Annotated in this window: 66 protein-coding genes and 9 pseudogenes; 34 read left to right on the top strand and 41 right to left on the bottom strand. The window is 71.6% G+C overall.

What is annotated here, in order from left to right; all coding sequences use genetic code 11:
- Window positions 1-453: 453 nt before the first annotated feature.
- A complete protein-coding gene (locus tag AB0N07_RS24260) occupies window positions 454-1,653 on the bottom strand; it encodes an amidohydrolase (protein WP_365838311.1) in 1,200 nt (399 codons plus the stop codon).
- Between the two features lie 154 nt (window positions 1,654-1,807).
- On the opposite strand from AB0N07_RS24260, the gene AB0N07_RS24255 reads away from it, so the two are divergent.
- Entirely contained in the window at window positions 1,808-2,368 is a 561-nt protein-coding gene (locus AB0N07_RS24255) for a hemerythrin domain-containing protein (protein WP_365838309.1), read from the top strand.
- A 33-nt stretch (window positions 2,369-2,401) separates the two neighbouring features.
- Here the strand turns inward: AB0N07_RS24255 and AB0N07_RS24250 are convergent, their stop codons facing one another.
- Window positions 2,402-2,923 carry a hypothetical protein gene (locus tag AB0N07_RS24250; RefSeq protein ID WP_365838319.1) on the bottom strand — a complete coding sequence of 174 codons (522 nt, stop codon included), beginning with the start codon at window positions 2,921-2,923 and terminating at the stop codon, window positions 2,402-2,404.
- 167 nt (window positions 2,924-3,090) lie between these two features.
- Here AB0N07_RS24250 and AB0N07_RS24245 point away from each other — a divergent pair, with 167 nt between their 5' ends.
- Complete coding sequence (locus AB0N07_RS24245; protein WP_365838307.1) at window positions 3,091-3,624, top strand: DoxX family protein; 534 nt, start codon at window positions 3,091-3,093, stop codon at window positions 3,622-3,624.
- Between the two features lie 5 nt (window positions 3,625-3,629).
- On the opposite strand, the gene AB0N07_RS24240 is transcribed toward AB0N07_RS24245, so the two are convergent.
- The 8 genes from AB0N07_RS24240 to AB0N07_RS24205 all read right to left on the bottom strand — a co-directional run bounded on the left by AB0N07_RS24240 (window position 3,630) and on the right by AB0N07_RS24205 (window position 26,560).
- Window positions 3,630-4,406, bottom strand: coding sequence for an alpha/beta fold hydrolase (locus AB0N07_RS24240; RefSeq protein ID WP_365838305.1), 777 nt, complete (start codon window positions 4,404-4,406; stop codon window positions 3,630-3,632).
- Between the two features lie 61 nt (window positions 4,407-4,467).
- Window positions 4,468-5,607, bottom strand: a complete 1,140-nt coding sequence (locus AB0N07_RS24235; RefSeq protein WP_365838303.1) for an esterase — start codon at window positions 5,605-5,607, stop codon at window positions 4,468-4,470.
- Complete coding sequence (locus AB0N07_RS24230; protein WP_365838301.1) at window positions 5,604-7,982, bottom strand: thioester reductase domain-containing protein; 2,379 nt, start codon at window positions 7,980-7,982, stop codon at window positions 5,604-5,606. The genes AB0N07_RS24235 and AB0N07_RS24230 overlap by 4 nt, the downstream gene beginning before the upstream one ends.
- Window positions 7,983-8,051: 69 nt before the next feature.
- Window positions 8,052-22,220: an SDR family NAD(P)-dependent oxidoreductase gene (locus AB0N07_RS24225; RefSeq protein ID WP_365838299.1), complete on the bottom strand. Its 14,169-nt coding sequence runs from the start codon at window positions 22,218-22,220 to the stop codon at window positions 8,052-8,054.
- A 151-nt stretch (window positions 22,221-22,371) separates the two neighbouring features.
- Window positions 22,372-24,102, bottom strand: coding sequence for a fatty acyl-AMP ligase (locus AB0N07_RS24220; RefSeq protein ID WP_365838297.1), 1,731 nt, complete (start codon window positions 24,100-24,102; stop codon window positions 22,372-22,374).
- A 317-nt stretch (window positions 24,103-24,419) separates the two neighbouring features.
- Window positions 24,420-24,656 (bottom strand): hypothetical protein, encoded by a 237-nt coding sequence (locus AB0N07_RS24215; protein ID WP_099926203.1) that lies wholly within the window; start codon window positions 24,654-24,656, stop codon window positions 24,420-24,422.
- 62 nt (window positions 24,657-24,718) lie between these two features.
- The gene (locus AB0N07_RS24210) at window positions 24,719-25,159 is read right to left on the bottom strand and encodes an Lrp/AsnC family transcriptional regulator (RefSeq protein ID WP_365838295.1); all 441 of its coding nucleotides are present in this window, start codon (window positions 25,157-25,159) and stop codon (window positions 24,719-24,721) included.
- Between the two features lie 51 nt (window positions 25,160-25,210).
- On the bottom strand, window positions 25,211-26,560 hold the full coding sequence (locus tag AB0N07_RS24205; RefSeq protein ID WP_365838293.1) for a transaminase: 1,350 nt from the start codon (window positions 26,558-26,560) through the stop codon (window positions 25,211-25,213).
- A 204-nt stretch (window positions 26,561-26,764) separates the two neighbouring features.
- On the opposite strand from AB0N07_RS24205, the pseudogene AB0N07_RS24200 reads away from it, so the two are divergent.
- Window positions 26,765-27,028: pseudogene (locus AB0N07_RS24200) on the top strand (cytochrome P450); the annotation flags it as partial.
- 119 nt (window positions 27,029-27,147) lie between these two features.
- Here the strand turns inward: AB0N07_RS24200 and AB0N07_RS24195 are convergent.
- The 3 genes from AB0N07_RS24195 to AB0N07_RS24185 form a co-directional block, all read right to left on the bottom strand.
- Window positions 27,148-28,683 (bottom strand): helix-turn-helix domain-containing protein, encoded by a 1,536-nt coding sequence (locus tag AB0N07_RS24195; RefSeq protein WP_365838317.1) that lies wholly within the window; start codon window positions 28,681-28,683, stop codon window positions 27,148-27,150.
- 111 nt (window positions 28,684-28,794) lie between these two features.
- Window positions 28,795-29,979: an SGNH/GDSL hydrolase family protein gene (locus AB0N07_RS24190; RefSeq protein ID WP_365838291.1), complete on the bottom strand. Its 1,185-nt coding sequence runs from the start codon at window positions 29,977-29,979 to the stop codon at window positions 28,795-28,797.
- A 16-nt stretch (window positions 29,980-29,995) separates the two neighbouring features.
- Window positions 29,996-30,574, bottom strand: a complete 579-nt coding sequence (locus tag AB0N07_RS24185; protein ID WP_365838289.1) for a TetR-like C-terminal domain-containing protein — start codon at window positions 30,572-30,574, stop codon at window positions 29,996-29,998.
- A gap of 83 nt (window positions 30,575-30,657) precedes the next feature.
- Between AB0N07_RS24185 and AB0N07_RS24180 the strand changes: the two genes are divergently transcribed.
- The 4 genes from AB0N07_RS24180 to AB0N07_RS24165 all read left to right on the top strand — a co-directional run bounded on the left by AB0N07_RS24180 (window position 30,658) and on the right by AB0N07_RS24165 (window position 34,039).
- Window positions 30,658-31,155: an FBP domain-containing protein gene (locus AB0N07_RS24180; RefSeq protein WP_365838287.1), complete on the top strand. Its 498-nt coding sequence runs from the start codon at window positions 30,658-30,660 to the stop codon at window positions 31,153-31,155.
- A 9-nt stretch (window positions 31,156-31,164) separates the two neighbouring features.
- On the top strand, window positions 31,165-31,785 hold the full coding sequence (locus AB0N07_RS24175; protein WP_365838285.1) for an L-threonylcarbamoyladenylate synthase: 621 nt from the start codon (window positions 31,165-31,167) through the stop codon (window positions 31,783-31,785).
- 129 nt (window positions 31,786-31,914) lie between these two features.
- Window positions 31,915-32,670: a dienelactone hydrolase family protein gene (locus AB0N07_RS24170; protein WP_365838283.1), complete on the top strand. Its 756-nt coding sequence runs from the start codon at window positions 31,915-31,917 to the stop codon at window positions 32,668-32,670.
- A 169-nt stretch (window positions 32,671-32,839) separates the two neighbouring features.
- Window positions 32,840-34,039 carry a glycoside hydrolase family 64 protein gene (locus AB0N07_RS24165; protein ID WP_365838281.1) on the top strand — a complete coding sequence of 400 codons (1,200 nt, stop codon included), beginning with the start codon at window positions 32,840-32,842 and terminating at the stop codon, window positions 34,037-34,039.
- A gap of 162 nt (window positions 34,040-34,201) precedes the next feature.
- Here AB0N07_RS24165 and AB0N07_RS24160 read toward each other — a convergent pair whose 3' ends face one another.
- On the bottom strand, window positions 34,202-34,726 hold the full coding sequence (locus AB0N07_RS24160; RefSeq protein ID WP_365838279.1) for a hypothetical protein: 525 nt from the start codon (window positions 34,724-34,726) through the stop codon (window positions 34,202-34,204).
- A 310-nt stretch (window positions 34,727-35,036) separates the two neighbouring features.
- Here AB0N07_RS24160 and AB0N07_RS24155 point away from each other — a divergent pair, with 310 nt between their 5' ends.
- From AB0N07_RS24155 to AB0N07_RS24135, 5 genes are all read left to right on the top strand, one after another.
- Window positions 35,037-35,210, top strand: coding sequence for a YrhB domain-containing protein (locus AB0N07_RS24155; RefSeq protein ID WP_365838277.1), 174 nt, complete (start codon window positions 35,037-35,039; stop codon window positions 35,208-35,210).
- A gap of 96 nt (window positions 35,211-35,306) precedes the next feature.
- Window positions 35,307-35,654, top strand: a complete 348-nt coding sequence (locus AB0N07_RS24150; protein ID WP_365838275.1) for a hypothetical protein — start codon at window positions 35,307-35,309, stop codon at window positions 35,652-35,654.
- Between the two features lie 504 nt (window positions 35,655-36,158).
- Window positions 36,159-37,082, top strand: a complete 924-nt coding sequence (locus AB0N07_RS24145) for an MHYT domain-containing protein (protein WP_365838273.1) — start codon at window positions 36,159-36,161, stop codon at window positions 37,080-37,082.
- 286 nt (window positions 37,083-37,368) lie between these two features.
- Complete coding sequence (locus tag AB0N07_RS24140) at window positions 37,369-38,874, top strand: metallophosphoesterase (protein ID WP_365838271.1); 1,506 nt, start codon at window positions 37,369-37,371, stop codon at window positions 38,872-38,874.
- 99 nt (window positions 38,875-38,973) lie between these two features.
- The gene (locus tag AB0N07_RS24135; protein ID WP_365838315.1) at window positions 38,974-40,011 is read left to right on the top strand and encodes an LLM class flavin-dependent oxidoreductase; all 1,038 of its coding nucleotides are present in this window, start codon (window positions 38,974-38,976) and stop codon (window positions 40,009-40,011) included.
- Between the two features lie 9 nt (window positions 40,012-40,020).
- On the opposite strand, the pseudogene AB0N07_RS24130 reads toward AB0N07_RS24135, so the two are convergent.
- From AB0N07_RS24130 to AB0N07_RS24120, 3 genes and pseudogenes are all read right to left on the bottom strand, one after another.
- A pseudogene (locus AB0N07_RS24130) lies at window positions 40,021-40,485 on the bottom strand (TauD/TfdA family dioxygenase); the annotation flags it as partial.
- Window positions 40,486-40,947: 462 nt separating this feature from the next.
- Window positions 40,948-41,049, bottom strand: a pseudogene (locus tag AB0N07_RS24125) (HEAT repeat domain-containing protein); the annotation flags it as partial.
- Window positions 41,050-41,136: 87 nt separating this feature from the next.
- Window positions 41,137-42,684, bottom strand: a complete 1,548-nt coding sequence (locus AB0N07_RS24120) for a GH32 C-terminal domain-containing protein (RefSeq protein ID WP_365838269.1) — start codon at window positions 42,682-42,684, stop codon at window positions 41,137-41,139.
- Window positions 42,685-42,852: 168 nt separating this feature from the next.
- Here AB0N07_RS24120 and AB0N07_RS24115 point away from each other — a divergent pair, with 168 nt between their 5' ends.
- Genes AB0N07_RS24115 through AB0N07_RS24100 form a run of 4 tightly spaced genes read left to right on the top strand, consistent with a single transcriptional unit; the run spans window position 42,853 to window position 47,454 of the window.
- The gene (locus AB0N07_RS24115) at window positions 42,853-44,262 is read left to right on the top strand and encodes an extracellular solute-binding protein (RefSeq protein WP_365838267.1); all 1,410 of its coding nucleotides are present in this window, start codon (window positions 42,853-42,855) and stop codon (window positions 44,260-44,262) included.
- Window positions 44,259-45,212 carry a sugar ABC transporter permease gene (locus tag AB0N07_RS24110; protein ID WP_365838265.1) on the top strand — a complete coding sequence of 318 codons (954 nt, stop codon included), beginning with the start codon at window positions 44,259-44,261 and terminating at the stop codon, window positions 45,210-45,212. Before AB0N07_RS24115 ends, AB0N07_RS24110 begins: the two co-directional genes overlap by 4 nt.
- 14 nt (window positions 45,213-45,226) lie before the next feature.
- The gene (locus AB0N07_RS24105) at window positions 45,227-46,081 is read left to right on the top strand and encodes a carbohydrate ABC transporter permease (RefSeq protein ID WP_365838263.1); all 855 of its coding nucleotides are present in this window, start codon (window positions 45,227-45,229) and stop codon (window positions 46,079-46,081) included.
- Window positions 46,078-47,454, top strand: coding sequence for a glycoside hydrolase family 32 protein (locus AB0N07_RS24100; protein WP_365838261.1), 1,377 nt, complete (start codon window positions 46,078-46,080; stop codon window positions 47,452-47,454). Before AB0N07_RS24105 ends, AB0N07_RS24100 begins: the two co-directional genes overlap by 4 nt.
- Here the strand turns inward: AB0N07_RS24100 and AB0N07_RS24095 are convergent.
- On the bottom strand, window positions 47,417-48,481 hold the full coding sequence (locus AB0N07_RS24095) for a LacI family DNA-binding transcriptional regulator (protein WP_365838259.1): 1,065 nt from the start codon (window positions 48,479-48,481) through the stop codon (window positions 47,417-47,419). The two genes, AB0N07_RS24100 and AB0N07_RS24095, sit on opposite strands and share 38 nt — an antisense overlap.
- A gap of 96 nt (window positions 48,482-48,577) precedes the next feature.
- Between AB0N07_RS24095 and AB0N07_RS24090 the strand changes: the two are divergent.
- From AB0N07_RS24090 to AB0N07_RS24075, 4 genes and pseudogenes are all read left to right on the top strand, one after another.
- A pseudogene (locus tag AB0N07_RS24090) lies at window positions 48,578-49,440 on the top strand (aldo/keto reductase).
- Window positions 49,441-49,495: 55 nt separating this feature from the next.
- A pseudogene (locus tag AB0N07_RS24085) lies at window positions 49,496-50,105 on the top strand (DNA polymerase ligase N-terminal domain-containing protein).
- Between the two features lie 6 nt (window positions 50,106-50,111).
- Window positions 50,112-51,122, top strand: coding sequence for a non-homologous end-joining DNA ligase (gene ligD, locus AB0N07_RS24080; protein WP_365838257.1), 1,011 nt, complete (start codon window positions 50,112-50,114; stop codon window positions 51,120-51,122).
- Window positions 51,123-51,251: 129 nt separating this feature from the next.
- Window positions 51,252-51,686, top strand: coding sequence for a cupin domain-containing protein (locus tag AB0N07_RS24075; protein WP_365838255.1), 435 nt, complete (start codon window positions 51,252-51,254; stop codon window positions 51,684-51,686).
- Here AB0N07_RS24075 and AB0N07_RS24070 read toward each other — a convergent pair whose 3' ends face one another.
- From AB0N07_RS24070 to AB0N07_RS24045, 6 genes and pseudogenes are all read right to left on the bottom strand, one after another.
- Window positions 51,687-54,026, bottom strand: coding sequence for a SpoIIE family protein phosphatase (locus tag AB0N07_RS24070; protein WP_365838253.1), 2,340 nt, complete (start codon window positions 54,024-54,026; stop codon window positions 51,687-51,689).
- A 77-nt stretch (window positions 54,027-54,103) separates the two neighbouring features.
- Window positions 54,104-54,571 (bottom strand): peroxiredoxin, encoded by a 468-nt coding sequence (locus AB0N07_RS24065; protein ID WP_365838251.1) that lies wholly within the window; start codon window positions 54,569-54,571, stop codon window positions 54,104-54,106.
- Window positions 54,572-54,949: a MauE/DoxX family redox-associated membrane protein gene (locus AB0N07_RS24060; RefSeq protein ID WP_030946497.1), complete on the bottom strand. Its 378-nt coding sequence runs from the start codon at window positions 54,947-54,949 to the stop codon at window positions 54,572-54,574. It abuts the gene before it with no gap.
- 221 nt (window positions 54,950-55,170) lie between these two features.
- Window positions 55,171-55,692, bottom strand: coding sequence for a MarR family transcriptional regulator (locus AB0N07_RS24055; protein ID WP_365838248.1), 522 nt, complete (start codon window positions 55,690-55,692; stop codon window positions 55,171-55,173).
- 53 nt (window positions 55,693-55,745) lie between these two features.
- A pseudogene (locus AB0N07_RS24050) lies at window positions 55,746-55,965 on the bottom strand (two-component sensor histidine kinase); the annotation flags it as partial.
- A gap of 28 nt (window positions 55,966-55,993) precedes the next feature.
- Window positions 55,994-56,290: pseudogene (locus AB0N07_RS24045) on the bottom strand (winged helix-turn-helix domain-containing protein); the annotation flags it as partial.
- A 373-nt stretch (window positions 56,291-56,663) separates the two neighbouring features.
- Between AB0N07_RS24045 and AB0N07_RS24040 the strand changes: the two are divergent.
- Together AB0N07_RS24040 and AB0N07_RS24035 are read left to right on the top strand one after the other, a co-directional pair.
- Window positions 56,664-56,804: pseudogene (locus tag AB0N07_RS24040) on the top strand (sensor histidine kinase); the annotation flags it as partial.
- Between the two features lie 58 nt (window positions 56,805-56,862).
- Window positions 56,863-57,546: a response regulator transcription factor gene (locus AB0N07_RS24035; RefSeq protein ID WP_365838246.1), complete on the top strand. Its 684-nt coding sequence runs from the start codon at window positions 56,863-56,865 to the stop codon at window positions 57,544-57,546.
- A gap of 18 nt (window positions 57,547-57,564) precedes the next feature.
- On the opposite strand, the gene AB0N07_RS24030 is transcribed toward AB0N07_RS24035, so the two are convergent.
- The gene (locus AB0N07_RS24030) at window positions 57,565-57,885 is read right to left on the bottom strand and encodes a hypothetical protein (RefSeq protein ID WP_365838244.1); all 321 of its coding nucleotides are present in this window, start codon (window positions 57,883-57,885) and stop codon (window positions 57,565-57,567) included.
- Between the two features lie 70 nt (window positions 57,886-57,955).
- Between AB0N07_RS24030 and ligD (AB0N07_RS24025) the strand changes: the two genes are divergently transcribed.
- Window positions 57,956-58,936: a non-homologous end-joining DNA ligase gene (ligD, locus tag AB0N07_RS24025; protein ID WP_365838242.1), complete on the top strand. Its 981-nt coding sequence runs from the start codon at window positions 57,956-57,958 to the stop codon at window positions 58,934-58,936.
- Between the two features lie 53 nt (window positions 58,937-58,989).
- Here the strand turns inward: ligD (AB0N07_RS24025) and AB0N07_RS24020 are convergent, their stop codons facing one another.
- Both AB0N07_RS24020 and AB0N07_RS24015 read right to left on the bottom strand, forming a co-directional pair.
- Complete coding sequence (locus AB0N07_RS24020) at window positions 58,990-59,469, bottom strand: flavin reductase family protein (protein WP_365838240.1); 480 nt, start codon at window positions 59,467-59,469, stop codon at window positions 58,990-58,992.
- A gap of 72 nt (window positions 59,470-59,541) precedes the next feature.
- Complete coding sequence (locus AB0N07_RS24015; RefSeq protein ID WP_365838238.1) at window positions 59,542-60,018, bottom strand: SRPBCC family protein; 477 nt, start codon at window positions 60,016-60,018, stop codon at window positions 59,542-59,544.
- Window positions 60,019-60,143: 125 nt separating this feature from the next.
- On the opposite strand from AB0N07_RS24015, the gene AB0N07_RS24010 reads away from it, so the two are divergent.
- Window positions 60,144-60,464, top strand: a complete 321-nt coding sequence (locus tag AB0N07_RS24010; protein ID WP_365838236.1) for a DUF3040 domain-containing protein — start codon at window positions 60,144-60,146, stop codon at window positions 60,462-60,464.
- A 93-nt stretch (window positions 60,465-60,557) separates the two neighbouring features.
- On the top strand, window positions 60,558-62,084 hold the full coding sequence (locus tag AB0N07_RS24005; protein WP_365838234.1) for an FAD-dependent oxidoreductase: 1,527 nt from the start codon (window positions 60,558-60,560) through the stop codon (window positions 62,082-62,084).
- A 28-nt stretch (window positions 62,085-62,112) separates the two neighbouring features.
- Here AB0N07_RS24005 and AB0N07_RS24000 read toward each other — a convergent pair whose 3' ends face one another.
- The 4 genes from AB0N07_RS24000 to AB0N07_RS23985 all read right to left on the bottom strand — a co-directional run bounded on the left by AB0N07_RS24000 (window position 62,113) and on the right by AB0N07_RS23985 (window position 66,140).
- A complete protein-coding gene (locus AB0N07_RS24000) occupies window positions 62,113-62,865 on the bottom strand; it encodes a metallophosphoesterase (RefSeq protein ID WP_365838232.1) in 753 nt (250 codons plus the stop codon).
- A complete protein-coding gene (locus AB0N07_RS23995) occupies window positions 62,862-63,143 on the bottom strand; it encodes a BON domain-containing protein (RefSeq protein WP_365838230.1) in 282 nt (93 codons plus the stop codon). The genes AB0N07_RS24000 and AB0N07_RS23995 overlap by 4 nt, the downstream gene beginning before the upstream one ends.
- Entirely contained in the window at window positions 63,140-63,841 is a 702-nt protein-coding gene (locus AB0N07_RS23990; protein WP_365838228.1) for a nucleotidyltransferase family protein, read from the bottom strand. The genes AB0N07_RS23995 and AB0N07_RS23990 overlap by 4 nt, the downstream gene beginning before the upstream one ends.
- A gap of 127 nt (window positions 63,842-63,968) precedes the next feature.
- Complete coding sequence (locus tag AB0N07_RS23985; RefSeq protein ID WP_365838226.1) at window positions 63,969-66,140, bottom strand: SpoIIE family protein phosphatase; 2,172 nt, start codon at window positions 66,138-66,140, stop codon at window positions 63,969-63,971.
- A gap of 204 nt (window positions 66,141-66,344) precedes the next feature.
- Between AB0N07_RS23985 and AB0N07_RS23980 the strand changes: the two genes are divergently transcribed.
- The 3 genes from AB0N07_RS23980 to AB0N07_RS23970 all read left to right on the top strand — a co-directional run bounded on the left by AB0N07_RS23980 (window position 66,345) and on the right by AB0N07_RS23970 (window position 69,231).
- Window positions 66,345-67,484: an aromatic acid exporter family protein gene (locus AB0N07_RS23980; protein ID WP_365838223.1), complete on the top strand. Its 1,140-nt coding sequence runs from the start codon at window positions 66,345-66,347 to the stop codon at window positions 67,482-67,484.
- A gap of 176 nt (window positions 67,485-67,660) precedes the next feature.
- Window positions 67,661-68,500 carry a GAF and ANTAR domain-containing protein gene (locus AB0N07_RS23975; RefSeq protein ID WP_365838221.1) on the top strand — a complete coding sequence of 280 codons (840 nt, stop codon included), beginning with the start codon at window positions 67,661-67,663 and terminating at the stop codon, window positions 68,498-68,500.
- Window positions 68,500-69,231, top strand: coding sequence for a GAF domain-containing protein (locus AB0N07_RS23970; RefSeq protein WP_365838219.1), 732 nt, complete (start codon window positions 68,500-68,502; stop codon window positions 69,229-69,231). The genes AB0N07_RS23975 and AB0N07_RS23970 overlap by 1 nt, the downstream gene beginning before the upstream one ends.
- Before the next feature lie 9 nt (window positions 69,232-69,240).
- Here the strand turns inward: AB0N07_RS23970 and AB0N07_RS23965 are convergent, their stop codons facing one another.
- The 3 genes and pseudogenes from AB0N07_RS23965 to AB0N07_RS23955 form a co-directional block, all read right to left on the bottom strand.
- A complete protein-coding gene (locus tag AB0N07_RS23965) occupies window positions 69,241-69,417 on the bottom strand; it encodes a hypothetical protein (RefSeq protein ID WP_365838217.1) in 177 nt (58 codons plus the stop codon).
- A 78-nt stretch (window positions 69,418-69,495) separates the two neighbouring features.
- Window positions 69,496-70,386 carry an SDR family oxidoreductase gene (locus AB0N07_RS23960; protein WP_365838215.1) on the bottom strand — a complete coding sequence of 297 codons (891 nt, stop codon included), beginning with the start codon at window positions 70,384-70,386 and terminating at the stop codon, window positions 69,496-69,498.
- Window positions 70,387-70,624: 238 nt separating this feature from the next.
- Window positions 70,625-71,185 (bottom strand): annotated as a pseudogene (locus AB0N07_RS23955) (DUF5937 family protein); the annotation flags it as partial.
- A 432-nt stretch (window positions 71,186-71,617) separates the two neighbouring features.
- On the opposite strand from AB0N07_RS23955, the gene AB0N07_RS23950 reads away from it, so the two are divergent.
- Complete coding sequence (locus AB0N07_RS23950; RefSeq protein ID WP_365838213.1) at window positions 71,618-72,817, top strand: MFS transporter; 1,200 nt, start codon at window positions 71,618-71,620, stop codon at window positions 72,815-72,817.
- Window positions 72,818-72,879: 62 nt separating this feature from the next.
- On the top strand, window positions 72,880-73,815 hold the full coding sequence (gene hemC, locus AB0N07_RS23945; RefSeq protein ID WP_365838211.1) for a hydroxymethylbilane synthase: 936 nt from the start codon (window positions 72,880-72,882) through the stop codon (window positions 73,813-73,815).
- Between the two features lie 24 nt (window positions 73,816-73,839).
- Here the strand turns inward: hemC and AB0N07_RS23940 are convergent, their stop codons facing one another.
- From AB0N07_RS23940 to AB0N07_RS23925, 4 genes are all read right to left on the bottom strand, one after another.
- Window positions 73,840-74,364 (bottom strand): hypothetical protein, encoded by a 525-nt coding sequence (locus tag AB0N07_RS23940; protein WP_365838313.1) that lies wholly within the window; start codon window positions 74,362-74,364, stop codon window positions 73,840-73,842.
- Between the two features lie 194 nt (window positions 74,365-74,558).
- Window positions 74,559-75,419, bottom strand: a complete 861-nt coding sequence (locus AB0N07_RS23935; RefSeq protein ID WP_365838209.1) for an ABC transporter permease — start codon at window positions 75,417-75,419, stop codon at window positions 74,559-74,561.
- On the bottom strand, window positions 75,379-76,239 hold the full coding sequence (locus tag AB0N07_RS23930) for an ATP-binding cassette domain-containing protein (protein ID WP_365838207.1): 861 nt from the start codon (window positions 76,237-76,239) through the stop codon (window positions 75,379-75,381). Before AB0N07_RS23930 ends, AB0N07_RS23935 begins: the two co-directional genes overlap by 41 nt.
- Entirely contained in the window at window positions 76,236-76,688 is a 453-nt protein-coding gene (locus tag AB0N07_RS23925) for a MarR family winged helix-turn-helix transcriptional regulator (protein WP_365838205.1), read from the bottom strand. The genes AB0N07_RS23930 and AB0N07_RS23925 overlap by 4 nt, the downstream gene beginning before the upstream one ends.
- A 237-nt stretch (window positions 76,689-76,925) precedes the next feature.
- Here AB0N07_RS23925 and AB0N07_RS23920 point away from each other — a divergent pair, with 237 nt between their 5' ends.
- The gene (locus AB0N07_RS23920) at window positions 76,926-77,720 is read left to right on the top strand and encodes a SigB/SigF/SigG family RNA polymerase sigma factor (protein WP_365838203.1); all 795 of its coding nucleotides are present in this window, start codon (window positions 76,926-76,928) and stop codon (window positions 77,718-77,720) included.
- A gap of 36 nt (window positions 77,721-77,756) precedes the next feature.
- On the opposite strand, the gene AB0N07_RS23915 is transcribed toward AB0N07_RS23920, so the two are convergent.
- Entirely contained in the window at window positions 77,757-78,092 is a 336-nt protein-coding gene (locus tag AB0N07_RS23915) for an ANTAR domain-containing protein (protein ID WP_365838201.1), read from the bottom strand.
- A 164-nt stretch (window positions 78,093-78,256) separates the two neighbouring features.
- Between AB0N07_RS23915 and AB0N07_RS23910 the strand changes: the two genes are divergently transcribed.
- Window positions 78,257-79,060: a VOC family protein gene (locus tag AB0N07_RS23910; RefSeq protein ID WP_365838199.1), complete on the top strand. Its 804-nt coding sequence runs from the start codon at window positions 78,257-78,259 to the stop codon at window positions 79,058-79,060.
- Between the two features lie 64 nt (window positions 79,061-79,124).
- Here the strand turns inward: AB0N07_RS23910 and glgX are convergent, their stop codons facing one another.
- Both glgX and AB0N07_RS23900 read right to left on the bottom strand, forming a co-directional pair.
- Complete coding sequence (glgX, locus tag AB0N07_RS23905; protein WP_365838197.1) at window positions 79,125-81,329, bottom strand: glycogen debranching protein GlgX; 2,205 nt, start codon at window positions 81,327-81,329, stop codon at window positions 79,125-79,127.
- Complete coding sequence (locus AB0N07_RS23900) at window positions 81,326-81,838, bottom strand: pep a2 (protein ID WP_365838195.1); 513 nt, start codon at window positions 81,836-81,838, stop codon at window positions 81,326-81,328. The genes glgX and AB0N07_RS23900 overlap by 4 nt, the downstream gene beginning before the upstream one ends.
- Window positions 81,839-82,157: 319 nt before the next feature.
- Between AB0N07_RS23900 and AB0N07_RS23895 the strand changes: the two genes are divergently transcribed.
- Window positions 82,158-82,457 carry a DUF5133 domain-containing protein gene (locus tag AB0N07_RS23895; RefSeq protein ID WP_365838193.1) on the top strand — a complete coding sequence of 100 codons (300 nt, stop codon included), beginning with the start codon at window positions 82,158-82,160 and terminating at the stop codon, window positions 82,455-82,457.
- An 89-nt stretch (window positions 82,458-82,546) separates the two neighbouring features.
- The coding region (locus AB0N07_RS23890) for a maltotransferase domain-containing protein (RefSeq protein WP_365838191.1) at window positions 82,547-83,121 on the top strand (575 nt) is incomplete at its 3' end.

Below are 83,121 nucleotides of genomic sequence, written 5' to 3'. Positions count from 1 at the left end.
GCTGCTACCGCCCTGCGCGCTTGCGGTGCGCCGCGGCGCGGGACGGTGTGCGGCCCCCTGGACCGGGCCACGGCGTTCGGCGCCGCGCCGGGGGACGGCCTCGCGGTGGTCAGCCGGCAGACCACCGCCTGCTCCCGTCACCGCCCGGCCGTGATGGACGCCCATGCGGCAGGCCACCCTGCCGGCACACGGGCTGGAGCCGAGCCAGAGCACTCGCGCTGCCGGCCCGGCACCTTCCGGACGCCCTGCGGGCGGAGCGGGCCGCGGCCCATCTCCTTCACGACGTTCAGAAGGCGCTGCCGGCTCCGGGCATCGCCCACGCCGTACCCGGCCTTGTCCCGGAGGTCGAGCAGCACATGCCCACCGGTCCCACATGGCAGGACCTCCTCCACGCCCTCGCGGAATGACCGGCGGCACCGAACGCAGAGTGGCAACGGGTCGTGCAGGGGCGCTTCAGCGTTGGGCCACGGCCGCGACGCTGCCCCTGTGCTCCTGCCAGGCCTGTTCGCGCAGTTCGGCCGACAGCAGGAGTTCGACCGCTGTGCAGGCCAGTGCTTCGGTCGCGGCGAGGAGCACGCGACGGGCGCGGTCGGAGGCTGCCGCGATGGCGAACTCGGGGGTGTGGTCGGAGCCGTCCGGATCCATGATCGCGACGAAGGGGTGGATGGCAGGGACGCGTCCGCTGACGTTGCCGATGTCCGAGGAGCCGAGGAACACGCCGGGCGCCGGTGGTGTGAGGTCGATGCCCGCGCGGGCCAGGTGACGGGCGAACCGTACGGACAGGGCCGCGCTGTCCCGGAAGTGCTCGTAGCGCGGTGTGGCCCGCCCGAACGCGACCGTCGTGCCCATGGCGCGGGCCACGCCCTGTGCGCAGGTCAGCACCTCGCCCGCGAGCTCCTCCAGAGCGGCGGTCGTCGCGGCGCGCAGCCCGAACAGGCCTTCCGCGTACTCGGGGACGATGTTCGTCGCCATGCCGCCGTCGGTGATGATGCCCTGGACGTGCGACCCCTGCGGCAGGCGCGGGCCGGCGGCGGCGAGGGCGTTGAACAGCTGGATGAGGGCCGCGAGGGCGTCGATGCCCTCGGTGGGGTTCCCGGTGGGGTGGGCGGCACGGCCGTGGAAGCCGATGCGGTACTGCGTCTGGGCGGTCAGGGGCGCCCACTGCCAGTTGTGGACACCGGGATGGAACATCAGGGCGGCGTCGACGTCGTCGAAGACGCCGGCCTCGGTCTCGGTGACCTTGCCGCCGCCACCCTCCTCCGCGGGCGTACCCACGGCCCATACGGCCCCTGCGCCGTCCCCCAGCACGGCCCGTGCCGCGAGCGCGGCGCCGAGGCCGGCCGCGGCGATCAGGTTGTGACCGCAGGCGTGCCCCAGCCCGGGCAGGGCGTCGTACTCCAGGAGGAGGGCCACCGCCGGCCGGCGCACGGTTCCGGCCCGCGCGGCGAAGGCGGTGGGCAGTCCGGCGAGGTCCCGCTGCACCGTGAACCCCTCGCGTTCGAGCTCGCCGCTCAGCAGCCGCACCGCCCGGTGTTCCTCGAATCCGTACTCGGGGTCGGCGTGCAGGGCCAGGGCGACCTCCCACAGGCGCTCCGAGCGGGCGGCCACCTCCCTGACCACCCGTCCGAGCGCCTCGTCCACCGCGTCTGCCACACCGGCCTCCCGAGGTTTTCCAGGTACGTGTGTGTCTCTGTGCGAGTTCCAACAAGTCGGCCTCCCACACCGTTAACCCGCTGCGGGACGGGGCACTCGGGGCTCCGGCGGATCCGGACGGGGAGCCGCCGCTTCTTGGCTGGAGGTGGACAGGATGGGACACGGAGGAAACGTCATCGACGAACTGATGACCGATCACCGGGAGGTCGAGGAGCTGTTCGGCCGGATCGAGGCGCTGCCGTCCGGTGACAGGACGCGCAAGGTGTACGCCGACCAGGCCACGATGGAACTGGTACGGCACTCGGTGGCCGAGGAGGAGTACCTCTACCCGGCGGTGCGGGAACATCTCGTCAACGGCAACACCATGGCGGACAGGGAGATCGAGGACCATGCCGGCGCCGAGCAGATCATGAAGGATCTGGAGAGCTGCGACGTGGACGACCCCGAGTTCGACCGTCTTGTCGGGAGGCTGATGAGCGAGGTACGCGCGCACATCGCCGACGAGGAGGAGAACCTCTTCCCCCAGCTGCGCACGGCATGCTCGGCGGAGGCCCTCGACGAGCTGGGAGACAAGGTGCGCCAGGCCAAGAAGCTGGCGCCGACCCGGCCGCACCCCTCCGCACCCGACAAGCCTCCGGCCAACAAGCTGCTGGCGCCGGGGGCCGGGCTGGTCGACCGCATGCGTGACGCGCTGAGCGGACGCGGCAAGCACTAGTGACCCGACGCCCGGCGCCTTGACGGCCTGCTCTCAGGCGGGCTGTCCCGGCTTGAGCAGGGTCATCAGCTGGTCCTGGTGCAGTGCGGTCACCGGGGCAAGCAGGTCGGGGTGGCGCAGCAGGGCCGCCGCCCGCCGGTCGCTCTCGTCGGGGGCCACCAGGCGCCGGAACGCAGCGGGCGGTCCGGCCGTATGGCTGCCCTCGGCGAGAGCGGCCACGGCGCGGCTGGCCAGTTGCGGGTCGCTCAGCAGACAGGCCGCCCAGCTGGCCACGACCTCGTCGACCCAGGTGCGCCAGGCGTACGCGTCCGGGTCCTGGCCGTCGGCGGCCTCCGCGCCGGCGATCCAGTCGAGCCGGGCGGATCCGCCCGGACCCGCCATGCCGACCAGGGCAGCGTCCACGGGCGTGGGGTAGCGCAGCCAGGCGGCGACCGTCACAGCCTGGCGGGCCTGCACCTCGCACAGGGCCGAGGCCAGTGCGCCGCCGCCCGAGGGATAGGCGCAGGTCAGCCACTGGGCGGTCGCCGCGATGAGCGGGGAGAGATCTGCGAGCACTGCGGGGCCGTCCGTACTGCGTGGGGAGAGGGCAAGGGCTTGTGAAAAACGGTAGCTCGCCGGCTCGGGCAGGGACATGCCCGCATCCGGTCCGGTGACGTGGCATCGACCACAGCGGCGCGGGAACCCGGTGGGTCTCTGCACGCGCCCACCCCTGGGAGAAGGTCATGAGTCTTCTGCGTCTGGTCGGCCGCCCCATGCTCGCCTCCATGTTCGTCTCCGGTGGTCTGAACACGCTGCGCGCTCCCGAGGAGGTCGCTCCGGTGGCCGAGCCCGTCGTCCGGCCGGTCACCGAGCGGGTCGACGCCCTGCCGGACCGCACCGAGCAGGTCGTACGGCTCAATGGAGCCGTACAGATGGTGGCGGGTCTGCTGCTGGCGAGCGGCCGGCTGCCCCGGCCTGCTGCGCTGGCCATCGCGGCCACGCTGGTGCCGACGACTCTCGCGGGTCACCGCTTCTGGGAGGCGGACGACCCCGAGGAGCGCGCGCAGCAACGCATCCACTTCCTCAAGAACCTGTCGATGCTCGGCGGTCTGCTGATCGCGGCCGACGACACCGCAGGCGCTCCCTCGCTGGCGTGGCGTGGCCGACACGCCGCCCATGATCTGCGGCGCGATGCCCATCTGGTACGCCGGTCCGTACGGGCCACGGCCCGGCCCGCCGCCGCGGTCGGCGGTGTCCGGGCCCGGCTGGCCCGCTGATCACCTCACCCGCGGGCGAGGAACCGCTCGAGGGTGGTGGTCAGTTCTGTCGGCTTCTCCAGCGGCAGCTCGTGACCGGCGTCGATGATGCGGACCTCGGCGTCCGGGTAGGCCTTGGCCATGCGCAGCATCTGTCGCACCGGCAGCTGGATGTCGTGGTAGCCGTGGATCAGGAGGGTCGGTGTGCGGATCTCCCCGACCCGGTCCAGGACGTCGAACGCTCGCATGGCGCCGTAGAGCGTCATGACGACCTCGCGCGGGGTGGCGGCGGACGCCTTGATGTGGGCGCGGACCTCCTCGCGGGGATGGCCGGGGCCGAAGGCGCGCTGGATGTTGGTGGCGACGAACAGCTTGTAGGGGACGAGTGTCGAAGCCGCCATGAGCAGGCCACGGCCGCGGCTGTAGGTCATGCGGGCGATGGAGCCCACCAGCACGAGGCGTTCGACTCGCTCCGGATGGTCGAGGGTGATGGTCTGCGCGATCATGCCGCCCATCGAGTGGCCCACGAGGACGGCCCGTTCCACCTCGAGGTGGTCGAGCAGGGCGAGGACGTCGGTGGCCAGTTCCGCGACGGTGGGCACCCCCGCGCCGCTGCTGTCGCCGTGGCCGCGCAGATCGAGGCGGATCACCCTGCGCTTCTCGGCGAAGTGGGCCATCTGGTGGTCCCAGCGGTGGCGGTCGGCCGTCCAGCCGTGGATGAACACCAGGGGCACGCCGTCGCCGTCGCGGGGGCCCTCGTCGTCGTACGTCAGCGTTGCGCCGTCGACTTCGAGCTGCGGCATCGTGCCTCCTGGGGAACAGATCGGTTACTGGCGAGTACGTTAGCGGTCGGCGGGGCCCTCGTCACCGCCGTTCGCCGAGGAAGTCGAGGATGTGCCCGAAGACGTCGAGGGCGGCGCCCCGGCCGAGGAAGGTGTCCAGGTGGCCGTAGCCGGGGATCTCGGTGTAGGTCACGTCCAGGTGCGGGTGGCGGCGGGCGAGGACGTCGTGGCACAGCTGCTGGGAGTCCAGCCACAGGCCGTTGTCGCTGCCCGCCAGGAGAAGGAGCGGTGTGTCGATGCGGCCGGCCGCGTCCAGGGCGTTGGGAGGCAGGGCCGCGTAGCGGTGGTCGGTGTCGTGCCAGCGGACCACGGTGCGGGCCAGTTCGATGCGGCGCAGGTGCGGCAGGATCCACAGGGGTGCGGGGCCGAGGAGTTCGGCGAGCCGGTTGTGGGTGGTCTCGGTCAGGTGCTCGTGGACGAAGAGCGAGGCACCGGTGCCCCACGCCGAGTGGTGCAGGATCTGGCAGGTGGGGTCGGGGCAGTCGGCCTTGCGCGAGGCCAGGGCGAACAGCGGCGTGTACTTGGACCGCAGGCCCACCGTGCGGAAGTCGACGGGGATGTGGTCGAGGCGGGACTTCAGCAGTTCGCCGGCCAGGGACATGCGCAGCGAGGTGCGGCCGGCGAGTTTCGGGGTGAGGAACACGCCCTGCGCGACCACGCCCGACAGGCCCGGTACCAGGCCCGCCGTCATGCTCAGGGACAGGGTGAGGGCGCCGATGCAGTGGGCCACGGCGAACAGCGGACGGTCCTCGCCGATGCGGGCGCGGATGTGGGCGACGGCGGCGGGGATGTCGTAGAGGGCGACGTCGTCGTAGGTGTATTTCCGGCCGGTGGCGTTGTACGGCAGGCGGCAGCTGCCGCGCCAGTCCAGCAGCCACGGCTCGTAGCCGTCGTCGAGCAGTACGTCGACGAGGTTGCGGATCTCGGGCAGCAGGAACATGTCGGCGGAGGCGGTGTGTCCGTGCAGCAGGAGCACCGCGGGACGGTCCGGCTCGCCGGTGTCGATGCGGGTCAGGCCGAGGCGGACGCCGTCCGGGGCGTGGAAGGGGATCTCCTCGACCTGCTGCGGGTCCAGACGGTGGTGCAGGGGACGCAGGGTGGGGGTGGTTCTGACCTTGCGGAGGGCCGGCCTGGTGGTGGGTTTCGTCGCCTTGAAGATCATCGGTTGTGCTCCGTGGGGTGCTGGGTGCGGCGCAGGTCGAGGAGGTCGGCGGCGGCCCGGGTGAAGGGGCCGAGCAGGCCGCGGCCCATCTGGAGGCCGAACCAGGCGAGCCAGGTCAGCTTGGCGGCGCGCTGCTCCCGGCTGGTGAGACGGGGGTCGACCTGGATGCCGTCGATCTGGTCGCGTACGTAGCTGTCCGCGGGCACGACCAACTCGCCGGCCAGGAGGGCGGGTTCGCCCTCGCGTCCGATTCGGACGGTCAGGGCGCGGGTCTGGCGCCAGAGGTCGCGGCGGGCGCGGGCGTGTTTGCGGCCCTCCAGCCACCAGCTGCCGCCGTCCGTGTCGCGCAACAGCAGCCGGTAGCGCAGGAGTTGGTGGGCCAGGCCGTGGTGTTCGGGAATGCCCTCCTCGGGGCGGATCCACGCGTCGCCCCGTTCCACGGTGAGCGGGTCGGGGTGTGCGGCCGGGCAGGTGAGGTGTCCGCGTACGTCGATGCGGCGCTCGGTGACCAGCTGGTGCATGCTCGCGATGGAGAGCGTGAGGGCCATCGAGCAGGGCGTGTCGGAGGGGGCTGCGACCGGGCCCACCTGGCCTTCGGTGGTCTCGGTGAACCAGAGGTAGGGCTGGTCGTCCTTGTGCGGCAGCCGGGCCAGACCGTCGCCCGCCAGCCGCTCGAAGGTCTTGAGCTGTGCGCGGGCGTCGTAACGGGTGGCTGGGGGAAGGCCGAGGGCCTCGACGAGGTGAGCGGTGCGTTCGCCGGTGGCCGCCGGTCCCTTGAGCGTCGCCTCGCACAGCTTGAGAGCGGTGGGGCTCTGCAACACCCGGGACAGGAAGGTCAGTTCGGGTATCGGTTCCGCCTGGAGGCGGGCCAGGGCGTCGGTGCGCCAGTCGTCCCAGTCCTTGACGCGCACGTGCATGCCGCCCAGGGCCATGTCCTGTACGACGTCGTCGAGGGTGTTGGGCACGCCGGTCAGGTTGTAGTCGAAGCCCCAGGCGTCCGGTTCGCAGATGACGCCGACCGCGACCCGGCTGACCCAGTCCACCGGGGCGACGTTGAGGTATCGGAAGGCGGGCACGGTGCGGAAGCGGCCGAAGGCCGACACGAGGCCGCTGGAGAGGTCCTGGGGGTTGTAGGCGCCGGTCTTGGTGTGGCCTCCGATGCCGCCCGGGCGCAGCGCGGTGACGATCAGGCCGTGGTCGCGGGCGCGGCGCAGCGCGACCTCCGCGGCCCATTTGGTCTGGTCGTAGCCCGCGATGAGGCGGTCGGCGTGGGCCAGGGGGTCGTCCTCGCCCATGGAGGTGATGCCGACCTCGTTGAAGACGGCGATGGAGGAGATGTGGTGCAGGGGTTTGGGGCGGCAGGCGGCCGCCAGTTCCGCGAGGGCGAGGGTGCCGAGGACGTTGCTCGCGCGCAGTGACTGGTAGCCGCGCAGGAAGTCGACGGCCGCGGCCACGCCCACGATGCCGTCCAGTTCATGCGCGAGCTCGTTCCACCGTTCCTCGCTCAGGCCCAGGTGCGGGTGGCGGATGTCGCCGGGCAGCACGGTGATGCGGCGGCGGACCTCCGTCGACCAGGGCAGCCGGTAGCTGCGCAGGGCCTCGCCGAGCCGGGTCTCGGCCGCTGCCTCGTCGGCGGCGCGGACCAGGCAGTGCACATGGGCGTCGCTGTGGCGCAGCAGGTCCAGGAGCATATGGCTGCCGAGGAAGCCGGTCGCGCCGGTGAGCAGGATCCGGCGGGGCGGCAACGGCTCGGGAGCGGCGATGAACGGGAGGCGGTCGGCGAGAGCGAGGTCGGCCAGGATCTGGTCGAGGTCTTCGCGGCGGGCGGTGGTGTGCGGCGCGTGGGCAGGCTCGGCCGACCGTGCGGCCGGGGGCGGTGGTGTGAGCGGAGAGGGGACGGGCGGCGCAGTCGTCGACCCGGCCCTCGAGTGTCCCGCGGTGGTGACCGTGGGGGCGACGGCCCTGATGCCGGGGATCCGTGCCCAGCGGCGGGCGAGGCTGCTGGGGCGGGCGTCGGCGAACACCTCGTCCAGATCGACCTCGATGCCCAGTTCCTCCTCCAGCTCCGCCACGAGTTCCACCGCGTTCACGGAACTGCCGCCGGCGTCGAAGAAGTCGGCGTCGGGCGCGAGACGCCCCTCGGGCAGATGGCGGCCGGCCGCCGCGGCGATGACGGCGGCGAGCACGTCGACGTCCAGGGGCGGATCCGTGTCGGGCGGCCCGTCCGCGGCGGTGGCGGAGTGCGCGGGCACGGCAGCCGGCACGACCCTCGCCAGCAGGTCGCTCACGCCCAGTCCGCCGCCGCCGCGCTCGATCGACTCCGCCGTCGCCCGCCGGCCGGCGTACGCCGACGCGTTCTCGTTCGTCTCACGCATGAGTGCCCTTCACCATGTCAGCAACCATGTCCGCGGTTCCTTTCCTCTTGCTGTCTGCTTCGTCACCGGTCACTGCTGCCAGGAGCGGAACGCCCGCAGGTGTTCGGGCGTGACCACGCACTCCAGGCGCTCGTCGTCCTGCGCTCCCCCGCCCAGGGCGGCCAGCAGCCGGCGGGCCGGTGCGTTGCGTTCTGTGCGCTGCGCGGTCAGCCGGACCTTGGGGCAGCCGAGCTCCTCGGCGCGGTCGGCCAGCCACTGCAGCAGGCGTTCTTCGACGCCCCGGCCGAGGGCGCGGCAGCTCATCAGCCAGGCCGGTACGTCGAGCAGGTCACCGTCCGCACGCAGGGCGAGGAGGCCGATCTGGCCGTAGTCGCCGAACCGGTCCCGGGCCGCTGCCGTCCACACCTCGCCTTGCTCGCCCCAGCGGGTTACGTCGAGGCCGTCGTCGGAGCGCGGGTGGAGGGTGAACTGGTTGGTGCGGCGCACCAGTTGCTCGGCCCGCGGAACGTCGGCGGCGGTCAGGGGCCGGATGTCGACCTCCAGTTGCAGCCCGGCCAGGAACTCCTCGAAGCCGGCTCGCTCGCGCTCGGTGTCCCGTTCCCGTTCCTGTTCGTAGAAGCGGGCGCGCAGTGCGTCCTCGGACGTCGCCGCGGAAGGCACCAGCGGCCACAACCGGCCCAGGAACGCCACGAGTTCGGCGGTCGGCGGGCAGGTGACCGAGAGCACCTGCGGGAGCGCCGAGCGGACCTTGGCGATCTCGGCGGGGTTGTCGTCGAGGAACAGGAAGCTGTCCAGGCCGAGGTTGAGCGTGTGCGCCGCCTCGGCGAGGCGGTCCGGCTTGGGGCCCCAGGCGGCGGAGAGCACGCTGAAGTGTTCCGGCTTCAGCAGGCTGTCCGGGCGGTCCAGGACCGCGCGTACGGTCTCTTCGTCGTTGTTGCTGACCAGCACCAGCAGCGCGCCGGCCGCACGCCATTCGAGCAGCTTGCGTGCCAGCAGGGCCCGGGGACCGGTCAGGTCCACCGCGCCGGGGCCGATCTCCCCGGCCACTCCGCCCCACAGGGTTTCGTCGCCGTCCACCGCGATCACCTTCGGCGCGGGACGGCGCACGGCCCGCACGACGTCGGCGAGGCGCAGGGCGACGGCCGCCTGGAACTGGGGCGTGAAGGGGAGGTGGGCCAGGCGCTCGGTGCGTTCGTCGAAGTGTTCCTCGACGGGGTGCAGGCTGGTCCAGTCGCCGGGACCGAGTACGGCTGTTGCGGGCAACTCGGCGAGTTCGGCGGCGAGTTCGCGCTCCCAGCGCTGCAGGCGCTCCGGGGTGTGTGCGGCGGGCAGGAAGCCGACGACCAGCGGCTTACGGGTGCGCTCGGCCAGGGCCCGCAGGGCGGCGGGGTAGGCGGTGCGCAGCTCGGCGAGCAGCGCGTCGTCCACCGGACCGAACCGCTCCAGGTCCGCCGCCCGCAGCAGCACCACGCCCACTGCCGTCGACGCGTCGGCGAAGACGCCGGAAGGATCCCGCAGACCGGCCAGCACCTGGTGGTACGGGGCTTCAACGACGGTCGTCGCCGTGCCGTCCGGTGCCCCGTCGTCGAGGGCCGCCTCGCACATCAGGGGCAGGTGGCCGAGGGCGAAGGTGGCGGCGAGGGCGAGTGCGGGGCGCGGAGCGGATGCCACGGGAGCCTCTTCGCCGACGGCAGGCGTCGTACCCACCGGCCGCGAGGCGTCCTCGGCCGTCTGCGCGAGCAGCCGCACCAGCTCCTCCCCCAGCCCGGCGGCCGTGGCCGTGTCGAGGATGTCGAGGTTGTGGTCGAGCCGGACGCGGCCGGCCTCCGGCGTCACGGTGATCATGAGGTCGAGGTCGGAGTAGCCGGTCCCCACCGGCAGCACGTCCAGGCAGGTGAGGCCGCCCGCGGCTCGAACGTAGTTGAAGTACACCTCCACCAGAGGCGCGTCGGGCCGGTACAGGCCCTGCTTGGCCAGCACCGGCAGGACGTCCGAGAACATCGCGCCCTTCGTGAGGATCTTCTCCAGGCGGCTGTCGGTGCGGCGCAGCACGTCCTCGATCCGCTCCTGTGCCCTCGCCTCGGCGGGGAAGGGCACCGGTACCCCGAAGAAGCCCACCGCGTCGAACGCGTTGGCGTGGATACGGGTGTCGACCGGCACGGCGAGGACGAAGCGCTCCCGTTCCCGCAGCCTGGCCAGCAGCACGGTCAGGGTGCCCAGGCAGAAGGCGGCGGGTGTGACGGCGAGGCTGCTCGCGGCCGCCGTCACCTGTTGCATGAGGCCGTCGGGGATCGCCACGCTCACGCTGCCGGCCCGGTAGGAGCGTGCGGCCGGACGCGGGTGAGTGAGCGTCAGGTCGAGGCGCTCGCTGCCGTGGAAGGCCTCGCGCCACTCGGCCGCGCCGGTTCCGGGGCCCTCCCCCGGCTGCTGCGCCTCGATCAACAGGTCCAGGTCACGGTTGGTGACCGTACCCGCGAGGGCGGTGCCGGACAGTTCGCTGTCGATCTCGGCGGCCACCAGCAGCAGGGACTGCAGGTCACTCACCGCGTGGTGGGCGCCGTACAGCAGGATCTGGCCGCGCTCGCCGCCGTCGAGGAGTTCGAAGCGCCACATTGGGGGCTGTGCGAGGTCGAACGGCGGCTCGACCAGCCGGCGCAACCGGTCGGCGGCGTCAAGCTCGTCGGCCGCGGGTACGGCCGTCCAACGCAGCAGCGGCTGTGCGGGTTCCCGCTCCACCCGCAGCTGCCTGCCGCCCTCGCTTCCGGTGACGATCGCGGTGCGCAGGGCCGCATGCCGGGCGGCCAGGCGGGTGAGGATGCCGGCGAGCGTGGTATGGGTGGTCGCGGTGGTGAGCCGTACGGCGAGGCCGACTGCATGGGCCGCGGCCGGCATGTCCGGGCGGGCGCTGCGCTGCAGGCGCACGACGTCACGGGTGGCCGGGCGCAGTTCGCTGTCCGGCACTTCGGTGGCCGCTTCGGTCCGGGGCGCCACCGTGCTGCGTTCGGGCAGGGCTGTGGCCAGGGCCTGGGCGAGGCCTCGGATGTCGGTGGCCGAGAAGACTGCGGTGGACGGGAGTTCGGCGCCCAGTTCGCGGGCGAAGGCGTTGCGCAGCCGCACCAGCATGAGGGAGTCCAGGCCCAGTTCCTTGAGGGCCGTGGTGGCGGAGGGGTCGACGGCACCGCCGGAGACCTGGCCGACCCTCGCGCGCACATATGCCTCCAGCCGTTCCGTGCGCTGTTCCTGCGTCGTGGCCGCGAACACCTGCTTGACCAGGTCGTCGGAGCCTTGCGGGCCCGCGGGGACGGTGGCCAGGTCGGCGAGGAGGGGGCGGGTGCGGGCGGCGTCGGGGTCGAGGGCGAGCAGTTCCCGGTCCAGGGCGAGGGGGGCGAGTTGGCGGCGTTCGGTGGCCAGGACGCGGTCGAACAGTTCACCGCCCTCGGCGGGAGTGAAGGGAACGAGACCCGACCGGCTGGTTTCTACGGCCCGGATGGCGTCGGCGGCGACCATGCCGACGCCGGTCCACGCGCCCCAGTCCAGGCTGAGCGCACTCCTCCCGGCGAGGGAGAGGTGGTGGGCCCAGGCGTCCAGGAAGGCGTTGGCCGCCGAGTAGGGGCTCTGGCCGGCCGAGCCGAGCAGGCCGGCCGCGGAGGCGAACAGGACGAGGTTCTCGGCCTCGGGGACGAGTTCGGTGAGCAGGGTGGTGCCCAGCACCTTCGGGGCCAGAACGTTCAGGACGCGTTCGTCGCTCAGGTTCACGACCGTGGCGTCGTCCAGGACGCCCGCGGTGTGGACGACCGTGGCGATCGGTCCGGCTTCCCGTCGTACGGCGTCCAGGGCGGACGTCAGGCCTGCGCGGTCGGCCACGTCGGCACGGACCACGTGCACGGTGACTTCGCGCTCTTCCAGGCCCTGGATCCACTCCGCCGCCTGCGGGGTCGGCGCGCTGCGGCCCAGCAGGGCCAGCTTGCGGGCGCCGCGCCGTGCCAGCCGCTCGGCGACGACGCGGCCGAGGCCGCCCAGACCGCCGGTGATCAGGTGGACGCCGTCCGGGGTGGCGCCGTCGCCGGCGCCGTCGTCCGGACGGGTGCGGGTCAGACGCGGCACCATGCGGTCCGCGCCGCGCAGCGCGAGGAGGCGTTCGTCGTCGGCGTACCGCAGTTGCGTCCACAGGGCGTCCACGCCGTCCGTGGGCGGCAGGTCGATCAGGGTGGTCCTCAGCTCCGGGTGCTCCTGGGCGAGGGCGAGCCCGAAGCCCCAGGCCAGGGCCTGTTCGGGACGGGTCACCTGGGTGCTGTCGCCGGCGGCCTGGCTGCCGCGGACGACCGTGAACAGGCGGGGCGCCGGGCCCTGCGCCCGGTCGGTGAGCGTCCGTACCAGGTGCAGGGTGCTCAGGCAGCACAGCCGCGCCGCCTCCCGCGCGGTGCGTGCATCGCCGATCGGCGGGGCGTCGAGCGCGGACAGCTGCACGACGCGCTCGGGTGCCGCGTCCGCGAAGGCGTCCTCGAACAGACGGGCCAGGTGCTGCGGATCGGCCGGGTCGAGCACGTACCGGCCGGGGCCCTGGACGTCGTATGCCCCGCCTCTGTGGGCGATCACATGGGGCACGGAAGCAGCGTCGAGCCGGTCGGCGAGTTCGGCGGCGACGCCCGTCTCGTCGGCGAGGATCAGCCAACTGCCCTGGGTGGGCGTCTGTTTGGCGGGCGGGCGCGGCTGCCAGCGGGTCTCGAACAGTGCGCCGTCCAGTGGGGAGAGCGCGGCGAGCTCGAACTCCTCGACGACCAGCAGGAGTTGCTCGTCCTCGTCGTACAGTCGCAGGTCGAGGGTTGCTCGGTCGGCGTCCACGGAGCGCAGTCGGCACGTCGTCGATACGGGAGTCGTCCTGCGCCCGGTGAAGTGCAGCCGTCCGGCTCCGGCGGGTACGAAGGCCCGGCCTGCGGGTGTGTCGTGCGGCAGGGCGGCCGTGTGGAAGGCGGCGTCGAGGACGGCCGGGTGCAGCAGATGACCGGCGGCGGGCCGCGGGGCAAGCCTTCCCCACGCGGCCGAGTCCCCGAAGCGGCCCTGCTCCAGACCGCGGAAGGCGGGTCCGTATTCGATGTCGAGGGCGGCGAGTCGGGCGTATACGGCGGACAGGTCGGCCTCCTGGGCGCACTGTTCGCGCAGGGCAGCCGGCGATTCGTGCTCGTCCGGCGCCCGGTCGCCGCTGACCGAAGTGACGCGCCCGGTGACATGCCGCTCCCAGCGCTCGGAGGCCGCAGCCGAAGCGATGGCGAAGGGACGTGAGCCGTCCTCGGCGGGCCGCAGGACCAGTTGCAGCCGCACCGGCCGCTGCGCGTCCAGCCGCAGCGGCTGGTCGAACCTGACGTCGGTCAGCGCCACTTCGCCGCTGCCCTGTACGGCTGATGCCGCCTCCAGTGCCATGTCCAGGAAGGCCGCGGCGGGCAGCCAGACCTCGCCGGTGACGCGATGGTCGGTGAGATAGGCGAAGCGGCCGTCGCGCAGGTCGATCTCGGTCTGGAAGATGTGGCGGTCCGCCTCGTCGCTGGCCTCGATGTGCGTGCCCAGCAGCGGTGAGAGGCCCCCCGTCGGGGAGGCCGGCGTGCGCCAGTGGCGTTCGCGGGCGAAGGCGTAGGTGGGCAGGTCGACGCGTCGGCCGGCCGGGAAGAGGGCCTGCCAGTCGGGGGTGTGCCCGGCCGTGTGCAACTCCCCCACCCTGCGCAGCAGGTCGTCGAGGCCGCCCTCCTCGCGGCGGAGCGAGGCGATGCTCACGGCGTCGATTCCGGCTTCGGCGGCGACCGCTTCGATGGCGGAGCCGAGCGAGGGGTGCGGGCTGAGCTCGACGAAGTACCGGTACCCGTCGTCCAGCATCCGCCGGATCGTGTCCCCGAAGCGGACCGGCTCACTGAGGTTGCGGTACCAGTACCCGGCATCCAGCCGCTCTCCCGGCACGGGCTGGGCCGTCACGGTCGAGTACAGCGGCGTCGCGGTGTGCCTGCCCCGGGCGGTGCCGATGCGGTCGAGCAGCTCGTCGCGCAGTGCCGCCATCAGGGGGGTGTGCGAGGCGAAGGGGGTGGACAGTCGCCGCGCCGGGATCTTCAGCTCCTGGCACTGGCCGAGCAGATCGCTCAGCGCGTCCGCATCCCCGGACACGGCCGTGGACTGCGCGCTGTTGACCGCCGCGACGAACAGACGCCCCGCATACGGCTCAAGCAGCTCCTCCGCCCGGGTCCGCGGGAGTTCCAGGGCGAGCATGCCGCCCTTGCCGACCAGCGGGACGGCCGCCTGAGCGCGCCCGCACACCACCGTCACGGCAGCTTCGAGTGTCAGGGCGCCCGCGCTGTGGGCGGCGGCGATCTCGCCCAGGCTGTGTCCGACAACGGCGTCCGGTGCGACACCGAGTGCCCGCCAGGCGGCGGCCAGCGCCGCGTTCACGGCGAACAGGGTCGGCTGCAGATACTCGGTCCGGCCCAGCGGGGCGAGCGCTTCGGGCGCGCGCAGGACGTCGAGGACCGACCAGCCCGCCTCCCGGCGGACCGCCTCGTCCACACGGGCCAGCTCCTCGCGGAAGGCATCCGAGTCGGCCATCAACTGCACGCCCATACCGGGCCATTGGCCGCCGTGCCCGGCGAAGACGAAGGCCACCTTGCCGGACGGCTCCTCACGACGTGCCACCACGGGCCGTCGACCACCGGCCAACTCCCGCAGCTCTGCCAGCAGTTCGTCCCGGTCGCCTGCCACCAGCGCCGTGCGCCGCTCGAAGTGGCTGCGGTGCCTGGCCAGGGTGTGGGCCACGTCCGGCAGCGCCGTGTCACCGGTCAGGTGCTCAGCGAGCCGTGCGGCCTGCCCGCGCACCGCGTCCTCGGTGCGCGCCGACAGCACGAACAGCCGCTTGGACGGCGCGGGTTCGCCCTGCGCAGCGGGCGGGTCCACCGGCGGCGCCTCCTCCACGATCACGTGGGCGTTGGTTCCGCTGATGCCGAAGGCGCTCACTCCGGCGCGCCGCAGCCGCTCGCCCGTCGGCCAGGCCACTGGCTCCCGCAGCACGTGCAGCCCGCTGTCGGCCCAGTCCACATGGCGGCTGGGGGTGTCGGCATGCAGTGTGCGGGGCAGCAGCCCGTGCCGCAGCGACTGGATCACCTTGATCAGCCCGGCGACTCCCGAAGCGGCCTGGGCGTGGCCGATGTTGGACTTGAGCGAGCCCAGGTACAGCGGCCGCCCGGCGGGGCGCGAGGCGCCGAAGACCTCCGCGAGAGCGTTCGCCTCGATCGGGTCGCCGAGCGTGGTGCCGGTCCCGTGGGCCTCCACGTGGTCGATGTCGGCCGGGGCGAGTCCGGACAGCTCCAAGGCCCGCCGGATCACCTGTTCCTGCGCCGGACCGTTCGGTGCGGACAGCCCCTGGCTGCGGCCGTCCTGATTCACTGCGGTGCCGCGCAGTAAGGCCAGCACCTCGTCCCCGTCGCGGCGGGCGTCGCTCAGCCGCTTCAGTACGACCATGCCGGCGCCCTCGGCCCAGACCGCGCCGTCGGCGGCATCCGAGAACGACCGGCACCGGCCGGTCGGGGACAGACCGCGCAGGCGGCTGAACTCCACGAAGGTCTGCGGGGTGACCATGAGCGTCACCCCGCCCGCCAGGGCCAGGTCGCACTCGCCGGAGCGCAGCGCCTGCGCCGCCAGGTGCACCGCCACCAGGGAGGACGAGCAGGCCGTGTCGACGGTCAGGGCAGGGCCGTTCAGCCCGAGCGTGTAGGCGAGCCGGCCCGAGGCCACGCTCAGCGCCGAGCCGGTGCCGACGTAGCCGTCCAACTGGTCGAGCCGCGCCCCGGCCAGATAGTCGCCGGCGAACATGCCGACGTACACGCCGGTGCTGGTTCCCGCCAGTTCGGCGGGCACGATCCCGGCGCGTTCCACGGACTCCCAGGCCGTCTCCAGCAGCAGCCGCTGCTGCGGGTCCATGGCCTCGGCCTCCTTCGGTGTGATGCCGAAGAACGCCGCGTCGAAGGAGTCGATGTCGTCGAGGAAGCCGCCTTCACGGGCGTACGACTTGCCCGGCGCCTCCGGGTCGGGGTCGTAGAGCGCCTCCACGTCCCAGCGTCCGGCCGGGAACGGGCCCACCGCGTCGCGGCCCTCCGCAACCAGCCGCCACAGTTCCTGCGGGGAGCCCACCGCGCCCGGCAGCCGGCAGGCCGTCGCGATGACGGCCACCGGTTCGTCGGTCGCGGCCGCCGTCGTGCGGGACTGCTGCCCGTCCGGCGCGGCGGGGCGGAGCCTGCCGCCGTCCGGTGCGAGCACGGTGGCGAGCAGGTGATCGGCGAGGCGGGCGGGAGTGGGGTGGTCGAAGAGCAGGGTGGCGGGCAGCCGCACGCCGATGCGGGTGCCGAGGCGGTTGCGCAGGTCGACGGCCGTCACGGAGTCCATGCCCAGGTCGCGCAGCGGCTGGTCGGGACGGACGGAACGGGGTGCGGGCAGGCCCAGGGCGTGGGCGGCTTCCTCGCACACCAACTCCAGGACCCGGGCGGTGCGTTCGGTGTCGGTCAGCCGGGCCAGACGGTCGGCCGGCCCGCGGCCCGCCTGCCGGTCGGGGCGGGGTGAGGGCAGCAGTGAGGTCCACAGAGCGCCGGCGGCCGCCGCGTTGTCGCGCAGGCGGGGCAGGTCCAGATGCCAGGCGAGCAGGTGCGGTGTGCCGCGGCACAGGGAGAGCTCCACGAGGGCGCGACCCTGCTCCGGGGTGAGGGCGCGGTGGCCCAGGCGGGCCATCCGCTCCAGGTCGGCGTGTTCGGCGGCAAGGCCCTCGCCGGCCCAGGCGCCGAAGGAGATCGAGGCGGCGGACAGGCCCAGCGCCCTGCGGTGGTGGGCCAGTTGGTCGAGGAACACGTTGGCGGCCGCGTAGTTGGCCTGCCCGGCGTTGCCGACGAGGCCGGCGGCAGACGAGACCAGCAGGAACAGCTCCAGCGGCAGGTCGGCGGTCAGCCGGTGCAGATGGGCTGCGCCGTCGACCTTGGGGCGCAGCACCTGGGCGAGTCGTTCGGGAGTCAGCTCGGCGATCACGCCGTCGGCCAGGACTCCGGCGCAGTGCACCACACCGCGCAACGGCAATGCGTCGCCGACGCCGGCGAGCACATCGGCCAGGGCGGTCGCGTCCGCGACGTCGCAGGCAGCCACCTCGACTTCGGCACCGAGTGCGGCCAGCTCCTCGGTGATCCCGGCGGCCCGCGGGTCGGCTTGCCCCTGACGTGAGGTCACCAGCAGCCGCGGAACCCCGTGTTCGGCCAGCAGGCGGGCCAGCTGCCGGCCGACCGCGCCCAGGCCACCGGTGATCAGCACCGTGCCGTCGGTGGGCACGAGAGCGGGGCGGCCGACGAGGTCGAGGACGACGGGGCGGCCGGACACCTCTCGACGGCGTACCGCCTCGCGCGCGGCGGTGACCGGGAAGACCTGGGGATGTACGGGTGTGCGGACGGCGGCGCGCAGGGCCTCGGCCACCCGTTCGCCCTCGTCCGCGAGGGACACGGCGACCGCGGCCGTGAACGGCAGCTCGTCCGGAACCACGGCGACCAGCCGCGCGTCCACGACCAGCTCGGATCCGGGCGTGGCCTCGGCGGGAACGACGACCCGCGTACCGCACGCCAGGCCCTCGACCTCGGGACCGGCCTCGGCGAGCACACCGGCGCAGGAGATGTGCGTGGCATGCAGGCCGACGGCGTGCACCTCGATCCGCACCTGGGCGGGCCCGAGCGTCTGACGGGCCGCCGGGCGCAGGGTGACCTCGGCCGGAATGCCGGTCAGCTGGTAGCAGTCCCCGGCCGGGACCCGCAGCATGTCGGCCGGGCGGGCGCGCACCAGCCGCGGCGCCAGCAACTCGCCGTCGCGCAGGGCGAGTTCGGGTTCCTCGGCGTACGTGATGGCAGCAACCGTCGCGGTCGCGGCATGAGCGCTGTCGATGTCGCCGTCGAGGTCGAGCAGGGTCAGTCCGAGGTCGGGGTGCTCGCTGCGGGTACTGCGGGCCAGGCCCCACAGCACCGACTGCGCCAGGCCCGGCACGGTGTCGGCCTCCCCGGTCGCGACCGCACCGCGGGTCACCCACAGGGTCCGCGCGGGCGCCCCGTGGGGCGGCAGGGCGATGAGTTCCTGCACCTCTGTGAGGGCTTGGGCCGCCAACTCGCCTGCCACAGCGGCAGGTTCGGCGTCCGCCGCCGGGCGCGGCCACAGCCGTACGACGATGTCGGCTCCCGACTCGCGCAGTTCGACTCCCGCCGCCGTGAGGCCCCGTACGATCGCCTCGACGTCCGGGTCCGAGCGGTCGCCGATCACCGTCCAGGCCGCCCGCTCGCCGGCGGCGGTCGCTGCGGGCAGTGCCGTCCACGCCACTTCGTACAGGTGCCGGGCGTGCTCCGAGCCCGCGCGCAGGTCCGACGGGTCGGCGGCCCGCAGCCGTACGCCTTCCAGGCGTCCTGCCGGGATGCCGTCCGGGTCCCACAGCGTCACGTCCAGGACGAGGTCCGTGCCGGAGCCACCGGTACGCCGCACCACCGCGGTCAATTCGCCGGCCCCGCCCGGAGGGAGGGCGCAGCGACCCACCGCCACGGGCAGCAGCGCCCGGCCCGCGGACGTGTCGAAGGCGGCGGCCGCCTGCAATGCGGCATCCAGGAGCGCCGGATGAACCGGATACGCCTCGGCCGCATCCCCGGTCACGGGTGGCAGGGCGAGCCGCGCCAGCAGCTCGTCCTCGCCCGTCGCGACCACCGACCGTACGCCCCGGAAGGCCGGGCCGTAGGCAAGCCCGAGCGCGGCGAGCCGCTCGTACGTGTCCTCGCCCCAGAGCTCATCGGCCGCCTGCGGCCACACCGGCGACGACGCGCCATCGGCGGGACCCGGTTCGGCCGCCGACGCGGTGGCGTGCAGGGTCCACCCCGCCGCTTCCTGACCGCGCGGGCGGCTGTGCACAGTGATCTCCGGCACGGACGCGGAGGCGTCCACCTCGACCGACACCTCGACCGTGCCGGAGACGGGCAGGGTCAGGGGCGCGAGCAGCAGCAGATCGGCCAGGTCGTCGCGGGCGTCGGGGCGGACGACGGCGAGCGCGGCGCGGCACAGCTCCATGAGGGTGGTGCCCGACACCACCGTCTGTCCGAACACGGTGTGGTCCGGCAGCCAGGCGGCGGTGGCCGGGGACCACTCGTTGCGGAAGGTCCAGCGGGTTGCGTCGGCCGACTGCAGCTGGATACCGAGGACCGGGTGGGCGGCGCGGTCGAAGAGGGCGGGCCCGTTCGCGGTGGTGTCGGGTTCGGTCCAGTGGCGCTGTGTGTCCCAGGCGTACGTCGGCAGGTCGGCGTCGGCGGTGTCGGGGACGAGGCGCCGCCAGTCGACGGGGCGGCCCCGGACGTGGAGTTCGGCGGTCGCGCGGTCCAGGCAGGCGAGTCCGGGTTCGTCGCGGCGCAGCGATCCGACGGCGACCAGGTCGTGGCCGTGTCCCTCGCCGACGGTGGTGATGGCGGTGAGCAGGGAGGGGTGGGGACTCAGTTCGACGAAGCAGCGGTAGCCGTCGTCCGCCATCCGCTGCACGGTCGGCCCGAAGCGGACCGGCTCGCGCAGGTTGGTGTACCAGTAGCCGGCCTCCAGCTCTTCGGTGACCGGTTCGCCGGTCACCGTCGAGTACCAGGCGACGGACGTCGAATACGTGGTGACACCGTCGAGTTCGTCGAGAATCGTCGCGCGGACCGGGTCCACGTGGGCGGTGTGGGAGGCGTAGTCGACGTCGAGACGGCGGGCGAACACCTGACGCCGGTGGAGGTCGGCGAGGAGGGCCTCGAGTGGTTCGACGTCTCCGGCGACCACCGTGGAGCGGCCGCTGTTCACGGCGGCGACCGACACCCGGCCGTCCAGTGCGGCAAGGAGGGGCTCGACCTCGGTGTGCGGGAGGGCGACGACCGCCATCGTTCCGGTGCCGGACAGCTCGGTCAGGGCCTGGCTGCGCAGGGCGACCACTGCGGCGGCGTCGTTGAGGCTGAGCGCCCCGGCGACGCAGGCCGCGGCGACCTCGCCCTGGCTGTGCCCGATGACCGCGTCCGGCCGTATGCCGCGCGCCCGCCACACGGCGGCCAGAGAGACCATCACGGCGAACAGGACCGGTTGGACGACATCCACGCGCGCCGGCGAGGGCGCGGCGGCATCGCCCCGCAGGACCGATGTGACCGACCAGGTGGTGAACGGGCGCAGGGCCGCGTCGCAGCGGTCGATTTCGTCGGCGAACACCGGGTCGGTGCCGAGCAGATCGCGGGCCATGCCCGCCCACTGGGCCCCCTGGCCGGGGAAGACGAAGGCCAACTTCCCGGTCGGGAGCGCCTGCTGGGGGCCCACTGTCAGCTCGGGGTCCGGTTGCGCTGTGGCAAGTCCGCGCAGGGCGTCGAGCAGTTCGTCGCGGCCTGCGGCCTGGAGGACGGCCCGGTGCTCGAAGTGGGTGCGGTGGTGAGCGAGTGTCGACGCGACGGCGGTCAGCGGCAGCTGCGGTTGCCGGGCGAGCGCATGCCGGAGGCGTTCGGCCTGTCCGCGAAGGGCCTCGGGGCTGCGGGCGGAGAGCGGGAAGAGGGTCTGCCTCGTCGGCTCGTCGGCGCCGAGCCGGCCGGGGCCCTGCGGCGCCTCCTCCAGGACCACATGTGCATTCGTCCCGCTGATCCCGAACGCGCTCACACCGGCCCGCCGCACCCGCTCGCCGTCGCGGGGCCACGCCCGTGCGCTGGTGACGAGGCTCAGTCCGCTGTCCGGCCAGTCGACGTGGCCGGTCGGGGTGGCGGCGTGCAGGGTCGCGGGCAGCACGCCGTGCTGGAGCGCCAGCACGGTCTTGATGATGCCGCCGATGCCCGCCGCGGCCTGCGCGTGACCGAGGTTGGACTTGAGCGAGCCGATGCCGAGGGGCCGGTCCGCGGGGCGGTCGGGGCCGAAGACGGCGGCCAGCGCCCGGACTTCGATGGGGTCGCCCAGGGGTGTGCCGGTGCCATGGGTCTCGACGTGGTCCAGGTCGCCGGGCTGCAGCCCGGCCGCGTCCAGGGCCGCGCGCAGCACGCGCTCCTGCGCCGGACCGTTCGGGGCGCTCAGTCCCTGGCTGCGTCCGTCCTGGTTGATTGCGGAACCCTTGATCAAGGCAAGGACCCGGTCGCCGTCCCGGTGTGCGTCCGCGAGCCGCTTGAGCAGCACCAGGCCGCAGCCCTCGGCCCACACCACCCCGTCCGCATCCGCGGAGAACGGACTGCACCGCCCGGACGGCGACAGCCCGCGCAGCCTGCTGAACTCGACATGCGCGCGGGGCGTCACCAGCAGCGAGGCACCACCCGCCAGCGCCAGGTCGCACTCGCCTCCCGCCAGCGCCCGCGCCGCCAGATGCAGGGCGACGAGCGAGGACGAGCAGGCGGTGTCGACGGTGACCGCCGGTCCCTGCAGGCCGAGGGAGTAGGCGATACGTCCGGAGGCCACACTGGACGCCGAGCCCGTACCGACATGACCGTCGAGCTGTTCCAGCGAGGCGGCGGCGAGGTAGCCGCTGTCGTACAGGCCGACGTAGACGCCGGTCGAACTGCCGTTCAGCGTGCCGGGCACGATGCCGGCGCGCTCGATGGTCTCCCAGGCGGTCTGCAGCAGCAGCCGCTGCTGCGGGTCCATGGCCGCGGCCTCGCGCGGGGAGATCCCGAAGAAGGCCGCGTCGAAACGGTCGATGCCGGTCAGATAGCCGCCGCGCAGCGAATACGCCGTGCCGTTGGCCTCCGGGTCGGGGTCGTACAGTCCCTGGGTGTTCCAACGGCCGGGAGGTACTTCGGTGATGACGTCCTCACCCGAGGCCAGCAGCCGCCACAGCGCCTCGGGGTCGTCCGCGCCGCCCGGGAAGCGGCACGCCATGGAGATGATCGCGATGTCGTCGTTCGTCCGCGCGGCCGGGCCGGACCGCATGGGAGTGGCCGTGCCCGTGGCGTCGGGCGCGTCACCGAGCACCGCCTCGGCCAGTGCTGCGACGGTCGGGTGGTCGAAGATCAGAGACGGGCTCAGGCTCCGGCCGATCCGTTCGGACAGCTGTGCCGCCAGCGTCACCAACTGGCGTGATCCCAGGCCGAATTCAGCGATCGGCCGGTGCGGGTCGACGGTCAGCGGGTCGAGCCCGGCCGCCTCGGCGACCGAGGAGATCAGCCAGGCCCGCACGCTCTGCGGTGTGGTGAGGGACGGCTCGGCGGGCTGCTTCGCGGACTCGTTCGCAGGCATCGGGGCAGGTGTCCTCGTGAACTCGGGCTCGGTGTGTTTTTCCGTCCGCGCGATACGGCCGGTGTGGAGGCATGACGGAGCCACCGGTGGCCGAACGGGCAGGCTTGGTACGGGAGTTGCGTCGCAGGACGGCGCGGGCAGGCGGGTGGTGTCAGCGCGCGGCGGGTGCGGGGAGCGAAGAGAGGGAGCCGGACAGGTGGGCCGTCCGGGTCGCGTGGCGCTGGATCTTCCCGCTGGAGGTCTTGGGGATCGTGCCGGGGTGCACCAGGACGACCTCGCGTACGGACAGGCCGTGGGCCTCGCCGAGCGCGCTGCGGATCAGATCGGTGATCTTCTCCGAGTCGCCCGCGGCCTCCTGGGCCACCTCGGCGACGAGGACCACCTGCTCCCCTTCGGCTTCCGCGTCGGCGGGGACGGAGAAGGCGGCGGTGCAGCCGGGGCGCAGGGCCGGGTGGCACATCTCGGCGGACAGCTCCAGGTCCTGCGGGTAGTGGTTGCGTCCGTCGATGACGATCAGGTCCTTGAGGCGGCCGGTGACGAAGAGTTCGCCGTCGCGCAGGAATCCGAGGTCGCCGGTGCGCAGGAAGCGGCCTTCGCGGCCGGGCAGGGTGGCGCGGAAGGTCTCGCGGGTGGCCAGGGCGTTGCGCCAGTAGCCCTTGGCGACGCTGGCTCCGCTCACCCAGATCTCGCCGACCTGCCCGTCGGGGAGTTCCGCTCCCTGCTCCGGGTCCGCGATCGTCACCGTGAGTCCGGGGCCGGGACGGCCACAGCCGACCGCTGCCGCGTCCGCCTCGCCGGCGTGCGGCCCGAGGTCCTGGGCGGCGAGGAGGGTGGGCGGGGTGTCCACGGCGGCGCCGGTGACCATCACGGTCGCCTCGGCGAGGCCGTAGCAGGGGTAGAAGGCCTCGCGGCGGAAGCCCGCGGGGGCAAAGGTCTCGGTGAAGCGGCGCAGGGTGGCGGCGCGTATGGGTTCGGCGCCGTTGAAGGCGACTTTCCACGAGCTCAGGTCGAGGCCGTCGACGAGTTCGTCGGTGGCGTGCTTCAGGCTCAGTTCGTAGGCGAAGTTGGGTCCGCCGCTGGTGTGCGGGCGGTAGCGGCTGATGGCCCTCAGCCAGCGGTCGGGCTGCTGCAGGAAGTGCAGCGGGGAGAAGAGGGTGGTGGTGAGGCCGAGGTAGACGGTGTTCAGGACTGGTCCGATGAGACCCATGTCGTGGTACACGGGCAGCCAGCTGACGACCAGTTCGCGGCCGTACTCCTCGATGACCTCCGGGGTGTGCCCCATCCGTTCGGTGATGATCCGTTCGTTGTCGAGCAGGTTGCCGTGAGTGACGGCCACGCCCTTGGGGGCGGAGGTGGAGCCGGAGGTGTACTGGAGGAAGGCGACCGAGTCGGGGGTGAGGTCGGGGGCGCGCCAGGCGTCGGCGGCCTCGTCGGGGATGTCCTCGGTGGCGAGGCAGGGGATGTCGGCCAGCTCGGGCAGGTGCTCCGTCATGCCGGCCAGGGCAGTGACCACGTCCCGGCCACCGAGGATCACCCTGACGTCCGCGTCGGCCAGCAGACGCCTCGTACGGGTCAGGGCGCGGTGGTTGTGTGCCCGGCCCTGCGGGGGCACGCCGGGCACGGCGACGACACCGGCCGCGAGGCAGCCCAGGTAGTCGCCGATGAACCCCAGGCCGGGCGGGTGCAGCAGCATGGCGCGGGAACCGGTCAGCTCGCGCTCCTGCAGCCAGGCGGCGACGGCCCGGGAACGGCGAGCGAGCCGCGCGTAGGTGATCTCCTGGATCTCTCCGTCGCAGTCCCCGGAGACGAGGTAGCGGTATGCGGTCCGGTCGGGCTGTTGTGTGGCGTGCTCGGTCAGTAAGTCGACCAGGGAACGGGCCATGGGAAGAGTCTCACCTGTCTGAATCGGCGGGCGGGGAACTGGAGTTCGAGGGCTGCGCGACACATGTGCACAGCAGCCGCGAGCGGCCCGGCCCCCTTGCCGGACTGCGCGAATCGACCATCCGTCCAGGGAGTGGCGACACGCCGGCCCCCCGTGCCCCGTACGACTTGCTACCGGCGAGTAGCACTGTAGCAACTCTGTTCGGCCCGTCGACCGAAACTCTGTAAACGCTCGGTATCAAACGGGAGTTGGACATACGGAAGGCCCGGCCACCCGTGGCGTGCACGGCGGCCGGGCCTGAGGGCGGGAAGCCGGTGTCAGCCGCCGTTCAGGCGTCCGCGCAGCAGTCCCTTGCCGATTTCCGCGCCCTTGCGGCTGTCCGCCTGGGCCTTGCGGAACAGGTCGGCCACCTCGGTGTCCTTCTCGCGTTCCGCGTCCTGGATGTAGGTCTCCAGACGCAGGGCGTTGCTCAGGCACGCCTCCACGTACCAGATGAGGTTGTAGTCCTTGTCCGGCGTGCCGGTCACGCCGCCGGTCTCCGTGCTGCTGGTCATGCGGGCCTCCTGCAGCGGTAGTCCTTCCGGAGCTGTCCGAGTACCCGTCCCGCACCGGGCAATCAGCCGACGTCCCACAGGAAACGGTGCGTGTGGATGCCGAAGTACGGGAACGACTGGATCTGCCGGACCCCTTCGATCGGCCGTACGACGTCGTTGACGAAGTCCAGCAGTTCGCGCGGGCCCGCCGCGACCACCTCGGCGAACAGGTCGAAGCCGCCGGACGTCAGTACCGCATAGACGACCTCGGAGCGAGCGGCCAGTTCGTCGGCGACCGCGCGCGGGTCGCCGTCCACGCCGATGCCGAGCAGGGCCATGGCCTGCCCGCCCATGGACATCGGGTCCGTGACGCCGACGACCTGGACGGCTTTGGTGTCCAGCAGCCGCTGCAGGCGCTGGCGGGCCGCGGAGGCCGAGAGGCCGACCTTGGGGCCGAGGTCGGCGTAGGCGATGCGCCCGTCGGTCTGCAGTTCACGCAGGATGGCCCGGTCGATGTCGTCCACGTGCGTCGCTCTCCTTGTTCCGGCCGGCTTGTCCGGTCCCGTCGGTGCCGCTCAGCCGGCCAGGTCGGCCAGGGCGGCGGCGAAGACCTCGGTGTGGGTGTCGACGTCCTGGTCGGTGGTGTCCGGGCACATCAGCGCCATGTTGTGGAAGGGGGTCAGCAGGATGCCGCGGTTGGCCAGGTAGAGGTGGAGGAAATCCTCCAGTTCGGGGTCGCCGGCGGCCGCGGACTCGGTGCCGGTGCGGGGCGCAGACGAGGCGAAGCGGTACTCGGTGCGAGCGCCGAGACGGCTGACCGACCAGGGAAGGACGTGGGCGTCGATACCCGCGCGTACGCCCGCTTCGAAGCGTTCGGACAGTTTGGTCATGCGCGCGAACGCGTCCTCGGTCAGGACGTGTTCCAGCGTGGCGCGCATGGCGGCGACCGAGAGGGCGTTGCCGGCCAGGGTGCCGCCGACGCCACCCATGTCGACCAGGTCGAGGTCGGCGCGGTCGAGGAGGCGGTCCGCGAGTTCGGCGGACAGGCCGTACGCGCCGGCCGGGATGCCGCCGCCGATGGCCTTGCCGATGGTGAGCAGGTCGGGCTCCAGATCCCAGGCGGCGGTGCAGCCGCCCGGGCCGGCGGAGAACGTGTGGGTCTCGTCGTTGATGAGCAGGGTGCCGTGGCGCCGGGTCAGCGCCCGGACACCCGCGAGGTATCCGGGTTCGGGCAGCACGATGCCGATGTTGGTGAGGGCGGGCTCCATCAGGACGGCGGCCACATCGCCGTGGGCGAGTTCGCGCTCCAGCTGTTCCAGGTCGTTGAATTCCGCGACGCGGCTGGTCAGCGTGACGTCGCAGGGAGCGCCGACGTTTCCGGGGCGAGCCGCTCCCCGGCCGTCGGGACCGACGACGATGAGGGACTCGTCGACGCTGCCGTGGTAGCTGTAACTGTTCACCAGGATCTTGGGGCGGCCGGTGACGGCCCGGGCGAGCCGGATCGCCCACCGGTTGGCGTCGGTCGCCGTCAGCGAGAAGCTCCAGCGGGCGAGGCCGAAGCGGCGGGTCAGCTCGGCACCGACCCATTCGGCGTCCTCGGTGGGCAGCATCGCGGTGGCCCCGCCCAGATCGGCGAACCGGCGCTGGACGGCCTCGGCCACGGCCGCCGGGGAGTGACCGGCCATCGCTCCGGTGTCACCGAGGCAGAAGTCGACGTACTCGTGCCCGTCGATGTCCGTGACGCGGGCGCCGCGGGCGGTGGCCAGGTAGCGGGGGAAGGCGCCCGCCGTCTTGTTCATCCACGTCATCGGCACACGCCCGAAGAGATGGTCGGCCCGCGCGTAGGCGTCCCTCGAACGCGGGCAGCGATGGGCGGCCTCCTCTTCCTCACGGGCGAGCAGGTCCTGCAAACGGGCGCGGTCCATGGGATCCCCGAACTCTGAGTGCGACGGAACCAGCGGAGTGTACGACAGATATCCCTGTTCCATCAAGCTGTCGCTGCGGAATCAGTTGTCCAATCGGCTGATTCGAGCGTATCGGGCAGAACCTCGCGCAGATGACAGAGTGCCGAGCTGCGACCCGCGGGTCAGCCGGGGCCCCGACTGCACCGGAAGCTGCGGCCCAAGATCCCCGAGCAGCCGGCCGCCGTACGGGCCGGGAAGATCGGCTGGGGGTGGTCGTCGACGAGACGCTGCGGGTACACCCGTCGATCGCCTCGCTGCCGCTGCGGTCCACCGAGCACGCTCGCCCGGGTGGAGACGCTCACCGCGCTGCCCGCCCGCGTCGAGCGCTTCCCCGAGATGCGACTGGCCGTCGGCGAGGACGAGCTGCGGCAGGTGCCGTCGTTCATCGCGTTCGGCCGGCAGGAGGTGCCGGTGCGGCTGCGCGCGTAGAAACACAAGGGGGCCCGACCGGTCCCCTGTTCCGGTCGCGCCCCCGCGGTTCGTCGAACTTACGTGCCGGGTGGATCCGTTGTGAACCGTGTCAGTGCCCGCTGCGTTGTCCGCACGGCTCACCCGTGCACAGGTGAGTCCGGATGGTCCCGGTTCGCCCGGCGCAGGTCGGGCTGGTCGAGGTCGCCGAGGGCCAGAAGGGCGAGGACGACCTCGTAGAGGTCGCTGCCGGCTGCGAGCAGTTGGCGTTCGAGGACGGGTTCCGCGCTGCGCACGTGCTCCCGCACCGTCTGCGCGTGCACCCCCAGGATCTGCGCGGCGCGTTCGGCGTTGCCGCCGGCGGCGATCCAGGTGCGCAGGGTACGGCGCAGATCACGGGCGTCGGCATCGAGGCGCGCCAGCAATTCGCTCGCCCAGGTGCGCAGCGCGGGGCCGGACAGCAGCTCGCCGAGCCGGCGGTGGCCCGTGGGGACGGCGCCGGTCTCCTGCGGTTCCGTCCCGAGGCCGATCCAGGTGTTGAGGGCGAGGTGCACGACCGCGCGGGTGGCGAGATCGGAGAAGTCCGCCCGCAGCAGCGCCTCCACGCGCTCCATGCGGGCGCGGACGGTGTTGCGGCTGACGCCGAGCACCTTCGCGGCGTTGACGGCGGTGAACTGCAGGCCCAGCCGGGTGGTGGCGAGGAGTTCGGCGCGGGTGTGGTGCGCCAGGGTGTCCAGCGGACGCAGCACGTGCGTCGTCCAGCCGTGCAGTTCGGCGGGGTCCATCAGGCGCTCGGGGTGGGTGCGTTCGGCGTACACGGCCTGCTTGTCGGGCCGGAAACGGGCCACGGCGAGCGCGCTCACGGCCTGTCCGTAGGCGGTGGCGGTACGGGCGAGGCTCTGCGGGGCGCTGCCGCCGAGGTAGGTGCCCGGCCGTCGGCCGATCAGGGAGCGCAGTTCCCCGGCGGCAGTGTCGTCCGGAGCGACGACGATGACGTGCGCATCGACGGCGGGGCAGCGCACGACCAGCACCTGCTCCTCCGTCTCGGTCAGGCACTCCTCGGCGAGCCGGTCGCGGTCCTCGGCGCAGCCCTCGAGGACGTAGACGCAGGCGGTGTCGGTGTCGAGCAGGCCGGGCCACAGACCTGCGGCGACGCGGCGGGCGGAGACGGTGTCCTCGACCATCAGCAGTTGCAGGATCGCCAGGCGCAGATCAGAGGTGGCGCGTTGGAGGCGGCGTCCGGCGGTGGTCGACTCGCGTGCCCTGAGCAGGAGTTCGACCACCTGGGCGGTGTGGGTCACGATGTCGGAGGCCCGGCGGTCGAAGGGGGCCGGGCGGGACACGGCCAGTACGCCGACGACGGCGGGCGGCGGCTGCTCCACCCGGACGAGCCGCAGATGGCGTCCGGTGTCGTCCCAGGCGGCTGAGGCGATTCGGCCGGAGACGAGGTCCGCGAGGAGGTTCTCGTCCAGCGGTGTCGGCGTTCCGGCGAGGAGCCGGCCGGTGCCGTCCTGCAGCCAGGCCGTCCCCTGCACGGCGTCCGCGAGCCAGGCGACGACCTTGCGGATGTCCCGGCCCGTGGGGCGCAGGTGATCGAGCAGTTCCTGCGCCCACGTCGGGCCGCCGTCGGCGCCCGCCACCTGTGCCGGGCGGGCCCCGTCCTCTCGGCCGGCCATCTCGGCCTTCTCCTCGTCCATCGCATCGACCTCGACTTTCGGTCGGGGACGTTACCTCACGGGTGCCCGCCGGCCGCGTACCCACGGGTGCGTGCGACGGGAGAGGGCCTTTCAGGCGGTGTGGCCTGCGAAGGCGCCGCCCGGGGCGAAGGCCAGTGAGGCGAAGCGTTCGCCGATGCGGAGGTGGGTGTCGGCATCCGGGTGGAGCTGGTCGGGCAGGGGCAGTTCGTCGTGGTCGGACTCGCCGTAGAGCTCGCGGCCGTCAAGGTAGTTGAGGTTCGGGTCCTCGGTCGCCCGCTGGGTCACGATACGGGCCAGCTCGTCACGGATGACGCCGAGGGACAGTTTCCCGCTCGCTCGTTCCCCGGGATCACCCATGGCCTGGAAGTGCAGTTGACCGTCGCTCAGAGAAGTGAAGTCCAGGACGCTGGGGCCGGGCGTGTCCTCGTGTATCGGGCACAGGATGGGCGAGACGACGAGCAGCGGTGTCGTGGGGTGTCCTTCGCGGATGGTGTCGAGGAAGCCGTGGACGGCGGGGGTGAAGGCGCGCAGGCGCATCAGGTCGGTGTTGACCAGGTTGATGCCGATCTTGACGCTGATCAGGTCGGCCGAGGTGTCGCGCAGGGTGCGCGCGGTGAACGGGTCGAGCAGGGCGCTGCCGCCCAGGCCGAGGTTGATCAGGTCGACGCCACCGAGGGAGGCGGCGAAGGCGGGCCATGTGGTGGTGGGGCTCGCCGCGTCGGAGCCGTGGCTGATCGAACTGCCGTGGTGCAGCCATACCGTGCGGCCGCTGGGCGGGCTGGGCTCCACGGGGGCGTCGGTGCGCAGGGCGACCAGTTCGGTGGTCTCGTTGTGCGGGAGCCAGATCTCGACGTCCTTCTCCCCTTCGGGCAGGTCGGGGAAGCGGAGCGTGCCCACGGAGCCGGTGCGCAGTTCGGCCGTGCCGGCGACCATGTCGATGGTCACGGTGTTGCCGCCCGCGACACTGCCCCGGCCGGCCGGGCGGCCGTCGACGAGGAGGTCGTAGACGCCGTCGGGACGGGGCGGGGCGCCGACGTAGTCGCGTTTGGTGGGCAGGGCGTCGAGTTCGACGGCCGTCGCGCGCGTACGGAACGCCAGCCGTACGCCCGAGGGCTGGGACTCGGCGCTGGCCAGCTGCGGATCGGTGCACTGCGCGCGGGCCCGGGCGGGCAGCCGGTGCGGCAGCACGCCGTGCTCGGTGCGCTCGATGTCGAGGGCGCCGCGCAGCAGCTCGGCGGTGACGGGCGTGGTGATCCAGTCGTGCTCGGTGGGCATGTCCTCAGCCTGTCCGTCAAAGGGTCGGGGCGGTGGGCCAGTTGCGCAGCAGGGCGTCGAGGGCGTCAAGGATCCGCGTCCAGCTCTCCTGCGAGTCGGGGGCGCTGTGGCTGAAGCCGCCCGCCGTCTCCAGACTCGAGTAGCCGTGAAAGACGCTGCCAAGCAGCCGTACGGCGTGCGTCTGGTCCGGTTCAGCCAGGTCGTAGCCGCGCAGGATCGCGCGTGTCATCCGGGCGTGCCGGACGCCCGCGCTGGCGGCCGCGGTCTCGGGGTCCAGTCGCAGCCGGGCCGCGGCCGCGCGGCCGGGGTGTTGCCGCCCGTAGTCGCGGTAGGCGTCGGCGAAGGCGATCAGGGCGTCCTTGCCGGCGCGCCCCGCGACGGCGTCGGCGGCCAGGTCGGCGAGCTCTTCCAGGGCGAACAGGGCGATCTGCGTCTTGAGGTCCTGGGAGCTGTTCACATGCGAGTACAGGCTCGCCACCTTGACGTCGAAGCGGCGGGCCAACTCGGAGACGGTCACCTGGTCGAAGCCGAGCTCGTCCGCCAGCTCCGCTCCTGCCCGGACCACACGTTCCGTGGTCAGCCCGGCGCGCGCCATCGCCGCCCTCCTCTCTCCAGTGCCGATTCGCCTGAGCCGATTATGCATTTGCCTAAAACATTTAGGCAAATTAGCGTGGTGTTATGGAACCGCTGACCGAGCAAGAGATCCGCACCGCCTTCGTGAACTGCACCAAGGGCGGGGCCAAGCGCCTGTCGGTCCCCCGCGACCTGGCCGAGCAGCCCTGGGACGACCTGGACTTCCTCGGCTGGCGCGATCCGCAGGCCCCCGACCGCGCCTACCTCGTCACCGAGTGGAGCGACGGCAGGCCCAGAGCCGTTGCACTGCGCGGCTCCAGCGCCACCGTGGGCCAGGCACGGCGCAGCATGTGCTCGATGTGCCTGACCACCCACTCCGGCGGCGTCTCGCTGATGGTCGCGCCGAAGGCGGGCAAGGCCGGGCAGCAGGGCAACTCGGTGGGCGCCTACATCTGCAGCGACCTGGCCTGTTCGCTGTATGTGCGAGGCAAGCGGGAGGCGGGCATCGGGGCGCGGCTGCACGAGACGATCACCCTGGAGGAGAAGATCCGGCGCACCGTGGCGAACGTCGCCGCGTTCGTCGCCAAGGTCGGCACGGCATAAGCTCGGCGGATGGCGAAGTACTTCGACGTGCACCCCGAAAACCCCCAGCCGCGCACCATCGCCCAGGTCGCCGACAGCATCCGCGCGGATGCGCTCATCGCGTATCCGACGGACTCCTGCTACGCGCTGGGCTGCCGGCTGGGCAGCCGTGACGGCATCGAGCGGATCCGGACGATCCGCCACCTGGACGACCGGCACCACTTCACCCTCGTGTGCCAGGACTTCTCGCAGCTCGGTCAGTTCGTACGGGTCGACAACGACGTGTTCCGCGCCATCAAGGCGTCGACGCCCGGCAGTTACACCTTCATCCTGCCGGCGACGAAGGAGGTGCCGCGGATGCTGCAGCACCCGAAGAAGAAGACGGTCGGTGTGCGCATCCCCGACCACGTCGTCACCCAGGCCCTGCTCACCGAGCTCGGCGAGCCGCTGCTGTCCAGCACGCTGCTCCTGCCCGACGAGGAGGAGCCGTTGACCCAGGGCTGGGAGATCAAGGACCGCCTCGACCATGTGCTGGACGGGGTGGTCGACTCCGGGGACTGCGGCACCGAGCCGACGACGGTCATCGACTTCTCGGGCGGCGAGGCGGAGATCGTACGGCGAGGGGCGGGGGACACCTCGCGGTTCGAGTGAACTCCAGCATCGCCCGAGGCCGGGGGCCCTTTCGTCGGGTTGGGTGGCACGTGCAACGATGACCGCGACCGGCCCGTCGGGCCGCATGAGTTGGTCGGCGCAGAGCGCGCAGAGAGGTAGCAGCCCCCCATGACCTCCGTACAAGGAACCACCGTTGACATCCCCACCGCGGACGGTGTTGCCGACGCCTATGTGGCGCACGCCGCCGACGGCAGTGCCCGGCCCGGCGTCCTGCTCTACATGGACGCGTTCGGGATCCGACCGCATCTGAAGTCGATGGCCGACCGGCTCGCCGCAGCGGGTTACACGGTGCTGGTGCCCAATGTGTTCTACCGGCACGGGCGCACACCCGTCGTCGAGTTGCCCGAGTTCATCGACCCGGAGGCGCGCCCGGAGATCTGGGGCAAGGTCGGCCCGCTGATCATGTCCGTCACCCCCGACCTCGCGAAGCGCGATGCGGCCGCGTATCTGCAGTGGCTGGCCGAATCGCCCCTCGTCACCGACGGCCCGGTCGCACTGACCGGCTACTGCATGGGCGCACGGCTGTCCCTGATCACCGCCGGCACCTACCCGGACCGGGTCGCCGCCGCGGCCGGGTTCCACGGCGGCCGGCTGGCGACGGAGGACCCGGACAGCCCGCACCTGGTGACCGAACACATCACCGCCGAGGTGTACTTCGGGCACGCCGACAACGATCCGTCGCTGCCGCCTGAGCAGATCCAGCGCCTGGAGGACGCCCTCACCGCGGCAGGTGTCCGGCACCGCTGCGAGGTCTACCCGGGCGCGCACCACGGGTACACGCAGGCCGACACGTCCTCCTACGGCAAGGAGGCCGACGAGCGCCACTGGGAAGCACTCCTCGACCTCCTTCAGCGGACCTTCTGACAAGTCACCGCAGGCGCCCGCGGGTTCGTCCGGCGGGCGCTTTTCCTTTCCCTCACGTCACCCTTATTGACATGCACGCAACTCCGGTGCCAGTTTGAGAGCGCTCTCAAAACAGGTACGGACCAATTCGGCCCATCCCCTCGAGTGACCCCACACACGGAGGTGGAGCGTGCACCACAAGCTCACCCGTCGCCTGACGGCCCCCACAGCCGCAGCCGCACTCATCGCCGCGGTGATCGCGATCCAGGCACCCTCGTCCGCCAGGGCGGCGGTGCCCGACACGATCCCGCTGCAGGTGACCAACAGCTCCGGCCGCAGCGACGCGGTCTACGTCTACACGATCGGCACCCTGCTCTCGACGGGACAGCAGGGCTGGGCGGACGCGAACGGCACGTTCCACGCCTGGCCGGCCGGGGGCAACCCGCCGACGCCCGCACCGGACGCGTCGATCACGGGACCGGCCTCCGGCGGGTCGAAGACGATCCGGATCCCCAAGTTCTCCGGACGCATCTACTTCTCCTACGGACAGAAGCTCGTGTTCAAGCTGACCACGGGCGGTCTCGTGCAGCCCGCCGTGCAGAACCCGAGCGACCCGAACCACGACATCCTGTTCAACTGGTCCGAGTACACACTCAACGACTCCGGCCTGTGGCTCAACAGCACACAGGTCGACATGTTCTCCGCGCCCTACGCGGTGGGCATCCAGGGGGCGAGCGGGAGCACGGCCACCACCGGCCACCTCAAGCCGGGCGGCTACAACGGCGTCCTGAACGATCTGCGCGGGAAGTCCGGCGGCTGGGCCGGGCTGATCCAGACCCGCTCCGACGGGACGGTGCTGCGGGCGCTGGCACCAGGACACGGACTGGAATCCGGCGCGCTGCCGGCGTCCGTGATGGACGACTACATCAACCGCGTCTGGCAGAAGTACACATCGGCCACCCTCACCGTGACCCCGTTCGGCGACCAGCCGGGCACCAAGTACTACGGCAAGGTCTCGGGCGGCGTCATGAACTTCACCGACGGCTCCGGCGCCATGGTCACGACCTTCCAGAAACCGGACGCGGACAGCGTCTTCGGCTGCCACAAACTGCTCGACGCGCCCAACGACCAGGTACGCGGCCCCATTTCGCGCACCCTGTGCGCCGGCTTCAACCGCTCCACCTTGCTGGTCGATCCCAACCAGCCGGACACGTCCTCGGCGAACTTCTACCAGGACTCGGTGACCAATCAGTACGCCCGCGCGATCCATGCACAGATGGCCGATGGCAAGGCCTACGCGTTCGCCTTCGACGACGTCGGCAACCACGAGTCGCTCGTCCATGACGGCAGCCCGCAGCAGGCGGACCTGACCCTCGACCCGTTCAACTGACGACGAAGGGCCTCACCCCGCGGCGGACGGGGGTGAGGCCCGGATCCGTGCGGGATCAGCCGGTCGTCAGCGCGGTGTCGTCGACGGTACGACTTTGCACGACGGGCGGCCGGCCTGCCCGCTGGGGATGCGGGCAGACCGCCGGGTGGTGCAGCCGAAGGGTCAGCTGAGGCCGAGGGAGGACAGGGCGGTGGTCCAGTCACTGGCGATGGCGCTGCGGGCGTCGTCGAGAGTGACCGTGCCGTTGCAGACGGCCGTCTTGAGCTTGTTCTCCACCGAGTCCTTGCTGGAAGCGGTCTTGCTGCCGTAGCGCGGCTCCGGCCACAGGTTCTGCGCGTCCTTGGGGGCGCCGCCGAGCTCGAGCGGGACGAGGTGGTCCTCCTCGTAGTCCGCCGTGCTGGTGTCCGAGTAGCCGTACTCCGCTATCTGCTTGACCTTCAGGGCGTTGGTGTACGAGCTGGAGGGGCGCACGGTGGCGGTCCAGCCGGACACACAGATCGTCGAGTCGATCGTGGACTGGGTGACGTCCGGGTTGTAGGCGCCGGGCTGGCAGGTCGGGTCCGGCAGCGGCAGGTAGGACTGCGAGCAACTGGCCGCGTGCGCGGCCGAGCCCGTGCCGATGATGAGACCGGCGACGGAGAGGGTGAGGGATGCCGTGGTGGCGGTGAGGCGGCGCATGGCACGCATGGGGGTTCTCCCGCGATGGGCCCGGGATTCCGGGCGGGTGTGTGCATGACAGCACCACCGGGTCTATGCGGGTAGAAATACGAAGTGAAGAATCAGTGACCTCACTGAATCCTTGCCACCCCTTGGCTTTCGGCTGCCCAACGCCTGGGATTTGCTTGAGCGTTCGATTACATGGGGGCAATCCGGAGCCGGCGCTTCGGGTTCGCGCCGAGCCTCGGTGGTCCCGGCTCGTGCCGCGGCCACGCGGAGGTCGTCGGGGGCCGCAGGACGGGTGCGGCCGCCGCGGGCTGCGGGTGTGGACGCAACGCGCATGGCTGTGACGGCCATCGAGGAGCACGAGTCGGCGTGGATCGTCTCCTGGCCGTCCGAGGAGTTCATGCGTACTCGGAACTCGGAGTTCATGCTGGTGGGCAACGGGCCGTACCTGGTCGACCGTGTATACGTGGGCTCCGGTGCGTACCGCAGTACACGATCTGCACGATGAACTATGCGTAGTCGCCGCTGCCCACGGCCGCATGCGTCTGCGCGGACCCTTCGCCAGAGGCTGCCCGTACTTTCGCCCGGCGACGCCATCGAGTACGTGAGCGAGCTGCTGGACGGTGATGCACCCCCGCGCCTTGTGGCCGTCGCCACCGACGAACTCGTGGAGACTCTCAACCCGCCACACACGGTGAAGACCTTTTTGAGCGGGGCGGCGAGCCCAGCCGGTCAGAGGCGCCACCTTGCCGTCGGCAACATCCCGGAGCAACTCGTCGATGCAGCCAGGCCGCCAGGGGCAGCAGACGACGAAGAGGTGGCAGTAGGTGCGGAAATCAGGGTCTGGGTCGTCCTCCACCAGCAGGCTCTGCCAATACCCCGTGGCGGGTTCAGGAAGACGGTGTACTCGCTCTCGTTCTCCGCATACCGCTTCGACTCCGGCAGGCTGTGAAAACGCACCCACACGTCCCGATACGGGTTACGGAGCTTGTACCCGACTGGAGGGCAACCGGGCCAACGCCACTGCCACGGCTCCGTCAGATCTGCCGGTCCGTCTCCGGAACTGCTGAACGTGGTCGGGCCCTCAAGCGTCGTCGGCAAGTACGGGATGGGTTCCCCGCGAGCCCTCCTGCTCCGGGCGGCCGGAAGGGAGCCGAGCGGGCTCTGGCAGCACCGTGGGACGGCGGCTTCCCGGTGTACGGCAGCAACGACTACGTCGAATGCACCGTGGAGTCCGGCGAGCCTGGGCGCCGAGAACACTCCCCGGAGGTGATGGCGCAAGCCGCGCGCGCCCCGAAAGCACCGGCGTTTGGCTGGAACTCGCCACTTTGCGACCGGAGTCAACCCCTGACAGTTGAGAGTTATTCAGTTACCAATGGTAAGCCCTTGCACTTACGGGGCTCTTACCCGTAGACCTGGCTCCACAAATTGCCAGGGCTCTGGGGGGAGTTGGCAGATGCAAGGCACGATTGACGGGTTCCGCTATGGTGCGGTGACCCCGGTGGCGGCCTATCTGATGGCCTGCCTGGGAGGGGCGCTGGGACTGCGGTGCATCGTACGGTCCCTGCTGAACGAGGATTCCTGGAAGCCGGGTTGGCTGGCGCTCGGTGCCACCTCGATCGGCTGTGGCATCTGGACGATGCACTTCATCGCCATGCTCGGTTTCCAGGTCGAGGAGACCGGGATCCGCTACGACACCGGGCTGACTCTGCTGAGCCTGGCCGTGTCGATCGTCGTGGTCGGCATCGGCGTGTTCATCGTCGGCTACCGGGGCGCCGGCAAGGTCACATTAGGCATCGCGGGCGTGGTCACCGGCCTCGGCATCGCCGCGATGCACTACCTCGGCATGGCCGCGGTGGAGGTGAACGGGGACTTCCGGTACGCCCCGCTCACCGTCGCCCTGTCCGTCGCCATCGCGATCGTCGCCGCGACCGCCGCACTGTGGGCGGCTGTCACCGTCCGGGGTTTCATGACGAGTCTCGGGGCCAGTCTGGTCATGGGGGTTGCCGTCTCCGGCATGCACTACACGGCCATGGCCGCCGTCAGCGTCCATGTGCACGGCAACAGAAGTGGGGCCTGGACGGGCGATTCGCCCAGCTCCTTACTGCTGCCCATGCTCCTCGGGCCGACCCTCTTCCTGTTGCTGGCCGGTGTGGTGGTCATGTTCGACCCGCTTCTGGTGCTGGGCGACGGCGAGTGGAACAGGTCGGCCCCGGGGCGGCGAGCGTCCGTCGCCGATCAGTCGGCGGAGCCCGCGCCTCAGCACAGCATCGCCCCGTTCGGCGGGCGGGTCGCTCCTGCGTGGCCCCGGCAGGATCGGTACGGGACCGCCACGCCGCCCGCGCCGCAGTGGGCACCGCCGCCCAGCCGCGAGTGGTGAACTGCCGCCGGGCGCAGCGGACGGCCGGCCCGAGCCGGGTGCGCCGGACGGCACCCGCGACAGCGGTTCCGGCGCACCCGACAATCGGGATCGGAGGACAAGCCGCTGAGCAGGTCGGCCCCTTGGCAGCTGCAGCGATCCGACTGCCGTAGTCCCGCGGCGAGTTGCCGTCGGACGCCGTCCACTGCCACGCTCGGGTCCGATGTGCGCGGGCACGCCCGGTCCGGCGCGCCGAGCGCCGGCACCCTCTTCCCCTCCGCCAATTGATCGTTGTTACGGTTCACCGGTGTCTGACTCTTCACGCGATACCGCCCAGGGCGCCGGCTGGGGCACCACAGAACGCGGCGACTACAAGCGGCTGATGCCGCAGCACGTCGAGAAGCTCTCCTGGCTCAATCCCAAGACGCTGTGGGCCGCCCGCAACGGCGTACTGGCCTCCTGGTTCGGGGACCCCACGGGCCGCACCCGCAGCAGATGGGTGGCGCAGCGCGAGGCGGCCGGCGCGCCCGTCGACAAGGTGATGCGGCGCGCGGACGCGGACCGGTTCTCCTTCATGGTCATCGGTGACACCGGCGAGGGCGATGATCCCCAGTACGCCGTCGTACCAGGGTTCCTGAAGATCGGTCAGGGAACGGACTTCGCCGTCGTCGCCAGCGACGTGATCTACCCGGTGGGCAGCGCGGACGACTACGCCACGAAGTTCTTCCGCCCGTACCAGGACTACCAGGCGCCGATCTACGCGATACCCGGCAACCACGACTGGTACGAGGACCTCGGCGCCTTCATGCGCGTCTTCTGCGCGGACGCCCCGCCCCTCGCCCCCGAGCCGGCACCGCGCCCCCTGAGCCGGCCCTGGATGCGCTCGCTCCTGTGGCACCGGCCACGCCCCACCGACGGTCAACACCTCGACGAGGCACGTCAGTTGCGCTCCGCGCAGGCCCAGCAGGCCGTCCAGCCGGGCCCGTACTGGGCCATCGATGCCGGACCCCTGCGGATCATAGGCATCGACACCGGCCTGCTCGGCACGATCGACGCCGAACAGGGCGCCTGGCTGCGCGAGGTCTCCAAGGGGCCCCGCCCCAAGATCCTCATCACCGGATCGCCCCTGTACGTCGACGGTGAACACCACCCCTGCACCATCGAGGGCGGCAACGGCACCGTCGACGACATCGTCCGCGACCCCGACCACCACTACGTGGCGGCGATCGGCGGCGACATCCACAACTACCAGCGCTACCCGGTCCGGGTGGACGGCCGCACCATCCAGTACGTCGTCTCCGGCGGCGGCGGGGCGTTCATGCACGCCACGCACACCATCCCCCGCATCGGCATCGCGGATGTCACCGAGAAGGACTTCCGCTGCTATCCGCTGCGCGGCGATTCCCTCGCCTTCTACAGCAGGCTCTACGGGCGGCGGCTGCGACTGAGCCGCTTCTTCACCCTCACCGAGGACGAGGCGATGGCCGTGATCGCGGAGCGGCTCGGCATCCCGCCGACCCGCACCCCGGGCAAAGCGGTGCGCGTCACCCGCCGGATCCGCATCGTGGCCAGTCTGCTCGGTGCCGGCGGCCGCCCCGACCGCACGTCACGCTTCCGCCTCCCGGTGCGCAAGATCTACACGCAGCTGTTCTCGCCGAGTTCGGCGACGTACAGCCCGCCGTTCTTCAAGCAGTTCCTGCGTCTGGACGTCACCCCGGAGGCGATCCACCTGCGCTGCTACGCGGCCACCGGCAACCGCGCGCAGGAGATCGAACCGCCCCTGGAGGACGAGGTCACCATTCCGCTGACCTGAGATGACCTGATCTTGACCCGAGCACGGGGAACAGTTCTCGCGCAGGCCTGGTTGGCACCGCCGTAATACTTGATACATCAAACAACCATGGAGGAGCCCGTGCCGCCGACCTCACGACCCCTGCGCAAGCTCGGTTTCCTGACCATCGGCCTCTTCGACGAGGCGGATCCGCGCCGTGGTCACGAGTCCACGCTGGAGATCATCGAGCTGGGTGAGCGGCTCGGCTTCGACAGCGCGTGGCTGCGCCACCGGCATCTCCAGTACGGCATCTCGTCCCCCGTCGCCGTCATGGCGGCGGCCTCGCAGCGCACCAGCCGTATCGAGCTCGGCACCGCGGTCATCCCGCTCGGCTGGGAGAACCCGCTGCGGCTGGCCGAGGACCTGGCGACGGTCGACATCCTGTCCGGGGGCCGTATCAACCCCGGTGTCAGCGTCGGTCCGCCGATGCACTACGACCAGGTCAAGGAAGCGCTGTATCCGGACACGGCGGAGGCCGAGGACTTCTCCTACGAGCGGGTGCGGCGGCTGCTGGACTTCGTGCGCGGCAAGAGCGCCACGGATTTCAGCGGGGTCGAGGGGTTCGAGGTGTTCTCGGACCGGGTGCAGCCGCACTCCCCCGGCCTGGGCCGTCGCCTCTGGTACGGCAGCGGGAGCATGAGTTCGGCGCGCTGGGCCGGCGAAAACGGCATGAACTTCCTCACCAGCAGTGTCGTCAAGGCGGAGAGCCCGCAGGGAGCGGAGGCGGACTTCGGCTTCGCGGAGATCCAGCTCTCCCACATCCGTGCCTTCCGCGCCCATCACCCCGACGGCGACGACGCCCGCGTCTCACAGGGCCTGGTCGTCATCCCCACCGACTCCGCCTCGCCCGGACAGCGTGCGAAATACGAGGAGTTCGCCGCCAAACGGACCCCTCGCACGGCCTCCCCGCAGGGCCCCGCCCGACTGATGTTCGCACCGGACATCGTCGGCAGTTCCGAAGAGATCGCCGAACGTCTCCACGCCCATGCGGCGTTCCGTGAGGTGGACGAGGTGGCGTTCGCGCTGCCGTTCACCTTCGAGCACGAGGACTATGTGCAGATCCTCACCGACATGGCCACGAGGCTCGGGCCGGCGCTCGGCTGGCAGCCCGCTGCCTGAGAGCCTGCGTCACCAGCGGCCGGGTTCGGTCCCGACGAGCGGCTTCGACGGCTTCATCACCCGGTGCATGATCCGGGGGAAGCAGAGGTGGGCGTTGTCGCTGGGAGCCAGGTGTATGGTGACCCGGTTCCCAGAAGGCCACGCGGCCCGGCTCCCAGCGGAAGCGCACCGAGCCGTTGACGAACAGCACCCGCCCCCGTCTCCGGGTGCACCCGCACGAGCAGGTACACGCGCGCAGGATCGTCGCGGCCGGCGGATCGATGCGTGCCCCGTGGTCGCAGTGCCAGCCGCGCAGCAGGGTGTGCCGACGGCGCTGCAGCCACCCCTCCCTTCGGGGAAGTCCGCCGCCGAGGCGCTGCCCCGCTTGCGCAGCAACCGCCGGGCGAACCCCACGTACCCGGCGTGGTCCAGTTGCTGCCCGCGGAAGAACACCACGTTCCAGCGCAGCACCGCCGCCCGGATCGCGGCGACCACGGCGCCCGTCGCCGTGTCCCGCTCAGTCGTCGTGCGCACTCCGCTGGTCGCCCGGGCCGGCGCCGCTCGACCGGTCGCCGTATCCGATCTTCGCGGGGAACACGACGGACGTCCTGTGCGCCGGTCCTGCTCCTCCGCGCGCATCGGGGCACTGGGAGATGCGGCCCGGCTCGCCCGCTGAGGCTGGCCCGCCCCCAACTTCCAGACGTGCGAAGCCTCCTGTCGATCAAGCCCGGGACATACGCGCAGGCTTCGGCGCCGCCCGGCGGTGGACGGTACCGCCGAGCGTGTACCAGCCCGCCCTGTCATACGACAGCGTCCGGGTCCTGGTGCAGGATCCGGCTGGAGCACGGCAGGGGCCGCGCGGCAGGCGTCCGCGTCCGGCTTGCACCGGCCGCAGGACAGGGCGTGGAGCGCCGCCACCCGTACCCGGGCGTCCGGATCGTCGAGCATGGCGGTCAACTCGTCCGTCGCCTCGGGCACCAGCAGTTGGCCCAGCAGCCTGCAGCATTCCTCCCGCCCCCGGGGCAGCGGGTGCCTCAGGCCCCGGCGGATGTCGGGCACGGCGTCCGCCCCGCGCCCCAGAAGTTCACGAAAGGCCTCCGGCCCCCATGGCTTCGAAGCGTTTTCCGCGGCGCGGGAGGGCCGTCCTCACACGCTGAACTCCCGTATGACCGTGTTCCGGAACACCGCCGTCCCGTCGATCGTGAACAGCGCCAGACCCGTGTCGACCAGGTACGGGAACACCTCGCTGGAGTGCACGTAGCGGCCGTCGTCGACGTACATCTCCACGGACGTCCGGTCCACGAGGATGCGCAGCTTCACCGTGCCCGCCGAGCGGCTGAACGGGGTGTGGCTCTCCTGCCACGTGCCGGAGGCGTCGGGGTTGACGGTGTTGCGGCGGTTGAGGAAGGCGTAGTCGTTGTAGATGCCGGCGTCGATGTGGCGTCCGCCGTCCGGTGAACGGCGCAACTGGAGTCCGGCGCCGGTGAGTTGGCTCCAGGTGATCTCGGTGGTGATCTCGTAGGAGATGCCCGTGTAGTCGAGCACCTTGGTGCCGTTGACGGTCACGTCGCCCAGATTCACCGTGCGGGAGACGTAGGCGTCGAGGGCGGCGGCGGGCCGGGAGGCCAGGTAGAAGGTGCCGGCGGAGTCACGCTTCAAGGTGAGCACGCGGACGATCGAGTCGGTGCCGTTGAAGCCGTCGCAGTCGATGGTGGGTGTGGTGTTCGCGTAGTCCCAGTTGTTCAGCCAGCCGATCGCGTGGCGGGCGCCGGGGTCCGGCGTGCCGCTAGTGTTCCGCTTCTCGAAGGTGACGGCGCCGTACCAGTCCCAGCCGTGGTCGAGCCACTGCGGGTCGGCGGCGTCGGCGGTGAAGGCGCTGCCGTCGAAGGCGCCCGTCCAGTAGGCGTACGTGTTGGGCAGCCCCGAGCCCTTGCCGTTGGCGCTGACGCCCAGCACCCACTTCACCGTGCCGTCCTCGGCGGTGATGCGGAACAGGTCCGGACATTCCAGTGTGCCGATCCCGTCCTTGATGAATCCGCCGGCGTACGTCCAGGACCTGAGGTCGGCGGAGTGGTAGAAGCCCACCTTGGTGCCCTCGGCGAGAGCCATCACCCAGCGGCCGCGGTCCTCGTCGCGGATCACCTTGGGGTCGCGGAAGTCGGCGACGCCGGGGTTGGGCAGGACCGGGTCGGTGCCGTGGTTGGTGAAGGTGCGGCCGCCGTCGGTGGAGTAGTACAGGAACTGCTCCTGATGGCCGGTTCCGCCGCCGGGCGACATGGTGGCGATGACGACCACCGCGCCGGCGCCGAAGCCTGCAGTGTTGTCCGTGTCCACGACCGCAGAGCCCGACCAGACGTCGCCGTTGGAGGTGGTGTCCTTCGGCACGGCGACGCCGCGGTCGGTGAAGGAGACCAGGTCGGTGCTGGTGGCCAGGCGCCAGGCCGTGCCGACGGGACCGGTCGGGTAGTCGGCGTTGTAGAGGTAGTAGTAGTGGTACTCGCCGTCGATCCAGACCGGGCGCTGGGGGTCGTTCTTCCAGGCGTCGGGGACCGTGAAGTGGTAGGCGGCGCGATAGCTCGCGCAACCCGCCCTGGTCGCCTTGGGTTTGGCGGTGGCCCGCGCTCCAGGAAGCAGCACGGCGGCTCCCCCGGCAGTGGTGCCGGCCAGCAGGGCTCTCCGGGACATCCCACGCATCACTCTTCGTTCCTCTCGTCGTCGAGTGGAGAACGGCGGCTCATGTGGTGCAGGACTGTGCGGCCTAACTCGTTAAAGGTCAAGGGGTGCACGACTCTTGACAGGCTCGTGGCAGGCTTCCCATCATCTGGGCATCAACCCTGATCTAACACGAGTTAGGCATGTTGGATGACCGACTCGCACGTCACCCGCCGCACCCTGCTGCGGTACGGGGCCTACGGCGCGGGGGCCGCCGCGCTGGCAGGCACCGCCGCGAGCTGGGACCGGCTCACCGGAGCCGACATCCCCGGCCGCGACGACGGCTCCCTCGTCGTCGCCACCCTCGGCCCCGCCTACGGCCCGGAGGCCATCCGCACCCTCACCGAGGGCTTCCGGAAAGTCCACCCCGACAGCAAGCTGCGGATCAACGCCGTACAGGCGGTCGACTGGTCGGACTTCTTCGCGAAGATCCTCACCCAGATCGCGGCGGGCACCGCGCCCGACCTCGTCTACGTCGCCACGGAGGGCGTGCAGCTGTTCGCGCAGCACCTCGGGGTCCCACTGGACCGCTGGGTGCAGCGGGACGCGGCCGAACTCAGGGAGTACTTCGCCGACGTCCACCCCTCGCTGGTGGAGTCGATGATGTACGAGGGGCACCTCTACCAGCTGCCCGTGGAGTTCAACGCGGCCGACATGTACCTGAACCGGCAGGTGCTCCAGCGGGCGGGCGCGGACTTCCCGGCGCCCGACTGGACGCGCGACGACTTCACCGCGTTGCTGCGGGCCATGAAGAAGTCGAGCGGCTCGCAGTTCACGCCGTACTTCTGGACCAACCGGCTGTGGGGCGGCGTGGTGCCCTGGCTCTTTGCCGGCGGCACCAATCTGCTCACGGAGTCCAAGGCGCCGGGCGGCGCCTGGCTGTGGGACTCCTTCTATCCCGCCGCCCAGCGGCAGGGCCGCGGCGGCGGCTTCCGCTGGACGAGCCCGCAGGCCACCGCCGGGCGCGTGGAGGAGGCGTACGACTACCTCTCCTCCCTCATCCAGGAGGGCCTGTGCACCCGCCCCGAGGGCGGCAACGGCCAGAACCTCGTCGGCGTGTTCTCCACCGGCCGGGTCGGCGTGACCCCGGCAGGCGGCTTCTGGGCCGGTGGCCTGCACCTGGCCGGGATGCGGGCGGACGGCTTCGACGTGCAGTACTTCCCGCGCTGGCGCACCCAGCGCCACCAGTTCGGCGCGGCGGGCTATGCGCTGCTGCGTACTTCCAAGAGGCAGGACGAGGCCTGGGAGTTCATCAAGTACGCCGCCCGCCGGGACACCCTGATGCGGCTCTTCGACACCAACCAGACCACCCCGGCGCGCCGCTCGATGCTGACGGCCGCCCGCTACCGGGAGACCGGCCCGAAGCACTGGCAGGTCTTCTACGACACCCTCGACAAGTTCCCCGACACCGGGCCGATCCCCGCCCCGCCGCAGGTCGCCGAGGTGACCGAGGTGCTGCTCAAGCACACCGGCACCGCCCTCGCCTCGCCGCGCTCGGTGCGCCCCTCACTGCGCCGGATGCAGGGCGACCTGGAGAAGGCCATGGAGCGTGACGCGTGACGAACACCCAGGTCCCCGCAGTACGGCCGCGGGCCGTCACGCCGGCCGTCGACGTGCCGCGGCCCTCGCCCCTGCGCACCCGCGGCACCCGGCTGCTCGCCGCCCTCTTCCTCGCGCCCACGATCGTCGGCATCGTCGTGTTCACGGTCGTGCCGATCGTCGGCTCGGTGGTGCTGAGCCTGTTCCACTGGAACGTGATCGACTCGCCGAGCTTCGCCGGGACGGCCAACTACCGTGAGGTCTTCTCCGACTCGACCGTGCAGGTCTCCTTCCTCAACACGCTGGTGTTCATGGTCTTCGCGGTCGCCGCGCAGCTCCTGATCGCCCTCGCGCTGGCGCTGACCCTGAACGGGCGGATGCCGGGGTGGCTGCGCTCGGTGTTCCGCTCGGCCTTCTTCTTTCCGCTGGTGCTGTCCGCCGCGTCGATCTCCGTGGTGATGAAGTACCTGTTCAACCAGGACTTCGGGGTGGTGAACTGGCTGATCGGGCTGGTCGGGATCTCGCCGGTGCCGTGGCTGACCTCGGAGCACGCGGCTCTCGCGACCGTGATCATCGTCTATGTGTGGCAGCAGTTCGGCTTCTCGTTCCTGCTGTTCATCGGCGGTCTGAACAACATCCCCAAGGAGGTCCACGAGGCCGCCTCCCTGGACGGTGCGACCGGTCTGCGCAAACACCTGCATGTGACGCTGCCGCTGCTGTCGCCGACGCTGCTGGTGGCGACCGTGGTCGGTGTCATCAACGCGCTGCAGGTCTTCGAGCAGCCGTATGTGCTCACCAACGGCGGGCCCGGCGACTCCACCCGCACCGTCGTGATGGTCATCTACGAGACCGCGTTCGAGCAGCTGCGCTTCGGTGAGGCATCCGCGGTGGGCGTGCTGCTGTTCGTGCTGATCATGGCGGTGACCGCTCTGCAGTTCCGGCTCAGCCGGCGTTTCGTCCACTACCAGTGAGCCGGGTGACCTCCATGAGCCAAGCAACCCTGTCCCTGAGCCGCGCCCGGTACTCCCTCGGGCCGTGGGCACGGATCGCCGCCCTCGCGGCGTGTGCGCTGCTGACCCTCGGCCCGGTCATCTGGACCGTCTCCACCTCGCTGCGCACCCCGGCCCAGTCCTTCGACCTGCCCCCGAAGATCATCCCGACGCATCCGACGGCCGAGGCCTACCGCGGGGTGTTCGACCAGATCGACGTATGGCTGCTCGCCCTCAACTCGACGCTGGTGACCGCGCTGATCGCGGTCGGCCAGATGATCACGGCGGGACTTGCCGGGTACGCGTTCGCGCGCCTCGAATTCCGTTTCAAGAAGCCCCTGTTCGGGCTGGTGCTGGCGACGATGATGGTGCCGCTGCAGGTGACCATCGTGCCGGTGTTCCTGGTGCTGAAGTCGATGGGCCTGACCGACACCCTGCTCGGTCTGATCATTCCGGCCTTCCCGACCGCTTTCGGTACCTTCCTGATGCGCCAGTACTTCCTGGGCATGCCCAGGGACCTGGGCGAGGCGGCCATGCTGGACGGTGCCGGGCCCTGGCGGATCTTCCGCTCGGTGTATGCGCCGCTGGCCGCACCCGGCCTCGCCATCGTCGGCGTGCTGGCCTTCAACTACCACTGGAACGAGTTCTTCCGGCCGCTGATCCTGGAGACCTCCGGGCAGAACTACACGCTGCCGCTGGGCCTGGTCTCCCTCCAGGGCAACCTGGGCACCGGCTCCATCTCGGTGGTCCTCGCCGGTGTCGTCCTGTCCATGATCCCCGCCGTCGCCGTGTTCGTCGTCGGCCAGCGCCCTCTGCGCGAGGGCATCACGTCCGCAGGAGTCAATCGTTGAGCAACGACGCCCCGCGCTTCAGGGTCCGTCCGCCCGCAGGCTGGATCAACGACCCGAACGGGCCGTTCCGTTGGCGGGACCGCTACCACCTCTTCTACCAGCACAACCCCGACGCGCCCGTGCACACGAACGTCCACTGGGGCCACGCCTCCAGCGCCGACCTCGCGTACTGGGAGCACCATCCGGTCGCGCTCGGCCCGACGCCCGGCGGCCCGGACGAGGCCGGCTGCTGGTCCGGCTGCGTGGTCGACGACGACGGAGTGCCGACCGCCGTGTACACCGGCGTCGACGGCCATCACACCGGACTGGGCACCATCTGTCTGGCGCGGGCGGTGGTGCCGGACGACGAGACGCTGACCGACTGGAAACCGCTGCCGACACCCGTGGTGACCGGCCCGCCCGCCGGTCTGGACGTGGTCATGTTCCGTGACCCGTTCGTGTTCCGCCACTGCGGGCGCCGGTGGGCACTGATCGGTGCGGGGCATGCGGACGGGACCCCCTCGGTCCTGCTGTACGACTGCGACGACCTGCTCGACTGGCGCTTCGCCGGGGTGCTCCTCGACGGCAACGACCCCGTCGCGGCGGAGGTGTTCGGCGACAAGGCGGTCGGCTGGGAGTGCCCGCAGCTGTACGTGACGGCGAGCGGCGAGTGGGTGCTCGTGCTGTCGCTGTGGGATGGCGACCCGTGCACCACGGGCTATCTGACGGGGCGTCTGCAGCCGTATGAAGAAAGGGAGTTGTGCTTCGAGGCACGGGCCGGCGGACGGCTCGACCACGGGCGGGACTTCTATGCGCCTGCCGTGCTCCAGGAGCCGGACCGGGCCCTGATGTGGGGCTGGTCCTGGGAGGCCCGCGCGCAGAGTGAGGTCGAGCACGCGGGCTGGGCCGGGGTGCTCAGCGCGCCACGCGTCGTGGACGTCCATCCGGACGGCGCGCTACGTGTCGTGCCGGCACCTGAGCTCCAACTCCTCCGCGCGGCCGAGCCGTTCGTCACCGGCTTTGCACGCGTTGCGCTCCCGCAGTCGTACGACCTGACCGTCACCGCACGCGGGCGGGCCACCGTGAGCCTGCTTCGGTCGGCCTCCGGTGCGGAGCTGACGGTCCGGCTGGATCCGGACGAAGGCACCGTGACCCTGGATCGCGGCGGCTGGCCGCGGGCCCGGCCCGACGGGTCGGCGCCGATCGTGGTGCGGGCACCCGCACGGCAGGTGCGGGTGCTCGTCGACGGTTCGCTCTTCGAGCTGTTCGTCGACGACCGGGTCACCGTCACCGAGCGGGTCTATCTTCGCCCAGGCGATGTACCCGAACTGGTCGTGGCGGGCAACGCCGAAGCCGTCACCGGGTGGGAACTGGTCCCACCGACGCCCGCGTGACCACCGGGCAGGCCAGGCGCCGCACGGTTGCCAGTGGTGTCCGTCCGGTGTCGATGGCGTCCAGCAGCAGCCGGGCGGCCGCCTCGCCCATGGCCCGGTGCGGCAGCGCGACCGTGGTCAGGGGCGGTGAGAGGAACGCGGCCATGTGCTCCTGGTCGTCGTAGCCGACCACCGAGAGGTCGCCGGGGACGTCGATGTCGAGGCGGGTCGCGGCGTGCAGGACGCCCGCCGCGACCCGGTCGTTGTAGCAGAAGACGCCGGTCGGGCGCCGGTCGGCCGGAAGACCGTCGAGGATGCGCAGCGCGCCCTCGTACCCGCCGGAGATCTCGCCGCCGCTGCGCACGACCCACTCCTTGGGCACGGTGATCCCCTCCGCGCGCAGGGCGTCCCGGAAGCCGCGCAGCCGCTCCGTCGACGCGATGTCGTCCTGGCCGCCGATGAGGGCGACCCTGCGGTGGCCTTCCTCCAGCAGCAGCCGGGCCGCCGTACGGCCCCCGCCGCGCTCGGCGGGGATGACCGCGGGCAGGGAGTCGTCCTCGGACAGGCAGTTGGCGAGGACGGAGTGGGTGCGGTGCAGGCCTTCGGGGACGCGGACCCGGCGCAGCGACATGGCGGCGTAGATGATGCCGTCGACACGGCGGTCGAGGAGTTCGGCGACGGCCGCGTCCTCCTTGGCGCGGTCGCCGCCGGAGTCGACGGTCAGCACGAGGTGCTCGCTGCCCCAGGCGGTCTCCATGGCGCCGCGCAGCAGCCGGCCCGCGAAGGGCGAGGAGGCGATCTCGTCGGTGATCAGGCCGATCACGGCGGTACGGCGGCGGCGCAGACCGCGGGCGACGGGGTCGGGGCGGTAGCCGAGCTGGGCGGCGGCCTGGCGGATGCGCTCCTGGGTGGCGGGCGAGAGGTTGCCTTCGGCGCGGCCGTTGAAGACGAAGGAGACGGCGGTGTGCGACACACCGGCGAGCCGGGCGACGTCGCGTGACGTGGGCCGTCCGGATCCCCCCGGCCCCTTGTCCTCGGTGCTGTCCATCCCGTGCGCTGCCTTCATCCCCCACCCGTCCGATTGATCACAGCTCACCCTATCCGTGACGCTGGGGGTACGGCACAGTCGAGGAAGGGTCCCACGGTGATCAGCGTCCCGACGCGCACGCTCAACGACGGCACGACTCTTCCCGCTCTCGGCCTGGGCACCTGGCCGATGTCCGACGCGGAGGCGGAACGGGCCGTCTCCGAGGCCCTCGGCCTGGGCTGCCGCCTGGTCGACTTCGCCACCAACTACGGCAACGAGACCGGAGTCGGGCGGGGTGTCGCCCGCAGCGGTGTCCCCCGGGAGGACGTCGTGGTGACGACGAAACTCCCGGGCCGGCACCACGGCTACGAGGAGACCCTGGCCTCCTTCGAGGAGTCCCGCAGGCGCCTGGGCGTGGAGTACGTCGACCTGTATCTGATCCACTGGCCGCTCCCCCGGGTCGGAAAGTACGTCGACTCGTGGCGGGCCATGATCAAGCTGCGCGAGGAGGGCCTGGTCCGCTCCATCGGCGTCTCCAACTTCACCGTCGAGCACGTGGAGCGGCTGGAGAAGGAGACCGGAGTACTGCCGTCTGTCAACCAGATCGAACTCCATCCGTTCTTCCCGCAGGACGAGCTGCGCGCCTCCCACACCGCCAAGGGCGTCCGCACCGAGAGCTGGACCCCCCATTACCTTCTTCGTGGCCCCGCAATGGGGCTCCCGGCCGCGGCAGGGGCCTGCTCGACGACCCCGTCGTCATCGGCATCGCCGAAGCCCTCGGCGGGACGCCCGGCCAGGTGGTCCTGCGCTGGCACACCCAGCTGGGCGCGGTGCCCATCCCGAAGTCCTCGAACCCCGAGCGGCAGCGGGCGAACCTCGACGTGTTCGGCTTCGAACTGGACCCCGCCCAGCTGGACGCGATCGCCGACCGGGCCCACCGGCGTCTCGGCGGGGACCCCGAGGTGCACGAGGAGTTCTGAGCCGCCCGCGGGGTACCCAGGGCCCACCAGGCAGGGCGCACGAAAGGAGCCCGAGGTGGGTGAGCAGGACCGGCTGCGGGAGTATCGCGGCAAGCGCGACTTCGGGCGGACCAAGGAACCGCAGGGGCGGTCGGCCGCCTCGGATGATCAGCCCCGGTTCGTCGTGCAGATCCATGACGCCAGCACCATGCACTTCGACTTCCGGCTGCAGGTCGGCGACATACTGAAGTCGTGGTCGATCCCGAAGGGCCCCTCCGGCGATCCGCAGGACAAGCGGCTCGCCGTGCCCACGGAAGACCATCCGAGAGTACGAGGAGTTCGAGGGAGTGATCCCTCAGGGCGAGTACGGCGGCGGCACCGTGATCGTGTGGGACCACGGCAGCTACGAGCCCCTCAGCCACGACCGCAAGGGGCGGCCCGTCGACTTCGGGGAGGCGCTCGAGCGCGGGCATGCCCGCTTCCGCCTCAAGGGGTCGAAGCTGCACGGCGAGTACGCCCTCACCCGCTTCCGCGGCGGGAAGGACGGGGACACCGAGGAGGCCTGGCTGCTGGTGAAGGCGGGCGCAGGGGCTCACGGGCACGGGACGCCGGATCGGCGGCGGGCCCGCTCGGTGAGCAGTGGCCGTACGCTCGCCCAGGTCGCGGCGGCTGCCGGGGAGCAGTGAGCGGCGGTGTCCGGCCTGCTGGACTCGCTCACGGACAAGGAGCAGGGGCTGCTGCGCACGGGGCGTCCGGGCGCGGAGCCGGCCGCCCGGCCGATGCTCGCGACGCTGAGTGACCGGCGGGACTTCGACAGTGGGTGGATCTTCGAGCGGAAGCTGGACGGCGTACGGCTGCTGGCGGTGCGGGACGGCGGGCGGGTCACGCTGCTGTCGCGCACGGGGCGTCGCCTGAACGACACGTACCCGGAGATCGTGGCGCCGCTGGCCGCCCAGTCCTGCACGGACTTCACCGTGGACGGGGAGGTCGTCGCGTTCACCCGGGGCCGCACCGACTTCGCCCGGCTCCAGCAGCGCATGGGCCTGACGCGCCGAGGGGACATCGAGGCGAGCGGCGTCGCGGTGACGTACTACGTGTTCGATCTGCTCGGGCTGGAGGGAGCCGACCTCACCCGGCTGCCGCTCAGGACCCGTAAGTCCCTGTTGCGCCGAGCCCTGACCTACCGTGCTCCGCTGCGGCTGACCTCCCACCGCAACGAGGGCGGCGCCGACCTGCTGGCCACCTCCTGCGCCCACGGCTGGGAAGGCCTGATCGCCAAGCGGGCCGACAGTGACTACCAGCCGCGCCGGTCCCGGGACTGGCTGAAGCTCAAGTGCTCCCAGGGACAGGAGTTCGTCGTCGGCGGGTTCACCGAACCGGCCGGCAGCCGGGTCGGCCTGGGGGCATCGCTCCTCGGCTACCAGGAGCACGGGAGGCTGCGGTACGCGGGCAAGGTCGGCACCGGCTTCGACCGCACCACACTGCTCTCGCTGCGGGAGCGGCTCGACGAACTGCGCACCGCCGGCCCGCCGTTCGAGGGCCGGGTACGTGAGTCGGGCGCGCGGTGGGTGCGGCCGGCGCTGGTCGCGCAGATCGACTTCACCGAGTGGACGCGGGACGGGATGCTGCGGCATCCGCGGTTCCTGGGGCTGCGGGACGACAAGGAACCGGAGGACGTCGTGCGGGAGCAGCCGGCCACCTGAGAGGGCGGCCATGGCCAACTTGAGGAGTTCCGAGGCGGATTGACGCGTTCCGGCCCCAACCGGCCGCCCGGGCCTCTATGTTCACGGCGGTACTCGATCTTCGTCCCTCGTCCCGGGAGGCCTTTCCGCATGCGCAACGCGCTCCGTACCGCCTTCGTCGGCGCGGTCGTCGCCGGCACCGTCCTGACCTGCGGCTCCGCCGGCGCCACTCCTCCCGGACCGGGAGTGACCGCCAAGCTGATCAGCACCACCACCGTCGGGAACACCGACTACGTCATCCGGGAGATCACCGTCCCGCCCGGGCAGGCCACCGGCTGGCACTACCACGACGGCCCGGTCTACGGCTTCGTCCGGCAGGGCACGCTCAGCCACTACCACTCGGACTGTGCCGAGGACGGCGTGTACAAGACCGGCACCACCGTCCGCGAGCCCGGCGGGCCGGGCGACGTCCACCTCGGGCGCAACGAGGGTGACACGCCGCTCGTCCTCGACGTGCTGTACGTCCTTCCGCACGGCGCGCCGTACTCGGAGGACGTGCCGAACCCGGGCTGCTCCTTCCAGTGATCAGGTCGGCGGCAGGGTCTGTTCGGCCCAGATGGTCTTGCCCCGGCCCGTCTGGCGGCTGCCCCAGCGCTGGGTGAGCTGGGCGACCAGCAGCAGTCCGCGGCCGCCCTCGTCGAAGGCGTGGGCCCGGCGCAGATGCGGTGAGGTGGAACTGCCGTCGGAGACCTCGCAGATGAGGCTGCGGTCGCGGATCAGCCGGAGCTGGACGGGGGGCGCGCCGTAGCGGATCGCGTTGGTGACCAGTTCGCTGACGACGAGTTCGGTGACGAAGGCGGTCTCGTCCAGGCCCCAGGCGGTCAGCTGCTCGGTGGCCGCCTGCCGGGCCGCGGCCACGCGTTCCGGATCGGGGGTGATGTCCCAGGTGGCGACCCGGTCCTCGCCCAGCGCCCGGGTGCGGGCCAGCAGCAGCGCCACGTCGTCACTGGGCTCCTCCGGCAGCACCGCCTTGAGGACCGTGTCGCACAGCATCTCGAGGGTGTCGGCACGGGCGGTCAGTGCGCGGCACAGTTCGGCCTGCGCGTGGTCGATGTCGCGGTCGCGGTCCTCGATCAGGCCGTCCGTGTACAGGGCGAGGACGGAGCCCTCGGGCATTTCCAGCTCCGTCGACTCGAAGGGCAGGCCGCCGACGCCCAGCGGGGGTCCGGCCGTCATGGGGACGAGGCTCACGGTGCCGTCGGGCAGCAGCAGGGCGGGCGGTGGATGGCCGGCTGCGGCGAGGTCGAGGCGGCGCGAGACGGGGTCGTAGACGGCGTAGAGGCAGGTGGCGCCGAGCTCCGCGACCTCGTCACCGGTGTCGTCCGACGCCAGATGGGTGACCAGGTCGTCCAGGTGGGTGAGGAGCTCGTCGGGCGGCAGGTCGACGTCCGCGAGGGTGCGTACGGCGGTGCAGAGGCGGCCCATGGTCGCCGAGGAGGTGATGCCGTGTCCCACCACGTCGCCGACGACCAGGGCGACGCGGCTGCCGGAGAGCGGGATCACGTCGAACCAGTCGCCGCCGATGCCGACCAGGGAGTCGGAGGGCAGATAGCGGTGAGCCACCTCGACCGCCGCCTGCCCGGGCAGCTCTCTGGGCAGCAGGCTGTTCTGCAGGGCCAGTGCGGTGGTGCGTTCGCGGCAGAAGCGGCGGGCGTTGTCGATGCAGACGGCGGCGCGGCTGGCGAGCTCCTCGGCGAGGACGGCGTCGTCGCCGCCGTAGTCGTCCGGATTGGCGATGCGGACGGCGACCGCGACGCCGAGCGTGGTACCGCGGGCCCGAAGCGGCACCGCGAGCATCGAGTGCACGCCCCTGCGGTGGGGGCGGCCCGCGGGGGCCCGTGCGTTGCGCTCGGCGACCCAGCGCATGAAGTCCGGTTCGCCCGCGTGGCTGAGGACGGCCCGCCCCGTTCTCAGTGCCTTCGCGGGCGGTGAGAACGCCGGGTAGAGGTCGGTGTCGCCGATGTGCACGGCCGCTTCGGGCGTGCCCTCGGTGACCGAGCCGTGGGCGACGCGGCGCAGCACGATGTCCCTCCCCGGCATCTCGGGATGCTCATCGGCGCCGAGGACCCAGTCGAGCAGGTCGACGCTGGCGAAGTCGGCGTAGCGGGGCACCAGCAGTTCGATGAGCTCCTCAGCGGTGCGCACCACGTCCAGGGTCGTGCCGATGAAGGCCGCCGCCTCGTTCAGCAGGGCCAGCCGCTCCCGGGCCCAGTACTGCTCGGTGCTGTCGAAGGCCGCCATGCCGGTTCCGATGACATTGCCGTCGGCGTCCCGGACCGGCCACATCTCGGTGATCCAGGCGTGCTCCCGGTTCGAGGACGGCGCGTGCGCATAGCTCTCGTAGCGGACCGGCCTGCCCGTCTCTACGGCCAGCTCCAGATGCCGCAGAAATCCCCGGTTGTACCCGACGTCCTGAACGGTGTCCATGAAGTACCGGCCGAGCAGGGTCTCGGCGGGCACTCCCATCACCTGGCAGGAAGCGTCGTTGAGCCGCAGATAGCGCTGGTCGGTGTCGAACACGGACAACGACACGGAGGCCTGCTGGAAGGCCTGCCCGGCGAGCGTCGGATCCGGCCTGCCGGGCTGCTCGGCGGTCACCACGTACCGGTCGGGTGAGTCGTCCCCGCCGGACAGGGCGCATGCGCGGAGGACGAGAGGCACCGTGGAGCCGTCACGGTGCCGGAGGACGACGGTGCCGGTCATGGCAGCCACGGCGCCGGGCGACGGGTCCTCGGCGAGCAGATCCCACACAGCCCGGCCCACGGCCTCCTCGGCCGGGTATCCCGTCAGCCGCCGGGCACCTTCGCTCCACCCGGTCACGATGCCCCGGGCATCGACGATCGCCGCAGCGGGGACGTGCTCCATGTAGTTCAGGATGGTTCTTTTGTCGCACCGCTTCAACCGAAACGGAGGGCCGGGCGGGCCCTCCGTTTGCGCGGCTGTCACTTCTTTCGGTCACGCAGGGCGGCGAGGGCCCGGTCGGCGTGGGTGTTCATCCGCAGCTCGCTGCGGACGATCTCCAGGACGGTGCGGTCCTCCGCTATGACGAAGGTGACCCGCTTGGTGGGAGCCAGACTGAAGCCGCGCTTCACGCCGAACCGCTCGCGGATCGTGCCGTCGGTGTCGGAAAGGAGGGGCATGCCGAGGCTGTGGCGGCCGGTGAACTCCTGCTGTTTCTCGACTGAGTCACCGCTGATGCCCACGGCTCGGGCGCCGGCGGCCGCGAACTCCGCCGCAAGGTCCCGGAAGTGGCAGGCCTCCGCGGTGCAGCCCGCGGTGAGGGCGGCGGGATAGAAGAACAGCACGATCGGTCCGTCGGCGAGCAGCTCGGACAGGGTGCGGAAGGTGCCGGTCTCGTCCGGCAGCTCGAAGTCGTCGATCTTGTCGCCGACGTTCACACGCTCGCTCACCTACCGGCCCTCCCCGTTCTTCGCGACGCTGCGGGCCCACAGCACGAGGGGCAGCTGCAGCGGCAGCCGTCCGATGGCCGCGGCCTTCTGCGGGGTGGGGCGGTGCCGCCAGTCGACGGCCATCTTCACGTTGGCGGGGAACACGCCGACGAAGAACGCGGCGGCGGCGAGGGCCGCGGGCTTGCGGGTGCGAGGCAGTGCGATGCCCGCCGCAAGGGCCAGCTCGGCGGCGCCGCTGGCGTATGTCCAGGTCCTGGGCCTGCCCGGCAGGGCCTGGGGGATGGTCTCGTCGAACTGGCGCGGCGAGGCGAAGTGGGCGACACCCGCGGCGGCCAGCAGGCCGGCGAGCAGCAGGGGCGAGCGTTCGGACCGTGGCACGGTTCCTCCTCTGATGACCTGCTGCCGGATGTTACCCGAGGGTAGAAGCGGTGGCTCCGGCGGCCGGATCCGGCCCGGAGGCCGGGCTCTGCGTGCGACGGTTGTGCGTTCTCGGGATGTAGCCGAAGGAGCGACGGAAGACGTCGGTGAAGGCTGCGGCGGTGGAGTCGGCGGCCGTGCGGCGGCGCCCCGCGCGACCTCGGCGTGAGGTCGGCGCCGGATCAGGCGGTACCCGCCGGCGCGGCCGTCTGCTCCTGCGCCTCCATCTCGACGGCGGCGGTGAGGAAGTCGTCGACCATACGGTGGAAGAGGGTGGCCAACTGCCGCAGCTCCTCCGGCTCCCAGTGGGACAAGGCCACCTGCATGCCCCGCGAACCGGCCTCACGGATGCGGTCGATGGCCTGCTGCCCGGCCTCGGTCAGCTCGATGCGCTGGGCACGTCGGTCGTCGGGGTCCGGGACGCGGGTGACGTAACCGGCCTTCTGCAGCTGCTGCACGGTGCGGGTGACGTGGGACGCCTCCACTCCCAGCCGGGCGGCCAGCTCTCCCGGGCGCAACGGTTCCGAATCGGCGACCTGCCGCAGCAGCGCCACGGCCGCACGGTCCAGCGGCACACCGGCCAGGGCCATCAGCCGGTCGTGCTGCCTGGCACGCGTGCTCAGGTAGGTGATGCGGGTGAGCGCACGCTCGATCTCGATCACTTCGTCCGAGGCGGGGGTGTCGGGAAGCGGTGGAGTGGACATGCGCCCCACTTTACCATCTTGTTGCGTAACTCAAGTAACTCCCTGCGGCGTTCCTCGTCCCGGTGCAGCACAGCGGCGCCCGCGTCGAAGCGGGAGATCTCCATCGGGTCGTCCACCAGACGGGCCGGCTTCACGGCCTCCTCACTGCGCGGCGAACCCGCGGGTGCGAGTCTCCATGCCGCGCAGCTCGGCCACCGACGGCTCCAGTGCGGCGGCTGTCTCGTTGAACGTGTGCGACAGATCGGTGAGTTCGTCGGAGCCGTCGACGGCGAGCAGGGCCGGCACGGTGGCCCGTTCGATGACGGGTCTGGATGAGCACCGGCGCCTCGCGGTCCACCTTGCGGCGCAGACGGGAGACGAGTTGCTCGATCGCGTAGCCTCCACCGAAGTCGCCCCGGCCACAGCGGCCGATCCGCTCCTTGGACAGCACCCGGTGCGCATTGACGAGCAGATGGCGCAGCAGCCGGTACTCGGCGGGCGTGAGTTGGGCGAGAGCACCGCTCCGGCGCGGGCCGCGGATCCGGCCGCGCAGCAGGACCTGCACCCGGGCCAGGAGCTCGGCCACCCGGAACGGCTTGGTGACGTAGCCCTCTCCCCCCAGGCGCCACCTGCCCCGGCCGAGGGCGACGCCATCCCGCAAACCCGGCGCTCACCCGCAAGGGCCTGCACGATCCGCCCGCGACCGAGGCCGTCGTACAGGAGTCCGCCTTCGTCTGACCTCGTGCCCTTCGTCCGAGAGGGCCGTCCGTGGCGCAGGACACGGGCGGTCCTCGCCCGTCGCTCCCGGCGGACATCGCCCACCATGGTTTCCAGGACCCGACCGGAGAGACGCGATGAGCATCCCTTGGCAGCGATACGCGGGCGAACATCCGCGCACCGTCGAGACCATGACGGCTGCGTTCCTGGTCGCCGCCTTCCTCCCGGGCAGCGAGATCCGCTTGCCCGGCACGCACCGGCCGGACGCCGCGGCCCCCGATCCGGGGCGCGGCTTCGGGCTGATCGGCATGTGCGAGCGTGCCCAGTCCGTCGGCGGCATCCTCCGGGCCGGTCTCCGCCTGGAGGGCGGCTTCGAGGTCATCACCCACCTGGCCCTGTACCCCACCGCTCCCTGACGCCCAGAACCCCGTGACTCACGGAACCGGGGACCATGAGACGACAAGAACGGACGCCATGACCATCCGCGTGCTGCTCGCCGACGACCAGGCCCTCCTGCGGGCCACGTTCCGGATCCTGATCGACTCCTGCGACGACATGGAGGTGGTCGCCGAGGCAACCGACGGCGCCGAGGCCGTCGCCCTCGCGCGCGTGCACCGCCCCGACCTCGTCCTGATGGACATCCGCGTGCCCGGCACCGACGGCCTGGCCGCCACCTCCGCGATCTGCGCCGACCCCGAACTGTCGGGCACGCGTGTCCTGATCCTCACCACCTTCGAGATCGACGAGTCCGTCGCCCAGGCGCTGCAGGCCGGTGCGAGCGGGTTCCTCGGCAAGGACGTGACCGCGGACGCGCTGCTCGACGGCATCCGGACCGTGGCCGCGGGGGACTCGCTGCTCTCCCCGCTCGCCACGCGTGTGCTGATCACGCGCTTCCTGTCCGCCCCCGCACAGGGTGCGCGGCCGGCGGCGTCCGAGGACCTCAGTGCGCTCACCGACCGCGAGCGGGAGGTGACGGCCTGGGTGGCGGAGGGCCGCACCAACGAGGACATCGGCGAGAAGCTCTTCGTCAGCCCGCTGACGGTACGCACCCATGTGCACCGCGCGATGACGAAGCTGGGCGCCCGCGACCGCGCCCAACTCGTCGTCATCGCCTACCAGTCGGGGCTTGCAAGGGCATCGCGGCCCGCGGAGCGCTGAGCACCGCAGGCTGCGGGCTCAGCCTGCGGAGAGCTTGTCCAGCCACTGTTGCAGCAGAGCCGACTCCGCCGGTGTGAAGACCGGGGACCGTGCGGCCCGCAGGCGGGCCGCGAGCGTCTCGTCGGCGACCGGGACAGCGCCGTCCTGCGCTCCCGGCTCGCCCGTGCCGGCCGGGCGGGTCAGCAGGTCGAGCACGCTGTCGCGCAGCCGCTCGGAGAACTGCGGGTCGGGGTACTGCTCGGGCCTGGTCCGCGCGGAGTTCTTCCGCAGGGCGGGCCTCGACGACCTGCTGACGCCGGCGAACAGCCTGTAGGCGGCGCCGTTCGCGGCCGCCCGCAAGCAGCGCCGTTCAGGGGAACCCGACCGTCGGGGCGAATGGCGGCGGACCACACCGTCGACAACTCACCCCGTGACGCTCCCCCTGATCCCGCCGATGCTCGCCACGCCCGGTTCCCTGCCGCCCGCCCGGCAGGACTTCCGCTGGGCCTACGAGACCAAGCAGGACGGCCAGCGTGTGGTGGCCTACCTCGAAGGAGACGGCAGCGTCCTGCTGCGGGCACGGTCCGGGGAGGACATCACCGCCGCATATCCCGAGCTGCGACCGCTGGGCGAGGCGCTCGGCGCGACGCCTGCCGTGCTCGACGGGGAGGTGCTGGCACTGGACGAACAGGGCCGAGCCGACTTCCAGTTGCTGCAACCCCGCATGGGGCTGGCGCACGCACCCGGCAGAGCGGCGCGGCAAGCAGCGAAGGCGCCCGTGCACGTCGTTCTGTTCGACGTGATGCACCTGGGCGGACAGGACCTCACGGCACTCCCCTATGCCCGGCGGCGCGAGCAGTTGGAACAGCTTGGTCTCCACGGCCCGTTCTGGTCCACCCCTGCCGCCCTGGTCGGGCACGGCGAACAGGCCCTGCGCGCCACCCGTGAGCACGGTCTGGAGGGCCTGGTCTGCAAGCGGCTGGACTCGGCATACGAGCCCGGGGTGCGCTCCAGGGCCTGGATCAAGATCCGCAACATGCGCAGCGAGGACGTCGTGGTGGGCGGCTGGCTGCCCGGCAAGGGACGGCTGTCGGGGCTGTTCGGCGCCGTCCTGGTGGGGCAGCGGGCCGCGGGACGCCTTCGGTACGTCGGGAGTGTGGGCACCGGCTGGAGCGAGGCCGAGCGGTCGCAGCTCGCCGCGCTGCTGCAGGCCGCCGCGACCGACGTGTGCCCCTTCGATCCCGTACCGTCGGTCCCGGGGGCCCGCTGGGTGGTGCCCCGGCTGGTGGGCGAGGTCCGCTACAGCACCCGCACCCGGGCAGGAATGCTGCGCCAGCCGTCCTGGCTGCGGCTGAGGCCCGACCTCGCGCCGGAGGATGCATCGGCCGACATCCCGGACGACCGTGTCTGACCCTGCCACCCGACACACCGTCACGGGATGCTGAACCTACGGTGGATACGCCGTCATACGGGGTGGCCGGGGCTGATGTCCCGGGCGTCGTCGAGCCGGAGCAGGGGTCCGTCCGCGCGGCTGCCCCAGTCCTCGGGGGCGAGGACGAAGCCGACGTGGTCGCCGCCGTCGACGCGCTGTTCGACGCTGCCCACGAACCACGCGGCGGCCTCCTCCAGGACGACCGAGCCGCCGTGCCCGCGGGTCCAGGGCACGTGCACGAACTTGTCGGTCCGATCACCCGTCTGCCCGCCGAACAGAGCTGCCAGCTCGTGCTGTTCTCGGGTCAGCAGATGGACGGCCAGGCGGTCCGCGGCACGGGCCACCACATAGGTGTGGTTGGCCTTGGAGATCCACACCACGAACCGCACCGGCCGCATGGAGCACTGGGAGGAGAAGGAGACCAGACAGCCCGACCGCTGCGCGCCGGCCGCGGCCGTGACGACACACAAGTCCGGACTCAGCCGACTCATGAACGCGTCCAGGTCTGTCATGTCCCCTCGCTCCTCACCCTCGTCACCCTCGTCAACGAACCGCGAGCACTCGCTGGACCCCGCAGCCGCCCGTCAGAGCGGTGTGCCGGGGTCCTCGGGCCGGATGCGGCCACGCCAGCCGCCGGTGGTGCCGCCCTCCGTCTCCACGTAGTCCTTGAAGCGGCGCAGGTCCCCCTTCACCCGCCGGTCGATCAGACCCAGCGCGTCCGCGCTCTGCTCGGCGACCCCGCCGGGTTCGACCTCCATCACGAGTTCCACGCGGGTGTGCGTGTCGTCCAGTCGTTCGAACCGGACCGATCCCCTCTGTTGCGTGTCGCCGCCGACGGACCGCCAGGTGATCCGGTCGTCCCGCAGCTGGTCGACGATCTCCGTGTCGAACTCGCGCCGCACCCCGCCGATGCTGGTGGTCCAGTGGTTGTGCCGGTCGTCGAGCTGCCTGACCTCGTCGACGCCCTCCATGAAGTTCGGGAACTCCTCGAACTGAGTCCACTGGTTGTACGCCATGCGCAGCGGAACCTCCACGTCCACTGCCTCCTTGACCGTGCCCATCGATGCCTCCTTGCCCGCTTCTTGCCGGGGCCGACCGCGCCGGGCGACCGGCCTCCTGCGCGTGTGCGTGGCACCGGGTACCCCGCAAAGGCGTCAGTCAGCCCGCGCCGGGAACTCGGCGGGTCATGGCTGAGCACCCAGACCCCGAAGATGTCGTGCTGTCGTCGCACGAACGGCTTGCTCTGCGGAGTATCGAAGCGGAACTGAGCTGCGACCGGCGCCTCGCCCGAAGCATGCGCGGCGAGGCGGGCTCCCGGCTCTGGCTCCCGCTGTCGGTGGCCCTGTCGGCGTGCGCCTCGCTGTTCCTCCTCGTCATGGGGATCTGCACCTCGGACCCGATCGTCATCTGGTGCTTCGCCGGCCTGTGGCCCTACACGCTGTTGCAGGTGTTCCGGCTGCTGTGCCGCGCGAGCAGGGGCCCGGGCCGCATCACCTCGTGGCTGTGAACCACCCCTGCGCGGCGTCGGCCGGCTCCACGACCGACGGCGTTCGGGGGCCGTTGTGTGTGTCCGGGGCACCGGGGCGGGAACTCGGCGGTCATGACCGCCGAGACGGAAATCCACGGATCGTACTGGCTCGAGACGGCGCCGCCGGGTGAACCCGCTCCCCCGCCGTCCGGCGACATGGCCGTCGACGTCGCCGTGGTCGGCGGTGGCATCGCAGGCCTGAGTACGGCGTGGGAACTGGTCCAGCAGGGACGCAAGGTGGCCGTGCTGGAGGCCGGCCGCCTCGCCGCCGGGGTCACGGGCCACACGACCGCCAAGCTGACCGCGCTGCACACGCTGACCTACGACCATCTGCGCCGCACCCGCGGCCCGACGGGGGCACGTCTGTATGCGCAGTCGCAGAGTGCCGCGATCCGGCACGCCGCCGGCATCGTCGACGAACTGGGCATCGACTGCGACTGGGAAGAGGCCGCGGCCTACACCTACGGCGAGCAGCCCCGGCTGGTGGAAAAGCTGCAGGCGGAGGCGGAAGCGGCGCGGGAGGCGGGTCTGGCGGCCGAGTACGTGGCCGAGACCGAGCTGCCCTTCCGGGTCGCCGGTGCGGTCCGGGTGACGGAACAGGTCCAGTTCCATCCCCGCAAATACCTGCTGGCCCTCGCCGAGGACCTGCGTCGCCGAGGCGGTGCCGTCTACGAGCACACACGCGTCGTGGGCCTCACAGAGGGCGAGCCCTGCGTCCTGGCGACGGACGCGGGCGTGTCGGTGCGGGCGGACGAGGTCGTGATCGCCACCCACTACCCCGTCTTCGACCGTGCCCTGCTCTTCACCCGGCTCTCCCCGCGCCGCGAGCTGGTCGTGGCCGGCACCGTCGACGAGGACCGGGCACCGCGCGGCATGTACCTCACGCCGGAGCAGAACACCCGGTCCGTGCGCAGCGCGCCCTACCGTGACGGGAAACGCCTGCTGATCGTCACCGGCGAGCACTTCACGCCCGGTACCGCCGATGTCGAGGAGCGGTTCGCACGGCTCTCCGCCTGGGCCGAGGGCCATTTCCCGGGGTTCACGATCAGCCACCGGTGGGCCACGCAGGACAACGACGCCACCGACTCCGTGCCGCTCGTCGGACCACTCTGGCTGGGCAGCCGTCACACCTACGTGGCCACCGGGTTCGGTGGCTGGGGGCTGAGCGGCGGCATCATGGCGGGCCGTCTGCTCAGCGATCTCGTCAATGGCCGCGAGGTCCCCTGGGCCGGCCTCTACGATCCCCGCCGTCTGCTCTCCGTGCTCCGCGAGGGAGCCTCGTTCCTGAAGCATCAGGCGCAGGTGGCCCGGCACTTCGTCGGCGACCGGCTGCCCCCGACGACGGGACCTTCGACGGCGGACATTCCGCGGGGCGGCGGTGCCGTGGTGCGGGTGGGAGGGCGGCAGTGCGCCGTGCACCGTGACGAGAACGGTCAGTTGCAGGCGGTGTCGGCCGGCTGCACCCACATGGGCTGCCTCGTGGCGTTCAACCGCGCGGAACAGGCCTGGGAATGCCCCTGCCACGGCTCCCGCTTCGCCCCGGACGGGCAGATCCTGCAGGGCCCGGCCGTACGGCCGTTGGAGCGGCGCGACATCTGAGACGACCGCCCGCGGTATGCCCAGCGGCTCACACGTGGTCAGCCGACCGGTTGGTTTCCGGCGCCGGAAGGTTGTAGACGTGGAACGCCCGCCGGATGACCGGCTGTGCCACGTTCCGCACCTGCACTCCGCCGCTGGTCATCCCGTGCTCGGTGCCGGAATGGGCGTGTCCGTGGACGGCGAGGTCGGCGCCCTCGGCGTCGATCGCCTCGGCCAGCAGATAGCTGCCGAGGAACGGATAGATCTCCAGCGGCTCACCCGCCAGTGTGTCCGGCACGGGTGAGAAATGGGTCAGTGCGATCCGCACGTCGCACCCCGCCCGGGCCAGTTCCCGCAGTCCGGTCCGCAGGCCGTCCGCGCACCGGCGGGAGTACCTGACGAACTCCTTCATGACGGGCTCGCCGAACTCTCCCGCACACCTGCCCGCGAACCCGCCCCCGAACCCTTTGGTCCCCGCGATCCCGACACGGGTGTCGCCGCTGGTCACCACGGTGGACTGCCCTTCCAGGACCCGTACGCCGGAATTCTCGAGGACGGCCGCCACCTCGCCCGGGCATCCGCCGTGGTGGTCGTGGTTGCCGAGGACCGCGACCACCGGCACCGCCAGGTCCTCGACCTCCTTGGCGACGACCAGCGCCTCCTCCGGTGTGCCGTGGCGGGTGAGGTCGCCGGCCAGCAGCAGTAGATCCGCGCAGTCGGGCAGCGTGTCGAACGCCGGCCGGAGCACACCGTGGCTCTCCGCCCCCAGGTGGATGTCCCCGACGGCTGCCACCCGGGTCATGCGAGGTCCTCCGCGTCGTCGGGCGGGGTGGTTCGCGCCGTGACGATGTCGCAGTGCAGCGGCACGTCCGGGAAGGCCTCGCGGGCGATGCGCATGATGTCCTCACGGCACCGGGCAGAGGGGACCGTGCCGGTGAGCAGTACGGTCTCGCCGCGCAGTTCGGCCCGTACACCCAGTTCGCCGGGCAGACCGGCCGCGAACCGTTCGGTCAGGTGGGCGACCCGGTAGTCGAGGCCCGCCGGGGCGCCGGAGGAGGGCTGGACCGTGTGCTCGCTCATGGCTGTTCCTTCGAGGATTCGGCTCGCTGCTCCGGCTCGGAGTCGATCACGTCCAGGCGCTCCAGGAGAAACAGGAAGGCCGCGGGCATGGGCCGCTCGCCGCAGGTTCGCCGTACCTCCTGCCAGTCGACCTTCTCCCGCAGCGAGCGGGCGACCGGGAGTACGGCCCCGAAGTCGCAGTGGTGTTCCGAGAATGCCTTGAGCAGACTCACCAGCAGGTCCGTCGGCGAGAGCACCGGCATACGGACCGAGTCGACGGGCAACTCCCGGGCGCGTGCGAGCAGTTCCGGGGTGACGGGGTGGTCGGACAGCTCGAAGATGATGTCGACGCTCTGGCCGAGGCAGCTCGCCTTCAGCAGCCAGTCCTCCGGGGCATGGTGGACGGTGAGACCACCCTCGCACAGCGTGGCCGCCACGGCGTCGGCGTCCTCGGGGAGGACGCAGAAGTCGACGTCGTGCTGCAGCCTTCCGCTGACGCCATGGGCGTAGGCCGCCACACTTCCGGCCAGGGCGAATCCGTGCTCCTTCTGCTTGAGGAGAGCGGCAACCTGTTTGGTCGCCTCCAGGATCGCCTGGGTACGGTCACGGGGCAGGTCCACGTCCGGCCCTGCGGCGGACGGGGGCTCCCCCGGAGCGAGGCGCAGGCCGGTGGGGCCCGAGTCGTCGGCGCGGGCCGCTCCGTGCGCGTCGTGCACCATGGGCGCTCCCTTCGTGATTCCCGGCGTCGGGGCACGAGCGGGTCTGTCCGCTCCCGCACGTGCGTACGCCCGGGTACCCACGGGCCATCGGCGCGACACGGTCCGGAGCCCTTGTCGGCGGGCGGTTTCAGTCGTCTCCGGCCTGGTCGGGCGTGGCGCCGTTGAGGTGGACGATGAGCAGGGCCACGTCGTCGGCGGGGTCGGAGACGTGGCGGACGAGGGTGTCGGCCATGGCGTCGGGGTCTTCGGGATCGGTGCGTGCAATGAGTTCGGCGAGCGCGCTGACGGCGTCGTCCAGGTCGACGCCGGGCCGTTCGATGAGCCCGTCCGTGTACAGGACGAGGACGCAGCCGGGGTGGAGGGGGAACTCGGCGGCCAGGTACTCGACCTGGGCGTCGATGCCGAGCAGCAGTCCGGGAGGCGGGCTCAGGACCTCGGTACGGCCGTCGGCGTGCCGCAGCAGGGCAGGCGGGTGGCCGGCACTGGCCAGGCGCACGCCGGGGCGGCCCAGATCCAGGTGGGCATAGAGGCAACTGGCGAACCGGCCGGGGTCCAGGCCGACGAGCAGCCGGTTGGTCCGGCCGAGCACGTCTCCCGGGGAGGCCCCGGCCGCCGCCTGGCTGTGCACGGCGGTGCGGACCTGCCCCATCAGGGCCGCCGCGTCGATGTCGTGTCCCTGGACGTCACCGATCGCGACCGCGACGGTGGTGTCGTTCAGACGGATCAGGTCGTAGAAGTCACCGCCCACCTCCACACCATGGCCGGCGGGCCGGTAGCGGGCGGTGACCCGCAGCCCGGGCAGGGAGGGCAGGTGCCGGGGCAGCAGCGCGGCCTGGAGCTGATGGGCCACGGCGAACTGGGTGTCGTAGAGGCGGCCCCGTTCGAGGGCCTGGCCCACGAGGCCGGCCAGCGCGGTGATCACCGCACGCTCGGTGGGCGGGAAGTGGCGGGGGCGGTCGTAGGCGAGGACGAGCGAGCCGACGGCCCTGCCGGAGGCGATCAGCGGGAGAAACGCCCAGGACGTCTTGTCGTCGACATGGACGGCTTCGGGATACGACCGCCTCAGTTCGTCGAAGTCACGGAAGAAGTGCGGGCTGCCGGTCTCCATCACGCGCACGGCGGGCGTGTCGGCGTTCAGGGGCATGTGGTCGAAGCGTTCCATGAGTTCGGCGTCGTAGCCGCGGTGTCCGAGGATTCTCAGTCTGCCGCCCCGTGGCGCCATGACGGCCATGGCCGTGGCGCCGAGGGCGGGCATGAGCTGGTCGGCGGCCTGGTCCACCACGTCCTGGACGCCGAGGGCCTCGGTGAGCGTGGCGGCCATGTGCATCAGGTGGTACAGGGAGCCGGCCCGGCTCGGTCCGCGCGCGGCGGGTTCGGTCGTCCCGGCGGGATGGGCGGGGGCGCTGGGGGAGCTCGCCGGGCTCGGCGACAGTTCGTCGCGGGGATCGCTGCGGGTGATCCGCACGCTGATGCCGGAGGGGTCCGGATAGAGCGCGAAGGCCAGCCGGGTGTCCGGGGGGCGTACTGCGCTGAAGGTGGTGGGCTGTTCGCTCACCAGCGTCGACCGGTACGAGTCCTCGATCTCGGGGACGTCCATCCAGGGCAGCGCTTCCCATGGCAGGGCGCCCAGCAGGGTGTCGGCGTCGACGCCGAGCAGGCGTGCCGCCTCGGGCGTCACGAAGGTGAACCGGCCGGTCTCGTCCAGCGCGCAGGCACCGCCCGGCAGCCGGGCGATGAACGCCGCCTGTTCGCTGCCCTCGCCTCGCAGCGCACGGGCGCGGGAAGGGTGGGGCAGGATCCGCGGTTCACCCGGCGCGGGCAGAGCGTTGCGGTCCGCCGCGTCGTGCAGCAGGCGGCCCAGCCGCCGGCAGCCGGCATCGATGACCGCGCGCTCGACGCCGCTGAGCCGCGCCGGATGAGCGGCCGGCCACAGCAGGACCACTCCGCCCACGACCGAGCCCCGAGCGGCGAGGGGGGCGGCCGCCAGTGCAAAGGCGTAGGGCAGCACGAGTGAGGTGCGCGGGTAGCGGCGAGCCATGTCCTCCATGTCGCTGATCCACACCAGGCGACCGGACCGCACCGCGTCCGCCACCGGAATGGAGTCCGCCACGCCCACCCGGGTCCAGGGAACGGCCATTTCACGGGGCGCCCCCGTCAACGTCACCAGCCACAGCGCGTCACCGTTGCGAGGCAGGACGTACAGCAGACCCCTGGACGCACCGCAGTCCCGGACCACGTCCAGCAGCGCCGTGTCGACCGACTCGGGTGCGACATCCGCCGTAGCGTCGCTCTGGCTCACAGCACCTCCTGTCGAACATCCGACGAGTGCCCAGGTGGAATCCACCCAAAGCAGGGGGCCGCGGGCGGGCGGGGGGCGGAGAGCCCACTCGTCCCGTTCTGGTGATATCCGATCAGTGCAGGGGGACTCGGATGCCATGACTTTCACAAACCCTGATCCCGAGGCAGGTCCACGCGAGGTCCTCATCCTTCGATCGTTCTCACGTTGTCCAGGAAGATGCGGGGCGCAGCACGGGCCGTACAGCGTGCATGGAAACAACCGGGGAGGGAACGGGACCTCGCCGCGCAGGCGCTGAAGGCCGCCTTCGCCGCCTGGGCGTCCTGGGCGGTGGTGGGCTGGTGGCTGCACGCACCCATGGCCTTCGTGGCGCCCTGGGTTGCGATCCTGCTCGTCGAGTCGACGGTCTACCAGTCCGTCGCCCATGCCCTGCAGCAGCTGACGGCGATCGCCTCGGGGACCGTCATGGCCACGCTGCTGGTGCTGCTGATGCACAACAGGATCGGCGCCATGGGTCTCGTCCTCCCCCTGGTGGTGCTCCTCAGTTCGTGGTCGCGGCTCGGACGGCAGGGGATATACACCGCCACCGGCGCACTCTTCGTCCTCACCGACACGCAGGTCAGTCTGACGGGGTGCGCCGCCCGGATCGGCGAGGCCGTGTTCGGAGCGGCGGTCGGCATCACGGTCAATGCAGTGATCCGACCACCCGTCTACCTGCGCAATGCGCGCGCTGCGATCCATGAAGCCGCGCAGGAGACGGGCAGGCTCCTCGAAACGGCGGGCGGCCGTCTCGTCGACGGGCAGTGGGACGTCGACGAGACGCGAGCATGGCATCGACAAGCCCTGCACCTTCAGCACCTCGTGACGCAGTGCCGGTCGGCCGTCGGCTGGAGCCGGGAGAGCCTGTGGGGCAACGTACGCCGCCGCACCCTGGCCTCGTCACGGCCGAACAAGGACTACGAGGATGCGACGGTCGTGCTGGACCACGCCGCCGTGCACACGACGGAACTCACCCGCACTCTGCTCGAGGCGGCCGCCGGGGACCGGCAGGCGCACTGGGCCCGGCTGCCCCTGATCCGCGATTACGCCGACTTCCTGGCCCGGGCGGCCCGGATCGTGCGGCTCTCCGCGGACGGCGGAGCCGGCCAGGGCCGGGAAGAGACTCTGCGGCAGGCCGTCCAGGAGATGCGCGCCGCGATGGACGGCCTGCGCCGGCAGCTGCCGGACCTGGTCCGGGGCGAGCCCGAGGAGGCCTCGGCCTACGGCGCCCTCCTCCTGCAGGCCCAGCGGCTGGCCGGAAACCTCGAGGCGTCGGCACGGCAGGAGGCTCCCCCGGGCCATGTCTGAAGCGGCATGCCGTTTTGTGCAGGGGGGCAAGGGAACTCGTTCGGCACGACATCGAGACCCGGCGCTGTACGGCGACAGCGTGCCTCAGCCCCTCGGCCGAGGATGTGCAGGCCGCCCCGGTGGCGCCCGGGCAGTGTCGGTTCTCCCGGTGCCGTCGGTTGGAGTACTGGTGGATCATGTCTGTTGACGGAGCCGGCGGTGGCAGGGAGCCGTCCGAGAGCGAGGAACGCGCGCGGGTCACCGAGACGCTGACGTCCGCAGCCAAGGGCCTCCGTCCCGACGACGTCCCCCAGGCGCTGTGCCACGCCTGCGTGGAACTTCTGCCCGTCACCGGCGCATCCGTGTCGATCGCGTGCGGCCGGACGGTGCGTGCCACCTGGTGTGCCAGCGACTCGACGGCGGCCCGGCTGGCGGAGGCGCAGTACACGCTCGGGGACGGCCCCTGCCAGTCCGCGATCGAACGCGCCGCCGCCGTGCTGGCGGACGACCTGACCAGGGCGCCGGACGCCGGTCGCTGGCCCGTCTTCGCCCACGAGGCCGTCGAGCTGGGCGTGCAGGCGGTGTTCTCGCTGCCGCTCGGCGTGGGCGGGGCGACGATCGGCACGCTCGACCTGTATCGCCATACGCCCGGCGCGCTGTCGTCACGCGACCTGCGGATCGCGCTGTGGGCGCGGGACGCCGTCACGTTCGCCCTCATGAACCTTCATGCCGGATACGACGCAGACGAACGAGCGAGCCAGGAAGGAGTAGGAGTAGCGTCGTGGATGGAGGCTTCCGAGGCCGACCACAGTGAGGTCTACCAAGCGGTCGGCATGGTGATGGTGCAGCTGAATCTGGGCGCCGAACAGGCTCTGGACCGGATGCGCGCGCGGGCTTTCGCCCAAGGCCGGACGGTGACCGAGGTGGCGCACGACATCCTCGTACGCACGCTGCGGCTCGGGTCCGAGACGGAAGGCGACAGCGAGGATGCCGGCCGGCGGGACGCCGGTGACGACGGACGAGAGGGCGATCGGTGATGAACCGGGAACAGCAGCTCGCCGAGGCCCTCGTGGGGCTGGCCGACTCCCTGGCCGACGACGTCGACCCCGTCGTACTCCTCGATCGGCTGGCTCTGAACTGCCTGGACCTCGTGGGCGCCGACGCGGTCGGGGTCATGATCGCCGGAGTGCGGGGCGAGCTGCGTCTGATGGCCGTCACCGACCAGCGCGCGGCCCTCATGGAGTTCTTCCAGCTCCAGAGCGACGAAGGCCCCTGTGTGGACTGCTATCGCAAGAGCGAGCGTATCGACGCTCCGGACCTCGGCGAGAGCGCCCACCGCTGGCCGCATGTGGCCCCGTACGCCCGGGAGCACGGATTCCGGGCCGCGCACGCGCTGCCCATGCGCGTGCACCACCAGACGGTGGGGGCCCTGAACCTTATGCTGACCACCCCGGGGGGACTGTCTGCGCTCGATCTGCACCTGGCTCAGGCACTGGCCGATGTGACCACGGTCGCCCTCGTCAACTGGAGCCCGCACCCGCTGCGTCCCACCGACGTCAGCAGCAGCGTCCAAAGGGCCGTGACCGCCAAGGCGACCGTCGACATCGCCACCGGCATGATCGCCGAGTACGGCAGCCTCTCCCTGCCCGACGCCCGCTCCGCCCTGGGGACCTGGGCGACGCGCAGCGGACGCCGGCTCACCGAGGTCGCGCACGGTCTCGTGCGTCGCACGGTGTCCTTGACGGACGTGCTCAGCGACTCCCGCTGACAGAGCGTCTCAGCGGGCCACGGCCGTCGCCCACAGCGCGGCCACGACCACCACGGCGGCTGCCACCGTCATGACGCTGCGCACCACCGGCGACCACCGCTCCACCACCGATGCGTCCTGTCCGCTGCCGTCATGGGCCCGGACAGCGAACATGCGCTGCGGCGGCCGATGCGCTTCCTGATGCATGTTTCCCACTCCCTCGTTCCGGACGGCCGGGCGGGTTCCCGCCTCGGCGCCTGCCATGCCCTCGCGTACGGGGGGGCGTCAGGGCAGTGGGGTGCCTCCGGTCGCGTTGAGGATCTCCGCTGTGACGAAACCGGCCTCCTGGGAGGCCAGGTAGACGTAGGCGGGGGCCAGTTCGGCGGGCTGGGCCGGGCGGCCCAGCGGGCTCTGTTTGCCGAACTCCACCGTGTCGGGCAGTGTCGCGGGAATCAGGGGCGTCCACACCGGGCCCGGCGCCACGGCGTTGACGCGGATGCCGCGCTCGGCGAGCATCTGGGCCAGCCCCTGCGTGAAGGTCACGATCGCACCCTTGGTCGTCGCGTAGTCCAGCAGATGCGGACTGGGCTTGTAGGCCTGCACCGACGTGGAGTTGATGACGCTGCCGCCCTTAGGGATGTGCGGCACGGCGAACTTGGTCAGCCAGAACATGCCGTGGACGTTGGTGCGCATGACCCGGTCGAACTGCTCGGTCGTGATCGCCTCGATGCCGTCGGGCTGCGACATCTGGTAGGCCGCGTTGTTCACCAGGACGTCGATGCGCCCGAACTCCGTGACGGCGCGCTCGATCAGCGCCCGGCAGTTGTCCTCCTCCCGGATGTCGCAGGCGACGGCCACCGCCTTGCGCCCGGCGTCCTCGACGAGCCGGGACGTCTCGCGTGCGTCGTCGGCCTCGTCCTTCAAGTGGCTGAAGAGCACATCGGCGCCCTCGCGCGCGAAGGCCAGCGCGACCGCACGCCCGATGCCGGAGTCGCCGCCGGTGATGACGGTCTTGCGGTCCTTCAGGCGGCCGGCGCCCCGATAGGTCTTCTCCCCGTGGTCGGGCGGCGGGTCCATGGGCCCGGTCCACCCCGGATGGGGCTGGTCCTGAGCCGGGAACTCGGGGCGCGGGTGGTGCGTCCTCGGATCCTGCTGCTTGTGCTGCGCATCGGCCATGTCGGCCTCCTGACCTTGGGGCGGGTCCGGACGGCCACCGGGTTCCCGTCGCACTGCCGCCGAAAAGCCCGAGGTGGTCGGGATCGCCCGGGCGCCGTCGACGGACCCGGCAGGATCGCCCTACGCCCCTGCCGCCAGACGGTCCCCCAGCGCCGTCCGGTTCGTACAGCACGTAGTAGCCCTGCCGTCGTGCGTCGAGCAGTCCCGCGGTGTGCAGGGCCGCCAGGTGGGACGACACGGTGGAGGGAGCCAGGCCGTGGCGCGCGGCGAGCTCCGTGGTGGAGGCGGGAACCGTCAAGTCGGCCAGCAGCGCGGCGCGCCGGTGACCGAGGAGGCGGGCGAGGGCGGCGGGCGGATGCGGCGCCGGGGTGGTGTGCAGTCGGCCCATGCCGCGGGCCGGGTAGATGACCGTCGGCTGCCAGGGCCGGGCGAAGCCGCTCACCACGTCCGGCCAGACGAACACACTGGGCATCAGCAGGACCCCTCGCCCGTCGGGGCGTTGGGCGTCCGCGTGGTCGCCGTACATGTGCAGGGTGAGCCGGTGGCCGGCCCAGCCGATGCCGGGGTGCAGGCCGGCGAGCAAAGCGTCGAGGCCGCCGTCCGCCGCCTGCCGTGAGCGATGGGCGATGTCGGCCGCAAGGACGGCACGGTGACGCGGCCAGTCCGGTGCGATCAGGGCGTGCCAGGCGAGTTCGGTGAGGTCGGCCAGGCGGCGCACGGCCTGGGCGGGATCGTCGAGTGCGGCGCGGGCCTGCGGTGACTCGGCGAGGCCCGGTGTGCCGGCGAGCGAGCGGACCATCTCCGTGCGCGCGAGAGCCGGGTCGGTGGCCCGCATCCGGGCCAGTTCGTCGTCGATGGAGGGATACGGCTCGTCGGGAGGCGCACCCAGGAAGTCCGGCGTGTAACCGCCGACGCGCGGCATGAACAGCCACAGGGGCGCCAGGTCGAGTCCGCCGAGCGTACGGCGAAGACGGCGCAGCCAGGCGCGGTGGTAGCCGTGCCGGGCGGGTCGGCGCAGCATGCGCAGGGCCTCGTGGGTCTGGCACATCGGCGAGATCGCGAACCGGCAGCGGGTCAGATCCTCGGCGCCCAGGTGCAGGGTCAGCGGCAAGACGGCCTCCGTGAGCGGTTCCCGGTGGATCCGATTCGGTCCGGATCGAAACAGTAGAAGCTCTCTGCCGGCCCCGGCAGGCTTGCCCGGCGGTTTCCCGACACCCCGGAGGACACCTGGATGGGCGGCGTACGTCCCGCGGCGCGGCGCAGGGCGGCCGTCGTCGCGGCGCTGATGCTGGCGGCGTTCACCTTCAACACCGCCGAGAACCTTCCCGTGGGGCTGCTGTCGCTCATGGCGGCCGATCTGCGAGTGCCGCTCGGCGCGGTGGGCATGCTGGTCACCGGATACGGCCTGACGGTGGCCGTGGTGTCGCTGCCGGCCGCGCGCATCACCCGCTCCATGCCGCGCCGGTACCTGCTCACCGCGCTCCTGGGGCTGCTGGCCGCGGCCAGCTGGGTGTCGGCGCTGGGAGGCGTCTCCTACGGGCTGCTGCTGGCGGCACGGGTGGTCACCGCGCTGGCACAGGCCTCGTTCTGGGTGGTGATGGGACCGGTCGCGGTCGGCCTGTTCCCGCCCGAACGGCGCGGCCGCGTCATGGGGCTGCTGTCGGTCGGCGGTTCGCTGGCCACGGTGCTCGGCGTGCCGGCCGGGACCTGGCTGGGCGGACACGGCGGCTGGCGGGCGCCGTTCGTCGTGCTCGGTGCGCTCGCGCTCGTCGCACTGGTCGTCATTGCCGCCCTGCTGCCGGCCTCCCGTCCCGAGGAGAGTCATGCGGCGTACGGCGCCGATCCGGACCGGCGCCGGTTTCTCGTCGTCGTCGCGTCCACCGCCTTGTCGGTGACCGGGGTGTTCGCGGGTTTCACGTATGTCGTCGCCTTCCTCGACGAGGTCAGCGGCTTCGGCAAGGACGCGGTGGGCGGCGTGCTGTTCGCATTCGGAGCGGCCGCCCTGGCCGGTGTCGCGCTCACCGGGCCGCTGCTCGACCGTTTCCCGCGCGCCACCCTCACCGTGCCGGTGGCGACTCAGGCGGCTGCCATGCTCGGCCTGTGTGCGGCCGGGAGCAGTCAAGTGGCGACGGTCGCACTGTGCATGCTGCTCGGCGCCTCGGTCGCGCCCGTTTTCATGGCGACGCAGAGCCAGGTGCTTCGGGTGGCGCCGGGCCGTACCGAGTCGGCGCTGGCGGCCAACTCTGCCGCGTACAACGTGGGTGTGGCCGTCGGGTCGCTGCTGGGGGGCGCTCTTCTGCCCGTCGTCGGAGTGCGCGGCGCCTTTCTGGCCGGCGGGCTGCTCACGGCGGGGGCGCTCACGCTGCTGGTCCGGCCGCAGCCCCGGGCGTCGTCGGCAGCTGTGCGCACGCCCGTCGTCCCTGCCGAGTGATTCGGGTCCCCAATGGGGCGGTAGCGGTCAAAGGCCCTCTGTCGACGGTCTATCGTGGCCGCATGTCCGTCCCCGAAATGATCCGCATCGTCTCCCGCGACTCGCCCATGGCGCTGGCCCAAGTGGAGCGCGTGCGCGCCGAGTTGGCGGTCCTGCATCCCGGCGTGCGCACCGAGGTCGTGCCGGTGAAGACGACCGGCGACAAGTGGATGGGTGTCCTGTCCCAGGTGGAGGGCAAGGGGGCGTTCACCAAGGAGGTGGACGCCGCGCTGCTGGCGGGTGAGGCCGATCTCGCCGTGCACTGCCTCAAGGACGTGCCCGCCGACCGGCCGCTGCCGGCCGGCACGACGTTCGCCGCGTTCCTGAAGCGGGACGACATCCGTGACGCCCTGGTGCACCCTGACGGCCTCACCCTGGACGAGCTGCCGGCCGGCACCCGGATCGGCACCTCCGCGGTGCGCCGGGCGGCCCAGCTGTCCGCCACGCACCCCCACCTGGAGTGTGTGCCGTTCCGCGGCAACGCCAACCGCCGGCTGGCGAAACTGGCGGCCGGCGATGCGGACGCGTTGCTCCTGGCGGCGGCCGGTCTCGAACGCATCGGACGCCAGGACGTGATCAGCGAGGTGCTGTCGCCGGACACGGTGATGCCGTCCATCGGCGCGGGCATCCTCGCCCTGCAGTGCCGTGAGGGCGACCGCGACCTCATCGACGCGGTCAGCGCACTCGGCGACCCGAACACGCACCAGGAGGCCACCGCGGAGCGGATGTTCCTGCACGTCCTGCAGGGGCACTGCAACAGCCCGATCGCCGGGTACGCGCGCGTGGAGGCCAGTGGCGAACTGTCGCTGCGGGCCTGTGTGTTCACCCCGGACGGCAAGACCCGCCTGAACGCCCACGAATGGGCCGGACGGCTCGACCCGGCCACTCTGGGCACGTCGGTGGCCGTGGCGCTGCTGCGTCAGGGTGCCCGCGAGATCATCGACGGCATCCCGCACTGAGCGGGCTCCGGGGCGGGGCCGGGGTCAGGCGGTGCCTTCTTCGGCCTGGTCCCGGAGGAAGTTGCTGACCTGGTGCGCCAGGCCGCCGTCCCGGCTCCCGCCGGTGTGGGCACCGACGGGCTCCTCGTGCAGGCCGATGCCGCCGGTCCACAGTCGGCGGTCGGTCCACTCCTCCTCGACCCGCAGCTGGATCTGCACGTCGACCTGGCTCAGGCAGGCGTCCGGACCGGCCGCGTACAGCACGGCGGTGGCCCGGCGCAGGGGGTAGACGTCGAAGCCCTCGATGAACTGCGAGTTGCGCCAGTCGATGAACGCGGCCTCCCCGTCCGGGCCCAGACGCACGTCGATCTGGCCGTCCTCGAGGTGGATGCCGAAGGAGCGGCTGCCGCGGTTCTCGACGGTGACCCGGAGGCTGAAGTACGTCAGCCCGGCCGCCGCGTCGTCGCGTCCGCGTGGGGGCTCGGCGGCTTCCAGACGGTGGACGCGGACACGCAGGCCGGCATGCTCGTCGTACTCCTGCCAGTCCCCGACCACGTTCGGCTCGTACACAATCCACCTCATCGACCTCAGAGAGCTGCTTCCTATCTGTGCGCTCAGGGCACTGTCAAATGAGCAGAATGCGCTGTGGCCAGCGCATTCACCCCCTTTGATCACTGATCAAGCCGTGCGCAGGAACAACGGTCGGAACACGCCCCACGGACGAGTATGTGTGCGTGGGGCACATCACGTTCCGTGGGCGGTGCTCAGCGGGCCAGCCGGCCGAGGAGCGAGGAGGCCGCGGCGATGCCGAGTGCGCCGGCCACGAGCAGCACCGCGAAGTCGAGGGCCACATGCGCATGGGTGCCGAGGAGGAGGCCCCGCAGGGCGTCCACCTGGTAGCTCAGCGGGTTGACCTTGCTGACGGCCTGGAGCCAGCCGGGCATGACGGACACCGGGTACAGGGCGTTGGAGCCGAAGAACAGCGGCATCGTGATGGCCTGCCCGAAGCCCATGAGGCGGTCGCGGTTGAGGACGATGCCGGCGATGCTCATCGACAGGCAGGAGAAGAACGCGGATCCGAGGACCACGATCGCGGCGACGCCGAGCAGCTTCAGCGGGTTCCAGGTCAGCGCCACGCCGAGCACCGCGGCGATGAGGATGACGACGACGGCCTGGATCAGGGACTTCACGCCGGCCGCGAACGCCTTGCCGGTGATCAGGGCCGAGCGCGGGGTCGGCGTGACCAGCAGCTTGTTCAGGATGCCCGCGTCGCGCTCCCAGATGATCTGGATGCCGTAGAAGATGGCGATGAACATCGCGGACTGGGCGATGATGCCGGGTGCCAGGTAGTCCACGTAGGGGATGCCGCCGGTGGGGATCGCCTTGATGCGGGTGAAGGTCTGACCGAAGATCAGCAGCCACAGGGCGGGCTGCACGGCGCGGGTGTACAGCTCGGTGCGGTCGTGGCGCAGCTTCTGCAGTTCGACGGCGCACATCGCGATCACACGGGCGGGCAGCAGCCGCCAGCCCGCGCGGGGCCGGGGCGGCTTCAGCAACAGGTCGATGCCGGGTGCGCGGGTGGGGTCAGCCGACTCGGTGCGCGGTGCGGCGGGTGCTTCGGACATCGCGGAAACCTCCTGCCTGGTCGTCGAGTCCGCTGCCCGCGACGTCGCGGAAGACGTCCTCCAGGGTGGGCAGCGGGTCGGTGGCCGCCGCGCCCGCGGCGCGCCGGCGCTCGCCGAGCCCTTGCCTGAGCTCGTCCGGGGTGCCGAGGGCCCGGATGCGGCCGCGGTGCATCAGGGCGACCCGGTCGCAGTACTGGTCGGCCTCGTCCATGTAGTGGGTGGTCACCAGCACGGTCATGCCGGTGGCGGCGCGCACGGCGTTGATGTGGTCCCACACTCCGGTGCGGGCTATCGGGTCGAGGCCGATGGTCGGCTCGTCGAGGATCAGCAGCCGAGGGGCGCTGACCAGCGCCTGCGCGAGTTCGAGGCGGCGGACCATGCCGCCGGAGTAGGTGCCGGCCAGCCGGTCGGCGGCTTCGGCGAGGCCGACGGCCGCCAGGGCCTGGCCGACACGTTCGGCGCGTTCGGCGCGGGACACGTCGAAGACGCGGGCGAACAGGGCGACGTTCTCGCGGCCGGTGAGTCCGGCGTCGGCGGACAGCTGCTGCGGCACGTAGCCGAGCAGGCGCCGTACGGCCATCCGGTCCTTGGCCGCGTCGTGGCCGAACACGCGGACCATGCCGGCAGGGACCGGCAGCAGGGTGGTGATGCAGCGGATCGCGGTCGTCTTTCCGGCGCCGTTGGGTCCGAGCAGGCCGAAGACCTCGCCCTCGGCCACCGACAGTTCGAGTCCGTCGACCGCATTCGTCTCGCCGAAGGCGTAGGCGAGTCCGGTGCAGGTGACGGCTTCCGCCTGCCCGGTGTCGGCGTTCCGCGTCATGTCTGTTCGGCCTCCTCGTGCAGGGTGTCGGCCAGCCTGCGCAGGGCGGGGATCGCCGTGTGCAGTGCCTCCCGGTCCGTGTCGTCGAGACGGGACAGCCCGCCGCGTACGAGTTCGGCGCGCCGTTTGCGCCATTCGGCGAGCCGGGCCTCGGCCGCGGGCGTCGGCATCAGCCGGGCGGCGCGCCGGTCGGCGGGGTCGGTCTCGCGGACCAGATAGCCCTGCCGGGACAGCTGGTTGACCAGTGTCGAGACCGAATTGCCCGCCAGGTACAGCTCCTTGGCGGCGTCGGATATGCCGATGCCGGGCCGGGTGACGACCAGGCGCAGCAGCTCGACCTCGGCGCCACGCAGCTGCGGGGCGATCTGCGGGCGCAGGCGGCGCCGGACGAGCCGCTGGACGCCGATGAGAGCGTCGATCAGCTCGTCCGGGAAGGTTTCCGGTTCCACATCGAGGAGATTATCTCTTTAGCAGAGGTAATGAACCCAAGGAACGGTCAAGCCCGCGACAGCCGTCCATAATGTCCGCATTTGTTTGTGATGCATAGATTCCGGGCATCAGTACGTAGTGCTTCGGACAGGAGGCACGTCCGTGGGAGCCGGTCGGGCCCCGGATGTCTCCGCAGGTCCGAGCCGCATCTCCCACGGCGCCCGTCCCCCATGCACCGCCTCAGGGAGGTGCGCATCATGCGTGTCGCCAGCGCCAGCACGAAACCCCACCCGCACGACGATGCCCCCGACACCGCCGAGGCCTTCGCCCGGCTCGCGCGGCTGTCCGAAGGGCCGCAACGCAGGCAGCTGCGGGACCAACTGGTCCAGGCCTGGCTGCCGATGGCAGAGCGGATCGCCGTCCGGTTCAAGGGGCGCGGAGAATCCCTGGAGGACCTGTACCAGGTCGCGGCCCTCGGACTGGTCAAGGCCGTCGACCACTACGACCCCGCCCGCGGCCACGCTTTCGAGGCGTACGCGGTGCCGACCATCACCGGTGAGATCAAGCGGCACTTCCGTGACCACATGTGGACGCTGCATGTGCCGCGCCGGGTCCAGGACCTGCGCAACAGGGTGCGGCAGGCCGCCAAGGAACTGTCCCAGACGACCCCGGGGCGCAGACCGAGCGTCGCCGAGATCGCGCTGCACGCGCACCTGAGCGAGGGCGAGGTGCGCACCGGAATGGAAGCCCTGGAGTGCTTCACCGCGCTGTCGCTGGACGCCGAGATGCCCGGTACCGACGGATACGCCCTCACGGACGCGATCGGCGGCCCCGATCCGGCCTACGACGTCGTCGTCGACCGTGTGGCGGTCAGGCCCTGTCTGCAGGCGCTCCCGGAGCGCGAGCGCACCATCCTGTATCTCCGCTTCTTCGGAGGCATGACGCAAAGCCGCATCGCCCAGCAGCTCGGTATCTCGCAGATGCATGTCTCCCGGCTGCTCAGCGGCTGCTTCGACCAGCTCCGCGCGGAACTGCTCGCGGAGACCAGCTGAGCGTTGCGCCGTTCGGCCGCACGCGGCCCCGTCGCCTCACCGCTCCGGTGGGGCCTCGGGGATCTGCGTGGGACCGTAGCGGTCCAGGGCGTCCTCGAGTTCGGCCTTGATCTCCGGGGGCAGGTCCCCGTTGCGCCCCCAGATGAGAATGAGCTCGGCGACATTGCGGAGCTTGATGTTCGTGTGCTGGGAAACGTCCTTCAGCACTGCCCATCCCTGGTCCGGCGCCACCCGGCCCAGCGCGACCATCATCCCGATCGCCTGGTCCACGACGGCGTGCGAGACGACGGCTTCCTTCAGCTGATCGACTTCTTCCTGCAGCGCGAAGATGCGATCCGTCTCGTCGGCAGGTTCATGCGGTACCTGTGCCACTCATCCATAGTGGCACTCACCTGGCCCGCTGCCACTGGCGGCGGCTCCACGGCACCCGTTTCGGCCCCACTCACGGGGTACTCGGCAGGCGCATCGTGCGGTTCCGGTTGGACACTGGTACGAGACCGGTGGCTGCCGATCGACGAGACCAGGACGCAACTGCCATGAACCACGACTCCTCACGCCCGCGTGGCGTGACGCGCATCGTCACCTCGGCCTCCGTGTTCGGGGCGCCGTGCTGGGTGAGCCTGACCAGTCGCGACGCCGACGCCACCGAGGACTTCTACGGAGCCGTGCTGGGCTGGGAGTGGCGCTCCGCCAAGCTCGGGGACCGCTTCCGGATGGCCCTGGTGGACGGCACGCCCGTGGCCGGGATCGCCGCCGTCGCCGACATGTGGCAGATGGCGGTGGCGTGGACGCCGTACTTCGCCGTGCCCAGTGCGGACGAGGCCGCGGCGCGGGCCCAGGAGCGGGGCGGGACGGCCGCGGTCGGCCCGATCTCCTTCCCGCCGGGACGGGCAGCCCTGCTGGCCGACCGGGACGGGGCGACCTTCGGGATCTGGGAGGGCGCGCTGATCGCCGACTGGGAGAAGTGGCGGCACGCGGCCCCGGCCTTCATCAGACTCCACACTCGCGACGCCTTCGACGCCGCGATCTTCTACGGCGAGGTGCTGGACTGGGCCTCCGGGCGGCCCGGCTGCTGCGAGGTCCAGTACGAGGGCGGCGAGGTGGTGCTGCGCAGCCAGGGCGACGTCGTGGCGCGCATCGAGTCCGGGGCACTGGGGGCGGCGCCCGACCCCACCATTCGGCCCCATTGGCAGGTCCACTTCGCGGTCGAGGACGTGGCGGCCTGTGTACGGGCCGCCGAGGTGCACGGCGGCAGCGTCCTGTCGAAGGGCAGCGACGAGGCCGTGCTGCGCGACGCCGACGGCGCGCAGTTCACGGTCACCTCGCGCCGCGAACGCTGAGGTGTCGCCCGGCTGGGTCAGCCGGGCGACTACGGAATTGGCAAGGTGTGTCGTCGGTCGGCTTCTAGCGCCGTCGTGGCTTGTCGCGCCCCGCGGCGGAGCCGCATTCCGATTCAGCCCCGCGCCCCTTCGGGGCACAGGGGGGTCTCGACAGGAGCACCAGGCTGCGGCGCTCGACCAGGAGCCCGGTGTTCGCCTTGTACTCCGACTCGTCCGGCGGCCCGTGCGGCTCGGCGGTGTCGATCAGCGTCGTCCAGCGTTCGCCGTACGTGGCGTCCGGCAGCCGGAACTCCACCGGCTCCCAGTAGCTGTTCAGCAGGATCAGGAACGAGTCGTCCACGACGGGACGCCCGCACGGGTCGGGTTCGGCGATGGCGTCGCCGTTGAGGAACACGGCGACGGAGTGCGCGTCGGAGCGCTGCCAGTCCTCCTCCGTCATCTCCTGCGCGTCCGGTGCCAGCCACACCAGGTCCGGCAGCGGCCGGCGTGGACGGGTCTCGGTCTCGCCGCGGAAGAAGCGGCGGCGGCGCAGCACCGGGTGGGCGGCACGCAGTGCGATGAGGTACCGGGTGAACTCGGCGAGGTCCCGCTGCTCCTCGGTCAGCTCCCAGTCGACCCAGGAGACTTCGTTGTCCTGGCAGTAGGCGTTGTTGTTGCCGCGCTGGGTGCGGCCGAGTTCGTCGCCGTGGCCGATCATCGGGATGCCCTGCGAGAGCAGCAGGGTGGCCAGGAAGTTGCGCTGCTGGCGGGCGCGCAGCTCCAGCACGCCCGGATCGTCGGTGTCGCCCTCGACGCCGCAGTTCCAGGACCGGTTGACACTCTCGCCGTCCCGGTTGCCCTCCCCGTTGGCCTCGTTGTGCTTGTCGTTGTACGAGACCAGGTCGCGCAGCGTGAATCCGTCGTGCGCGGTGACGAAGTTGACGCTGGCCCGGGGGCGGCGCCGGCTGTGCGCGTACAGGTCCGCGGAGCCGGTCAGCCGGGAGGCGAACTCGCCGAGCGTGTGCTCGCCGCCGCGCCAGAAGTCCCGTACGGCGTCGCGGTACTTGCCGTTCCACTCCGACCACAGCGGCGGGAAGTTGCCCACCTGGTAGCCGCCCTCCCCCACGTCCCAGGGCTCGGCGATCAGCTTGACGCGGCTGATCACCGGGTCCTGTTGGATCAGGTCGAAGAACGCCGACAGCCGGTCCACCTCGTGGAACTGCCGGGCCAGCGTGGCCGCGAGGTCGAAGCGGAAGCCGTCGACGTGCATGTCGGTGACCCAGTACCGCAGCGAGTCCATGATCAGCTGCAATACGTAGGGGTGGCGCATCAGAAGGCTGTTGCCGGTGCCGGTGGTGTCGTAGTAGTGGCCCCAGTCGCCGTCCACCAGGCGGTAGTACGAGGCGTTGTCGATGCCGCGGAAGGAGAGCGTGGGGCCCTTCTCGTTGCCCTCGGCGGTGTGGTTGTAGACGACGTCGAGGATGACCTCGAGGCCGGCCGCGTGCAGCGCCTTCACCATCGACTTGAACTCGGTGACCTGCCCGCCGCGGGTGCCGTGGGCGGCGTAGGCGTTGTACGGGGCGAAGAAGCCGATCGTGTTGTAGCCCCAGTAGTTGGACAGGCCGCGGCCCTGCAGCACCCCGTCCTGGACGTACTGGTGCACCGGCATCAGCTCCACCGCGGTGACGCCCAGCTTCGTCAGGTGCTCGACGACCGCGGGGTGCGCGAGTCCGGCATAGGTGCCGCGGAGTTCGGGCGGGACGTCCGGGTGGGTGCGGGTCAGGCCCCGTACATGGGCCTCGTAGATCACGCTGTCGGCGTACGGCTGCCGCGGCGGCCGGTCGTCACCCCAGTCGAAGGCCGGGTCGGTGACCACGCCGAGCATGGTGTGCCCGGCGCTGTCCGGCCGGGACCGGCCGTGCGGGGCGCGCTCGAAGAGGGAGGCGTGGTTGTCGACCTGCCCGTCGACCGCCCTGGTGTACGGGTCGAGGAGGAGTTTCGCCGGGTTGCAGCGGTGGCCCAGCTGCGGATGCCACGGGCCGTGCACCCGGTAGCCGTAGCGCTGTCCCGGCCCGATGTCCGGCAGGTAGCAGTGCCAGACGAAGCCGTCGACCTCGGTCACCGGTACGCGGCGCTCACCAGCGTCGTCGACGAGGACGAGTTCGACGCGTTGGGCCACCTCACTGAAGAGCGCGAAGTTGGTGCCGTTCCCGTCGTAGGAGGCACCCAATGGGTAGGGGTGCCCGCTCCAGACGGGCACCCCTGGCTTGCGGCGGCGCTTCGCCGTCACCGGGCATCCTCCAGGATGCCGTCCGGCTCGCGCACCTGCCCGGCGAGAGCCAAAGCCGGCAGCTCGCGGGGCACCTGGAGCACCTCGCGCAGGCTCGGCGCGGGCGCCAGGGGCACCAGGGGCACCCGTTCCCCGGCCCTGGCCCGCTGCGAGAACCAGATGACCTTGCTGCCGGTGGCCGTGGCGCAGCAGCCCCAGCCGTCACTCATCGCGGCGATCCGCTGCAGACAGGCCCGCAGGTCCTGGTCGGGACGCAGGTCGCAGTCGTTCTCCCCCACGGCGGTGATCAGATGCTGTCCGTTCCACCACATCTCGACCGACGTGTTCTTGTCCGTGGCGTGCTCGTCGATGGCCTTCAGCAGCAGCTCGGCGCCGCTGCAGACGGGCTCGACCAGTGTCTCGAGGTCCCAGAGCCGGAGATGCGCGGCCAGGATGCGCCGTACCTGTCCGACCCGTTCGGGGCTGACTTCCACATCGAGGTGGTAGTAGCAGGGCACTGCGGTCTTCATCTTCGTTGGCTCCTCACCCGCGAAGCTCCCGCTCCTTCTCGTCCCCGTGGAACGAGCCCCGAACGCGAAGCGTGAGCGTTGATCGCTTCTGAGTCACCTCAAGGGTGGGCGAACTAGACCATTCGTGCAACACGAGCGCCCCGGGGGCGGGGAACGCCCGGCCAGACATGGTTGAAGATCCAACAAGACGCTGAGTCGCCGCCCATGCACCATGTGTGAAGACCTCGATACCCGTAACGGATCCGTGCGTGCCCACGCGCGGCCGCCGCCCGACGGTCGGGAGACGTGCGATCGAGCCCCGGAGAAAGTGAAGAGCGTCATGCTGCTACCGGCCAAAGCCGAAGTGGCCCGGCAACTGCGGCGGTACCGGGCCTGGGAACGCGTCATGCTCGCGTCCCCCGCCGACCGCGCGGTGCGCGCCACCTTCGAGGACTCCGGCTACACCTTGTGCGTGCTGATGGGCAAGCGCTGTGCCCGCGAGGCCGCGGACGCCGCCGAGCGCTATCTGGGGTCCACCCTGGGCGCCTATCTCCGGGAGCAGAACGAGCGGCCCCGAACGGGTGCGGCCGAGCGGCGCGGGCCCCCGCAGGCACAGGAGCATTTCGCCGCAGGGAGGTAGATCCCCCCTGCGGCTCAACGCACATGTCGCAGTTTGTATCCCCCGACCGGGCCGGAGGCCCGGTCTCCAGCACGGCGGAGGTGAGACCCATGAGTTCGATTCCGGCCATCGGCCGCATCCCGGTGCGGGACGTCCACCCGACGGTGGAGTGCGGAAAGCGCCCGGCCAAGGCGGTCGTCGGGGAGACCTTCGAGGTCACCGCGACCGTGTTCCAGGAGGGCCATGACGCGGTCGCCGCCAATGTCGTCCTGACGGATCCGGAGGGCCAGCACGGCCCGTGGACGCCGATGCGGGAACTGGCCCCAGGCTCCGATCGCTGGGGCGCCGAGGTCACACCCACCTCCGAAGGTCACTGGACGTATCGCGTGGAGGCCTGGAGCGACCCCGTGGCCACCTGGCGGCGCACCGCCCGCATCAAGATCCCGGCGGGCATCGACACCGGACTGGTGCTGGAGGAGGGCGGCGACCTGCACGAGAAGCTGGCCGCCGGGGTGCCCGAGGGGCCGGGGCGGGCTGCGGTGCTGGCGGCTGCGGAGACGTTGCGCGACGACTCGCTGCCGGTCGCCACCCGCCTGGCGGCGGCGTTGACGCCGGAGGTGGACGCGGTGCTGGCCCGGCATCCGCTGCGGGAGTTCGTCACCGCCTCGCAGACCCTGCCGCTGCT

This window comes from Streptomyces sp. NPDC051172 (assembly GCF_040682555.1).
GTDB lineage: Bacteria > Actinomycetota > Actinomycetes > Streptomycetales > Streptomycetaceae > Streptomyces.
This window is presented reverse-complemented; position numbering and strand designations above follow the sequence as displayed.

Coding starts and splice junctions, on each gene's coding strand:
- AB0N07_RS23900 (WP_365838195.1), bottom strand. CDS start 81,838: ATGAAGACCGCAGTGCCCTGCTACTACCACCTCGATGTGGAAGTCAGC.
- AB0N07_RS24170 (WP_365838283.1), top strand. CDS start 31,915: ATGACCTCCGTACAAGGAACCACCGTTGACATCCCCACCGCGGACGGT.
- AB0N07_RS24185 (WP_365838289.1), bottom strand. CDS start 30,574: ATGGCGCGCGCCGGGCTGACCACGGAACGTGTGGTCCGGGCAGGAGCG.
- AB0N07_RS23910 (WP_365838199.1), top strand. CDS start 78,257: ATGAACCACGACTCCTCACGCCCGCGTGGCGTGACGCGCATCGTCACC.
- AB0N07_RS24255 (WP_365838309.1), top strand. CDS start 1,808: ATGGGACACGGAGGAAACGTCATCGACGAACTGATGACCGATCACCGG.
- AB0N07_RS24235 (WP_365838303.1), bottom strand. CDS start 5,607: ATGATCTTCAAGGCGACGAAACCCACCACCAGGCCGGCCCTCCGCAAG.
- AB0N07_RS23935 (WP_365838209.1), bottom strand. CDS start 75,419: ATGTCCGAAGCACCCGCCGCACCGCGCACCGAGTCGGCTGACCCCACC.
- AB0N07_RS24205 (WP_365838293.1), bottom strand. CDS start 26,560: ATGGACCGCGCCCGTTTGCAGGACCTGCTCGCCCGTGAGGAAGAGGAG.
- AB0N07_RS23975 (WP_365838221.1), top strand. CDS start 67,661: ATGTCTGTTGACGGAGCCGGCGGTGGCAGGGAGCCGTCCGAGAGCGAG.
- AB0N07_RS23930 (WP_365838207.1), bottom strand. CDS start 76,239: ATGACGCGGAACGCCGACACCGGGCAGGCGGAAGCCGTCACCTGCACC.
- AB0N07_RS24175 (WP_365838285.1), top strand. CDS start 31,165: ATGGCGAAGTACTTCGACGTGCACCCCGAAAACCCCCAGCCGCGCACC.
- AB0N07_RS24215 (WP_099926203.1), bottom strand. CDS start 24,656: ATGACCAGCAGCACGGAGACCGGCGGCGTGACCGGCACGCCGGACAAG.
- AB0N07_RS24120 (WP_365838269.1), bottom strand. CDS start 42,684: ATGCGTGGGATGTCCCGGAGAGCCCTGCTGGCCGGCACCACTGCCGGG.
- AB0N07_RS24225 (WP_365838299.1), bottom strand. CDS start 22,220: ATGCCTGCGAACGAGTCCGCGAAGCAGCCCGCCGAGCCGTCCCTCACC.
- AB0N07_RS24190 (WP_365838291.1), bottom strand. CDS start 29,979: ATGCCCACCGAGCACGACTGGATCACCACGCCCGTCACCGCCGAGCTG.
- AB0N07_RS24220 (WP_365838297.1), bottom strand. CDS start 24,102: ATGGCCCGTTCCCTGGTCGACTTACTGACCGAGCACGCCACACAACAG.
- AB0N07_RS24015 (WP_365838238.1), bottom strand. CDS start 60,018: ATGGGCACGGTCAAGGAGGCAGTGGACGTGGAGGTTCCGCTGCGCATG.
- AB0N07_RS24035 (WP_365838246.1), top strand. CDS start 56,863: ATGACCATCCGCGTGCTGCTCGCCGACGACCAGGCCCTCCTGCGGGCC.
- AB0N07_RS23970 (WP_365838219.1), top strand. CDS start 68,500: ATGAACCGGGAACAGCAGCTCGCCGAGGCCCTCGTGGGGCTGGCCGAC.
- AB0N07_RS23990 (WP_365838228.1), bottom strand. CDS start 63,841: ATGGTGCACGACGCGCACGGAGCGGCCCGCGCCGACGACTCGGGCCCC.
- AB0N07_RS24095 (WP_365838259.1), bottom strand. CDS start 48,481: ATGGACAGCACCGAGGACAAGGGGCCGGGGGGATCCGGACGGCCCACG.
- AB0N07_RS24240 (WP_365838305.1), bottom strand. CDS start 4,406: ATGCCGCAGCTCGAAGTCGACGGCGCAACGCTGACGTACGACGACGAG.
- AB0N07_RS24105 (WP_365838263.1), top strand. CDS start 45,227: ATGAGCCAAGCAACCCTGTCCCTGAGCCGCGCCCGGTACTCCCTCGGG.
- AB0N07_RS24005 (WP_365838234.1), top strand. CDS start 60,558: ATGACCGCCGAGACGGAAATCCACGGATCGTACTGGCTCGAGACGGCG.
- AB0N07_RS24115 (WP_365838267.1), top strand. CDS start 42,853: ATGACCGACTCGCACGTCACCCGCCGCACCCTGCTGCGGTACGGGGCC.
- AB0N07_RS24145 (WP_365838273.1), top strand. CDS start 36,159: ATGCAAGGCACGATTGACGGGTTCCGCTATGGTGCGGTGACCCCGGTG.
- AB0N07_RS24070 (WP_365838253.1), bottom strand. CDS start 54,026: ATGGAGCACGTCCCCGCTGCGGCGATCGTCGATGCCCGGGGCATCGTG.
- AB0N07_RS24075 (WP_365838255.1), top strand. CDS start 51,252: ATGCGCAACGCGCTCCGTACCGCCTTCGTCGGCGCGGTCGTCGCCGGC.
- AB0N07_RS24020 (WP_365838240.1), bottom strand. CDS start 59,469: ATGACAGACCTGGACGCGTTCATGAGTCGGCTGAGTCCGGACTTGTGT.
- AB0N07_RS24010 (WP_365838236.1), top strand. CDS start 60,144: ATGGCTGAGCACCCAGACCCCGAAGATGTCGTGCTGTCGTCGCACGAA.
- AB0N07_RS24195 (WP_365838317.1), bottom strand. CDS start 28,683: ATGGCCGGCCGAGAGGACGGGGCCCGCCCGGCACAGGTGGCGGGCGCC.
- AB0N07_RS23960 (WP_365838215.1), bottom strand. CDS start 70,386: ATGGCCGATGCGCAGCACAAGCAGCAGGATCCGAGGACGCACCACCCG.
- AB0N07_RS24180 (WP_365838287.1), top strand. CDS start 30,658: ATGGAACCGCTGACCGAGCAAGAGATCCGCACCGCCTTCGTGAACTGC.
- AB0N07_RS23920 (WP_365838203.1), top strand. CDS start 76,926: ATGCGTGTCGCCAGCGCCAGCACGAAACCCCACCCGCACGACGATGCC.
- AB0N07_RS23995 (WP_365838230.1), bottom strand. CDS start 63,143: ATGAGCGAGCACACGGTCCAGCCCTCCTCCGGCGCCCCGGCGGGCCTC.
- AB0N07_RS24230 (WP_365838301.1), bottom strand. CDS start 7,982: ATGCGTGAGACGAACGAGAACGCGTCGGCGTACGCCGGCCGGCGGGCG.
- AB0N07_RS23965 (WP_365838217.1), bottom strand. CDS start 69,417: ATGCATCAGGAAGCGCATCGGCCGCCGCAGCGCATGTTCGCTGTCCGG.
- AB0N07_RS24160 (WP_365838279.1), bottom strand. CDS start 34,726: ATGCGTGCCATGCGCCGCCTCACCGCCACCACGGCATCCCTCACCCTC.
- AB0N07_RS24245 (WP_365838307.1), top strand. CDS start 3,091: ATGAGTCTTCTGCGTCTGGTCGGCCGCCCCATGCTCGCCTCCATGTTC.
- AB0N07_RS23950 (WP_365838213.1), top strand. CDS start 71,618: ATGGGCGGCGTACGTCCCGCGGCGCGGCGCAGGGCGGCCGTCGTCGCG.
- hemC (WP_365838211.1), top strand. CDS start 72,880: ATGTCCGTCCCCGAAATGATCCGCATCGTCTCCCGCGACTCGCCCATG.
- AB0N07_RS24055 (WP_365838248.1), bottom strand. CDS start 55,692: ATGTCCACTCCACCGCTTCCCGACACCCCCGCCTCGGACGAAGTGATC.
- AB0N07_RS24155 (WP_365838277.1), top strand. CDS start 35,037: ATGGCTGTGACGGCCATCGAGGAGCACGAGTCGGCGTGGATCGTCTCC.
- AB0N07_RS24000 (WP_365838232.1), bottom strand. CDS start 62,865: ATGACCCGGGTGGCAGCCGTCGGGGACATCCACCTGGGGGCGGAGAGC.
- AB0N07_RS23895 (WP_365838193.1), top strand. CDS start 82,158: ATGCTGCTACCGGCCAAAGCCGAAGTGGCCCGGCAACTGCGGCGGTAC.